Origin of the sequence: Sinomicrobium oceani, assembly GCF_900119185.1 — a bacterium.
GTDB classification, from domain to species: Bacteria; Bacteroidota; Bacteroidia; order Flavobacteriales; family Flavobacteriaceae; genus Sinomicrobium; species Sinomicrobium oceani.
Window position 1 is genome coordinate 1 of record NZ_FPJE01000008.1, and the last position, 115,343, is coordinate 115,343.

The window sequence follows — 115,343 nt, forward strand, 5'->3', positions numbered from 1 at the left end:
CCAGAATACAGATATAAAAATAGCCTATACCAAATTAGCACATTGGTATAAGCAAGTTGAAGAATCCGGGTTTAAAAGCTTCCAAACCGTAGCCAACAGCATCAGCTTGAATTACCGGTCCATCCTAAACTACTTTGTAAACAGAAGTACCAATGCCTCAGCAGAATCCTTTAATGCCAAAATAAAAGCCTTTAGAGCACAACTTAGAGAGGTGAAGAATACTGAGTTTTTCCTATTTAGATTATCCAGAATTTTTGCGTAGTCCACAACAAATGGGAATGATCCGTTTTCACTTTCGTCTCTTATTTCAGAGATGAGCAAAAAATAAAAAAGCTTTCCGTTGAGGGAAAGCTTTATGGGTACTATCATAAGATTTTGGTGGGGAGAGCAGGATTCGAACCTGCGAAGGTAAAAACCAACAGATTTACAGTCTGTCCTCGTTGGCCGCTTGAGTATCTCCCCGAGCTTTTACATATCCGGCGGTTATGCCTTTGTAAATGAACGGTGCAAATATAGCGTTGTTTTACGATTGTACAAGAGAAAAATTACAGAACTTGCGGTATCGCGATACAACTGTTTGATTATGAAAACCGTTTGCCCGAAAAAAATATTAAAAAATAAGATATATGGCCTATTTACTGTGTATTTGTGAGGAAATATACTCCAGGATCAGCGCGGTGTCATCACTACAATCAAACCAGTTTATATCTTCCTGTTTCCGGAACCAGGTCAGTTGACGTTTAGCAAAGCGACGGGTATTTTTTTTGATTTCAACTATGGCAGAATCCAGGGTACATTGCTCTTCCATATAGCGGAACAACTCTTTATATCCTACGGTTTGCAGGGCATTCTTCTCGCGATACGGAAATAGTGACCGGACTTCCTCGAGCAGCCCGTTCCGGATCATGATATCTACGCGGCGGTTTATACGATCGTAGATCATATTGCGGTCGGCAGTGAGGCCTATAGTGATCGGAATAAAATCTCTTTTCCTTGATGTTCCCGATAAAAAGGAAGAATAGGGTTGTCCTGTACCCAGGCAAACTTCCAGGGCGCGGACAACGCGGTGGGGGTTTTCCGCATCCACCTGTTTGTAGTAAACGGGATCGAGTTGTTGTAATTCGGAAGCAAGATCCCGGAGCCCCTCTTGTTCCAGGCGGATATTCAATTTTTTGCGGATAGCCGGATCGATATCCGGAAAATAGTCAAGCCCGTAGAGTACGGCATTGACATACAATCCACTGCCTCCGGCCATAACAACGACATCCGTATTTTTAAAATGCTGTTCGAGCAGAGCTATGGCTTCACGCTCAAAATCTCCGACGGAATACTCGTCGAAAATACTTTTATGCTGAATGAAATCGTGGGGAACGGCAGCCAGTTCTTCCAGAGAAGGAACCGCTGTGCCGATACTCATCTCCTTGTAGAACTGCCTGGAATCAGACGAGATTACCCGGGTACGGAAATACTGTGCAATCCGTATGGCCAACGCGGTTTTCCCGATCGCCGTAGGACCGACAACGGTAATGAGGTATTTGTTTTTTAAAGGTTCCAAACAGGTGGTTTCAGGTTATGTATCAGTTTTATTTTCCGGTAAATCTGCCGGTGGCGTAGGGAGGGGGGTGCCGCAGTGATAGCAGAAGTTGGCTCCCCGCACCGTATTACTGGTGTTACATTGCGGGCAAAGCAATGCCGGAGTCTCGGAACCACCACTATTGACTTTTTCTCTCTGGGATTTGGCATATTCTACAGTGACAATTCCGGTAGGTACAGCGATGATTCCGTAACCGAGGATCATTATAAGAACAGCTATGAACTGTCCCAGTTCCGTTTGCGGGGCAATATCCCCGTAGCCTACGGTAGTGAGTGTTACGATAGTCCAGTAAATACTCCTGGGGACACTGGTAAAGCCGCTGTTATGCCCCTGTTCTATAATAAACATCAGGGACCCTATAACCACCGATATGATAAGTACCGTGTATAGAAATACGACGATCTTTGCACGGCTGGCTTTTAACGCATCCTGAAGCTGTGAAGCTTCTCCTATAAAACGCATTAATTGCAGGATTCTGAACAGCCGGAGCAGGCGAAGCGACCGGATCGTAGCCAGAACATGGGTATTGATAAAGAAAAAGGAAAGGTACATGGGAAGTATGGCTATGAGATCTATGATCCCGTAAAAACTGCGTATATAACTCCAAGGTTTTCTAATGGTAATAATACGCAGGATATACTCTATCGTAAAAAGGATTGTGATCACCCATTCCGATATCATCAGGAGCTTATGATATTTAATGTCGATCTCCGCGACACTTTCGAACATCACCACGAAAATACTGAGGATGATAAGTACGAGGATTATAATATCAAATAACCTTCCGGCAGGCGTGTTTACCCCATATATGATAATATGGGTCTGCTGTTTCCATATTTCGTATTTACTCTTTATCTTCTCCTTCACAGCTTTTTCTCTAAGATAACGGGTTGTTTATTTTGTAAAGATATGAGTTCTGTATATAACTTTTTCAAGGCCCCGTATTCCGTAGCCGTAAATATCGGTCTTGAAAACTTAAGGTTACTGTTGATGTAGATGACATTCCCGTTTCTGGAGGTATGATATGTCAGTTTTGCCGAACCGTCTTCGAGTTTCATAATTTTGTCGCCCGGTAACTCTTTGATCTCATAGTGTTCTCCCAGGTCGATCGCCGTGATATAAATGAATGAAAAGGGATATCCGAAATCTACGGGGTATGTGCGTTCCTCTAAGGTAAACGGATTTTTCGTGATACGCTCTGCAATAAAGGGGTAGAGTACAATCATAGGAGCATCCGTATCGTTTTCCATAACCAAAGAGTAATGCTCCGCAAGCTGATCTTCCGGGCTTTCCAGATGGTCTACGGTATATTTTTCCAGTTCGTACAGCCCTTGTTTGTCAAACTCATCTTGAAGCGATTCTTCATATTCTTCCTGAGATTTACTTCGGAGCTTATTTCTTTTGGAGAGTGCATGATACCCGGAACTCGTGGTTTGTATCGCTATAGTTGCAGGTCTGCTATCCGATAGGGATATCTGTGTGGATATCATTGTTTTATTGCCTTTGAGAGGTGTAATGTCATACCAGTAGCTCCCGTTTTCCATATCCATAACCCTGCCGTAACTATTGAGCGCTTTGAAAGGAAGCATACCGAACAGCACGTTTTTATCCGAAATATCGAGTAAATAACTTTGATCTTCGATATCGAGTTTAACCACGAGGTAATTAAATTCGGAGATCACCGGGTAAAGTTTGGTAGGCAGGCTTTGATCTCTTGTGGACAACAGCATAAAATCGGCCTTGAAACCTTCGGCTTTGAGAAAATTGAGCAGGATGAGATTCAGTTCCGCATGGCTTCCGGATTTTCTGTCGAACGCCTCTTTTACATCCACCCGGGTAAATATGTAGTTGGCGTTGTTCCAGAACAGCTCTTTTTGTAGACTGTAGTATATTTTCTTGGCTTTTTCGAGCCCTGTGGTCATTTCGGAAATTTCGGAGGGTATGAGCCTGGAAAAATAATTTTCCTTCCGGGCCTGTTTTCCGATTTCTTCACCGTATTTTATTTCCTTGTCTACATCTTTCCAGCTCTTGGTGTACTTTTTTTTCATCCCGTCAAAGCCCTCGAATGTTTCCAGTTCGTAATCTATGGCGGAGAGGTAATTGTGCCGGGATATCATATAATCCTCTTCTTTGAAGGCCGGGATATCTTTCATGATATAGTTGCTCACAACACAATCCGCAGTACCCACTCCCTGAAAATAAAAACAATCTTTCTTTAATACCGACTCCTTGTGGTGTAACGGCTGAAATCCGGTAAGTTTAATATTGTATTTGTAATTCGCAGGAATAGACGTGTGGTATTCACTGTACAGTTTGGGAAGATCCGACTGGAACCTCCAGGTGTTGAAATTGAATAAAAAAGGCGATTCGGTCTTGTACCGGTAGTCAATTACAGTGCCCTCTTTTACATCCGGAATAGTAAACTTAACCAGGTCGTAATTCTCATTGACGTGTTCTGTGAAGATATCTTTTTTATGAAGCCATGTCCCCGGGCGGGCATCGTTAAACGAAATAGCCTCTGCTTTTATAAACTTCTCTTTCCTCTTGTTATCCGTAGATTTATGTAGCGGTATCTCTACCGTTGCTTCATGCACTCCTTCCGGTTTCAGTATCTTTATACGGCGGGTTACTTCGGTAGACAGTACGACAAACCCATAACTGTTTTTTTCAATTTTGGAAACGCCTTTTTCGTATAGCACAAGAGCATTGGCTACGGTATCTTTATCGTAATGCAACATGGAGATATCTTCGGGGGATACTTTCCCGAAATCAAAAGCAGGTGAAGCATTTTGCTGTGCGTTCGAAAAAACTAAAAAAGACAGCATTACTAAAACGGTGGTGTAAAGTGATTGATTGGTCATGACCCCATGGCTGTTATTTGGATGAGAACTCTATAATTTTATACCCGTTGTTTTTCCTGAGGTAAGTTTGAATAATATGTCTTGCATCGGCATTATCCTGCATGGGAGTCAATACCTTTTGCAGGATGTGAATGTTATTGATCTGGTAGTTTAAGTCGTAGAATGCAATACCTTTAAAAACAGAATCTTCTATCATTATAACGCTGTGCTCTCCGGTGGCTCTTCCTTTATCGATGATCAGCATGTCGGGGTATGGATAACTGTATTTCCGAAGCGCTTCGTTAACCCTTTCGTTATAGCGGTCCACGGGTTCTTCACCTATGCAGGCGCCCTTACATTGGTGTATGGTGTAATTAAAGCAATGCTTTTTGGCATCGGAGAGTCCGTTGAGCTTATTGCACAGCATAAACGCTTCGGTCAACCGGTATAATGTATTTTTTGCTTCGTGTATGGTTGCAAAGGTGGTGACGGGGCGTTCCCGGGAAGACCTTCCTGACAGCTTTTTCACGAACAATTCCAGGTAGCCGTTTTCATTTTCCCGGCAGAACATCCCGAAAGTAAATAACCGCTGCTTCCGCGCCCTGTTGTACTTAGGCTGGTTTTTCTTTATTTCCTCATTCTCTTTAAGCAGAGCAATAAGTTCGTTTCCGGTCTCTTCGTAGGTAACGGCGACAACTTCCTTTTGGATGAGCCTTGCCTTTTTTGCGGTTCTGGTGAAGTGCTGGTTTACCCGTTTCCGGATGTTACGGCTTTTGCCGATATAGATGATGTTTCCATTGTCTCTATGGATGTAATACACACCGACCTTTTCCGGAAGCTGTTCGACGATATGAAGCAGTTTAGGGGAGAGGGTTCCCGTATTTTCGGACTTGATACTTTCGCGGACAATCTCTTTCGACTGATCTTTGGCCAGGAGTAACTTAAAGAGTTTTACCGTGGCCTGAGCATCGCCGTTGGCCCGGTGGCGGTCACTTACGGGAATTCCCAGAGAACGGACGAGTTTACCGAGACTGTAAGACCCGGCATCGGGAATAAGTTTCTGGGATAGTTCGACCGTACAGATTGTGCGTCTGCGATAATCAAACCCCAGGCGTTGAAACTCCGTCCGAAGGATGCGATAGTCAAATTGTGCATTATGAGCTACAAGGATGCAGTCTTCCGTGATCTCGACGATACGTTTGGCCACTTCGTAAAATTTCGGTGCTGACCTGAGCATGGCGTTGTTAATACCGGTAAGGTTCACAACAAAAGGTTGTATGTCCCGTTCCGGGTTGATCAGGCTGATAAAGCGATCTGTGATTTCATGCCCGTTATACCGGTAAATGGCAATTTCCGTAATACCTTCTTCGTTATACTGTCCTCCTGTGGTTTCTATGTCTAATATGGCGTACATCTATACCTGTTCCGGGTCGGGGCATACCCTGTTTTATCGTCCGATTTATTTTTGTATACTGTAATTTCTTGCTCCAAAGATACTACTTCCTATTCTAACCATCGTACTTCCTGCTGCAATCGCGGTTTTATAATCTCCGCTCATCCCCATGGATAAGGTCTTTATTCCGGCGTTGTCCTGTGCTATCCGGCGGAACAGATCACTTAATGTATCGAACTCTTTGCGGATCTGAGCTTCGTTGTCGGTAAAGGTGGCCATTCCCATAAGTCCGGTTATTTTTACATGCTGCATATTGCGAACTTCTTCGGAGTTCAGCAGTGTCATAACCTCATTTTCATCCAGCCCGAATTTTGTTTCCTCCTCGGCGATGTGTACCTGTAGCAGGCAGGAAATAACCCTGTGGTGTTTTGAGGCCTGTTTGTCGATTTCCCTGAGGAGTTTAAGACTGTCCACACCATGGATCAGGGATACGTATCCGGCCATGTACTTTACCTTGTTCCGCTGTACGTGCCCTATCATGTGCCATTCGATATCATCGGGCATCTGCTCGTACTTCTCGGTCATTTCCTGAATCTTATTCTCTCCGAAAATCCGTTGTCCTGCATGATAAGCTTCCATAAGATCACTTACCGGTTTGGTTTTGGAGACGGCTACCAGGGTAACGTGTTCCGGGAGTTCTTTTTTCAGTTGTGTCAGGTTGTCTGCTATGCTCATTGTGCAAAGTTCGGTTTTAATGTGGTATTTAAAATTCGTAGATAGTCAAGCCACTGCGAAGTTTAGGTTCTATAAAAGTACTTTTTGGCGGCATTTGTAAGCCTTCGTCCGCTATTTTCCTGATTTCCTCCATGGTTGCGGGAAGCATTCCGAATCCGACGGTGTATTTGCCCTTGTCGATAAGCGATTTCATCTCCACCACATTGTCCCGGCCATATCCGTACGCTATACGATCGTCGTTGCGCAGATCCTTGATGCCCAGTATGGGGTAAAGAATGGTGTCGTATAGCAGTTGCGTGTCCAGTGTACGCAACGGGTCAGTAAAGTTGTAGCGGGTTTTTCTGAGGTAAAGCGAATAGAATTCACCATCCAGGTACATCGTAAAATGATGTTTTTTAGAAGGCCTGTACAATTCCGTTCCGCGGTTTTCGATACGATACGACTCATCGAGCCGAATGAGAAAATCTTCCTTGCTTAACCCGTTGAGCCCTTTTATCATCCTGTTGAACTCATATATTCTGAGGTTGGATTCCGGTATAAAATAACTCATAAAAAAGTTATATGCCTCATCTCCCGTATGGTCCGGATTGTCTTTTTTCAGGTTTTCGGCAAGAAGACAGGAAGAGGAAGAGCGATGATGTCCGTCGGCGATATAAATATCACCTATATTTTCAAATTCGTTACGGATAGCAGTAATGGTTTCCGGATCGGATATCTTCCACAGGTAATGTGTAATACGATCCGTAGTGGTAAATTCGTATTCGGGAATAGTAGCAGTGATACGCTCTATAATGTTGTCTATCAATTCTCTGTCCGGATACGTAAGCAGTACGGGCTCGGTGTTAAACCCTACTGTTTTGAGGTACTCCATGAACAGCTCTTCGCGGGCCTGAATGGTCGCTTCGTGTTTCTTTATACGGTTATTTTTGTAATCTTCGACACTGGCTCCTCCCAGGATGCCGCAGAAGGTATGTTTTCTCGTCTTTTGTTTATAAATATAGAGCGAAGGTATCTCGTCCTGTATGAAAATATGATCTTCCCGAAATTCGAGATACCTGTTGCGCACAAGTTTGAAACGGTTTTCTCCGGAAACTTCCCGGTGATATTTATAACCGGGATTAATGATGTGCATAAAACAATAAGGATTGAACTGCAACCGGGCCTCGCGCTCTTTTCTGGAATAGCTTTCATAAGACCTGGAAGCGACCAGTCCTACCTTGTCTTTTGTCGGGCGAACTGCCCGGAAAGGTTGAATTATCGCCATAGATAATAACAAATAAAATTTGCGAAGCAATACAGGTATTTAAGTTTACGTACAGTGCTCCGACATTGGGTTCGGGCTTAGCCTTACTATATTTCGGGTCCTTTCAGGAAAACATTTCGGCTACTTTCTCGGCTTTTTTACCGGTTGTGTAGTCGTAAAAACCTTCTCCCGATTTTATACCCAGTTTACCTGCGGTAACCATATTGACCAGTAAAGGGCACGGGGCATATTTGGGGTTTTTAAAACCGTCGTACATCACATGGAGTATCGAAAGGCATACGTCGAGCCCGATGAAATCTGCAAGTTGCAGCGGTCCCATCGGATGTGCCATTCCCAGTTTCATTACCGTGTCAATAGCTTTTACCCCGGCAACGCCATTGTACAGGGTCTCAATAGATTCGTTGATCATGGGCATGAGTATCCTGTTGGCCACAAAACCCGGGTAGTCATTGACTTCCACAGGGATCTTATCGAGTTTTTCGGCCAGGGCAACGACCGTTTTCGTCGTTTCGTCAGAGGTGCTGTAACCCCGGATGATCTCCACCAGTTTCATGATAGGAACGGGGTTCATAAAATGCATGCCTATAACCTGACCGGGACGGCGGGTCGCCGAAGCTATTTTGGTAATAGATATAGACGAAGTATTGGTGGCCAGAATGGTTTGCGGAGCACACAGCTTATCGAGCTTTTTGAAAATATCGAGTTTCAGTTCCAGGTTTTCGGTAGCTGCTTCCACAACAAGTCCCGCACCCCCGGTACCTTTTTGCAGGTCCGTATGAGTGCTGATGTTGTCCAGGGTCTGTTGTTTCCGGTCTTCTGTCAGGGTGCCCTTTTCGACCATCCGGTCAAGGTTCCGGGCTATAGTTGCCAGGCCGGATTGTAATGCTTTTTCGGAGATGTCAATGAGCATGACATGAAAACCGTATTGTGCAAATGTATGGGCAATACCATTTCCCATAGTCCCTGCACCGATAACTGCGATGTTTTTCATATTCCGTTTTTATGTGTTTGTTTGTGTGTGTAAGCGTACTCTTGGGGTGATACCGTTACCGTATCAGAAGCTTGCAATGATCTGCATGGCTACTTTAAGGGCTTCCTTACCCTGGGTAAGGGTGACGATCGGTGTAGTATGTTCGGTAATGGCCGATGCAAATGTTTCCAGTTCGTCCAGAATGGCATTGTTGGCCAGTATTTTCGGATTCTCGAAATAAATCTGTTTTTTGAGTCCTTCCGCATTCTGAAGGATCAGGGCAAATTCATCGAATTTTTTAGGCGCATCTTTCATCTTCACTACTTCTACCTGTTTCTCCAGGAAGTCTACGGAGATGTAAGCATCCTTCTGAAAGAACCTTGATTTCCGCATATTTTTCAGAGATATTCTGCTCGCGGTCAGGTTGGCCACACAGCCGTTTTCAAACTCAATACGGGCATTGGCGATGTCCGGCGAATTGCTGATAACCGAAACACCACTGGCATTGATGTGTTTTACGGGAGATTGTACCAGGCTGAGGATAATATCGATATCATGGATCATCAGGTCGAGTACCACCGGTACGTCCGTACCCCGGGGATTGAATTCTGCCAGTCTGTGGGTCTCTATAAACATGGGATTGCTGATCTTATCCTTAACCGCTGTAAAAGCGGGGTTAAAGCGCTCGACATGTCCCACCTGGCCTTTTACACCATACTGTTCGGCCAGAGCAATGATCTCTTCGGCCTCTTCTACGGTGTTGGCTATGGGTTTTTCTATAAATATATGTTTTCCTTTCTCCAGGGCTTTTTTAGCACACTCGAAATGAGAGAGGGTGGGTGTTACGATATCGACGACATCAACCGCATCGATCAGTTCATCTACCGAGGCAAACGATTTGTATCCGAATTCTTTGGATACTTTCTGCGCGTTTTTCTGATTGGGGTCGTAGAAACCGGCCAATTCGTATTTGTCGGACTGGTTGAGTAAACGAAGGTGAATTTTTCCCAGGTGCCCCGCACCCAGAACTCCGGCTTTAAGCATAAAATAGATGTTTTGAACAAAAATAAGGTTATTCGGGGAATAAGACCAATAATATCTCCGGATTATAGATAAAATTGTATGCGAAGTCACAGAATTACAAAAATTGGTAAAAAGGTGTAACTGAAGGAGACACTGCAAAGCGGTGGCAGGAGAGGGGCCCTGATTCCCGGTTTTTCGCCCGTTATAAAAACGCTTTGATTTGTTCAATTTATTTTTCGTTGTAACTTTACCTGCGCTAACACATCACAACCTTGAAAGATACCTTAAGACATAAAGGAAAGAGAAACAGGCTCGCCGAAACCGTGGCGGAAAAAGGAATTACCGATCCTAAAGTCCTGGATGCTATCCGAAGTGTACCGAGACACCTTTTTATGGATAGTAGTTTCGAAGATCATGCTTACCAGGACAAGGCCTTTCCTATAGCGGCCGGACAAACCATTTCGCAGCCTTTTACCGTTGCTTTTCAAACCCAGTTACTCGAGGTCTCGCCGGGGGATAACATCCTCGAAATAGGAACGGGTAGTGGCTATCAGACTGCTGTTTTGCTCGAGATGAAAGCCCGGGTCTATTCTATAGAACGTCAGCTGGAACTTTTTAAGCGTACCAGCCTGTTTTTACCCAAACTGGGGTATCGCCCCAAGAAACTCATCTTCGGCGACGGGTATAAAGGATTGCCCGAAGAAGCTCCTTTTGACGGTATCATCGTTACCGCAGGCGCTCCGGAAGTTCCCAGGCCCCTGCTCGCCCAACTGAAAGTAGGAGGCAGACTGGTGATCCCCGTAGGTGGGGCTACCCAGACGATGACCATGTTTACCAGGAAATCGGCCATGGAATTTGAGAAGAAAGAATTCGGAGAGTTTCGTTTTGTTCCGCTGCTGGAGGATAAAAATTAAAACAGTTTCCAGAATAGGGGCCTTTTTATTTTGCCATGTCATTTTCCTGAATGTATAATGGAATCCAATTCTTTCTTCATTTTTTGGAGAAGTCCGGGGTTTTGTAATGCAATATTTTTCTTTTCGGAAGGATCATTCCGAAGATCGTAGAGCTGCTCTTCCCCGGAGAACCCGGTTTCGATATCCGGTCCCCAGGTGATCCTGGCATTTCCCGGATTCGGAGGAATAAATTTGTAATCTCCTTTGACATAAGAGAGAACGCTACCGATAGCCTCCTGTACCAGGCCATCCCGGCCTTGCCGGTCTTTCCCGGTAAGGGCTTCCCATTGATCCTGAGTGTCGGGAGCCTGTCCGGTAGTGATGGATTGTCCGGTACCGGCTGCAAACGAACCGAGGATATCTACCTGGCTGAACAGGGCGGCCGATTCGGCTCCCGGAGGTATATGCCCTGTCCATTTTACGAGCATTGGTACCCGTGTACCCGCTTCCAGGGCACTGTATTTTCCTCCTCTTAGAATTCCCGAAGGACGATGATTTCCCAGTAACTCCCTGGCCCGGTCCCGGTAGCCGTCATCCAGAACAGGACCGTTGTCACTACTGAATATAATTAGGGTATTATCTTCCAGATCCAGCTCTTCCAATAGTCTGGTAATTTCTCCTACTGCCCAGTCTAGCTGTGCAATAACATCTCCCCTGGGACCCCGGTCTGTTTTTCCCTGAAATCTTTCATGGGCTATTCTGGGTACATGAATATCGTGCGTGGCCAGGTACAGAAAAAACGGTTTTTCTTTGTTTTTCCGAATGAATGCTGTAGATTTTTCCACCAGCTTGTCCGCAATATCCTCATCCCGCCACAATGCCGCTTTTCCTCCGGTCATATACCCGATACGGCTTATACCGTTAACGATGGTCATATCATGGCCATGAGACCATTTGGTGGTAAGGAGCTCCGGGTTTTCTTTCCCCGTAGGCCAATCGCCTGTTTTTTCTTTGTAGCTTACGCGGATGGGGTCGTCCGCTTTCAGGTTTACCACGTGGTGATTTTCAACAAAAACACATGGAACCCTGTCGCCGGTAGCAGGAATGATGAAGGAGTAATCAAATCCGATCTCCAGGGGCCCCGGGCTGATCTTTCCATTCCAGTCCGGGCCGTTTTCATCGCCAAGGCCCAGGTGCCATTTGCCCACAACGGCTGTTTTATAACCGCTTTTCCGCAAGATACCCGGAAGGGTTTCCGTGCCCGGTTTTATAAGACTTGAGGCGTCTCCGGGGGCAACTCCTCTCCCTCTGGTACGCCATGCATATTCTCCCGTAAGCAGAGAATAGCGGGATGGGGTACAGGTTGCCGCTGTAGTATAGGCATTGGTGAATTTCAGGCCTTCGTCGGCGAGTTTATCTATATGTGGCGTGGCTATACTGCCACCATAGCAACTTATATCTCCGTAGCCGAGATCATCCGAATAAATAAGAACAATATTGGGATGGCGGGATTGGTCCGTATTTGTTCCTGTTTTTTCTTCCTGGCCGGACTTTTTACAGGATAACAGTAGAAGGATAAAGACAGTGCAAACCTGAATTCTGGTTGGATGTTTCATAAATGGTATTCGGATTAATCCGTATAAATGTATATGTTTTCGAGCACATATCATAGCGTAGTGAGAGCTTTTTGTAATGCACACCGGGTTCGAAAGTGTAGGATCGATAAAAAAGGATTGAATAAATGATAATATTATATATTTTAATCGGTTTTAGAATAAAAGTGACAAAAATTTCATGTAGCTGTTTCATGTTATAAAAAAAGGCATTAATATTGTGTTATAAATGAAAACAAACCTGATTCATATCATTGCGGTCATCGTCATTGTGGTTATTTCACCTTGACCGGGAATGGTATGTTAGAAAATATAATTTTTAAACACAGCCTTCCCGAAAACGGAAGGCTTTTTTAGTACCTGGATTTTTTACGGATGAAAAGATTGTCACACATAGTCATTATTCTTGTCGTCATTATGAACTCGTTTTCGGGTTGATACGATAAGGATATGCTGTAAAACAGGGCCTGTATCAATCCGAAGAATGATACGGGCCTTTTCTTTTTCAGTTTTTATTTACTGTTGGATATGATAGTATGAAGTGGTATAAGATGTTGTTTTTCAGAATGGTAAATACATGCGCGTACAATTGAGTCTAAAAAACAGAATTAATGTTAAAATACTGGAGATTTTATATAAAATAATTTAGCTGATCATAAAGTATAATAGAGAAAATAAATTTTTATTAAATAATGTTAAACACGTATAGTAAACAAGTTACTCAAGATCCTACACTACCTGCCGCACAGGCAATGTTGCATGCCATAGGCCTTAGTGATGACGATTTGAAAAAGCCACTCATAGGTATAGCGAGCACAGGATATGAAGGAAATCCCTGTAACATGCATCTTAACGGTTTATCCGAGTATGTGAAAAAAGGTACGGAAGAAGCCGGCCTGGTCGGATTGATTTTTAATACCATAGGGGTGAGCGATGGTATCTCTAACGGGACGCAGGGCATGCGATATTCTCTTCCTTCACGAGATATTATAGCAGACTCTATAGAAACAGTCGTCCAGGGGATGAGTTATGATGGTGTCGTCACCGTGGTGGGATGCGATAAGAACATGCCGGGAGCGCTTATGGCGCTGCTGCGCCTCAACCGTCCTGCAGTCCTGGTTTACGGAGGAACTATTGCTCCGGGCTGTCACAAGGGACAAAAACTCGACATTATTTCGGCTTTTGAAGCCTGGGGAAGTAAAGTTGCCGGAAAAATTTCGGAAGATGATTATAAAGAAGTTATCCATAAGGCGTGTCCGGGTGCGGGTGCGTGCGGGGGCATGTACACAGCTAATACCATGGCCTCTGCCATAGAAACGCTGGGGATGTCGATACCTTTTAACTCTTCCATACCGGCGGTGAATGACGGAAAGAAAGAAGATTGTATTGCCGCCGGAAAGGCCCTGCGCCTCCTGTTGGAAAAAGATATAAAACCAAGGGATATCGTAACGAGAAAGTCTCTCGAAAATGCTTTTCGCGTGGTTACGGTACTCGGAGGTTCCACGAATGCCGTGCTCCATTTTATGGCCATAGCCAAAGCAGCTGAAGTAGATTTTACGCTGGATGATTTTAAGCGTATCAGCGATAACACACCGCTGCTGGCCGACCTGAAACCGAGTGGCAAATATGTGATGGAAGACCTGCACCGTATCGGTGGTGTTCCCGCGGTATTAAAATATATGCTCAAACAGGGCATGTTGCACGGAGACTGTATTACGGTAACCGGGAAAACACTGGCAGAGAACCTTGCCGAAGTTCCGGATCTGGAAGAAGGACAGGAGATTATCCGTGCCGTAGACAACCCTATAAAAAGTACCGGGCATATCCGTATCCTGTACGGAAATCTGGCCGAAAAAGGAGCGGTAGCCAAGATTACCGGCAAAGAAGGTCTGAGGTTTACCGGGAAAGCAAAGGTGTTTAACGGAGAATCCGATGCCAATACCGGTATTAAAGAAGGTAAAGTGTCGAAAGGAGATGTGGTTATCATACGTTACGAAGGCCCGAAAGGTGGTCCCGGAATGCCGGAAATGCTGAAGCCAACCTCTGCAATTATGGGGGCAGGACTCGGAAAAGACGTAGCCCTGATCACAGATGGTAGATTTTCCGGCGGATCACACGGTTTTGTCGTCGGACACGTCTCTCCGGAAGCACAGGATGGCGGGGCCATAGCACTTGTGGAGGACGGTGATATTATTACCATAGACGCGGAAAACAATACTATTGATGTGGAAATTTCCGATCAGGAATTGAAAGATCGAAAGTCCAGGTGGGTTCAACCCCCTTTAAAAGAGAAAAAAGGAATATTGTACAAATACGCCAAAACAGTTTCATCCGCATCAGAAGGATGCGTTACCGACGAATTTTAGGGATACACAATAACATGGTATGCGCTTCCGTGAAAATACCCTGTGATGTGTATAAACAATACATAGTTTGGTGTAGCAATAAAGAAGAGTATGGAAACATTGAAAGAAAAATTAGTAGAAACAGAAACCAGTACAACCATCAGGATCAGCGGAGCAGAAGCTGTGATCCACTGCCTGCTGGCCGAAGGGGTAGACCTTATGTACGGATATCCCGGTGGGGCTATCATGCCGGTATACGATGCCTTGTATAAGTTTCAGGATAAATTGCACCACGTGCTCACCCGTCACGAACAGGGAGCGACCCATGCTGCCCAGGGCTATGCCCGGGTCAGTGGAAAAGTAGGTGTGGCCATGGCTACTTCCGGACCAGGAGCAACCAATCTGGTTACGGGGATTGCCGATGCGCAGATAGATTCTACCCCCATGGTGTGTATAACCGGCCAGGTAGCCAGGCATTTGCTGGGTACGGACGCTTTTCAGGAAACCGATATTATCGGTATTTCCACACCGGTAACCAAATGGAGTTATCAGGTCACCAAAGCAGCGGATATTCCCGTAGCACTGGCCAAGGCATTTTATATAGCCCGTTCCGGTCGTCCGGGACCCGTATTGATCGATATCACCAAAAATGCCCAGGTAGAAGAGTTTGATTTCTCTTATAAAAAATGTACGGCAATACGTAGCTATAAACCCAAACCCGAAATCAACCCGACGAAAATCGGGGAAGCGGCTGCAATTATCAATAGTGCTAAAAAGCCCTTTATCGTTTTCGGACAGGGTATTATTCTGGGAAAAGCCGAAGCGGAATTAAAAGCCTTTATCGAAAAGGCTGGTATTCCTGCAGCGAGTACGGTACTCGGATTGTCTGCTCTGGAAACCGATCATCCCCTTTATACCGGGATGGTAGGTATGCATGGAAATTATGCGCCGAACCTGATGACTAATGAATGTGATGTGCTTATAGCACTCGGAATGCGTTTTGACGACCGGGTAACAGGCGACCTGAGCAGGTATGCCAAACAGGCCAAAGTAATACATTTTGAAATAGACCCTGCCGAAGTCGACAAGAATGTCAAAACAGAGATCGCCGTTCTCGGAGATGTAAAGGAAACCTTGTCCGGAATACTGCCGCTGATCGATGAAAAGAAACACGAAACATGGCACCAGGAGTTTAAGGACAAACGGGCTATAGAGTTTGATAAAGTTATAAAAAATGACCTTTTCCCCGAGAAGCAAAAATTGACGATGGGAGAGGTTATCGAAAAGATCAATAAGCGTACCGGTGGTGATGCCATCGTGGTTTCGGATGTAGGTCAGCACCAGATGATCGCGTGCCGTTATGCCAAATTCAACCAGACCAAAAGTAATGTTACTTCCGGCGGACTGGGAACCATGGGGTTTGCGCTTCCTGCTGCGATCGGGGCCAAAATGGGAGCACCGGAACGGGAAGTTGTGGCTATTATCGGTGACGGCGGATACCAGATGACCATTCAGGAGCTGGGAACAATTTTCCAGACCCGTGTTCCGGTGAAGATCGTTGTGCTCAACAATGACTTTCTGGGGATGGTAAGGCAGTGGCAACAATTGTTTTTTGACCGGCGCTATGCTTCGACAGAACTTATCAATCCCGATTTCGTTACCATTGCCAAAGGCTACCATATTCCGGCACGCCGGGTCACCGAAAGGGCAGATCTGGACGAAGCCATCGATGAACTGATAGCCTCGGAAGAAGCTTACTTCCTTGAAGTTTGTGTGGAAAAAGAAGACAATGTATTCCCTATGATCCCTACCGGCGCTTCAGTAACCGATTGCAGGCTGGAGTAGTTACGGAGTGGAGTGATCAATGAAATAATATTAAAAAAGAAATGAATAATACATATACCATTTCCGTATACTCGGAAAATAACATAGGGTTGCTTAACCGTATTTCGGCCATATTTCTCAAACGGCATATCAATATAGAAAGCCTTACCGTTTCGGAATCGGAAATCGAAAATGTGAGCCGGTTTGTTATTGTGGCCGCTATGGACGAAGACCAGGTACGTAAGATCGTAGGGCAGCTCGAAAAACAGATCGAAGTGATCAAAGCCTACTATCACACCGACGAAGAAACGATCTACCAGGAGACCGCTTTGTTCAAGATAAAGTCGAGTTTATTGTTTGACGAAAGGCAGATACAGAACATCATCAAACAAAGTAATGCGAATATCGTAACCGTAGCCCGTGAATTCTTCGTGATCGAAAAGACCGGAAGAAGGCACGAAACCGATGCGTTGTACGACGAACTCGTACCGTTTGGTATCATGCAGTTCGTACGTTCGGGGAGAATTGCAGTTTCGAAAACGGAAATGAATATATCGGCGTTGCTTCGCGAATTTCAGAATGCATAAATTATCATAGTAAAATACGGACGCACTGTGGTGCGTCTGTTTGTTGAAAACAGAATAAATCTAAAATTAAAAATAAGCAATAAAAATGGCAAATTACTTTAACACGCTTCCGTTGAGGCTTCAATTACAGCAATTAGGAGTATGTGAATTTATGGACAGATCCGAATTCAGTGAAGGTGTAAAAAAACTTCTTGGTAAAAAAATTGTAATTGTAGGATGCGGTGCCCAGGGGCTTAACCAGGGACTGAACATGAGAGATTCCGGACTGGATATTTCTTACGCATTGCGTGAAGCTGCCATCAAAGAACAAAGACAATCTTATAAAAACGCTACAGAAAACGGGTTTACCGTAGGTACCTATGAAGAACTTATCCCGACTGCCGATGTGGTATGTAATCTCACTCCGGATAAGCAGCATACTGCCGTAATCAAGGCTGTTATGCCCCTGATGAAGGAAGGCTCTACGCTGTCGTACTCACACGGATTTAACATCGTGGAAGAAGGTATGCAGATCAGAAAGGACATTACCGTGATCATGGTAGCGCCCAAATGCCCGGGATCTGAGGTAAGAGAAGAATACAAAAGAGGATTCGGGGTACCGACATTGATCGCTGTCCACCCGGAAAACGACCCTGAAGGAAAAGGACTGGAGCAGGCCAAGGCCTATGCTGCGGCAACCGGTGGAGACCGTGCAGGTGTGCTTCGTTCTTCTTTCGTTGCGGAAGTAAAGTCCGATCTTATGGGAGAACAAACTATTCTTTGCGGATTGTTGCAAACCGGATCCATACTGAGCTTTGACAAAATGGTAGAAAAGGGTGTAGAGCCCGGGTATGCCGCCAAGCTCGTACAATACGGATGGGAGACTATTACGGAGGCCCTGAAGCACGGTGGAATCACCAATATGATGGACAGGTTATCCAACCCTGCCAAGATAGAAGCATTCCGTTTGTCCGAAGAACTGAAGCAGATTATGCGACCGTTGTTCCAGAAGCACATGGATGATATCATGAGCGGGCACTTCTCCAAGACTATGATGGAAGACTGGGCCAATGATGATGTCAACCTGCTTACCTGGAGAAAGGCGACCGGGGAAACCGCATTCGAAAAAACCGAAGTGACTTCCGCACCTATCAGTGAGCAGGAGTATTTTGACAACGGGGTACTTATGGTTGCTTTTGTAAAATCGGGAGTGGAACTCGCTTTCGAAACCATGACGGAAGCAGGAATCATAGCCGAGTCGGCTTATTATGAGTCGCTGCATGAGACACCTCTGATCGCAAATACGATAGCCCGTAAAAAACTATTCGAAATGAACCGTGTGATCTCCGATACTGCGGAGTACGGATGTTACCTTTTCGATCATGCGTGTAAACCGCTGTTATCCGATTTTATGAAGAAGATCGAAACCAATGTTATCGGTAAATCTTTTGCCGGGGGTAATGCGGTAGATAACCAGGAACTCATTAAGGTCAATTCGGAGATCAGGAATCACCCTGTAGAGAAAGTAGGGGCTTACCTGCGTTCTTCGATGACCGAGATGAAAAAAATCGTTTAAGCAGGCCGGGAACAGCCTGTCGGACAACCGTTTTAACATACCGGATGATGCCGGGGTTTATCTGATATGCCCCGGCTGTATTCCGGAATCGTGGTTTTCAGGCATCGCTTCTTTTGGTATGTATAGTTAAGTACAAATTTTAAAATCCTTTATTTTGAAAACGGATTATTCACATAAATCTACCAATGAAGAAATAAGAGCACGGTTTGATAATGACGTGGAACGTTTTTCCAATATCGATACGGGGCAACAGTCCACTATCGATGCACCGGTAACTTTGGAATGGATCACGGAAGCCGCCCGTTATGTAAACCCGGAAGCGGGATACCTGCTGGATATAGGTTGCGGGGCAGGAAACTACAGCCTGAAAATGCTGTCCAAATTACCCGGGCTCCATTGTACGCTTGTCGATCTTTCGGGACCTATGCTCAGGAGAGCCGAAGAGCGTGTAAACGTTATTAATGGCGGACGTACAGTGACTTTGCAGGGGGATATCCGTACGGTAGATCTGCCCGAAGGACACTTCGATATCGTACTGGCCGGTGCAGTGCTCCATCATTTGCGTGAAGATGAGGACTGGGAATACGTCTTTGCCAAAATATTCCGGGCCCTGAAACCCGGAGGTAGTTTCTGGATATCGGATATGGTATCGCACGATTCACCGGCATTGCATACGATGTTCTGGGCAGAATACGGAAATTACCTGGAGCGGCTCGGCGGAAAAGATTACCGGGATAAGGTCTTTGCCTATATCGAGAAAGAAGACAGTCCGCGATCGGTAACCTATCAGGTAGAACTCCTGAGAAAAACAGGGTTCGGAACCGTGGAAATACTACATAAGAACAGTTGCTTCGCAGCTTTCGGAGCTATTAAATAAAAACAGTGAGGATAACTGATGTACGATATCCGTACTGAACAACCCTATTATTGAGGATTTATGAACGTGACAACAAACTACATACCAAAGCTGGAACAGGTTAAGGAAGCCGCAGAAACCCTGAAAGGCGTGGCAGTACTTACCCCCCTGGGAGAAAGTCTTACGTATTCGAGGGTATTCGATGCCAATATATTACTGAAAAGGGAAGATCTGCAGATTGTGAGGTCGTATAAGATCCGCGGGGCTTATAACAAGATCCGTTCGCTGTCTGACCAAGAGAAGGCGAGGGGAATCGTTTGTGCCAGTGCGGGGAATCATGCGCAGGGCGTGGCGATGTCGTGTAACAGGCTGGGGATCAAAGGTACCATTTACATGCCCGTACCCACCCCGAAACAGAAGATCAGCCAGGTAAAAATGTTCGGCGGAGACCAGATCGAGATCGTACTGGAAGGGGATACTTTCGACGATTCCAACAAAGCGGCAATCACCGAATGCAAAAGGCTCGGAAAAACTTTTGTACATCCTTTCGACGATGAAAAAGTAATTGAAGGTCAGGCTACGGTTGGACTGGAAATACTCGAACAGGCTGAAGTGCCGATAGATTATCTTTTTGTTCCCGTAGGGGGAGGAGGTCTCGCTTCCGGAGTTTCTTCCGTGTTCCGGGTACTGTCTCCGGAGACCAAAATTATAGGGGTGGAACCGCAGGGTGCTCCGTCTATGAGTACGTCTCTCCAGCATAATAAAAATACGGAGCTCGGTGAGATCGAAAAATTTGTCGACGGGGCTGCTGTTCAGCGGGTCGGAGACAAGACTTTTGACATCTGTAAACAATTTCTTGACGATATGATAACGGTTCCGGAAGGAAAAGTATGTCAGACCATTTTAGATTTGTACAATCGGGATGCTATAGTGGTCGAACCGGCAGGAGCACTGACTATTTCAGCGCTCGACCAGTACAGGGACGAGATCAAAGGGAAAAATGTCGTTTGCGTGGTGAGCGGAAGCAACAATGATATTACGCGTACGGCCGAGATCAAGGAAAGGGCACTTTTGTACGCTAATCTCAAGCATTATTTTATTGTGCGTTTTCCGCAACGTGCCGGGGCACTCAAAGAATTCGTGGCAGAAATACTCGGGCCTAACGACGATATTACACATTTTCAATACACCAAAAAACACAGCCGGGAAAATGCTCCTGCTGTCGTCGGGATCGAGCTCAAAAGTGAAAAGGATTTACTACCTTTGATAGAGCGGATGAAAGCCCGTCATTTCTACGGAGATTATCTCAACAACAAACCGGATCTGTTCCAGTTTCTGGTGTAAGGGCGTTAACCGAAATATATCCAATTTAACCACAAAACCATACTATACTGATGCAAAGCGTTCAAGAAGAATTCAAACTGAAGAAAACAATACACCAGGATACGTATCTGGCCAATGGAGAGCTCAAAAAATGGGAAGGAAATTATGCCGATGTGTATTCTTCTATACATACGCACAACGACGAAGGAGTATATGGGCCTACATTGCTGGGAACTGTTCCGGACATGGACGAGTCCTCTGCCCTGAGCACTTTACAGGCTGCCTGTGATGCTTACGACAAAGGACAGGGAGCATGGCCCACTATGAAGGTAGTAGACCGTATAGCGTGTATGGAAAAGTTTGTACGGCAGATGAAGACCCGAAGGGAAGAAGTCGTTAAACTCCTGATGTGGGAAATAGGAAAAAACCTGCCGGATTCCGAAAAAGAATTCGATCGTACGGTAGAGTATATCTACGATACTATCGAAGATTACAAACAACTGGACAGGGACAGTGCCCGTTTTGCAAAACACGGCGGTGTTTATGCGCACATACGCCGAGGCCCTCTCGGAGTGGTACTTTGCATGGGACCGTATAACTATCCGCTGAACGAAACATTTGCGTTGCTCATCCCGGCACTGATCATGGGGAATACTGTAGTCTTTAAACCGGCCAAGCACGGTGTACTCCTGATTTCTCCCTTACTGGAAGCCTTCAGAAGCAGCTTTCCCAAGGGAGTGGTCAATATTATCTACGGAAGGGGAAGAGTGGTTGCAGCACCGATTATGAAGACCGGTCGTGTAGATGTACTGGCGCTTATCGGTAACAGCAAATCTGCCATAGCACTACAGGATCAGCATCCGAACAAAAACCGGTTGAGGCTTGTACTCGGTCTGGAAGCCAAGAACCCGGCGATCGTATTACCCGATGCCGATCTGGATCTGGCTATAGAAGAGTGTATTTCCGGAACCCTGTCGTTCAACGGACAACGATGTACGGCGCTGAAAGTATTGTATGTACATGAAGATGTGGTCGAAGAGTTTAATAAGCGGTTTGCCGACCGCGTGGATGCATTGAAATTCGGGAATCCCTGGGAACCCGGTGTTATGCTTACACCGCTACCGGAACCGGGTAAGCCTGATTACATCAGAGCGCTTATGGACGATGCCGTAGCCAAAGGAGCAAAAGTGATCAATAAAAGAGGCGGAGAGCAAAGTGAAAATTATATTTTCCCTCCCGTATTGTACCCCGTCAGTAAAGATGCCAGGGCATACCAGGAAGAACAGTTCGGTCCGCTGATCCCCATATTGTCTTTTAAAAGCATCGAGGAACCGCTCAACGACATGGCAGAATCCAACTACGGGCAACAGGTAAGCCTGTTCGGTCAGAATATAAAAACCCTGGCGCCGCTGATCGATACCCTGGTCAATCTTGTTTGCCGGGTGAACCTGAACAGTTCCTGCCAGCGCGGACCGGATGTTTATCCGTTTACCGGAAGAAAGGATTCTGCGGTCAGTACACTAAGTGTGCACGATGCATTGCGCTCGTTCTCTGTTCGTACTTTCGTCGCTTCCAAGGATAACGAGTATAACCGTGCCATCCTCACGGAGCTGCTGGACAGCAAAGCTTCTAACTTCGTCAATACCGATTATATACTCTGATAAATCGGAGCGTGTATATCTTTTATATCATAAAAAATCCCCGGGTTTTACAAATGTCCCGGGGATATAAAAACAAAACCCGGATACATTATCCGGGTTTCTCTTTGGGAAAGATTTTGGTTAGCTAAATCAAATCTTATATAATAGTAGACTGCCCAAATTCTATGTTTTCCTTATTTACCTGAGTTGTATCTTCCGCATGAAGAATAAAATCGGCAATAAAATCACCCACTTTGTTAGTGCCATACGTGCTGTTTTTATCCAGATCGGGTGTAACTACACCTTTTTCCAGGGATTTTTCCACAGCGTACTGTATGGTTTCTGCTTCCTCTTTCAGGTTAAAATGCTCCAGGAGCATGGCAGCGGAAAGGATAGACGCTACCGGGTTGGCAATATCTTTGCCTTTGGCCTGCGGATAAGACCCGTGTATGGGTTCGAACATGGCAATATCACTTCCTACGGAAGCAGATGCCAGTAACCCTATGGAACCTCCGATGACACTTCCTTCATCGGAAATAATGTCACCGAACATATTTTCTGTAAGAATAACATCAAACTGGCTCGGATTGAGGATGATCTGCATGGCAGCATTGTCTACAAAAAGGAAGTCGAGTTCTACATCAGGGTAGCTTTTTCCTATGGTAGTTACTACTCTTCGCCATAACCTGGAAGTCTCCAGGACATTGGCTTTATCCACGAGTGTCAGTTTGTTTTTTCTGCTGCGTGTAGCTTTAAACGCGAGATGGGCTATACGCTCGATCTCCGCTTCGGAATACTCGCAAAGGTCGGAAGCGATAGTACCGTCTTCACTGATTTTTTTCTCTCCGAAATAGATCCCCCCGGTGAGTTCGCGATAGATAGTGAAATCTGTTCCGGAAATAATATCTTTTTTTAGCGGAGATTTTTCGATGAGGGTAGGGTAGGCTTTAATAGGTCGGATGTTAGTAAAAAGGCCCAGAGATTTTCGCAGTTTTAACAATCCCTGTTCGGGACGTACTTTAGCCTTGGGATCGTTGTCGTATTTGGGATCTCCGATGGCACCGAAAAGTACGGCATCGGATTTTTTGCATACGGCTAAGGTTTCTTCGGGCAAGGGGTCTCCGGTTTTATCTATGGCAATAGCTCCGACCAGGGCTTCTTCAAAATGAAACGTATGGCCAAAAGCATCGGCAACTGCCTGCAAAGATTTCACGGCCTGGACGACCACGTCAGGACCTATGCCGTCTCCCGGTAAAAGTGCGATGTTCAATTTCATATCTGCGTATTTAATTCTTTTTCAAATTCTTCGATCTTATCTTTTTTGCTGATCAGGAAGTCAATGTCGTCATACCCGTTGAGCAGGCACAACTTCTTGTATGCATCGATCTCAAAGGATTCTTTTTTGTCCGAACCTTTAAGAGTGATAAACTGTTCTTCGAGGTTTACCAGTATCTGTGTTTCCGGATCGGATTGTACCGCATCGATAAGGGTTTTCAGATATTCGGGAGAAACCTGTACGGGTAATAAGCCGTTGTTGAGTGCATTTCCCTTGAAAATATCGGCAAAATAGCTCGATACGATCACTTTCAGCCCATAATCTGCAAGTGACCACGCCGCATGTTCACGACTCGATCCGCAGCCGAAATTATTTCCTGCAATGAGGATGCTCCCGCTGTATTTGGGGTCGTTAAGGGCAAAAGACGAATTGAGAGAACCGTCTTTGTTATACCTCCAGTCACGAAAGAGGTTTTCCCCGAAACCAGCCTTGTTGGTCGCTTTCAGGAAGCGGGCCGGGATGATCTGGTCGGTATCGATATTTTCAATGGGCAGAGGAATAGCCTTTGATGTATGTGTCCTGAATTTTTCCATGTCTACTTTTATATGGGCTCCTGGCCCTTTTGCGAAAAATGCACTCTTGCAAGGGCAATGGTTTTCGCTGTTGATGCCGTGATGGCCAATCTTAATGTTATAATTTTTTGTTTAACATCCGGGGCTTCCGGTAATCGGCCCGAAACGCCGGTTCTGCTGTTAGCGATGTACTTTCCGAATCAGACAAGTTCTGCTACTTCTTCTTCATAAGGGGTGGCAATAGCACCTTTTACGGCCGTTGCGGCTGCGATAAGCGGGCTGGCCAGTATGGTACGGGCTCCCTGTCCCTGACGTCCTTCGAAATTCCTGTTGGACGTAGAGACACAGTATTCTCCTTCCGGAATTTTATCGTCGTTCATCGCGAGACATGCAGAACATCCGGGCTGCCGCAATACAAAGCCGGCTTCTTCAAAAACCTGCCTGAGACCTTCTTCTTCAATCTGCCTGGCTACCTGCTGTGAACCGGGGACAATAAGGGCATTGACATTGGCCGCTTTTTGTTTGCCTTTGATATAATCTGCAGCTACCCGGAAATCTTCGATCCGGGAATTGGTACAACTTCCGATAAAGACGTAATTGATCGGTTTACCCAAAAGGCTCTCTCCTTTACGGAAGCCCATATATTGAAGTGATTTTTCGAAAGAGATATCATCCAGTTCCGGGATCTGCCCGTTGATCTTGATCCCCATACCCGGATTGGTACCGTAGGTAACCATAGGTTCGATATCTTCGGCATCAAAAGAATATTCCTGGTCAAACGCCGCACCTTCATCGGTTTTCAGCGTTTTCCAGTAGGCTACTTTTTTCTCGAACTCTTCACCCTTCGGAGCAAATTCTTTACCTTTCACATAAGCAAACGTGGTCTCGTCCGGGGCGATCATTCCGCCGCGGGCCCCCATTTCTATACTCATATTACATACCGTCATCCGCCCTTCCATACTCATGTTCTCAAAAACATCTCCGGCGTATTCGGCGAAGTACCCGGTACCCGAATTGGTTCCGAGCTTGGCAATGACATAAAGGATCACATCCTTTGGAAGCACTCCCTTACGGAGTTTACCGTTGACATTGATCCGCATTTTTTTCGGCTTGCTGAGCAGCAGACACTGACTGGCAAAAACCTGGGCAACCTGGCTGGTTCCTATCCCGAAGGCAATGGTGCCGAAAGCACCGTGGGTGGAAGTATGGCTATCTCCGCAGACCATGGTCATTCCGGGCTGGGTTATTCCGAGTTCGGGGGCCATTACGTGTACGATACCCTGGTATTTGTGTCCGAGACCATAGAGGGTTACCCCGTGTTTTTCACAGTTTTCGGTTAACTGCTGCACCTGGTTTCTCGACAGCGCGTCTTTTATAGGCAGGTGCTGATCCAGTGTGGGGACGTTATGGTCCGCCGTAGCCACGACCTGATCCGGTCTGAAAAGCGGGATATTCCGTTGTTCGAGTTCCGCAAAAGCCTGCGGACTTGTTACTTCGTGTATAAGGTGCTTATCTATATATAATATTTGTGGTCCATTCTCTACAGAATCGACCACATGGCTATCCCAAACTTTATCAAATAATGTCTTCTTCATTCGTTTTTTACTTTAGTTACATGCGTCAGGGCCTTTAAAAGCCCGGAAAATCAGGATGGTGTGCTTTACAAAGATATCGTTAGTTTTTTAGTTTTTGATTTCCCTTAGACGGCTCTGGCTTCTGCTATTTTGCAAACGTGCATAATCTCGTGGATATCCTGGTCCAGGATCTCTTTTTTCCTGTCAGCAAATTTCAGGAATTCCTGGTATACATCATCCAGTTGAAGTTTGGTAAGCTCATAGCCTACCTTCTTGGCCCGGTATGCCAGTGCTGCACGTCCGCTTCTCGCTGTAAGTACTATGGCCGATTCGGTAACTCCCACATCGGCCGGGTCTATAATTTCATAAGTCTCCCTGTTCTTGATCACCCCGTCCTGGTGAATTCCGGAACTGTGTGCAAAAGCATTGGCACCTATGATAGCTTTATTGGGTTGTACGGGCATTCCCATACTTTCCGATACCATACGGCTGGTACTGTACAATAATCTGGAATTGATATTGGTGTCCAGGTCGAGGGTAGGGTGCTGGCGGAGGATCATTACGACTTCTTCCAGCGAAGTGTTCCCGGCCCGCTCGCCAATACCGTTAATGGTACATTCTATTTGTCTGGCCCCGTTGATAACCCCCGAAATAGAGTTGGCGGTAGCCAGTCCGAGGTCGTTATGACAGTGGCAGGAAAGGATGGCATTCTCGATACCTTTTACATGGTCTTTGAGGTATTTTATCTTGGCACCATATTCTTCCGGTAAGCAATATCCGGTCGTATCGGGAATGTTGAGTACAGTGGCACCCGCTGCAATAACAGCTTCACAGACCTGTGCAAGGAAGTCGTTGTCGGTACGTCCGGCGTCTTCGGCATAAAATTCTACATCGTCCACGAAGGTTTTGGCGTAGGCCACGGCAGTAACTGCTCTTTCTATAATTTCTTCACGTGTAGCCTTGAATTTATGGGTGATGTGAGAATCCGAAGTACCTATTCCCGTATGAATACGTGGTCTTTTAGCAAATTTCAGGGCTTCCGCAGCAACTTCTATATCTTTTTTTACTGCCCTGGTGAGTCCGCATACCGTAGCATTTTTCACTATTTTTGCTATCTCGACGACCGATGTAAAATCTCCGGGGCTCGAGATAGGGAATCCGGCCTCTATGACATCCACCCCAAGTTCGTCCAGACGTTCCGCGATTACCAGTTTCTGCTTGGTATTCAGCTTGCATCCGGGCACTTGTTCGCCATCTCTGAGAGTGGTGTCGAAGATTTGTACTTTTTCTTTACTCATGTCAAATTATTAATCTTAATTTTATTTTTCAATACGAATTTATATTTTGCAAATTCAAACAAAGGATTTCGATTGTGGTGCTTTACAATGCTTAACCAAAAAATATAAAACTTAACATTTTGATAATTAGGTTTTTAATATCAGTTTTATTACAATGACAAATGCACAAAAAGATTCGTTGTTTGTTTTGATAAAATCCCTTTCCAAGTCAGAAAAGAGACAATTCAAACTGTATGTGAATCGGTTAGGAGTGAATGCAGATGCCAAATTTCTGGCATTGTTTAACCTTTTCGATAAAATGCATGATTACAATGAAAAGGAAATACTCAAGAGCGGGATAGTAAAAAAGCAACAACTGTCCAATCTCAAAGCGCATTTGTATAAGCAGGTCCTGGTGAGTCTCCGTCTGAACCCGGTAAACCAGAACATCAGGATACAAATACGCGAACAAATGGATTTCGCCACCATTTTATATCACAAGGGATTATACCGGCAAAGCCTTAAAATCCTGGAAAAAGCGAAGCAACTGGCTATAGAGAACGAGGAGAAGAACATCGCTTATGAAATCGTGGAGTTCGAGAAAATTATCGAAACCCAGTATATCACGCGAAGTATGAGTGGCCGTGCAGACGAACTGGCCGTGCAGGCCAAGGAACTGAGTATGCAGAATGTCATTACGAGCAGGCTGTCGAACCTCTCTCTGCAGCTTTACGGTATTTTGCTGAAATCGGGTTATGTAAAAAGCGATGAGGAAAACCAGCGGATCACGGAGTACTTTTATTCCCGTTTGCCTAAATGTAAGCTGGAAGACCTCGGTTTCCGGGAGAAATTATGGCTGTATAAAGCGCATTTGTGGTACAGCTTCCTCACCCAGGATTTTTTGTCGTGTTATAAATATGCCAGTAAGCTGACCGATCTTTTCTATGAGAACGAACAGATGATCTACCTGAACCCGGTATATTACCTGAAAGGGAACAATTACCTGCTCGAATCGCTGTTTATGCTCAAATATAAGACGCAGTTCAAGGCCGTACTCGAACGCCTGGAAAAAACAATAGCTTCGGAGCCCTTTCCGAAAAATGAAAATGTTTCCTCACTTTGTTTTTTATATATATACATCAACAAACTCAACCTGCATTTCGTAGGAGGAACATTCGAGGAGGGGCTTTCTCTGGTCGATGATATTCTGAAGGAGTTAAAGGCTCACCGGGACACCATAGACGAACATCACGTTATGGTCTTTTATTATAAGATCGCCTGTATGTATTTCGGTAACGGGGACAACAGGATGTGCATCAGTTACCTGAAAAAGATTATAGACAATAAGAACCTCACCATGCGGGAAGACCTCATGTGTTTTTCAAGAGTGTTAAGTCTGGTAGCGCACTATGAAGCCGGTATGGATTATCATCTCGATGTACAATTGAAAAGTACATACAAGTTCCTGTTGAAGATGAACGATCTGCATGAGGTGCAAAAGGAGATGATCAAATTCCTGCGAAACCTCGGCAACATTTACCCTCACGAGCTGAAAAAGGAATTTAAAAAACTCCATTCGCGTTTTAAAGAACTCGACAACGATCCCTATGAAAGAAGGGCCTTCCTGTATCTGGATATTATTTCCTGGCTGGAAAGTAAGATCGAGAACAAACCGGTGGGGATCATTATACAGGAGAAAGCTAAAAAACTGGTCCGTTAGCCCTACAGAGACATTAAAAGATTATAAGAGGTAAGACATGACAGATATCCGTGAAGCTTTTGCAGGAGATATTCCCGTTATACAGGAAATAGCGTATGCTACGTGGCCCGAAACATTTAAGGACATCCTTACGGAAGCCCAGATCGCTTATATGCTGGAAATGATGTATAGTACCGAGGCCCTTACCGGGCAATTAGGCAGCGGACATCGCTTCTTCCTGGTTTCGGAAAACGGAGTCGATCTCGGCTTCTGTTCTTGTGAAACGGGATATAAGAACACTCCCAAAACGAAAATACACAAGATATATATTCTTCCGGAGGCGCAGGGGAAGGGTGTAGGAAAACGTTTGATCGCAAAGTGCAGGGAAGTGGCCCTGACCGAAGACGATCGTCAATTGTCGCTCAATGTCAATAAATACAACCGGGCCATTATGTTCTATGAGCACCTGGGATTCCGGAAAACCGCCGAAGAAGTGATCCGGATAGGAGGGGGGTACGTTATGGACGATTTTGTGATGGATTGTGATCTTTTGGTGTAACGATGTTGACGGAAACAGGGAAAGAGTAATACTAAAAAAACAGAAAGCCCCGTATCTTCTGACCGGAGCTTTCTGTTTAATTAATTCTACGGATGATTATTTTTTATTCTTCCATGGTGTGATATACGTTCTGTACATCATCGTCATCTTCGATTTTTTCAAGCAATTTCTCAATATCGGCTACCTGTTCCTCATCGAGTTTTTTGGTGACCTGCGGAATTCTCTCGAACCCCGAAGACAGGATCTCGATATGACGTCCTTCCAGCTCCTTCTGGATAGCTCCGAAACTTTCGAAAGGTGCGTAAATGAGGATACCGTCTTCATCCATAAAGACTTCTTCAGCGCCGAAATCGATCATTTCCAGTTCCAGTTCCTCTATTTCTATGCCTTCGGCGTTGATGCGGAAGTTACAGGTGTGATCGAACATAAATTCTACGGAGCCACTGGTACCGAGACTGCCGTTACATTTATTGAAATAGCTCCGGATATTGGCAACAGTCCGGTTGTTATTGTCCGTAGCCGCTTCTACGAGAACGGCTATACCATGGGGGCCATATCCTTCGAAAAGTACTTCCTTAAAATTTTCCGTATTCTTATCGGAAGCTCTTTTAATGGCACGCTCGATATTGTCTTTCGGCATGTTGGCCGTCTTGGCATTCTGTATGATGGCGCGAAGGCGTGCATTGGTCTCCGGACTGGGGCCGCCCTCTTTAACAGCTATTACGATATCTTTACCAATACGGGTAAAGGTTTTGGCCATAGCGCCCCACCTTTTTAACTTCCGTGCTTTTCTGAACTCAAAAGCTCTTCCCATAAATATAATACGTTATTTTAAGTTATCTACTTTGTTGTATATTACAAAAATATAAAGTTCGCCGATATTGTCCAATTAATTTGATGATTGTAAGCATACGATTCGACTCAATGCCTGTCCGGAGTATGGCTTTAGGACCTCCGACAACTCCGAACGATCAGCGAAGGACAGAACTTTTTATTACATCCGCTACGGCGACCTGGTATTGCTCCGGCAATTTATTGTCTTTGGGTAATACGGCCAGAAACCTGTCGGTATTCCTGGTATAAACATTCTTGAACAATGGTTTTTCATAACCGAGTTCTTCGGTAATTTCACGAATAAATTCGTCGTGGTGAATGAGGTCATTGCTTCCCGGATGGTAAATCCCCGATTTGTACCTGTTCAGCAAGTAGTGGATTTGTCGTGCTACGAGATCTGCAGCAGTAACATTCATCACCAGGTCCGGAAAAACTTCGTAGGCCTCATGATGCTGAAGAAACTGTTTCAGTTCGTTCAGTCTCGGGGAATTATTGCCAAAGACCATGGGCAGGCGCACGATGACGTATTGCCATACCGGCAGGCGCAATAACATATTCTCTATTTTTATTTTAAAACGTCCGTATATGCTTTCCGATAAGGTTTTGTCGTATTCGTATGATGGAAAATTACTGAAGGCATCAAATACGTTGGCCGAGGAGAGAAAGATCACCCTGATATCTCTTTTGGTAATTATGGTCATGATCTCCTGGTGAAGTTCGATCTGCTCCTGAAAATTTCCACGGATAGCCGATATGATACAGCTGGGTTTTACAGCCTGGATAATCGATTCTATGGGGTCGGTGTCTACGTTAAAGTAACAGAAATGCTGGTTGTCTGCAAACGAAGTATTGGTGAAGTAGGTCCCATAGGTGTCATAATACGGGCAAAGTTCCCTGTAGATATGACCTCCGAGGAACCCGCTGGCACCTAATATTAATATTCGCTTCTTCACGGTAACTTCTTTATCCCTTAAAATATAGACAATCCGGTTTTGGTGGTAAACATTTCCAGCGCCTTCATGCCCAATAGTGAATTTCCCTTTTCGTTAAGACCGGGCGACCAGGTGACCATACAGTACTTTTCGGGATGTATGGCAACGATTCCTCCTCCTACGCCGCTTTTTCCGGGGAGTCCTACCTCGAAAGCGAATTCCCCGGCTTCGTCATAAAACCCGCAGGTAAGCATAATAGCATTAATTCTTTTGGCCTGACTGGGGGTCAGGAATGTTTTTCCTGTTGCGTTTTTCCCGGAATTGGTAAACATGTAAAAGGTGCGTGCCAGTTGCTTGCACGTCATGGAGAGCGAACATTGATAATAGTAAAAATCAAGGACGTCATCCACCTTGTTATTCATATTCCCGAAAGATTTCAACAGGTTGGCGGCGGCTGCATTGCGAAATCCCGTGGCTTTTTCGGAACGGGCTACGGACTCATTATACGTAATGGAATCGTCTTCTGCAAGTTCGCGGATATAATTCAGAAAATCTCTCTTCGGATCTTCGAGATGTGAAAGGAGTATATCGCTTACTACGATAGCACCCGCATTGATAAACGGGTTTCGCGGAATCCCTTTTTCGAGTTCGAGTAAAGACAAAAAGTTGAAAGGGTTCCCCGAAGGTTCCACATCTACGCGTTTCCAGAGATCAGCACCCGTAAAATTAAGGGCTTTGGCCAAAGACAATACTTTGGAAATACTCTGTATGGAAAACGGAATATCAAAATCTCCCGTACCGTATTCTTCCTTGTTCCAGGTTAGGAGGTACAATCCCAGACGATCCGGACTTATCTTTTCAAGTTCGGGGATGTAAGAGGGGACGGTACCTTTGTCCGGCACGTTTTTTAACGCGTCGTGAATTTCTTCCAGGATGTTCTGATATTCCATTTTCTTTTTCAGTATTGCAGCATTATTTTAATGCAGATTCTACCCCTGAACCGAAAATGTATTTGTACCATTTTCAGGCTTTCCGGGAGTTTTACTTTTTGTAAAAAGGCAATTTGACCACGGTTGCCGGGACGGCCTTTTTCCTGATCTGTATGTGTACGGTACTTCCCGGTGAGGCCAGTGCTACAGGTACATAGCCCATCCCGATACCTTTACCGAGGGAAGGAGACATGGTACCACTGGTTACATTCCCTATGGTTTTACCGGTTTCATCTGCGATGAGATAACCTTGTCTCGGAATACCTTTCTCGGTGAGTTCAAAAGCGACGAGTTTACGGGATACGCCATTTTCTTTTTGTTCTTTAAGCGCCTCGGCATTGACAAAATCTTTGGTGAATTTGGTGATCCACCCCAGTCCGGCTTCAATGGGCGATGTGCTGTCGTCGATATCATTACCGTAAAGACAGTATCCCATTTCCAATCGCAATGTGTCTCTTGCCGCCAGTCCTATAGGCTTGATACCAAAATCGGCACCGGCTTCAAAAACCTTATCCCATACCTTCCCGGCATCTTCATTTTTGCAATAGATCTCAAAACCACCACTGCCGGTATATCCCGTAGCGGAAATAATAATGTCGTTTACCCCCGCGAAGGTGCCGGTCTCAAAACTGTAAAAAGGAATGGCAGACAGGTCGGTATCGGTCAGCGATTGCATAGCCTCGACAGCCTTTGGTCCCTGAATGGCAAGCAGCGAATAATTGTCCGATACATTTTCCATATCCACACCGAAGATATTCTGAGACGATATCCATTCCCAGTCCTTCTCGATATTGGAAGCATTCACGACCAGAAGATATTCGTTTTCCGCCATTTTATAAATGATCAGGTCATCAATAATACCGCCTTTTTCATTGGGCATACAGCTGTACTGTGCTTTCCCGATGGTGAGTTTCGAAGCATCGTTGGTAGTTACTTTCTGGATAAGGTCGAGTGCCTTTTCTCCACGAAGAAAAAATTCTCCCATGTGACTGACATCAAAGACGCCTACAGCATTTCGTACAGTTTCGTGCTCGGCATTCACACCTTCGTATTGAACGGGCATGTTATAACCGGCAAAAGGAACCATCTTGGCTCCAAGGTCAATATGTACATCGGTAAGTGCAGTATTTTTCATAGTATCGAACAATATATAATAGTGTTAGTGTAAACTGATTTTTTCAAATGTATTTGCGGTCAGTCGGGTTTACAGCACGGTTTTCCCGAAAAACGCTGCTAAAATATTCAAAAAATGGGGAGTAGTAAAAGAAAGTAAGGAAGAATGTGAAACGGAAAGTGTGACTTGCCCGTATAAGCCGTACCGGAATGCTTCGAGTCTTACTGATCACAGTTTATAAGGCAGAGACACCGGTAAGTGCTGTTCATAAAAAAGGATTGCATAACTGTGCAATCCTTTATGCTATGGGTAACCGGTCTCAGAATTCGAAATTAAATCCTTTATCGGTAAGTTTTTCATAAATGCCCGGATCAAACTTATAGAGTTGAGCCGCTCTGTGCGATACATCCGTTTCTTTCTCGTCTAAAGGCACCAGGAGTTTCATGCGTAAAAATTTCCGGCGAAAATTGGGTTTATCCATTTCCACTTCCAGGATCTCTTCATAAAGATGCATGAGTTGAAGTAAGGTAAACTTCTCAGGAAGAAGGTTGAACCCGACCGGGGCCTGGCGTACTCTTCTTTTCAGCCGTTTGAGACTGATTTCGAGGATGTCGGCATGATCGTATATGAGTTCGGGAACTTCTTTGACCTTATACCATTTTACCGCAGAAGCCGTGAAACCCGGGGTCAGCCTGTAATCTTCCTTTTTGATCAGTGCATAGTATCCTATGGTTATAACCCGGCTTAGCGGGAACCGCTCCGGACTACCGAATGCTTTCAGCTGTTCGAGATAAATGTTGTCTATTCCTGTAAGCTCTCTCAGCAGACGGTATGCAGCGTCGTCGATACTTTCATCCTTTTTTATCCATCCGCCGGGAAGTCCCCATTTTCCTTTACTGATACCATCGGCATGCTGAACCAACAGCACTTCGAGAGTACCTTCATTAAATCCGAATATAGTGCAATCAATCGTTACGGCATTCACAACATCTTCACTGCCTACCTCTTTTATAGATACGGAGTCAATGGTCTTTTTATTCATTTATAACCTTTTTATTTTAATTAAGCTGTACGCCCGAACCAAACAGGCCGTAAAGTTCATGTTTTTCCTGATAAGAGTAAAGAGGGAGGAAGACAATTATCAATAGAGCATAAATATCTCATTTTTTTGGTAATTACAAAAATTATATTAAAAAATATTGCAGTATTCAGAATAGTTGAGTATTCTTGTAGTCATTTGCACTATAATTGTATTCCGGGATATTATATTGGACTTCAGTCTCTTAATTTAACGGTTTTGTTATCGGGGGAAAAGTTACAATGATCCCATAGGCATGTTATACTGTGCTATTTAATGTTTTATTCTGCATCAACCCAATCAAAAGGACCAATGAAAAATCTACACCGGAGTATCCTGTTTATCTTCATGACAGTACTGAGTTTTTCTGCTACGGCACAGTTACAGCATAACGGCATACTCAATGAACCACCTGATATTAGCAAGGATTTCGAAGACTACCGGAATACCTTTTATTTAGCCGACGAACTGGCTTCTTTTGATCCTGTTACAGCTACCGGGACCGTAAAGTATAACCGCCATAACCTCGCCACCCGGCAGGCATTCAACAATATGTTATCGAGATTGGTGAAGGCCGAAGCCAATGAATTCCCGACTACGGAGTATGCTGTTTCGCCCGAGCTGCCTTTCCGTATTCAGTTTGTTTCGGAACGTACTATCCGTATACGGATGAGTTCGGGACCGCAGTTTCGTGACGAAGAGCCATCACTCATGCTTGTAGACGGTACGGCACCGTCCGATAGAAAGTCCTGGAACTATACGGCGATAACCGGCGGACATCGTTATACGAGCAGGTTCGGGAAGGTGGAAATTATGGAAAATCCCTGGCATGTAGGCGTTTATGATGCTTCCGGAAAATTACTCACTTCGACCTTGCACTCCAGGGATGTAAAAAATACGTACACTCCCGTTACGCCATTTTCGTTTATACGCCGGGCAGAAGATTATTCCCGGAGTATGGCTGCCGTATTCTCCTTATCGCCCGACGAAAAAATATTCGGTTGCGGAGAGTCATTCACTCAATTCAATAAAAGAGGACAAAAAGTGATCCTGTGGACAGACGATGCCAACGGCGTACAAAACGAGACCATGTACAAGCCCGTTCCGTTTTATATGAGCAGCAGGGGTTATGGTATTTTTATGCACCACTCCACACCGATAACGGTGGACTTCGGTAAATACTTTAATGCCGCCAATGCGATGATGATCGGAGATGATGAAGCTGATCTTTTTCTTTTTATAGGGGACCCCAAAGCTATTCTCGGTGAATACACTGCACTGACCGGTAAGGCAGAAATGCCTCCGTTGTGGTCTTTTGGTTTCTGGATGAGCCGCATAACCTATTTTTCAGAAAAGGAAGGAAGGGCGGTGGCCAAAAACCTGCGAAAACATAAAATACCCAGTGATGTCATCCACTTCGATACCGGGTGGTTTGATGTGGACTGGCGAAATAATTATCAATTTGCCCGGGATCGTTTTGACAATGCCGGAAAAATGATTGCCGATATGCAAAAAGACGGCTTTCAGGTATGTCTTTGGCAGCTTCCTTATTTTACCCCACAGAATACATTGTTTCCCGAGATCGTGGAACAGGGCCTGGCCGTAAAAGACCGCAAGGGAAATATCCCTTATGAAGATGCGGTTCTGGATTTTTCGAATCCGGAAACGGTACGCTGGTACCAGGACAAAATAGCAGGACTCCTCCGTCAAGGGGTAGGTGTTATCAAAGTGGATTTTGGAGAGGCTGCCCCGGCATCGGGGTTATACCATTCCGGAAGAACAGGGTTTTACGAGCACAATCTTTACCCGTTGCGATACAATAAGGCCGTTGCTGAAATTACAAAAAAAGAAAAAGGATATAGCCTGATATGGGCCCGGAGCACCTGGGCCGGAAGCCAGCGTTATCCGCTGCACTGGGGCGGGGATGCCGCAACGACCAATACGGCTATGGCCGCGACATTGCGGGGTGGGCTTTCGCTGGGTTTGAGCGGATTTACCTTCTGGAGCCATGATGTGGGCGGATTTGTAACGAAGTCACCGGAAGACCTGTACCGCAGGTGGACCCCTTTCGGAATGCTTACCTCACATGTGCGGAGTCACGGTGAGCCTCCTACGGAACCGTGGGAATACAGTAAAGAGTTTCTCGATGACTTCAGGGCTGCCGATAATATGCGTTACCGACTTATGCCTTACATCTATGCCCAGGCCAGACACAGCTCAGAGAATGGATTGCCCATGCTGCGTGCGATGTTTGTCGAATTCCCGGACGACCCGGGCTCATGGCTGATAGACGATCAGTATCTTTTCGGATCATCGCTGCTCGTTGCCCCGTTATTCGAGGATCTCACAGCGCGAAATGTTTACCTCCCGCCCGGGAAATGGATCGATTACCAGACCCGACAGGTTTACGAAGGCGGTTGGCACCGTATAGCACCGGGGGCAGTTCCGATTGTCGTATTGGTGAGGGATGAGACTGTTTTGCCACATATAGCTCTGGCCCAATCTACAAAGGATATGGATTGGAGCCGGATAAAACTCAATGTGTTCAGTACGACGGGAAAAGCTTCGGGAATTATACACAGGCCGGGAGATACTCGTATTCATGATATAAAGGTCGCTGAGGATGAGGGCAAATTCCGGCTTAAAACCGATCCATACAGAGGAAAGGTGCAGTTTGAGATCAGCAATTGATTGTCGGTACCATAGCCGGAGGGATTTAGTCGTTTCGTTTTTTGGTTCGAAGTTTGTGGGACAACAACCTGAGATAACAGAATTTGTTGCGGTGTCTTAGCGACGTTTGCCGGGCTTTAAAGGCAAAGACCAGGAGGTCAGCCCGGATTTCCGGTTCGTTACCGGGAGGAAAAAATGCGGAACCCAAAATATTTTTGATGAAATCCGGGAAATAGATTAACTTAAACAAGCAATATTAAAAACCTACATACCATGAATTCCTTTTCAAGAAGAACAGCGCTAAAGACCATAGCACTTGGCAGCGGGGCCCTTGCCGTTTCTCCTCAACTGATGTTCGGGGCGAAAAACCGGGAAAAGCGGTTGGGGGTGGCCCTGGTAGGACTGGGATACTACAGTACGGATTTACTCGCTCCGGCCTTACAGCAAACGCGCAACTGCTATCTCGCGGGGATTGTTACGGGAACACCTTCCAAAGCAGAAATATGGAGTAAAAAATATAACATTCCGGAGCAGAATATCTATAACTATGACAACTTTGACACCATAGCGGATAATCCTGATATTGACGTGGTTTATGTGGTTTTACCACCATCCATGCACAAGGAATACGTTATTCGTGCTGCAGAAGCGGGAAAGCACGTATGGTGCGAAAAGCCTATGGCCTTAACCGTGCAGGAGTGCAGTGACATGATCGATTCCTGCCGCAAAAACAAACAATCGCTGGCTATTGGCTATCGCTTACAGCATGAACCGCACACACAGGAGTACAGGCGGATCGTCAAGGAAGAACTCCTCGGAAAAGTAAAGCAAGTCAATTGCGGAGCCGGATACCGGGATAACCGTACGGACCACTGGAAACAGAAGAAAGAGATGGGGGGAGGTGCTCTGTACGATATGGGCGTATATGCTATACAGGGAGCCCGTCTCGGATCGGGAATGGAACCTGTGGTGCTGGTCGCTGCCGATATATCCACGACAAGACCGGAGATATATACGAACGGCCTTGACGAAACGGCCGTAGCCCGGCTCGAATTTCCCGGCGGCGTATTTGCCGATATCAAAACCAGTTTCGGGGAATATGTAAATTTTCTGGATATTACCTGTGAGAAAGGAACCATAAAGTTTGCACCCTATTCGGAATACGAGGGATTAAAAGGGGAGAGTCCTTTGGGAGCGATCCGTTACGAATACAAACAGCCCTGGCAACAGATTAAACAAATGGACGATGACGCGCTGGCTATTATGGAAAACAGGCCTATGCAGGTGCCGGGAGAAGAAGGACTCCGGGATATACGCATCGTAGAAGCCATATATAAAGTGGCTTCGGAAGGCGGACAGGTGAAGTTTTAATGCCCGTAAGAACATTAAAGCCATAAGGATTCCGGAAAGCAGGCAGATCGTTTTTGTCAGGCTTTCCGGATTCATTATTTTTGACACGGACAAACCTGAAATCATGAACGTAAATATAGACGCCAGCTGGAAGGACAGGCTGGAGCCCGAATTTGAAAAAGCGTATTTTAAGTCGCTGGTACATTTTGTGAAGAACGAATACAGCCAATATACCTGTTACCCGAAAGGGAGTGAAATATTTTCGGCTTTCGATCATTGTAGTTTCGACGATGTCAATGTGGTCATCATCGGGCAGGATCCTTATCACGGTCCCGGTCAGGCCAACGGACTTTGTTTTTCGGTGAATGACGGGATTCCTCATCCTCCTTCCCTGATCAATATTTTCAGGGAGATCGAAACCGATCTTAACAAACCTTATCCCAAAAGCGGTAATCTCGAACGTTGGGCCGACCAGGGTGTGTTATTGCTCAATGCCACCCTCACGGTAAGGGCGCACCAGGCCGGAAGTCATCAGAACAAAGGTTGGGAAATTTTTACGGACGAAGTGATCCGTAAAGTGTCGGAAGAGAAAGAGCATGTAGTCTTCCTGTTATGGGGCGGTTATGCCAAACGGAAAGGGAGTAAAATAGATCGCAGTAAACACTGTGTACTCGAAACGGGGCATCCTTCGCCTTTAAGCGCAAACCGAGGACTGTGGTTTGGGAACAAACATTTCAGTAAGACCAATGCCTACCTGGAACGACAAGGACAAGAACCCATAGCGTGGTAGGAATAAAAAATGAGAAATCCCGGTCTGTTCCCTTAAACGAGCAGGGGCAGACCGGGTTTTTTAGTATGATTTTACGATCCTGTCGAAAGGAAGTCTTTCAGGGATCAGGCCGAGTTCCAGGAGTTGTTCCTGTACGGTTTCGAGAGTTTTGGCATCCATAGGAGACTGGCTCCACCTGGTTAGGGAAAGCCATTCCCTGATATCTTCGGGCTTCTGGTCGAAACGATTGGCCAGGGTCCTGTCTATACTCGGGATCTGTTTAAAATCTTCTGTGTAGGTATTGATCACATCGAGGATGTGCTTAATGACATGGCCTTCTTTCTCCAGGACCTCATTGCGTACGGCGATGACAAAGCACGGCCAGGGCGTAGGACAGTCACCCACGCGGCGAAATACGCCACGATCCACGAGAGGTTTGGTCATAAAGCGTTCCCACATAAAATAATCGGCCTTTCCCGAACGCAGCGCTTCCACAGCGCCGTCCATGGTATTTACGGTCTCAAAAGTAAGGGCTTCGGTATTCCATCCTTCACGACGGGCATTGACGTATGACATCAAATGCGATCCCGACCCCAGGCGGCTTATTGCCGCTTTTGTATTTTGCAGGTCACTTATTTCCCTGTACGGAGCATCGGCAGCCACATGGATACCCCAGATCAGGGGAGTAGCTATATAGGTCTGAACAATACGGGAAGGATTTCCTGCCGTAATATCCTTGACGATACCTTCGGTAAGGATGATAGCGATATCGGTTTCCCCATCCCGGAGCATACCGGACATTTTACCGGTACCTTCCGGGGTATCTGTCCATTGGAGATCGATACCCCGTTCTCTGAAAGCATCTTCCTCGATGGCAAAATGCCAGGGGAGATTAAAGTGTTCCGGTACGCCGGTTATTTTTATGGTTTTCATTGAAAATGATGTTTTATTGCGCTATTATTAAATTCAAAAAAGGTCAGCGTACGGAAGACACGCAGCGAAATCCGGTATGCTGCATACCCGTATCGGGTGATGATTTCATCCGTGAAGTCACACGGTATCCTTTGCAGTAGGAAGCATTACACAAAAAAGAACCTCCCCGGATTACCTTTTTCGGGATGCCCGGTTCCATAGGATCGTAGCTGTCCTTCGGGCCTGCAGGATTTTCTACAATACCTTTTCCGATATGTTCGTAGTAATCGCCCCGGTACCAGTCTGCACACCATTCCCATACATTTCCTGCCATATCGTATAATCCGTATCCGTTAGGTGCAAAAGATTTTACCGGTGCGGCCAGGGAGTAGCTATCCCAACCGGTATTCCGGTCCGGAAAATTTCCCTGCCAGGTATTGGCTTTGGGACTGCCTTGTTCTATATCTTCATTACCCCACGGATATTTACCGTCATCGAGTCCTCCGCGGGAGGCATATTCCCACTCGGCTTCCGTGGGAAGTCGCTTCCCGGCCCATCGGGCATACGCATTGGCATCGTCCCAGGAAATATGTACTACAGGATAATGGTCTTTTCCCGTAATAGAACTGTCCGGTCCTTCGGGATGTTTCCAGTTTGCACCTTTGACCCAGCTCCACCATTGCGAAGCATCATTTAGCGGCACAGGATAGGAAGGAGGATTGAATACCAGGGAAGCAGCGACAAAAAGACTGTCATGAGGTTTTGGAGTACCCGGAGGGAGCTGAGCTTTGAGATCTTCCCATTTCGGGGCCTTTTCGGCTGTCGTTATATAGCCCGTCGCTTCTGTAAATTCCCGGAACTGGGCGTTGGTCACTTCCGTTTCATCCATCCAGAAGCCATCTATCCTTACCAGATGGGTAGGATATTCATCGGGCCGGCCTTCATTGTCCGATGCTCCCATCTGAAACGTTCCGGCAGGAATCCATACCATTCCCTGATGTGATACCTGTCCTTCTGTGATTTCGGTGGTGGCAGTTCCGGAACGCGCAGGAAACCTTTCCGGAAGTCCTGTTTCACAGGAAGTAATGGTATCCGGTACTTTACGATGAGTGCCTTTTAGAACAGGCTCTTGTTTTTCCGGTTCCTTTTTAGGGGAACCGCAGGAAAGTATCAGGGAGGTGATCACGAGATATAAACCGTATGTACGAAGGGCGTTCCGGTGCATTTTTACAGAATTAGGCATTAAAGATACTAATTAACGGAAAAACGGGCGGTTTATATAGTTTCGGCAGCTAAAGAAATTAAAGGGTGGGGCCGTAAGAGGCAGGGAAGTGCAGGGACATAAAAAAACTCCCGGAAACCATGGTTCCCGGGAGTTCTGCTATGATGCTATTGCATTTTTCTAAAACTGATAACGGATACCGAGGGCGATATCCAGGTCAAGACCGTCCCTGTATGCATCCGTAAAACCTAATTCCGGACGGAAATCGAGGGACAAAATCAGCGGGATGTTGAAATTGTATTCGATACCCACATCACCTGCTACGAAAAAGAAGGCTCCACTGTCGTCCAGATCGTTGTTGTCGTAGCTACCAAGACCTCCACCGGCACCTGCGTACCAGTTGAAGTTACCTTCCAGGCTCCATACCCATTGGTATAAGCCGGTGAGTTTAAAGGCATCGACGTGGTCAGAGTCTCTCCAGCCCAGGTCGAGTTCCAGTCGGTTATTGGATCCTAAAGCTCTTTGATAAGAGATTTCCGCACCAAAACCTTTACTGTCTCCGAGACGCAGACCAAGAGCGTTAGGAGCGATTTCCTGTGCCTGGGATGTTGCCATAAACCCAAAGAATAAAACGGCTAAAAAAACGAAATTTTTCATAAACAGATATTATTAATTTAACAATATTTATAATGGAAGGTAGGGATTTTTTTTAACATTTATAACCTTTTTACTATTATTATTTGCGAATATGTTGTCAAAATAAGAAGATAAATCCTGAAAACTTCTTTCATTCAAGTTGTTAGAACTGGAAACGTACACCCAGGGCAATATCGAGATCGAGATCGTCCCTGTAATGGTCATTAAACCCGAATTCGGGGCGCATATCCAGCGAAATTACAAGGGGAATATCAAAATTGTATTCCAGACCTATATCCCCAGCAAGAAACACGAAAGTTCCGCTTCTGTCGAGCCTGTCATTATCAAAACTACCTATTCCGCCACCTGCACCGGCAAACCAGTTGAAATTACCGTCGAGCCTCCACACCCATTGGTGAAGCGCTGTAAGTTTGACGGCATCAACATGGTGAGAATTCCGCCATCCCAGGTCGAGTTCGAGACGGGTATTGCTTTGAAGTAATCTCTGGTAAGATACTTCAGCACCAAAACCATCACTGTCACCGATACGCAATCCGAGTGCGTTGGGAGAAATTCGCTGTGCCTGTGCAACGGAAGCTGCTCCGAATACGACAATTAAAAACAAGAATAATTTTCTCATATAGTCTGTTTTAACTTTGTTTAGTGACAATACAACGCTATTTTTACACAAATCTTATTAATGTCATGTTAAAATCTGACGATTTAAAGCTGGAAGGTAAGATCATTTTCGACGATCTTTATCGAAATATCTATGCCACAGACGCTTCCGTTTACCGAAAACTTCCGCTTGCGGTGGCTTATCCGCGAACAAAAGAGGATATAAAAAAGCTGATAGCCTATGCCGGAAAAGAGGGCGTGTCCCTGATTCCGCGTACGGCGGGGACTTCGCTTGCAGGACAATGTGTAGGGGAAGGGATCGTAATGGACGTATCGCGTTATTTCACCAGGATCATACAGGTTAATAAGGAAGAGAAAACTGTAGACGTGGAACCGGGAGTTATCCGTGACGAACTGAATACGCATCTGCACCTTTACGATCTTTTTTTCGGGCCTAATACCTCGACGTCCAACCGTTGTATGATCGGGGGGATGGTCGGCAATAATTCGAGCGGAACCACCTCTATTCAATATGGCGTAACGCGGGATAAGGTTCTGGAGATGGAAGCAATACTGTCCGACGGTTCGGAGGTTGTTTTTAAATCCCTGAATGCAGAAGAACTTCAGTTAAAACTTCAACAGGATGATCTTGAAGGTAAGATATACAGGGAGTTATGCGACATGTTGGAGCCGGAAGATATAAGGCAACAAATACGGGAGGCTTATCCAAAACCGGTGATTCACCGGAGAAACAACGGGTATGCCCTGGATGAGATTATCCGCCTGAAGCCTTTTGAGCCGGAAGGAGAAAACCTCAATTTGTGTAAACTGATATGCGGTAGTGAAGGGACGCTGGCTTTTATAACCCGGATAAAGCTGAGGCTGGAAGATCTCCCGCCGAAACACAGTGTAATGATTGCCGCGCATTTTGAAAGTATAGCCGAATGTCTGCGTGCGGTAGTTCCGGTCATGGAACACGATCTTTTTACCTGCGAGATGATGGACAAGGTGATACTGGATTGTACCCGCAATAACAAGGGGCAGGCAGCAAACCGGTTTTTTATCGAAGGCGACCCGATGGCAATCCTCATGCTCGAATTGCGATCGGACGATGAGGAGATGCTGGAGGAAAGAAAGAACAGCTTGGTATCGGTTTTGCTCCGGAGCGGACTGGGGTATGCTTACCCGGTATTATACGGGGACGACATCCAGAAAGCCCTGGAACTCCGCAAAGCAGGATTGGGATTGCTGGGTAATATCGTAGGTGATAAAAAAGCTGTGGCTTGTATAGAAGACACTGCCGTGGCCCTGGAAGATCTCGCATCCTATATCGGCGAATTTTCCGCTCTGATGAAAAAGTACGATCAGCGTGCGGTTTATTATGCTCATGCAGGAGCAGGCGAACTTCATTTACGCCCCATTCTCAACCTGAAAAGTTCGGAAGATGTAGCGATGTTCCGGCAGATAACGACAGATGTAGCACACCTGGTAAAGAAGTATAACGGCTCGCTCAGCGGGGAACACGGTGACGGTATGGTCCGATCCGAATTTATACGGCTGATGCTGGGCGAAGACAATTACCGGTTATTGGTTAAGGTTAAATCGCTTTTCGATCCGGAAGGTATTTTCAACCCCGGAAAGATCGTAAACCCGGCCCCGATGGATACTTCGCTGCGTTATGAAAAGGACCGTAAGGAGCCGGAAATTAATACGTTTCTCGATTTTTCGGATACGGAAGGTATTCTACGTGCTACAGAACAGTGTAATGGTAGCGGAGATTGTCGGAAAACGCATTGGTCTGCCGGGGCGATGTGCCCAAGCTATCATGCGACCAAAGATGAAAAGGATACGACCCGGGCACGTGCCAATACGTTGCGGGAGTTTCTGACGCAGTCTCCAAAGGAGAATCGTTTTGATCATGGCGAAATTAAAGAAGTACTGGATCTTTGCCTGAGTTGTAAAGCCTGTAGCAGCGAATGCCCGAGTAATGTGGATATGGCCACCCTCAAAGCGGAATCGCTCTATCAGTACCAGAAAGCAAACGGCACGAGTATCCGCGACAAGGCTTTTGCCTATACGACAAAACTCAACAGTATCACTGCTGTTTTCCCCTGGCTGATCAATGGGGTCTACAGAAACGTCCTGACTTCGGGCATGTTGAAAAGGATTGTAGGGATTGCTCCCGAACGCAGTTTTCCTCCATTGAAGCCTTTTAAGAAAAAAACCGCAGGAAACGGAACTGCATCAAGTGTGAAGACACATGCTCCGGTTATTCTTTTTATTGACGAATTTACGCGGTATCTGGACGGGAACGTCGGAAAGGATGCCGTGGAGCTCCTCGAAGGTCTTGGGTATACGGTAACTTTATTTAAGGGAGAAAGCGGCCGTACTTTTATTTCCAGGGGATTCCTGGAACAGGCCGCGGAAATAGCCGATAAGAATATAAAAGATTTAAAGGGGATGGTCACGGAGGAATCCGTGCTTGTTGGCCTCGAACCATCTGCAGTGCTTTCGTTCCGGGATGAATATATCAAAATGGCTAAAGATAAAGAAGCAGCCCGGTTACTGGCCAAACGCACATTGCTCATCGAGGAATTTCTCGCCAGGGAAATCCAAAAAGGTCATATTAGCGCCTCGCAGTTTACATCGGAAGCCAGGCAGGTGAAAATACATAACCACTGTCATCAAAAGGCATTGTCCGATCAGAAAGTGACCTTCGATGTCCTCAACCTGCCTGAAAATTATAAAGTGACGATCATAAACAGCGGATGTTGTGGCATGGCAGGATCTTTCGGGTATGAAAAAGAACATTACAAGGTAAGTATGAAGGTAGGGGAACTGCGGTTATTTCCTGCAGTGCGCCGTTCGGAAGAAGGTACTGTTATTGCAGCCAACGGTACCAGTTGCAGGCACCAGATTCTCGATGGTACGGGAATCCGGGCTAAACATCCTGTTACGGTATTGCGGGAAGCTTTGCGGATGGAGAGGGAGTATTTAGTTGGTTAGTTCGTAGTTGGTTAGGGGGGAGTTATTTGGTAATAGGTTATTGAGTTAATGAGTGGTGTACGGCTTTAGGCTACATAGAGGCGGCTGAGTGTTCCGGCCTGGCCGGAATGTATCGAAGCCCCGGTTTGGGTGAGTTGTTTGGTTTGTGGGATGTTGTAGTGAGCGATTATTTAGGTTGTGCGGGTATCTTAATACGGTATAAACGTGGACTTCTACATCGCGAAGCCCACGTTTGGTCTCCTATACGAAAAGGTACTATTTGCTATCGAGCAGAAAACGTTTCAGTTCTTCATACGAACTGATACTTCGCTTGATTTTTTCCTTATCCATAACGGCCCGGATCTGTTCCGGGATCTCTACTTGTACTCCGAGGGTGTCTTCGACGATATCGAGGAATTTTACGGGGTGTGCGGTCTCGAGGAATATCCCGGTTTTTCCCGGATTTTGCCCCAGGTATTTCTTTAAGCCCAGGTACCCGACGGCTCCATGAGGATCGGCCACATATCCGGATGCCGTGTATATGTTAGCCATGACTTTTCGCGTTTGGTCATCGGAGAAACTATACGATGAAAATTTCGCTTTCAGGGCTTCGATATCCTGGTCGAAAAATTGCTGTATCCTGACAAAATTGCTCGGATTTCCTACATCCATAGCATTGGATATGGTCTGTTTGGAAGGTTTCGGGCTGTACGTGCCGTTTTTCAGGTATTGGGGGACGGTATCGTTGATATTGGTAGCCGCTACAAAATGATCTACGGGAAGGCCCAGTTTACCGGCCATGATCCCGGCACATATATTTCCGAAATTTCCGCTGGGAACGGCAAATATGACATCCTTTTCTTTATGTTGCAATTGCTTGTAAGCAAAAAAGAAATAGAACATCTGGGGTAACCAGCGGGCTACGTTGATAGAATTGGCGGAGGTCAGATTTTTTTCGCCAAGGCTTTTATCGAGAAATGCCGTTTTAACCATGTCCTGACAATCGTCGAAAGTGCCATCGACTTCCAGCGCCCGGATATTTTTTCCGAGGGTGGTAAGTTGTCTTTCCTGGATATCGCTGACTTTCCCGGAAGGGTATAATATCACCACATCCACACCTTCTACACCCAGAAATCCGCTGGCTACGGCACCTCCGGTATCTCCGGAAGTAGCGACCAGCACTGTGACTTTCCCGGCGTCCTGTTTCCTGTTACGGTTAAAGTATCCCAGGCAACGGGCCATAAACCTCGCGCCTACATCTTTAAAAGCCATGGTAGGCCCGTGGAACAGTTCGAGGGCATAAATGTCATCTTCTACTTTCTCCAGGGGAAAATCAAAGGAGAGTGTTTCGGTAACAATATTTTGTAATTCGGCTTCGGGAATATCATCTCCCACGAATTGCTTTATAGCCATATATGCGATCTCCGGATTGGAAATGTTTTCCAGGTCTTTTATAAAGGTCGGATCCAACGGTTCTACGGTTTCGGGAAAATACAAGCCTTTGTCGGGAGCCAGACCTTGTATGACGGCATTCCGGAAAGAAGTCTTTTCACTGTTTCGGTTTAAACTGTAATAATTCATTATTTCTTCAAGTTGAGATGGTTCAGTATAAATTTTACGCGGCTCTCCACATCTGTTTTCGGGAGTTCCACGATATGGTAATGCATTGCGGTATAGGTCTCACCCATAATTTCATAGGTTTTCAGAGCTTCTTCAAAATCCTGTTTTCGCTCATTATCCGTATGGTATATCTTTTCCCAGGCCGGAAATAGAAATACTTTAGTATTGTAACGGTATCTTGCCGCTTCTTCGTTCTGTGCTTCGGACAACGGGATGTTCTCGAGACGGGAATAGGCGATAGTATCGGGTATCCCTCTGTCGAAAAACAGGATGTCTTCTGTCTTGTTTCCGGCGGCTGTACGATAGGAATCTATGGAATTATACAGCATGAGATCCCTGTACTTTTCCTTGTTTTTCCAGGGTAGTGCATCGCCGTTATGTGCTGTTTGGTCGCGGATGATATCGCGTGCCACTTCCGGCACATAGCGTATACCGGAACGGTTGAGGGCTTTTAATGTAGTTGTTTTCCCTACTCCCGGTCCTCCCGTAAAGACATAAAAACTGTTTTCTTCGTGTAAATCCTGTTGAAGCATAGCAATCTTTTCAGGAAATAATACGCATTCCAACAGGATTGATCCCCGACACATGTACATCAAAGTCAATACCGGCATCGGCGTAAATTCCCGCCATGCTTTCCGCAACTTCAGCAGCATTGGCCTGTCCTTTGCAAAGTGCAAAAATAGAAGGCCCCGATCCGGATATTCCGCCTCCGAGGGCCCCGGCTTCCAATGCAGCTCGTTTCACGTCGTCGAATTTGGGAATAAGCAGGCTTCGCAAAGGCTCGATAATCACATCGTGAAGCGAGCGTGCTATAAGCTCGTAATCCTCCGTATAGAGTCCGCTGACCAGTCCGCCCATATTTCCCCATTGCTGGATCGCTTTCTTCAAGGGAACGGAATGTTTGAGTACCGAGCGGGCATCAGCCGTTTTGACTTCGATCTGCGGATGGATAACAGCGGCAAAAAGTGCTCCGGGAGTATGAAGCTTTATCACATCGAGGGGTTCATAACTGCGTACAAGCGAGAAACCACCGAGAAGGGCAGGGGCTACATTATCGGCATGAAGAGCACCACTTGCGAGCTTTTCTCCTTCCATGGCAAACGGAAGGAGCTCTTTTGCCGTAAAAGGCTCTCCGAGTAACTTGTTGATCCCGAAAACAGCGCCTGCCGCACTCGCAGCACTGCTTCCAATACCGCTTCCGGGTTTGATCTTTTTGTAAATTTCGATCTCAAAGCCTTGCTTGCTGCCCAATGCCTTCAGCATAGCCATAGCGGATACACCGGCTACGTTTTTTTCGGCCTCCAGCGGCAGGTCCTGACCTTCGATGCGGGTAATGGACACTTCGCCCTTATCGGTTTTCCGGATGACCATCTCGTCCCCAACGTTGTCCAGACACAGCCCAAGGACGTCAAATCCGCAGGTGACATTGGCTATAGTAGCCGGACAAAATATTCGTAATTCGTTCATGGTGTTGTTATTGGAGTTTTAAGGATGTTTATTACCGTTGTAAAAGGATTAAATAAACATCCTTAAAATACGCTCGTTTTACATATTTCCTGCTCTTATGATATCTGCAAAGATCCCTGAGGCCGTTACATCGGCACCTGCACCGGCTCCTTTGACCAGTAAGGGCTGTTCGCTGTATCTCTCGGTAAAGAACAATACGATATTGTCTTTTCCTTCGAGATTGTAGAACGGGTGGTCCTTGGGGATGTGCTGCAGGCCTACCTTAGCTTTCCCGTTTTCGAACTGGGCCACATATTTCAGCCGGCATCCCTCGGAAGCAGCATCGGTATATATTTTTTCGAAATGCGATTTGTGTGTAACCAGCGATTTGTAGAAGTCATCGACTGTTACGGTATCCAGGCTTTCCTGAGGGAGGAATGATTCGTTTTCGATGTCGCTGATTTCCAGTTGATAACCGCTTTCCCTGGCAAGGATAAGTATTTTTCGCATGACATCGATACCACTCAGGTCGATCTTCGGGTCCGGTTCGGTATAACCTTCTTCCTGGGCCTGTTTTACCACATCATGAAAAGCACTGTTACTATCAAAATTATTGAAAACAAAGTTAAGGCTTCCCGAAAGTACGGCCTGTATCTTATTGACTTTATCGCCGGAAGCCACGAGATTTTTCAGTGTATCGATGATCGGTAACCCGGCACCCACATTGGTTTCGAACAGGAAAGGGGCATTGTACTTCCTGGACAGATCCTTCAACAGCGAGTAATGCTCAAAGTCCGATGAACAGGCTATTTTATTACAGGTAACCACGGCAATGCTGTTTTTGAGATAATCCGCATAGGTCGCGGCAACGATATCGCTGGCCGTATTATCCACAAAAATGCTGTTCCTCAGGTTGAGTTCCTTTACTTTTTCAAAGAATCTTTCCTTGCTTGCGGTTTCTCCGTTGTCGAGACATTCTTTCCAGTTTTCGAGTTCGATGCCGTTGTCTTCGAAATACATTTTTCTGGAATTGGAAAGCGCTACCACCCTGACATTGAGTTTCAGCTTTTCCTTGAGGTATTTCTTCTGGCGATCGATCTGGTTCAGGAATTTCTCTCCCACATTTCCCACACCCATCACAAAGATATTGAGCTGCTTTACATGGTCTTCAAAAAAGCGTTCGTGCAAGGTGTTGAGCGCTTTTTTAACATCGGATTTATGAATCACTGCGGAGATGTTGCGTTCCGAAGCTCCCTGTGCTATAGCGCGGATATTAACATTGTTTTGTCCCAATGCACTGAACATCTTACCGCTGAGTCCCTGGTGACTCTTCATGTTATCGCCGACGAGGGCTATGATGGCCAGTTCGCTTTCTACGACAACAGGATTTAGTTTTTTGGTAGCGATCTCATATTCGAAAGCTTCATTGATGGCTTTCCCTGCCTTTTCCATGTCCTTTTCGGCTATCCCTATACAGATGGAGTGCTCGGAAGACGCCTGTGTTATGAGTGCCACGTTGATATTATGGAGGGATAATACTTCAAAGAAACGTTTGGAAATTCCGGATATTCCTACCATGCCACTTCCTTCGAGTGAAAGGAGCGCTATATTTTCGATATGGCTTATTCCCCGTACGGGCCGTGATGAACCATTGGTGTTTTTGCGTATAAAAGTCCCTTTTTCTTCCGGGGCAAAAGTATTCCGGATATGTATGGGAATACCCCGGAGTAAGACGGGTTGTATGGTAGGCGGATAGAGTACTTTGGCCCCGAAATGCGAGAGTTCCATAGCTTCTTCATAAGAAATATCCGGGATGGCAAATGCCTGTTTTACCAGTTTGGGATTGGCGGTGTACATACCGCTGACATCGGTCCATATTTCCAGTACCGAAGCGTGTACGGCCCCTGCTATGATCGCAGCGGTATAATCCGAACCACCTCTGCCGAGCGTTGTGGAATTTCCATGAACCGAAGAAGCTATAAAGCCCGGAAGTACGATTGTTCTGTAAGTTACCGTGCCGAAATAAGTTTCACATAGGTGATTGGTGGTTGTAAAGTCTACAGCAGCCTTTCCGTAACTTTCATCGGTTTTTATAAGCGATCTGCTGTCTTTATGGATGGCATCCATACCCGCTGATACAAAGTATTCCCCTATGATATACGAAGAAAGTAACTCTCCGTATCCCAGTATCCTGTCCAGCAGTTTCGGAGTTGTTTCCCCGATCAGAAAGGCTCCTTCGAGTAGTGTTTCGAGCGTATTCAGTTCTCTTTTTATCGCACTGAGCGCTTTGCTTTGCGAAGAGACCGGAAGTAGTTCCCGGGCCGTATCGAGATGTCGCTTTTCTATTTCTTCAATGATCTGCGTATAGGCTTCATTGCGTTCGGCAGCCTGCTCGGCAGCTTTCAGAAGAAGATCGGTTACGCCGCCCAAAGCAGAAACAACAACAATTTGTTTGTGGTCTCTGGCATTGCTTTCTATACTATTTTTTACCAATTTTATACGTTCAGCATTGGCAACGGACGAACCTCCGAATTTTAAAACTTTCATGTGTGAAAAAATCTTGAGTTGATTATATGTATTAAGGGTTTGAAGTTTGGTTCAAACAGAAAATTAATATGGATTATATGAAAGAAATTATACCCCAAAGGGGGTAATAATACCGGTAGAAATAATGCCAAAAGAAATCATCCCGGATGTAGAAATACATCCTTTTGAAGTAACGGGTGATATGTTAGAAGCTTTTGACACTTAATTGAATTATTAACAGTTCAAATGTAGTACTTTTGTCAATAGGAGCAAACATTTTTTGAAGTTTTGCGAAATTATTAATGAAAAAATAAAAACGTAGCATAATGAATATTTTTTCTCAGGAACAAATACGTGAAGCTGACAGATTAACAATATTAAATCAGAATATATCGGGTAATGCCCTCATGGAAAGGGCGGGGGATCGGGTTTTCGAATGGCTGGATCACAGGTTACAGGGCAATCCGGTACAAATCCATATTTTTTGTGGTATCGGTAATAACGGTGGCGACGGCCTGGTTGTGGCCCGGAAACTACTCGAAAGCGGATATCATGTCAAGGCCTATGTCGTGGATTTCGGATCTAAAAGATCACCCGATTTTCTCCTGAATCTCGACAGGATAAAGAGTATGAAGCACTGGCCGGAGCATTTCAACGGAGATAGCGGAGAGGTGTTACCTGTTATCTGGCCTAAAGATGTCGTTGTCGATGCGATTTTCGGTATCGGGCTCAACCGGCCGCCTTCCGATTGGGTAGCACAGATCATCCGGCATATTAATGCAGCGGGAGCTTTTGTGCTCTCCATAGACATTCCTTCGGGAATTTTTATGGAAAAAGCCACCACAAAGGGAAGCGCCGTTGTTCAGGCGACACATACACTGACCTTCCAGATACCTAAGCTGATATTTTTCCTCCCGGAAACAGGAAGCTTCACGACTTCCTGGGAAGTGCTGGATATAGGCCTCGACCGGGATTTCCTTCAGCAGACCGAGCCCGAAGCCATACTGGTAGGGAAAAGTGAGGCTCTGAGCCTGTACAGGCCGCGGACGCGGTTTTCTCATAAAGGAACGTATGGTCATGCTCTTGTGATAGGAGGAAGTTACGGAAAAGCAGGTGCTGCCCGGCTTGCTTCGGAAGCGTGCCTTGTTGCCGGAGCCGGACTGGTTACCGCCTATATTCCACAATGTGCCTATCAGGTATTGCAAACCTCTTTACCGGAAATTATGGTACTTACGGATACTAATGAAACCCATATTTCGGAGATAAGCTTTGATATAAAGCCCCAAGCCATAGGTATAGGTATAGGCATGGGAAAACACCCTGCCACGGTCGATGCCTTTCGGGCATTTCTCAGGAATACGGACATTCCGCTGGTTATCGATGCGGATGCACTGAATATATTATCCGAAAACAAAGAATTGCTGAAAGACATTCCGCAAAACGCCGTGCTGACCCCGCATCCGAAAGAGCTCGAGAGACTTATTGGTCCCTGGGATAACGACAGGGAAAAGCTTGATAAGGCCAGAACGTTTTCCAAAACCCATGGGGTCGTATTGGTGATAAAGGATGCGCATACCATGGTTTTGCACGATGATAAGCTGTATGTAAACAGCACCGGAAATCCGGGTATGGCAACGGGAGGTAGCGGTGATGTACTGACCGGGATCATCACCGGTCTGATCGGGCAGGGATATCCCAGTCTGCACGCAGCTGTACTCGGAGTGTATCTCCACGGAAAAGCGGGAGATCTGGCAGCGGTTCGTACGGGATATGAAGCGCTGAGGGCAGGAAGTATCATAACAGCCTTGGGCGATGCCTTTCTCGATCTCTTTGCCCGCCCGGAAGTTCAGCAGGAAACTGCACAGGAAAACAGTAAATAGGTCCCGGAAATCATAGATTTCCGGTTTTTGCTTTTCATATTAAATAATTAGCAATAAAAACTTGGATTTTCTGGTTTGAATATGGAATTTTGACCGATTTTACAATGATTACAGGAATGAAGGATACACATTATATATGCACGGATATACTGAACCTGGAACAAATACTCGATATTGTCCGGAATAAAAAGAAGATCGCGCTATCCGAAGAGGCTAAGGTCAATATCAGGAAGTGCAGGGAATTCCTGGATGAAAAGCTTAAAAATCAAAAAGATCCTATCTATGGGATCAATACCGGCTTCGGGTCGTTATACCATGTAAAGATATCCGGAGAGCATCTGAACAAATTGCAGGAAAATCTGGTTATGTCTCATGCCTGCGGGACAGGGGAAAAAGCACCTGTCGATATTGTAAAGCTTATGCTTTTGCTGAAGATACAGTCACTTTCTTACGGATATAGTGGTGTGCAGTTATCTACGGCGCAACGTCTTGTGGATTTTTATAACAATGATGTTATCCCTGTGGTTTACACTCAGGGATCGCTGGGAGCCTCCGGAGATCTTGCTCCTCTTGCACACCTTGCTTTGCCGTTGATAGGCAAAGGAGAAGTGTATTACCGCGGAGATGTCATCTCAGCAACCGAGATACTGAAAATTATGGGGTGGGAACCGGTGCAACTGCAGTCCAAGGAAGGTCTTGCATTGCTGAATGGCACTCAGTTTATGGGGGCTTACGGGGTTTCACTGGTCATAAAATCTTATAAGCTTTCTTACCTGGCCGATCTTATAGGGAGTGTGTCGCTCGAAGCTTATGACGGGAGAATAGAGCCTTTTGATGCGTCTATTCACCTCATACGTCCGCATCGCGGACAGGTGAAAACTGCGGAAAGGATATCGGGTTTTCTGGAAGGTAGTGAGCTGATCGGGCGAAAAAAGAAACATGTGCAAGATCCGTATTCCTTCCGTTGTATGCCGCAGGTGCACGGGGCCACGAAAGACACGCTCCATTTTGTGCGGAAAACATTCAAAACGGAGATAAATTCCGTGACGGACAATCCTAATATTTTCCTGGAGGAGGATAAGATACTGTCGGGCGGTAATTTTCACGGCCAGACACTTGCGCTTGCCCTGGATTATCTTTCCATAGCAATGGCCGAACTCGGTAATATCTCGGAGCGCAGGACGTATCAGTTGGTTTCCGGCCTGCGGGGGTTGCCTGCATTTCTGGTCAACGACCCCGGACTTAATTCCGGACTGATGATTCCGCAGTATACGGCTGCCAGTATCGTAAGTCAGAATAAACAACTGGCTGTCCCCGCGAGTACAGATAGCATTGTGTCCTCTAACGGACAGGAAGATCATGTGAGTATGGGGGCTAATGCAGCGACCAAGTGTCTGCGTCTGCTGGACAATGTGGAGCGGATACTTGCTATCGAACTGCTCAATGCTTCACAGGCACTGGTTTTCAGAGAGCCGGCGAAAACATCACCTGTCCTGGAACGTTTTCTCAACGCTTTCCGGGAAAAGGTACCTTTTATCAGTCAGGACAGGATTCTGCACAACGATATTATGGCGGCAATTTCATTTCTGGATAATTTGGAGATAGGGGAGGAGATGCTCGCTGATTAAGGGATATTCATTAAAAAATAGCGGCATTAGTTTTTAGGGATATCTGCTGTGCGGATAGTGCTGTCGATCCAGGACCTCGCATTTTCCAGGTTGTAAAAGAATTGAAAGGGCTTTTTACAGAACAGTTCTTCGATCCTGGAGCTCAGCCGTTGTGCCGTAGTACTTACTACCACAGCAATCGCTATAAAATTATCTATTTTTTCGAGTTCAAGATACGTAAAAGGATCGACGGAATACGAATATATCCTATGGGAAATATAACCGAATGGTCTGTCCTGAAAATTTTCTTTACAAAGCGAAAGTAACAAATCCTGTTGTTCAATGACCATATGTACCCCTTCGTTAATTTCTGAAATAACGTAATTTTCATAAAATTCCAGATATCCGAAGTCCAGCTTAATTTTTTTCGGCATAATATAAAGGACAAATCCAATTAAAATAACTATTATTAAGGTGACCGGGTTGTTTAGAAAGGATACGGTAAAAGTACACTGTGGATGAAGGGGATAGAAAAAAAATAGATGAAAAGCATATATATCCGAAGAACATCCCGTTAAACAGGAGGGGATGTCATTCTTCAAGAATAAATAATAGAAAACGGAACCCACAGAGGGTTCCGTAAATTAATTTGGTATAGGGTATACCCCAATGTATTACAACTGTATTTAAGGCTTAGTGTTTCGGGTTATATTTCAGATATTTTTCTATGGCCCCTATCATCAGGGAAGCAATGTCCTTTTCGGTTGCGGTTTCTATACCTTCCAGTCCGGGAGAAGAATTCACTTCGAGCAGGAGCGGTCCCTTGGAAGACCTGATAATATCTACTCCGGCCACCTGAAGTCCCATGGCTTTTGCCGCTTTTACCGCAATTTTCTTTTCTTCCGAGGTGACCTTGATCAGTGAGGCCGTTCCTCCGAGGTGCATATTGGCCCTGAACTCTCCGGGAGGCGCTTCTCTTTGCATCGCGGCTACAACCTTACCGTCTATAACAAAACAGCGTATATCCTTACCGTTGGCTTCCTTGATGAATTCCTGTACCAGAATATTGGCATTCAAACTCTTAAAAGCATTGATAACACTTTCTGCTGCTTTTTTGGTTTCCGCCAGTACTACGCCTTTACCCTGGGTGCCTTCGAGCAATTTGATGATAAGCGGAGATCCTCCGACCATTTTAATGAGGTCGTTGGTGTCGAGCGGAGAATTTGCAAAACCGGTTGTAGGAATATCGATGCCATTATTGAGTAATAGCTGAAGGGAAAAGAGCTTATCCCTGGACTGGCTGATGGCCGCCGCACTGTTGAGGCAGAAAATCTTCTGAGATTCGAATTGCCTGGTCAGAGCACACCCGTAAAAGGTCATGGAAGGGCGAATACGAGGGATCACCGCGTCGAGATCATTGAGCATCTTTCCCCCCCGGTAATGAATTTCGGGAGTCTTGGCATCGAGCTTCATATAACATTGCCGGATGTTGAAGAACTGAACATCATGACCTCTCCGTTCCCCGGCCTCTATGATCCTGCGGTTACTGTACAGATCCGGGTTGCTGGCCAGCAGCCCGATCTTGAGTCCGTTCAGGCTTTCTACTTTAAGATTGTATTTGCTTTCGACATCATCATCAGACATGGCCCCGAGCAGAAAGCTGCTTTCCGGATCGACGAGCATACGGCCCATCATGGCCTCTCTCCCGAGGAGCATTCTATACCCCATAGTATCCCTGTTGGTCAGGGTGAGTTCGATGTCCCAGGCCGATCCGCTAATATGTAGGGAAGTACGGATGACATAACGATTTTCCCGGTTTCCGGTAGAACTCTTGATGACTCTTTTATCTATAACCAGGGCTTCGCAATGAATCAGTTTTTTGCCATTATTCTGAATCGGGAACACATCGAAAGTTACCCAGGTCTCATTATTACGGAGAAAAGGGTTGATATTAACGGCATGCAGGGCAGAGGTCTTGGCACCGCTGTCTACACGTACTTTTATGGCGGGAATATGAAGCTGGGGGAGGCTGACCCACTCTTCACTTCCGACGATGGTCTTGTTTTCTATCATGGTATGTTTTGTGTATGTAAATGGTTGTTTTTAAAACGCGGCAAATAAACTACAATTCACGAAAAGTATAAAAGAAAAAAGTGTAAATATAACGTTATCTTTTATACGGGTATTCGTCGTGAGACGATGTAAAAAAAGAAGCCGCACTTTATCATGATAAAGTACGGCTTCGGCCAATTTTTATTGTTATCTGAACATTAACTGTTTGTTGGTTCTTCTGCTTTTTTTATAGCGATGGTCAATTCGTCCCTATCCTTGTCCAGGTCCATAAAAATACTGTCTCCTTCACCCAGTTTCGAAGTGATGATCTCTTCGGCGAGGGCGTCTTCGATATATTTTTGTATGGCCCTTTTCAGCGGACGGGCACCATACTGCTTATCGAACCCTTTCTCCGCGATGTAATCTTTGGCCTTACCGCTGAGCTTAAGATTGTAGCCGAGATCTTTGATCCGCAAATACAATCTTTCCAGTTCGATATCGATGATTTTGTGAATATCTTCTCTCTCGAGCGGATTAAACACAACGACATCATCGATCCGGTTAAGAAATTCGGGAGCAAAGGCTTTTTTCAGGGCATTTTCGATAACGCTTTTCTGATATTCGCCTTCCTGAGCTTTTTTGGCTGTGGTGCCGAATCCGACTCCCTGTCCGAAATCCTTGATCTGTCTGGCTCCGATATTCGAAGTCATGATAATGATCGTATTTCGAAAATCTACTTTTCGTCCGAGACTGTCTGTCAGGTAACCGTCGTCAAGCACCTGTAAAAGCATATTGAATACATCCGGATGCGCCTTTTCGACCTCGTCGAGAAGAATGACCGCATAGGGTTTTCTACGGACTTTTTCGGTGAGTTGCCCGCCTTCTTCATAACCTACGTACCCGGGAGGTGCTCCGATAAGCCTTGATATGGCGAATTTCTCCATGTATTCGCTCATGTCTATACGGACCAGCGAATCTTCCGAATCGAAAAGTTCCCTGGCCAGTACTTTGGCCAGCTGGGTTTTACCTACACCGGTTTGCCCGAGGAATATAAAGGAGCCTATCGGCTTGTTCGGATCTTTGAGTCCGGCGCGGTTTCGCTGTATGGCTTTCACGACTTTATTAACAGCTTCATCCTGTCCGATAACTTTCCCTTTGATGAGTTCGGGAAGTTTGGCAAGTTTGCTGCTTTCTGCCTGCGCTATACGGTTTACAGGAACTCCGCTCATCATGGATACCACATCAGCAACGTTGTCTTCGGTAACGGTTTCCCGGTGAAGTTTGCTTTCTTCTTCCCATTTTTCCTGGGCGGAGGCAAGGTCTTTCTCCAGTCGCTTTTCATCGTCACGAAGCTTTGCAGCTTCTTCGTATTTCTGTTTTTTAACTACCGAATTTTTCAGTACACGCACATCTTCGAGCTGTTTTTCCAGTTCGAGGATTTGTTTGGGAACTTCCATATTGGTAATATGTACCCGTGATCCGGCTTCGTCCAGAGCGTCAATAGCCTTGTCCGGAAGGTAGCGATCGGTCATATAACGACTGGTGAGCTTCACACAGGCCTCGATAGCTTCTTCCGTATAGTTTACGTTGTGATGCTCCTCGTATTTTTCTTTGATATTGTGAAGAATCTCAATGGTTTCTTCAATGCTTGTAGGTTCCACGATCACTTTCTGGAAACGTCGCTCGAGGGCGCCGTCTTTCTCGATATACTGACGGTACTCGTCCAGTGTGGTAGCTCCTACACATTGAATTTCTCCTCTGGCCAGTGCAGGTTTGAACATGTTGGAAGCATCCAGGCTTCCCGTTGCTCCACCGGCACCTACGATAGTGTGGATCTCGTCTATAAAGAGGATGATGTCATCGTTCTTTTCCAATTCGTTCATCACAGCCTTCATCCGTTCCTCGAACTGTCCCCGGTACTTGGTACCGGCAACAAGAGAGGCCAGGTCGAGTGTCACTACACGTTTGTTGTAGAGGATACGGGACACCTTCTTCTTGACGATCCTCAGGGCAAGCCCCTCGGCGATGGCACTTTTACCTACACCGGGTTCTCCCACCAGTAACGGATTGTTTTTCTTTCTACGGCTGAGTATCTGTGATACCCGTTCTATTTCCTTTTCTCTTCCCACTACGGGGTCCAGTTTACCTTCTTCGGCCAGTTGGGTAAGATCCCGTCCGAAATTATCCAGCACCGGAGTTTTGGATTTTTTGGTCGATTTACCTCCCGAAGGGTTGTTGAACGGGTTGTCCCGCGATGGCTCTTCCGGTGTTCCCGGTTCGTCCGAATAGGACTCGGCGGAAGGCAGGTCTATATATTCGTCTTCACTTGCACTCATAAACTTAAATTGTTCTTTTACCCCGTCGTAATCTACTTTAAGTTTATTAAGCAGTTTGGTCGTGGGGTCGTTTTCGTTTCTCAATATGCACAATAAAAGATGCGCTGTGTTTATGGAGGAACTCTGAAAGAGTTTTGCTTCCAGAAATGTTGTTTTCAGAGCGCGCTCCGCCTGCCTGGTCAGATGCAGGTTTTTTTTATCGCTTGCAACAAAGGCAGTACCGGAATTTGCCGGACTCAGTATTTCCACTTTTCTCCGTAGCACATCCAAATCCACATCCATTGCATGAAGTATATTAATTGCTTTGCCACTACCGTCACGCAGCAGTCCAAGCATAAGGTGTTCCGTGCCTATAAAGTCATGTCCGAGACGTAAAGCCTCCTCCTTGCTATAAGCAATAACATCTTTTACTCTCGGTGAAAAATTGTCATCCATAATTTTATCTCCTTTCGATTTTCCCCGGAATCAAAATCAAGGTATGGGTTACGGGGAACAGGTTTAAAAATAATAAAAATCCATAACAGTATTACAAAAACCATACCCTTTGAAGTGGAACGTACTGCTAATAGACGAAAAATCTATGAAAAACAAAAATTTTTAAGCCGTATTTTATTAACGGTTTTTGAGGGTACGGGCGGGATGCGGGACATCTTACTTTTCGGATTCCTGTCTTTTTCACAAAAACCGGGAGAAAAAACGGTCCTTCGGAAGCGGAGCGATAGTCTGTAGCTTCCCCAAACGGCCTGTCCTGGCTACCGGGGAGTGTACTTCGGGTAAAAGCGCTGAGACCATAATATATTGGTAGTCACAGGGGTCTGATCACATGCCGTATACCTGCATTTACTGTTGATAAAATACTTAAAAAAGGAAGGTCTTTTGCCGGAGGAAAGTGAATAAAATCCGTATATTGGCTCGATTTGAAATTAAACCTGTATAATTAATTTTTTTAATATGGCAGAAGGAGAAAAGCTGATCCCTATTAACATTGAAGATGAGATGAAGTCGGCTTACATCGATTATTCGATGTCGGTCATTGTGTCACGTGCGCTTCCGGACGTAAGGGACGGATTGAAGCCGGTACACAGAAGGGTTCTGTTCGGAATGTATGAACTGGGCGTACTCAGCAATCGACCTTATAAAAAATCGGCGAGGATAGTTGGAGAGGTTCTGGGGAAGTACCACCCGCACGGGGATAGCTCCGTATATGATACCATGGTAAGGATGGCCCAGGAATGGAGCCTTCGTTACATGCTGGTTGACGGACAAGGTAACTTCGGTTCGGTAGACGGTGATCCGCCTGCTGCGATGCGATATACCGAGGCACGGATGCGTAAGATCTCGGAAGACATGTTGGCAGATATAGACAAAGAGACAGTGGACCACTCCCTGAACTTTGACGATACGCTGAAAGAACCGACAGTACTGCCTACCAGGGTACCCAATCTCCTTGTTAACGGCGCTTCCGGAATTGCCGTAGGTATGGCGACCAATATGCCTCCCCATAACCTGGCGGAAGTTGTGGACGGTACGATAGCCTATATCGACAATCACGATATAGAGATCGACGAACTGATACAGCATATCAAAGCACCGGATTTTCCAACCGGAGGAATTATCTACGGATATGACGGCGTACGGGAGGCTTTTAAAACCGGTAAAGGAAGAGTCGTTATCCGTGCCAAAGCGGTCATCGAAGAGGTACAGGGACGCGAATGTATAATTGTTACCGAGATTCCGTACCAGGTAAACAAGGCGGAAATGATCAAGAAAACCGCAGACCTGGTCAATGAAAAGAAACTGGAAGGTATTTCCAATATCCGTGACGAATCGGATCGTAACGGTATGCGTATCGTATATGTACTCAAAAGAGATGCGATACCCAATATCGTTCTGAATACCTTATATAAGTATACCGCACTGCAATCTTCGTTCAGTGTGAATAATATCGCACTTGTAAAAGGACGTCCGCAATTGCTGAACCTCAAGGAAATGATCCATCATTTCGTAGAACACAGGCATGAGGTTGTTGTTCGCCGTACGGAATATGAACTGAAGAAGGCCGAAGAGCGGGCTCATATCCTGGAAGGACTCATCATCGCTTCGGATAATATAGACGAGGTTATCGCTATTATACGAGGGTCCAGCAATGCGGAAGAAGCCCGGGGAAAACTCATGGAGAGGTTCTCACTTTCGGAAGTTCAGGCCAGAGCGATCGTAGAAATGCGATTGAGACAACTTACAGGACTGGAGCAGGACAAACTGCGTGCGGAATATGAAGAGATCAAACAACTGATCGAAGAATTAAAGGATATCCTGGCCCGTAAGGAACGCAGAATGGAGATCATCAAAGAAGAACTTCAGGAGGTCCGGGATAAATACGGCGACCCGAGAAGATCTACGATAGAATATGCCGGAGGTGACCTGAGCATAGAAGATATGATTCCGGATGAGCAGGTTGTTATAACCATTTCGCATGCGGGATATATCAAGAGAACTTCCCTGTCCGAATACAAAACCCAGAACAGGGGTGGAGTGGGGCAAAAGGCATCCAATACGCGTAACGAAGATTTCCTCGAGCATCTTTTTGTAGGAACCAATCACCAGTACATGATCTTCTTTACACAGAAAGGAAAATGTTTCTGGCTCCGTGTTTATGAAATACCGGAGGGCACAAGGACTTCCAAGGGCCGTGCGATACAGAACCTGATCAATATCGAACAGGATGATAAGGTGAAAGCTTTTATCTGCACGAAAGACCTTAAAGATGAAGCGTACATCAATAATCACTATGTGATTATGGCCACCAAGAAAGGAATCGTTAAAAAGACTTCCCTGGAGCAGTATTCCCGTCCGAGACAAAATGGTATCAATGCCATAACCATCCGTGAAGACGATGAATTGCTGGAAGCGAAACTCACCACGGGTACCAGCCAGGTGATGCTCGCCGTACAATCGGGTAAAGCAGTACGTTTTGAGGAAGAAAAGACCAGACCCATGGGACGAAACGCTTCGGGAGTACGGGGGATTACCCTCGCCGATGATTCGGATGAAGTGGTCGGGATGATCACCATTGATAACCCGCAGGAGGAAAGTGTTCTTGTGGTTTCGGAGAATGGTTACGGAAAACGAACCTTTATCGATGACCCTGAAGACGGCAGCCCTATATACCGAATTACAAATCGTGGAGGAAAAGGTGTAAAAACCATTTCTATTACGGAAAAAACCGGTAAATTAGTAGCCATAAAAAGCGTATCGGACACGGACGACCTGATGATTATAAATAAATCGGGCATCGCTATTCGTTTGAAAGTGAGTGATCTGCGCGTTATGGGCCGTGCCACCCAGGGAGTGAGACTTATCAGTATCAAAGGTAAGGATTCTATTGCTGCGGTAGCTAAAGTCATGCGTGAAGAAGAAGCCGAAGATCTGGAACTTGACGGAACCGATACGGATATTACGGAGGCCGATGTGTAATTTTGTTAAAAAATTATATTAAGTTTACCGTAAATCAAAAAATAAAACCTAATCTTGAGCCGTTTTAACGGATATAATTAAAAAGAAAACTATTTTAATTCAAGACCCATGAAGAAAAAGATTTTTATTTTTTCTGCGTTGTTAATTTCTTCTTTATCCATAGCACAGAAGAAAGAGTTGAGGGATGCGGAGAAAGCGTTGAAAAAGGGAAGTATAGCAGATGCCAGGACTGCATTGCAAAGCGTGGAGAATTCCATTGACTCCGCTGATGAAAAATACCAAGCTCAGTATTATTTCCTGGAAGGAAAACTGAACTACGAGCAGGCTAAAAAAGGCGGGGATGCCGATGAGTCTTACCAGAAAGCCGTAGAGGCATTCAAACAGCTTATCGAAGTTGAAAAAGAAAGCGGTAGTGAGAAATACACGGGTGAAGCTTCCCAGCTTATACAGACTATTTCTGCCGACCTGGTAAATTCGGCGGTCGAAGACAACCAGAATCAGGACTATGCTGCAGCAGCGAAAAAGCTTTATATGGCATACCAGCTCGATACCAATAATCAGGATTATCTGTATTATGCAGCTTCCAGTGCGGTAAACGGAGAAGATTACGACACGGCACTGAAGTATTACGAAGAACTCAAAGAACTCGGATACACCGGTGAAGCGGTGAAGTACTACGCGACAAATAAAGAAAGCGGTGAGCGTGAAGAACTTTCCAAAGAACAGAGAGATCTTATGGTAAAGGCCGGAACTCACGAAAAACCGGAAGAAGAAAAGACAGAATCCAGATTTCCTGAAATCGTAAAGAATATCGCTCTGATCTACTCGCAAAAAGGTGATAGCGAGAAGGCGATTGAAGCCGTACAGGAAGCACGGAAAGTAGATCCGGAAGATGTAAATCTTTTGATGACCGAGGCCAACCTCTATATCAAACTCGGACAAAAAGATAAGTTTAAAGAGGTTATGGAGCAGGCTATCCAGAAAGATCCCAATAACCCGATGCTGTACTACAACCTCGGAGTTATTACGGGAGAGCAAGGCAATAAAGAACAAGCCCGTAAATATTACGAAAAAGCTATCGAGCTCGATCCTACATACGAGGCAAGTTATATGAACATGGCTTCACTTATCCTCGGAGAGGAAGTAGCTATAGTTGATGAAATGAACAGCCTGGGAACTTCAAAAGCCGACAACAAGCGTTATGACGAATTGAAGGCCAAGAGGGAAGGGCTTTACAAAGATGCGATACCTTACCTGGAAAAAATCCTGGAACTGAACCCCGAAAGTGTCGAAGCAACCAAAACTTTGATGAATATCTATGGTTCTATAGGTGAAGACGCCAAATACAGTGAAATGAAAAGCAAGCTCGAAACGATGCAATAAGAGTTTGTCGTACATCATAGATAACATGCAAAAAGCGGGAATCTGACTGATTCCCGCTTTTTTTATGTGTAAATGGTTTATTTAATTTTCCTGTAAATAAGAAGCAGGCCTGTAACGGCCTGCTTCCATAGAATGCATGAGTTATAGCGTTATTCTCCGGCAGGTGTCTCCTGATTCCTGAATACGAGCTTATCGTCGAATTCATCCAGGAGTACTATGCTGTCGGTAGATACTTTACCGCTGAGAATTTCTTTGGAGAGCTCGTTGAGCACTTCGCGCTGGATAATTCTTTTCACCGGTCTTGCCCCGAATTGCGGATCGTATCCTTTTTTGGCCAGGTAAGCGATCGCTTCTTCCGTGGCATCCATGACAATATGCTGCCTGGCTATCATCTTGGTTACATTTTTGAGTTGTAACTGAACAATCTCCCTGATATTCGCTGCCGTGAGTGGTGTAAACATGATGATATCGTCTATCCTGTTAAGAAACTCCGGCCTGACCGTTTGTTTTAACAATCCTAAAATCTCTATCCTGGCAGATTCGGTAGCGCTTGTTATATCTTTTGTCGCTTCGAATTTTTCCTGGATGATGTGGCTTCCGAGGTTACTGGTCATGATAATGATCGTATTCTTAAAATCGGCCAGGCGTCCTTTATTATCCGTGAGACGTCCTTCGTCCAATACCTGTAAGAGAATATTAAAGGTGTCGGGGTGTGCTTTTTCGATCTCGTCCAGCAAAACCACAGAATAGGGTTTACGACGGACTGCTTCGGTGAGTTGCCCGCCTTCATCGTAGCCTACATACCCGGGAGGTGCTCCTACCAGCCTGCTCACGGAATGACGCTCCTGATATTCACTCATATCGATCCGGGTTATGGCCGACTCGTCGTCGAACAGGTATTCGGCCAGGGCTTTGGCCAATTCTGTTTTTCCTACCCCGGTAGTTCCGAGGAAGAGGAACGAACCAATAGGTCTTTTTTCATCCTGTAAACCGGCACGGCTTCTGCGAATAGCATCGGATACCGCCTGTATGGCTTCTTCCTGACCGACAACTCTGCGGTGAAGTTCTTCTTCGAGCCTGAGCAGTTTTTCACGGTCGCTCTGCAACATTTTGGTTACCGGGATTCCTGTCCACTTGGCCACCACCTCGGCGATGTCTTCATTGGTAACTTCTTCCTTGATCAACGAACTGCCTTTGGATTGCTGCTGGTCCATCTGCTCCTGCAATGTATCCAGTCGTTCCTGGGCTTCCTTGATCTTTCCATAACGTATTTCGGCTACTTTTCCGTAATCACCGTCGCGTTCTGCCCGTTCTGCTTCGAGCTTGAAATTCTCGATTTCCTCCTTGGTATTCTGGATGCTATCCACAACTTCTTTTTCACTTTGCCATTTTGCATAGATCTCATTCCTGTCTTCTTTGAGGTTTGCGAGATCGGCATTGAGCGATTTCAGCTTATCCTCATCATTTTCGCGTTTAATAGCCTCAATTTCAATTTCGAGTTGCATAATTTTACGATCCAGCACGTCCAGTTCCTCGGGTTTGGAATTGATTTCCATACGGAGTTTGGAAGCTGCTTCGTCCATAAGGTCAATCGCCTTATCGGGTAAAAACCTGTTGGTAATATAACGCTGTGACAGCTCTACTGCGGCAATAATGGCCTCGTCCTTGATCCTTACCTTGTGGTGAGTTTCATACTTTTCCTTGATACCCCGAAGTATGGATATAGCACTTTCTGTGTCCGGTTCATCAACCATAACTTTTTGGAAACGCCTTTCGAGTGCTTTGTCCTTTTCGAAGTATTTCTGATACTCGTCGAGTGTAGTGGCTCCGATGGCCCTGAGTTCACCTCTGGCCAATGCGGGTTTCAGTATATTTGCCGCATCCATGGCACCTTCACCGCCACCGGCACCTACCAGGGTATGGATCTCATCGATAAACATTACGATATTACCATCGGAAGACGTAACTTCTTTAATGACGGATTTCAGTCTTTCTTCGAATTCTCCTTTATATTTCGCTCCTGCGATCAGGGCACCCATATCCAGGGAGTAGATCTCTTTGTCTTTGAGGTTCTCCGGGATGTCCCCCTGTATGATCCGGTGTGCAATGCCTTCAGCAATAGCCGTTTTACCCACGCCGGGCTCCCCGACGAGCATCGGGTTGTTCTTGGTGCGCCGGGAAAGGATCTGTAAGACCCTGCGTATTTCCTCATCGCGACCTATAACGGGATCCAGTTTGCCGTCGTTGGCAAGCTGATTCAGGTTTTTCGCATATTTGTTCAGGGCATTGTAGGTTTCTTCTGCTCCGGCAGATGTTACTCTTTCTCCTTTGCGGAGTTCATCGATCGCTGCCTGAAGCCCTTTTTCCGTGACTCCCTGATCTTTGAGTATCTGGGCTATCTTGCTTTTGGATTTGAAAATAGCAAGGATGAGATGTTCTACAGATACGTATTCATCATTCATTTTTTTGGCGATGATACCGGCTTCGTTCAACGTTGTTCCGGCTTCGCGCGAAAGCATTAACTGTCCGCCTTCTACTTTAGAAAAGCTTTGCAGGGTATTGTCCAGGATCTGCCTGAGCAGCGGCACATTGACCTGTAGCTTTTTCAGCAGGAAGGGGAGCACGTTTTCATCTACTTCAAAAATGGCTTTGAAGAGATGTTCGTTTTCAATTTGCTGATGACCATATCCCTGGGCGATCTGTTGCGCCTGCTGTATGGCCTCCTGTGATTTTATGGTAAAATTGTTAAGGTTCATCTGTATTGTTTTAACTATGACTAATAGGTTCAGGCATGTACAGTCAATTCTTATTCCATGATGATATTGCAGACATTTTGTCTGTTATTTTTCGATTCGAGCAGACAAAATGTCGCTTAGGTGATGGTCATGATAACTTCATCAGGCCCTCGGATAAATGGGAAGTATCATTTACCTTTGCAGTGAACGCGTACTAAAATAACAGATATAAAGTTATGGGTTTTTTTGATACTATTTTCGGTAAAAAGGGATCAAATTCCGAAGAAAAGGAAGGGAATGAAAAAAAAGCATGGGCATGGGAACCGCTTATGACTGTAGAACAGCTCGAAGATGTTGTGCGGGAGAGCCATAGTGTACCCGTGGTGATTTTCAAGCACAGTACACGCTGTGGCATCAGCCGTATGGCTTACAGGAATTTTGAGAACGACATGAATGCGAATGGGATTGAGGTACGGTTTTACTATCTCGATCTGTTGTCGTACCGGGAGGTCTCTAATGCCGTGGCATCCCGGTTGGGAGTGGCTCACGAAAGTCCGCAACTACTCCTTTTGAAGGACGCAAAAGTGGTGTATCACGAATCTCACGGTAACATTTCGGCACAACGGCTAAGGGAGCTTCTCGAGGAAGCCTGAGAAAGTATATATAAGGATAAACGTTGAGGGTGGGGAGGGAGCCTGACTTATCTATTCTGATCAAAAACATTTCATTTCCTACTTCGAAGACGACCAATTGAAATCTCGTTTGAGGAGCAAGAAAAGCCTGTGATAATCAATGAGTTTTCAAACATGTTCCCCGGTCTTTTTGGGAGGTTTATTACTAATCTGGTTTTAAGTAGTATACATCTGAGCCAATTGTTGCTGTAAATCGGTAGGTGTTTCATCCAACTTAGCTTTTACAAATTTATTAAGTGCAGCAGGTGAATTAAACCCCAATTCAAAAGCGATCTCTTTATGGGAATAATTGGAGAGTAAGAGCAATTGTTTAATCTCGTTCATTATCCGGGTATGAATAGTTTCTATTGAAGTCAGCCCCGCAAGTTTCTTTGTGATCTCATTGAGTTTTTTGGGAGATATGTTAAGCTTTTCCGCATACCAACTTACAGATCGCTCCGTCTTATAATTTCTTTCAAGCAGTTCGAGAAATCTTGCATAGATTTTCGATTTATCATTTACAGGAAGGCTTTCATCCCATTTTTTGTGAGCATATTCAACCAATTTCAGCAATAATATTTTGATATAAAATCGGGCCTGTTCTTTTTTGACCGATGTAAGATCGTGGTACAGCTTTTCTACCTGGCCCAAAAGCATCTTTATGTCGTCTCTTTCGGTTTCGGGGAGTTCCAGGTGGTTGAGCTTTTCCGATAAATTATAGTTGTATATTTTCAATTCATTTTTGAGAATATCCGAACAGAACAATACCTCGTCAAAGAGCACCATGTACCCATGAAAGTCCTTGCTGATCTTTTCTTTCGAAGATAATTGTTCCGGAAATATCAGACAGATATTTCCTTCTCCAACAACATACCGACGATCTTCCACTTGCATATGCATTGTTCCCTGTTGCACAAAAATGAAACAAAAATGATCTTTAGAGTGCGGGTTTTTATATGGTTTCAGTCCTTCTTTGTCCATCTGAAAAATATGAAAGGGCGTAATAGCCCTTTCCGTACTACTCTGTATATCTTTTAAACGATGTGTGATCATAGCGGTTTATTTACGACAACTGCTATTTATAAAAATTTTGCAGCTTTTTGATCGACCAGGTACAGAAGTTCTCCATTTACCGGATCTAATAATTGCGAGGGATATGTTGCCGGATCGTACTCGCCTTTTAATACCTGTTTTAATGCCGGGGCTTTGGCATCTCCAAAAGTGATTACAACGATGTTTTTAGCACGATTTATAAATGGAGCTGTGAGTGTTATCCTGTACATTTCCTGACTATTCAGGTAGTATGCCGAAACCCACGCTTTCTCTTCATTCAAAACCTCTGTCTGCGGAAATAATGATGCCGTATGTCCGTCGTCTCCCATGCCCAGCAGCATTAAATCTATGGTAGCATCGTCGCCCAGTTTTTCTTTTAATTGAGTTTCATACGCTGCGGCGTAGACTTCCGGCTTTACACCCTCCTTGTACATGGGAAATATGTTTTCTTGTGGGATAGGGACGTGGTTCAAAAGAATTTCATACGCCATTTTGGTGTTACTCAATTCATGATCCAAAGGAACCCATCTCTCATCTCCCCAAAAAACCAGAATTTTACTCCAATCTATTTGTTTTTTATATTCATCAGTCGCTAATAATTGATAAAGACCTTTCGGTGATGACCCTCCGGTTAATGAGACCGAGAAGTATCCCTTTTCTTTTATCGCGTCCTTGGCAGATTGACTGAAAATTTCGGCAGCTTTTCTTAAAATCTCTTCTTGTGAAGGAAATATCTTTAGCATATCGTTCTTTTTTAGTTTATTTCGGAGTTTGAAATCCAGTAATGTCCCTGTCTTTTGAGAAGTTCGTCCGAAGCTTCCGGTCCCCAACTTCCTGCAGGGTAGGTCTGCATCTTTGCTATATCAAAACGTTCCCATGCTTCTTGTATATTTGAAATAACATCCCATGCTTCCTCTACCTGATCAGATCGCATAAACAATGTAGGATCACCTTCCAGGACGTCAAGCAGGAGTGTTTCGTATGCTTCGGGGGTATTGGGTGAACACTCGAAGAAATCGAATACCATATCTACAGGCTTAAGTTTCATATTCAGACCAGGTTTTTTGGCCATAAATGACAACTTTATATCCATTTCCGGCTGTATGTTGATCGTTAATTTGTTTGGAGATAACATGCTTTTATTATTACGAAAAGTATCATCAGGAACTTCTTTGAAACTGATGACGACCGAAGATTGTTTTGCAGCCATACTTTTTCCGGTGCGCATATAGAAAGGAACGCCATTCCAGCGCTCGTTATCGATATAAAATTTCATGGCGACAAATGTTTCTGTTTTTGAACCCGGGTTTACACCGGGCTCCTCAAGGTACCCGACCTTATCATGACCGTCTATACGGCCCTGTGTATATTGTGCTCTTACCGTATAGTGCTCAATATCTTCCACATGTATTCTTCTGACGCTTTTTAATACGTCGGCTTTCTTATTTCTTATTTCGGAAGATTTGAAAACTGAGGGGGGCTCCATGGCAACCATACATAGAATTTGCATGAGATGATTCTGTATCATATCGCGTAATGCACCTGCTCCGTCATAATAACTTCCACGCTCTTCTACACCAACTTTTTCAGCGACTGTAATTTGTATCGAATCGATATATTTGTTGTTCCACAAAGGTTCGAACATTATATTCGCAAAGCGAAACGCCAGGATGTTCTGGACCGTCTCTTTCCCCAGATAATGATCGATTCTATAAATCTGATTTTCCTCGAAGTTATTGGACAATAAATTATTGAGATGTATAGCAGATGCTTTGTCATATCCAAAAGGTTTCTCGATAATTATCCTGTCTTTTATGCGGTCCTTTACCAGCTCGTATTTTTTCAGGTTATTAGATACATTCTCGATAAAATTCGGAGCTATTGATAAATAAAAAATTCTATCGGTCCTGTGAGCGATCTCCGAATCATATTCATCGAGTTCCTTTTTTAAGGAATAAAAAGATTGGTCATTTTTAATATCGAATGGCACATATCTTATCTTCTCCCGGAATTGGCTCCATTGGGCCTCGGAGAAGTCATGATTTCTTGAGAAATTATGGATGTTTTCTAAAATATATTCACCGAATGTTTCATCGGTATGCTCTTTTCTTCCCAAAGAAAAAATGGTAAAATCTTCCGGCATCCATCCTTCTAAGAATAAATTGAAAAATGCAGGGAATAATTTTCGCTTCGCCAGATCACCGGTAGCTCCGAAAACTACGATTGATGTTGGTGTTTGCTTATGTGATTTCATCTTGTCAGCTATTTTTTTCAATCCCATTTGGTGTGAAAAATCCCTTCTTTGTCAATTCTTTCATAGGTATGTGCACCAAAAAAGTCTCTTTGTGCCTGTATTATATTCGTGGGCAACTCTTTAGCGCGGTATGCATCGAAATAAGCCAGTGCATTCATCCATGCTGCTGCCGGCACACCATTTTGAATGGCTTCTTTTATTATTGTGCGAATGCTGCTTTGCGAAGCGTTTAATTTATGGGCTATTTCCTGATCAAGCATTATATTTGATAATCCGGGATTGACTGAAAATGCTTTTCTGAAGTTTTCCAGCAGTTCGGCACGAATAATACATCCTCCCCGCCATATTTTACAAACGGTTTCTAATTGGAGATCGTAATGATACGTGTCTGATGCTACTTTGAGTTGTGCCAAACCCTGCGCATAAGTTACAATCATTGCAAAATAGAGCCCGTTTTTTAATTGATCTACATCCGGTTCGGAGTGTTCCTGATCATTATTCCAGTGCAATAACTGCGAAGCTTCGATTCTTTCCGGCTTAAATTTGGAGATATCTCTCATGGATACCGCGGCATCAATAACCGGTATAGGGACTTGCAGGTCCATGGCATTCTGTGATGTCCATTTCCCCGTACCTTTAGATTTTGCCCAATCTGATATGAGATCAACCAAGTGAATATCACCTTCTTTTTTCCGGAGAATTTGCGCAGTGATCTCGATGAGAAATGAGTTTAACTCTTCTTTATTCCATTGCTCAAATGTTTTTTGAATCGTTTCGGTATCCAGATGATATACTTTTTTCATCATATCACAGGTCTCTGCAATAAGCTGCATAATACCATACTCTATACCATTATGAACCATTTTTACGTAATTACCTGCAGATCCGTTACCCAGAAATTCCACACAGGGTTCTGTACCTACTTTTGCAGCTATGGCTTCGAAAACAGGTCGTAAACGTTCATAAGCCACTTTGTCCCCACCGGGCATCATGCTTGGTCCTCTTCTGGCTCCGTTTTCTCCACCTGATATGCCCATGCCAAAGAAATGTATGCCTACATCTGATAATTCTTTGTATCTTCTCTCTGTATCTGTAAAATAGGTGTTTCCTCCATCTATCAGGATATCTCCTTTATTTAAAAAGGGTAATAGGCTTTTAATTGCACTATCTACCGGGTTCCCGGCAGGAACAAGTAGCATTATGGCCGTGGGTTTTTCAAGAGATCGTACAAATTCCTCCACCTGGGTAGTTGCCAGAATTTTATGATGATGCCGGGCTTCAGACTGTAAAGAAGCGACTTTTTCTGCATCCAGATCCAAACCCGCTACGGCATATCCATGATCGGCCATATTAAGTAATAAGTTTCTACCCATTACTCCTAAACCCACTATTCCAAAATTGTAATGAATCATTTTCTAATATTTATGAATATTCCTTTTGTGAATTTTAATTTGCTAATATCCGAAAATAATAGTTTATGAATAGAAACATATTGGATTTTCATAACATCAAGGTCTTCCGTAATGAATTAAGAAAACCTTGATGATGCGATGCTTCCCTAAAGACCTATGCACCGATGGCTTCTTGCAAAGCTTTTGCAGCGGCTGCCGGATCTTTTGCTCCGTAGATACTTCCCCCGGCAACGACAACAGTGGCACCGGCTGCAACAACGTCTTTTACGTTGTCGATGTTGACTCCGCCTGCAACTGAAAACGGCACCTGAGCTTCGATCCCTTCAGTAATTAATTTTTGTATACTGTAGCCCGGCAGCGCCTGCTCGTCCAGTCCGGCATGGAGCTCTACAAATGCTACACCGAATGCAGAGACTTCCTTGGCACGTTGTACACGGTTTTGAACTCCTATGGTATCTACCACTACTTTTTTTTCCAATTTATGGGCAGCTTCTACAGCACCTTTGATCGTTGCGTCATCTACTGCCCCCATAACCGTAACCAGATCAGCTCCGGCATTGAATGCCATTTCTGCTTCCAAAGCACCTGTGTCAGCGGTCTTCATATCTGCAAAAACGAGTTTGTCCGGATGTGCAGATTTCATTTCCTTGATTACGTTAAGGCCTTCTGCCTTGATTAAAGGAGTCCCTAATTCGATAATATCTACATAAGGAGAAACTTTTGCAGCCAATTCCAATGCTGCTTCAGTTGTTAATAAATCGATTGCTACTTGTAACTTAGCCATAATACAAAAAATTAATGTTTATTTATTTCGTAATAATTATTCAAGATTGGCGTGTTTTGTCCAGAGATCCTCTTTTGTGAGTCCGGAATCTTTCCACAACTTCATAAATACAGCGTCCAGCATTATTAAGACGGACTGTTCGAACAAGCTTCCGGCATATTGTTCTGAAGCAGATTCTCCGAAATCGGTTTTTACGGCGGCTTTAATGATCAGTATATGGTCCGATATTCTCGCAATGGGGCTGTCTTTTGCCGTAGTGATAGCTACCACGGTTGCCTTTTGTCTTTTTGCTTTTTCTACAGCGGATACCAGTGTAGTCGTTGTTCCTGAGCCAGAGCCTACGATTAACATATCTCCTTCCAAAATTGCAGGGGTTGTGGTTTCGCCCATTATATGGACGTTGTAACCGAGATGCATAAAGCGCATGGCGGCCATTTTTAACGCTAATCCGGTACGACCGGCTCCTGCGAAGAATATTCGTTTTACACTTTTTATACGGTCTTCCAGCAATGCTACGGAACGCCCTTCCATATGCGACAGCACAGCTTCATTTTCTGCTAATATGATCTTTAAATTTTTTATTGTAGTATTATCTTGTCTCATATTCTCAATCTATAATTTCGGGATACCCCTCTCTTTTATTGATACTGCAAAATTATATGGTGAGGTCCTGATGCATATTATACAAATGATGTTATCTGATATACATTCACTCCTGTTTCGCCTTGTAAAGCGGCATGTGCCGTTTATGACCAATGACGGATAATAACAGAAAGGCAGAAGTATTTGAACCTTTGAAAAGCAAGCGGTCTATAGCTGGGAATAGCAGGTATGGTAGTACCGTTTCCTATAAGGGTAGCCGGAACTGTTGGCGGCTTTTAAAATTGCGGTTTGTTTGGAGCCGGGACAAAGGAAAAGGAGACCGGAAAATTATATGATCTATTTGCCTTTCGGGCAGAAGACTTCTGCTTTTTGGCAGCGGTTTTGAATGTAAAAGATATTAAGAAGACGTGGCTTAGAACTGATTTCCGTAAAAACAAAAAACGCCCTGCGCGTGCAGAACGTTTTTATAACCAACCAAAACCTTCCCGATGTTGTAACGCCGGGAATTAGAAACAATATTCGTTTTCTGCAATAACCTTGTCTGCAATTTTCTCTCGGAGCGCAACGACATTCGGCAGATTTGTATATTTTGTGAAGCGTTTAAGTCCCATGAGCATCATGCGTTGTTCGTCGCCTTCGGCAAAGGAAGCAATACCTTCTTTTCCTTTTTGTGTAATAATATCCACAGCATTATAAAGATATAGTCTGGCCATGGCGATCTGAGTGTCGGCTTTATCTTCTCCATCTCTCTTAGCGAGTTTTTCGGTTCTCAGGATAACAGATTCGGCCATATAGATCTCGATAAGTATATCTGCGGCTGCCATAAGCAACTGCTGATGTTCTTCGAGGGCAGGTCCGTATTTTTGTACGGCAGACCCCGCAACCATGAGAAATACCTTTTTCAATTTACCGATCATTTCCTTTTCTTCGGAGAAGAGCTGGGAATAATCGGGAGTATCAAAAGAAGGAATACCCATCAGTTCATCCGCTACATTTTTGGCAGGGGTGAGCAGGTCTACATGTCCTTTCATGGCTTTTTTAACCAGCATGCCTACCGTAAGCATACGGTTTATTTCGTTTGTTCCTTCGTAGATACGGGATATTCTCGCATCTCTCCATGCGGCTTCCATAGGGGTGTCTTCCGAGAACCCCATACCTCCGAAAATCTGAATTCCTTCATCCGTACAATGCTGGATATCTTCGGAAACAGCTACTTTGAGTATAGAACATTCGATAGCGTATTCTTCTACGCCTTTCAGTTCGGCTTCCTGGTGCGTATTACCCTGTGACTGTCTTATGGCAATACGGTCTTCTATGTTTTTGGCAGCCCTGTACGATGCAGACTCTCCGGCATACATCGTTGCAGCCATTTCTGCGAGTTTGGATTTAATAGCTCCGAACTGTGCAATAGGAGTTTTAAACTGTACACGCTCATTGGCGTATTTTACCGAATTGGTAATTACCCTTCGCTGAGCATCGAGACATGCCGCAGCGAGCTTTATACGGCCTATATTGAGGGCATTCATGGCAATCTTGAAACCATCACCTCTTTCGGAAAGCACGTTCTCCACCGGAACTTTGGTATCGTTAAAGAATACCTGCCGGGTAGAGGAGGCCCTGATCCCCAGTTTATGCTCTTCTTCACCGAGCGTAATACCGTTATCCGGATCGTACTCTACGATAAAGCCGGTGATATATTTATCGTCTTCTATCCGGGCAAAAACAATCATCAGGTTGCAGAACCCCGCATTGGATATCCACATTTTCTGACCGGAGATCAGGTAGTGTTTCCCATCTTCACTGAGTACAGCTTTTGTTTTACCACTGTTGGCATCGCTCCCGGCTCCCGGTTCGGTAAGGCAGTACGAACCAAACCATTCTCCCGATGCCAGGCGAGGTACGTATTTCTTCTTTTGTTCTTCGGTTCCGTAAAGGAGTATAGGCATGGTACCGATACCGGTATGTGCACCGAAAGCGGTAGCCAGCGAACCTGTTGCCCCGGAGATATAGTCACAAACCAGCATGGTGGACACAAAACCCATTCCCATACCGCCCAATTCCTCCGGTACCGCTATACTGAGAAGACCGAGCTCTCCTGCCTTGCGCATGATCTCCTCGGTAAAGGCGTAATCCTTCTTCTCAAACTTTTCTTTATTCGGCCATACTTCACGGTCTATAAAATCTTTTACCGTGTCCCGCATCATTTTCTGTTCTTCCGAAAAATCTTCAGGAGTAAAAATATCCTCGCATGCGGTTTCCTTAATGAGAAACTGTCCGCCACGGAGTATATTGTCTTGTTCTGCTTGTGTTTCCATAACCCTTTTTATTATTTTGTTTTCTCAGTGTCTTATAACAATTCGTATATACCGGCTGCACCTTGTCCGGTACCCACACACATGGTTACCATTCCGTATTTATTTCCGCGCCGTTTCATTTCATCAAACAATTGTACGGAGAGTTTGGCCCCGGTGCATCCCAGGGGATGCCCCAAAGCAATCGCTCCGCCATTGACATTGACGATATCGGGATTCATACCGAGTTCCCGGATCACAGCAAGAGATTGCGAGGCAAAGGCTTCGTTGAGCTCTACAAGCTCGATATCTTTCAATTGCATTCCGGCTTGTTGCAAAGCCTTCGGGATCGCTTTTACAGGGCCGATCCCCATAATCCTGGGCTCGACACCGGCGGCGGCATAGCTGACCAACCGCGCTATGGGTTCCAGGTTGAGTTCTTTAACCATCTCTTCACTCATCACCATAACAAAAGCGGCTCCGTCACTCATCTGCGAAGAGTTTCCGGCAGTAACACTTCCGTTATTGGCAAAGACGGGGCGTAATTTGGCAAGCACTTCAAGGGAAGTATCGGCACGAGGGCCTTCGTCTTTGCTTACGGTATAATTTTTTGTTGCTTTTTTTCCTGAACTATCCACATAAGTCTGTTCTATGGGAATAGGAATGATCTGCCGGTCGAATTTTCCTTCCGCCTGGGCTTTTAGGGCTTTTTGATGTGAGTTGAAAGCAAATTCGTCCTGATCTTCTCTTGTGACCTTGAATTTTTCGGCCACGGCTTCTGCAGTGAGTCCCATACCCCAGTAATAATTTTCATGGCCTGCCTTGGCCAGAGCATAATCGGGTACAGGCTTGTAGCCTCCCATGGGAATATAACTCATACTTTCCGCACCACCCGCGATGATACAACCGGCCATTCCAGATTGTATTTTTGCAGTGGCCATACCTATGGTCTCTATACCGGAAGCGCAGTACCGATTGACCGTAACTCCGGGGACATCGACGATATCGAGTCCCATCAGGGAGATGAGCCTTGCCATATTCAATCCCTGTTCGGCTTCGGGCATGGCATTACCCACCATCACATCGTCGATCCGTTTTTTATCGAGTTGCGGGAGTTCTTTGATGATATGCTGTATTGTTTCTGCCGCGAGCTCATCCGGTCTTTTAAACCGGAAGGTGCCTCTCGGGGCTTTGCCTACGGCAGTACGGTATGCTTTTACTATATATGCTGTTTTCATTTTTTAGATGTTAGATGTTAGTATTGAGATGTTAGATTTTTGATTTGAACGAATAAAACATCTTCTGAATTTCTTCCTGCTTCTTCCGCTATATTGGAAGGAACGGAAACAGAACTTCTCTTGATTTGAGAACTAATTCCGAATTTCTCATTATCCGGGATTTTAGAATAGCGTATATAAATTTCTTTGGCTCATGGTATCGATTTTTTCCAAACAATTAAATCCTCTGCTTTATACATGTTATAAAAATCTAAATTCTAAAATCTCATTACTCCATGCTTTATTAATTCCTCAACGGTTTCCCCGTCTTCAACATGTGTTGTATCCTTTCGAGCGTTTTGCGTTCAGTGCATAAGGAGAGGAACGCTTCCCGTTCGAGATCCAGCAGGTACTGTTCGCTGACATGGGAGGCTTCGGAAAGATCTCCGCCTGCCATGACATAAGCCAGTTTGTTGGCTATTTTCTTATCGTGTTCGGATATATATTTACCCGCATACATGCTGTCCGTACCAACGAGGAAGGCGCCGAGGGCCTGTTTTCCCAGTACTTTGATATCTTTTCTCTTTACCGGTTGGGTGTATCCGGCATCGGCCAGTAATACCGCATGCTTTTTGGCTTCGGCGATCTGGCGGTCCTTGTTAACCACAATGATATCCTTGCCTTTTTGCAGAATACCGAGGTCATAGGCTTCATAGGCAGATGTAGATACTTTTGCCGTTCCTATAGTGAGGAAGTATTCTCTTAGCGCATTCAACTCCACATCGTCTTTTTTAAAGGTATCCGATGCCCTCAGTGTCATTTCTTTGGAGCCTCCCCCTCCCGGGATTACCCCGACACCGAATTCAACCAGGCCGATATAGGTTTCGGCTGCGGCCACTACCTTGTCGGCGTGCATGCTCATTTCACACCCGCCTCCGAGTGTCATTCCGTGAGGAGCTACAACTACCGGAATAGAAGAGTATCGCACCCGCATCATGGTATCCTGGAACATCTTTATGGCCATATTAAGTTCGTCGTATTCCTGTTCCACAGCCATCATAAAGATCATCCCTATATTCGCTCCGACCGAAAAATTGGCAGCCTGGTTACCGATAACCAGTCCGTCATACTCCTTTTCGGCGATATCTATCGCCTTATTGATCCCCTGTAATACTTCTCCGCCTATCGTGTTCATTTTGGAGCGGAATTCTACATTGAGGATACCGTCTCCCAGATCTTCAACGATGGTGTCGCTATTGCTCCAGACTTTTTTACTTTCACGGATATTGTTGAGGATGATAAAGGCGTCCTGTCCCGGGACCTTCACCTGGGAACGGGAAGAAACATCGTAATAATAGGTATTTCCATCCTTGATGGTATAAAAAGAATCGTTTCCGGAACCGAGCATTTCCTCTACCCAGGCGGCAGGTTTTTCACCCTCGGCTTTCATAATCTCAAGTCCGTCTTTTATGCCTATCGCATCCCATATTTCAAACGGTCCGTTCTCCCATCCGAATCCCGCTTTCATGGCATCGTCTATTTTATAAAGATCATCGGTGATTTCGGAAATACGATGTGAAACATAGGCAAACATGGCAGCAAAATTCTTTCTGTAGAAGTCGCCAGCTTTATCTTTTCCGCCGACCAGTACTTTAAAACGGTCGATAGGACGATCTATGGTTTTGGTGAGCTCGAGCGTGGCAAAAGATGCTTTTTTACCGGGGCGGTATTCCAGAGTATCCAGATCGAGGGAAAGTATTTCACTCTTTCCGTCATCGTTCTTAACCTTTTTATAGAACCCTTGCCCTGTTTTACTACCCAGCCATTTGTTTTCCATCATGGTATTGATGAAGCCCGGCAGTTTAAAGAGTTCATGGGCTTCGTCTTCCGGACAATTTTCATAAAGCCCGTTAGCCACATGTACCAGGGTATCGAGCCCCACCACATCTACGGTACGGAAGGTAGCCGATTTCGGGCGCCCGATGACCGGGCCGGTGAGTTTGTCTACTTCTTCTATGGTCAGTCCCATTTCTTTCACCTGGTGAAAAAGGCTCATAATCCCGAAAATCCCTACGCGGTTCCCGATAAAAGCAGGAGTGTCTTTAGCAACTACCGATGTTTTTCCGAGGAATTTATCACCGTAAACATTCAGAAAACCGAGAACTTCTTCCGAAGTCTTCGGTCCGGGAATAATTTCAAAAAGCTTGAGATATCGTGCGGGATTGAAGAAGTGTGTGCCGCAAAAGTGCCTCTGGAAATCTTCGCTGCGGCCTTCGCTCATAAAATGAATCGGAATTCCGGAAGTATTCGAAGTAATCAGCGTGCCGGGAGTGCGGTATTGTTCTATCTGCTCGAAAACCTTTTTCTTGATGTCGAGTCTTTCCACGACGACTTCGATCACCCAGTCTACCCCGGAAATCTTACTGAGGTCATCCTCGAGATTTCCCGTCGTAATGCGGTCCGCAAATTTTTTGTGATAGATAGGAGAGGGGTTCGACTTCAATGCCGCAGTCAGGTTGTCGTTGGCGATACGATTTCGGACCACCTTATCATTCAGGCTCAGTCCCTTTTGCTGTTCTTTATCGGTAAGCTCCCGGGGAACGATATCGAGAAGCAGTACTTCTACGCCGATATTGGCAAAATGACAGGCAATGCCACTTCCCATAATTCCGGAGCCGATAACTGCTACTTTCTTAATGTTTCGTTTCATGTGTTTTGTTGTGGTTTTTCGTTATGGTGATAGCACCGTAAAAACGGGCGTATTATGATTTATATATTTTCTTTTCGACGATGAGATTGTTTATAATCTCAACAACCTCAAAAAATGATTTAAGCTTTTCTTCGGATACCTGGTCTTTAATGACTTCATTGAATCGTAAGACAACAGCCTTGGAAAGTTCCCTTTTTTCCCGTCCGAGCTCGGTAAGGCAAATCAGGACACTCCTGCCGTCATCGGGATTGGGTTTCCTTTCGATCAGGCCCTTTGCCTGCATGTTTTTGAGAATGCGGGATAAACTGGTGGCTTCCATACCCATTTTAGGGCCAAGTGAAGTGGAAGGTGTACCCTTTTCTTTATCTATACTCAATAAAGTAAATCCTGTTGCCATAGTAGTGTCGTATTTTCCGGCTTCTTCATTGTACATCCTCGCAATAGCCTGCCAGGTAGCTCGCAATGCGTAATCTATGGTTTTGTCTTTCATCTGAATCGGTCTGAAAACCAAATATACAAAAATTTACTATGCACGCATAGTAAATAGGTGTTAATTTTTATGATGTTCAAAACCAAGCTTTAATTTATGACAATTCTTTAATAAAACCTAAAATTGGGATAGGGTTTTAACCATAATTTAATGGTTTCGATGATCGATCTGACCGGATGTACTATGGGATGCCTAAAAGCTGGGGAAAACAACAACTGGCCCTGATTATAGCTATGGTGTAAGCAATACACCTGTTATTTCACAGAATATGTATATTTGTTATCGAACACGTTAATGAAATTTCAGTATGACAAAATATGGTTTATTCGGGTTATCGGTGCTGTTCTGTATCGTATCTTCTCCTGCGCAAGGCAACGAGAAGTTAGCCGAAGAAGTTGATGCGCAAAAAATGGAGTGGTTTGCCGATGCAAAACTCGGAATTTTCATTCATTGGGGGATATATGCCGTAAACGGTGTAGACGAATCCTGGTCTTTCTATAATGGTAAAATAAGCCATAAAGATTATATGGATCAGCTGCGGGGCTTTACCGCTCAAAAGTACGATCCAGAATACTGGGCCGGACTGATCAGGGAGAGCGGTGCTCAATACGCGGTAATCACTTCCAGGCATCACGATGGGATAGCCCTATGGGATACCCGGCAGGGAGGGTATACAACGGTTAAGGACACTCCTGCCCGTAGAGACCTGATCACTCCTTTTGTACAAGCACTCCGTAAAGAGGCTCTGAAGGTAGGTATATACTATTCGCTCTCTAACTGGTCGCATCCGGATTATAACGAATTTACCAGGGAAGAGAAACGCTATACACTGAAGGAGCAACCGGAGCGTTGGAAACGTTACCTGAACTACATGGACGGACAGATCGAAGAACTCGCGGCTTCTTATAACCCGGATCTCTGGTGGTTTGACGGTGACTGGGAACACGCTGCAGAGGAGTGGGATGCCCCCGGAATCCGAAAGATGTTGTTGAACAAAAATCCGGAGACGATCATCAATTCCCGTTTACAGGGGTATGGCGATTACAGCACTCCGGAACAGGGAGTTCCCGTATTCGGCCCTCCGGCTACCTACTGGGAGTTATGCCTTACGATGAACGGTAGCTGGGGCTATCAACCCCTCGACACTACATATAAAACACCATACGAGGTGATCCGTATTTTTTCGGATATGATCAGTATGGGAGGAAATCTTCTGCTGGATATCGGCCCGAAAGCCAACGGGGAAATTCCGGAAGAGCAGGTTCATATCCTCAAAGAACTGGGGAGGTGGACACATAAATACGGTGAAGCCATTTACGGTACGCGAAAAGGAATAGATCTGCATTATTTCTATGGGCCTACAACCTTGTCAAAGGATCGTAAAACTATTTTTCTTTTCGTACCGGGCCAATCACAACAAGATATCGTGCTCAAAGGTATCAAGAACAAGATAGATCGTATTACCATAGCAGGGAGCGGGGAGGAGCTGGAATATCACACCAAAGGGGCTATTGACTGGGCACATTACCCGGGAATAACCTATATCAATCTTCCGGAAGCATTGACGGATGTGTATATGACCGTTTTGAAAGTAACACTCGACAGTCCCCTGGAGTTGTTTAACAAGTACGGTCCTCAACCCGATAAAAAAGAGGACGGATCCGCAGAGCAGGAGTGAGGTATATAAAACAAAAGTCCTTAAAACTTTTGACAACTATCTCCGGTTTCGGTGCCAGGGGGTGATTTTGATTACGAAAAAACAACACTTATATCAGGAACATAACACCCTCCTGTTTCCGGCTGGGCAAATAGCATTTCAAATTTTTAAGGACTTTCTTTTTTGGAAGACAGACTTTTATTTTTCACTGTCCTGCTGGCGGTAGATCTTATCGTACAGCGCCTTGTATTTTTCTTTAATAATCTTTCTTTTCAGTTTGAGAGTAGGTGTTAATTCACCACCTTCTATAGACCATTCATCGGGTGTCAGTTCGAATTTTTTGATCTGTTCCCAGTGACCGAATTTTTCGTTATATCCTGCAATTTCTTCTTTAAATCTCGCTATAACATCCGGATTACCTGTGATCTCCTCATTGGTTTTGCCAATGTTCAGTCGTTTTCTGGAAGCCCATTCCCTGACAAAATCGAAATTGGGCTGGATAAGCGCGGCAGGGAGTTTTTCACCTTCTCCGATGACCATAATGTGTTCTATAAAACGCGACTGCTTCATTTCATTTTCAATAATCTGGGGAGCAATGTATTTTCCGCCGGACGTTTTGAACATTTCCTTTTTGCGGTCGGTAATCTTCAGGAAACCTTCTGCGTCGACCTCTCCGATATCTCCGGTATGAAAATATCCGTCGGTCATAGTTGCTTCTGTTTTTTCCGGGTCTTTGTAGTATCCGATCATTACATTGGGACCTTTGCAAAGAATTTCACCATCTCCGGCTATTTTAACTTCCACCCCCGGGATCATTTTACCTACCGTGCCAATTTTCCACCCCCGGTTTTTCTGACAATTCACCGCAATAACGGGTGATGTTTCGGTGAGTCCGTAGCCTTCCATTACCGGAATATCCGCTGCTGCGAATATACGGCTCAGGCGGGGCTGTAGGGCTGCACTTCCGGATACCATAACATTCAGTTGTCCGCCAAGACCTTCCTGCCATTTACTGAATATTAGTTTTCGGGCCATACCGAGCTGAAATTCATACCACCAGCCGTTGGCTCCGTAGGGTTCGAATTTTTCACCGAGCTCCAGGGCCCAGAAGAACAGTTTTTTCTTGATCCCCGTGAGTTCAGCTCCTTTGGCGTAAATCTTATCATAAACCTTTTCAAGGAGTCTGGGCACCACGGTCATAACATTCGGTTTTACCTCTTTCAGGTTATCACTCATCTTATCGATAGACTCTGCAAAAAAGATGGATATTCCATAATATTGATAGAGGTAAACGACCATTCTTTCGAAGATATGGCAAATGGGCAGAAAGCTCAGTGCCCTGGAGTCGCCTGCATTCAGCGGAACACGTTCTGCGCTTCCCAATACGTTCGATACGATATTATGATGGGATAGCATCACCCCTTTAGGTCTGCCTGTGGTTCCGGAGGTATAAATCAGTGTAGCAAGATCATCTGCTTTTATGGCCTGTTTCCTACGGTCTACTTCCTGCTGATTGGTCTGGTCTTTTCCGGCTTCGAGAATTTCTGTCCAGTGTTTTACCCCTTCGAGCCGGTCAAAGGAATATATTTCGACCAATGACGGGACTTTGGCTTTTATGGCGTTGACTTTGGCCAGGACTTCCGCATCCGATACAAAACAGTACCTGGATTCGGAGTGATTAAGCACATACTCATAATCTTCCTCTGAAATCGTAGGATATATCGGAACGGTCTGTGCACCGGTCTGTAAAACGCCGATATCCATGATATGCCATTCTGTTCTGTTGGATGAGGATATAATAGCTACTTTGTCATTGATCTGAATTCCCGAACGCAATAATCCCCTGCTTATGGCATTGGCCCGGTCTACATATGTCTTACTTGACGTTTCCTGCCAGACTCCGTCCTGCTTGGTAACCAGGGCATCTTTGAGGTTGTATTTCTCAAGTTGGTAATACGGTATATCAAATATACGTTTAACATCTGTCATCTTCTGTGGTTTTAGTGTCCCGTCTTATCTTAAAAATAAATAAAATTATAGACATAATGAATGCAAAATAGGAAAATTGTCGATATAAATCAATGAGGTTGCTAAAAAAAAGTACGGATCATTATCAACTTTATAACACCCTGTTTCCAGATTACTGAAGGCTAATTCTCAGACCGGATCTTTTTCAGTAAATTTGGGATTCTAAAACGGTATTGTATGCAAGCAGACTGGTACTCCGTAGCCGGTATCGATCACATAGACTCTCCGGGTGTTGTATTGTATACCGATCGGATGGAGCATAATCTCGAGGAAATGATCCGAATGGTCGGGGGTGATGTGCGTAGATTACGTCCTCATCTCAAAACAAACAAAATGCCCGGGGTCGTAAAGAGAATGATAGGGAAGGGGCTCAGCAATTTTAAAACGTCGACCATAGCCGAGGCCGAAATGGCGGCGGCCTCGGGTGCGGGAAGTGTCCTGATTGCCCATCAGCTTACGGGACCTAAAATCGCTCGCTTCTCCGCGTTGTCTTCCCGTTTTCCGGAAACGTCGTTTTATACGATTATCGATAACGAACATACCTTACGGCTGTGGGAACAGGAGGCCGTGAGAAACCGAAGTAATATCGCAGTATATATCGATGTCAATAACGGCATGAATCGTTCCGGTATAGAGCCCGGCCCGGAACTGGAGTTATTGGCCCGGAAAGTGTTACAGTCGGGAGTATTGGAATTAAAAGGGTTGCATGTCTATGACGGGCACCACCGTGATGCGGATTACGAGCGGCGAAAGAAGAAACTCGAAGCCGGGTTTTCCCCGCTTGAAGCAACTATCCATACACTGAAGAAAGATTGCCCGCAACTCGAAATCATTTCCGGAGGAACTCCGGCTTTTACCACACATGCACTTCATAAAGACCGGGTATGCAGTCCGGGAACCTGTGTGTTCTGGGATTGGGGATACGGCGAAAAACTGCCGGAACAAAAATTCAAACATGCCGTACTCCTGGTCACCCGGGTCATTTCCAAGCCTGCAAAAGGTCTGGTCACCATAGATCTCGGTCATAAAGCAGTGGCTTCGGAAAATCCCGTAGACCAACGGATAAAATTCCTGAACCTGGACCGTTACGAATTGCTTTCACAAAGTGAAGAACACGGGGTATTGCGTGTCGACGATCCGGAGAGGCTCCAAATAGGAGATGTATTATACGGGGTGCCTTATCATATATGCCCTACCATAAACCTGTATGATGAAATCACTGTCACGGAGGAAGGGGAAAAAACGGAGGTATGGGAAATCACAGCCAGGAAACGTCGTATAACGGTCTGATTTTTCCAAAATCATTTCCCGGAGGTGAAATATGATCAAAATCAGGAAATTATCGGGGATTTTCCCTTGGAGAAACTTCAGAAATATTACCTTTGTAGTTAAATGATTATAAATCAGATATATTTTATTTATGAGTAAAGTAAAAGCAAACGACACGGTACGAGTGCATTACACGGGAAAACTGAACGACGGACAGGTATTCGACAGCTCTCTGGAGCGGGAACCCCTCGAAGTAGAACTCGGTCAGGGTAGTCTTATTCCCGGTTTTGAGAAAGGCCTGATAGATATGGAAGTGAGCGAGAAGAAAACAGTGACTATTCCCAAGGAAGAAGCTTATGGCGAAGTACGTGAAGAACTTTTTCATGCTATAAAGAAGGAAGAACTTCCTCCGAATATTACTCCTGAAGTAGGGATGGGACTCGTTGCTAAAAATCCTGACGGCTCCGAATACCAGCTTCGTGTAGCCCAAGTAGAAGATGATCATGTCGTACTCGACGGAAATCATCCGCTCGCAGGACAGGATCTTACTTTTGATCTTGAATTGGTTGAGATAAAGTCATAATTTTAAACATAATACAGGTGTTTTTCTAAACAAATACTTTAGTGTGAAATGTATTAAAAATCCCCCGTATCTTTATGATTCCGGGGGATTTTTAATTGGGTTAACCTTCCAGCAACTCACAATATATCCCGAGATCTTTTACTATTTCGGTAATTTTGAGCACATCTACATCCCGGGCTTCGATACGGAGGATACGGTCCTGGTCTTCCAGGTCGAAATTGATAGATGCATTCGGGAAATACTCAGACAGCACCAGTACACAAATATCCGCAGGTACGGTATTGGTGATATCGGTCCGGAAGATTTCTACATGCGATGAAAAACTACTATTCGGAATCATGGGGTTTATGGTGTTGTCATACCTTGTCATTCTATGGTCACGGATATGATTTCTGCCTGTGACAGCCGAAAAAATCCGTAAGGATAATCCTGTTCGTCTGCCTGGTTACGGATATTCCCCCTGATATTGGCTGCGGGCACGGAAAACGAATTGCCATCCGAAGCGTCAATAACCAGGGACATATAATTATAAAAACGTTCGGATATTCCGGAAAACCTGATGTTTACCACATCGCCGGTTTTCATGTCTTCATGACTGAAATTTTCGAACATCCGGTTTCCCTGTGTAAAAGAGTCATCACTTACATCATATTCCGAAGTAGCGAGAAAACTGACATCAAACCGGGTCAGGTAATAATTATCTGCTTCGGGATCGTCCTGGTAGTAGAATTTCACCTCCTTTTCGTCTCCCAGAAAACCACCTTCTTCATTCTGCTCTACGGAAGATATCTCCGGAACACTTATCATACGTTCAGTGGCCTCGTACGTTATTCCGTCTGCAATAACGGTAAGTCTGTACTCTTCACCTATTACGGGAATAAAGTTGTTGCAGACATAATTTCCCGTGCCTGGAGTTTCTACAAAATCAAAAACCTGTTCTTCCCCGTTGGTCATATATACCGTAGCACCTGATACCACAGGAATTTCCGTATCGTAATAACCGGTGGTCGTGCTGAGTTTTATAACCTGTTCACTACCCGAAGTTCCTTTTACCCATGTTATCCCGGCATCTATGACCAATCGGGGATCTGCCGTGTCGAGATCGGCCTTGATCGTGTCTTCGCAAGACATTAACAGTATGGAAATTATAAGTATGGAAAATAAAAAACGTTTCATCTTCTTAAAATTTAAAATTATAAGTTACACTGGGAATAATGCCGAAAATAGAAAGTCTGATCGCTTCATTTGCTCCCGTATCTTCATTGCTTCTGAAACTGATAGACGCGGCGTTTTTACGGCTGTAGAGGTTATAGATACCAAATACCCATTCGCCCTGCCATCCTTTTTTCTTATAGGGCTTAGGGACGTATGTAGCTGAAACATCGAGGTGGTGATAAGCCGGTAACCGGTCTTCATTACGGGAGACGTAATTCGGGACACTGATACCGTCTATTTCATATCGCCCTTTGGGAAAGGTTACAGGCTGCCCGGTCTGATAGGTGAAATTGGCTCCGAAAGACCATTTTTTGTTCAGTTCATAGCCCCCGGTTATGGTGAGGTTATGCAGTTTATCATAGGCAGAAAGGTACCAGTCTCCGTTATTGATCCCCGTTTCTTCCGGGGTCCTGCCCGGCGTTTGCTGTTCGGCCCGCGAAAGGGTGTAAGCTATCCACCCTGTAAGTTTTCCGGTATTTTTCCGGAGGAGGAATTCAAGCCCGTAAGAGCGGGCCTTTCCATTGAGTATTTCCCTTTCGATATTATTGTTTCCGATAAGATCGGCATTATCGATATAATCAATACGGTTTTTTACTTTTTTATAGAAAACTTCTGTTTCGATGGTATAGGCGTTGTCTTTAAAGTTCCGGAAATATCCCAGGGCTACCTGGTCCAGTATCTGCGGCTTGATATAAGGTCCGCTCGGAGTCCATACATTAACCGGTGTAGGGGACTGGGTGTTGGACAACAGGTGCAGGTACTGCGACATCCTGTTGTAGCTCGCTTTCACCGAGCTATTATCATTAATAGCGTAAGAAAGCCCTGCCCGGGGCTCCAAATTGTCAAAGCCCGAAATTTTATCACCACTGCCATAGGTCCTGCTTCCTGTTTGTTTTCCTTCTTCATAAATACCGAAATCGGGATTGTAGACCAACGGCAGCCCGTTTTCATATATACTGATTTCTTCCTTGCCATAACGCTGGAACATACTGTAACGCAATCCGTAAGTAAGTGCCAGTTTATCTGATAATGTATGTTCTGCGTCGATATAAAAAGAAGGCTCTATGGCATATTTTCTGTCCAGTTGCCTGTAGTTGAAACTGGAGCTTTCCGCATTAGGGCTCAGTGTTCCCGGGTTAAAGTCGTAATATATGGCATTGGCCCCGTATTGCAGGGTAAAACGGTCGGAAACATAATATTTCATATCGTATTTAAGGCTGTAGGTTTCAATATTACTGTTCCATTCGAAGTCAAAGAAAGACAGGTCCAGACCAAAACGATAATCGCTGTATATGACCGACAGGTCGGAAAGGAGGTTTTCCGAAAACCGATGGTTCCACCGCAGATTGAACATGGCATTGCCATACGAACTGGAAAAGCTGTTGCTGATATCAAAGACATCCCGGCCGAAATACCCGGACAGGAAAATGGAATTATTATCGTTGAGGCGATAGCTGATTTTGGTATTCAGATCATAAAAATATCCGGAGTTATCATTGTCGGACAGCTTGAGGAACAAATGGGCATACGAACTTCTTCCTGCTACGATAAAAGACCCTTTTCCGTTGGCAAAAGGCCCTTCGGCCATCAGGCGGCTCGAAATAGCCCCGATGCCTCCGTTCATGTGAAATTCTTCGGAATTACCGGTTTTTTGATGTACGTCGAGAACGGACGATACCCTGCCACCGAACCTGGCGGGAATACCGCCCTTGTACAATTCCATATCCTGTACGACATCGGGATTAAAAACAGAGAAGAAACCAAAAAGATGGGAATCCCCGAATACAGGAGAACCATCGAGCAGGATAAGGTTCTGATCGGCAGCCCCACCTCTTACATTAAAGCCCGAAGAGGCTTCTCCGGCATTGGTAATACCGGGGAGCTGCATAAGCGATTTCAGCGGATCGCTTTCACCGAGTACTACGGGAATACGTTTTATCTCTTCGGAACTCAGGCGACTGACACTCATCTGTGGTTTTTTGATTTCCGCAATATTCCTGTTTCGGGTAACGACAACCTCATCGAGTAATGCCGTGTTGGGATCGAGGGTTACGGACAAAACACTTCCGTCTGCCAGGATATTACGGGTAATATAACCGAGATAAGACACCGAAATAACGGCATCCGGCCGGGAAGGTATCAGCGTAAAATAACCATCGAAATCACTTACAACTCCATTGTTTGTCCCTTTTTCGATAATGTTGGCCTGTGGCAGGGGATCGCCGTTTTCATCGAGTACCTGTCCGCGGATTTCAGGCAGCGTATCCCGTTTCTGTTGTTTACGGACATAAATAACACCGTTTTTGTCCTGAAAATAAAGATGGTGTTTCTTCTGAAGTAATCTTAGTAAACCCGAAAGCGTATATTCTCCCTGGGTTATACCGGTTTGCCGGATATGATCGATATCGTCGTTATTATACGCAAACGAATACGATGTTTGTTCCTGTACCTGTTGAAGTACGGCTTTTAGGCTCCCCGGAGATAACGTTATTTTCGTATCCGGGAAACGGGTGGAATGCTGGGCTGTCAGAAGGTTTATACCACAGCAGGCCATGATCAAAAAGTAAATGACTTGTCTGGAAATCAGATTCATAAACAGATCTGTTTTAATATTAATATTTAAGTGGGATGATATTAGTGTTTAAGTATTACCGTATGAGTATCCGGAAATACATATTTCAGGTCCAGGAGTATAGCCAGACCTTCGATAACGTCTTCAAAGGAAGTCCCGGCAGGATAGGTTATAGTTATCCTTTTCCGTGTGATAGCATCGGGTAAAGCATCGGCATGAACAGTGACGTCATAGCGGTCTTCCAGCATACGAAGTGCTTCTCCGAACGGAATATTATTAAACCGGAGCGAATCCCCGCGCCAGGAGTCTACATTGATCTGATCATTAAGCACAGCAATCCCGGTTCGGTTGTCGATTATAAGATTATTGTCTTTTACAAGGCTGACACTGTCCGACGGGTAGAATACCTTTACACTTCCATCTTTAACGCCTACCGTAGACGTCATTTCATCCTCGTACGATTTGATACCAAAACGTGTTCCCGTTACCAGCAGGTGGTTATTGCCGAAAGACACCCGGAACGGATGCTGTTTGTCGTGGGCCACCTCAAAGTATGCTTCTCCGTTGAGCCGGACGTCCCTGTCATTTTTAAAATCGGGATGGTAAGAAAGTACCGTAGCCGAATTGAGCCAAACTACCGTGCTGTCGGGAAGCATAAAATTGCGCGCAGGTTCTCCGGCAGTAACTTTAAGCGTTATATAACGTTCGTCTCCCGGCATTACTGTTGCCATCCATATTCCCAGTGTAAACAACAGTAAAACAGCGGCAGCAACAGCATAGCGGAACCTGTAACGTCGCGGGGCAGGAGGGTCTTGCCGGAAGCCGAGTTCCTTCCTTATTTTCCGAAGTAGTTTTTTATTTTCATGCGATCCGGACATTGCCGCCGGGGCATCGTTCCACTCCATTTCGAGCAGGCGCTCGGTCAGAAAACGATTCTCATCCTTCTCCAGAGCCTGGAGTAATTGTAATTTTCCCCGGGGTGTAAGGGTCCCCTGCAGGTATTTTTGCCATAATGTATTCAAAGGTTCCATAAATAGCGGGCTTCTTTGTGTTTGTTAACCGGTATATCCGGAAAAACACAAAAACACCTAAGCAAAAAATGTTAAATAATGTTAAAGGTTCAGGAAAAGCAGATTTCGAGTAAAAGCACACCAACGGCAGAAAATCCGGAGAGTTCTTCTTTGAGCACAGCCAGGGCACGGTTCATGTGGTTTTCTACCGTACTTTTGCTAATACCCAGTTCCAGGGCTATCTCTTCTGTAGAACGTCCCTTGATCCTTTTGAGAATAAGTACTTGTCTGGGACGTTCCGGCAGCTTCTCTATAGACGCCTCCAGTGCACGGTAAAAAGTTTCCCGTATCCTGAAACTTTCCTCATCCTCCGTATCAAAGGAGATATCACTCTCTGAAATGGAAGTGTAAAGCTCCTGCTTTAAAGATTTCAGGGCGAGATTGCGGGAGATCGTAAAAAGGTATGCGCTGAAGTTTAGAGAAGCGTCGATCTCTTTCCTTTTTCTCCAGACGGTAATAAATGTCTCCTGGATAATATCGTCCGTATGAAAATCCAGACGAAGTTTTGCTAAAAAATTCCTGATCTTGTCTGTATACCTGTAATACAGTGCCGTAAATGCTTTTTCATCGCTCTCGGAGAGTCGTTTTACCAGTACTGAATCCGGGATGTGGGCCATGAAGATGAAAAGCTTTTGAATGTTCTGGATCGGATGATCCTGTATTGTATTGCGAATGTAAAACTAATTACGTCATGGAATGTTAAAATATAGTGAAAATTATTTTCTCCTTGTAAAACAAGCCTGTTCACAGAAAGTAGCTCTGAAAACAGGCATGAATATACGGGCTGACCGGAATTTTCAAAACCGGCGTGTACGGTGTTCAGAGATAGTCGGCACCGCGGATAGGAGTAGGGAAATTATCCGTGATCCTGGTGACTACACCTATCAGTTGAAACCCTTTTGACGCCACTGTTGCCGTGGGCTTTACTTCTTTTTGCAAAAATACATTTTTTGTAAATACCTGTCCGGTCAGAAGTGATGCGGGTGTAAACGTTATACGTTGTGATACGTATCCGGGAACTTTAACCTCCATGACCAATTCGGCATTCCTGTTAAAACTCCCCTCTAATATATGTCCAGAAGTATTGATCAGTGTAATATTTGCAGGTTTGCCCTCCGTGGTGAAGAGAAGATGCTGCGGCAAAACCGCAACGGCAGCCTGATTATCCCGATCCTTAAAAGAAAATATTCCCTTGACATTCAGAAGAAATTTGATATGAGGAGACATTTTAGTAAACTTCATTTTAGGTTCCATGGCGATACGGGGAGTTACACGGGCTTTGTTTACCTTTTTCACGGTGACGGTATCCGTTTGTAAGCGCGGTGCCAGCGTTACGAATTGCTGTTGTTTTTTACTGATGAGCGTACGCATACTCTGGACATCCTGCTTGTTTTTTTTCTCCAGTCCGGAAGATACGTTCAGAATAGTTTTCCGGTTAATATTCAGTGCGGTATTTACCGAGTTGAGGTTGAGTTTCTGACCGGTACGCAATTGTGCCGTATTGATGATAAAAGGACCGAGATTCTGAATCTGGTCGGTTCGGAGGAGTTTTTTGTTTTTATCGGAGTGTTCGGGTAGTTCTATACGTACGTTACGTACAAAAATAAATTCGGTAGTCACTTCCGGAATATCAATATCCTCCCGGTTGAGGACATACATGTTCCAGAAAGGAGAACGAAGCAGGGATTCGTCAAACCACGGACGGGTAATTTTGGCAAAGAGCAGTTCGAACTCAATTTTTTCGATATCGATATCAGCCATGTCAGAGTTGCCGAAAATACTGCCGTATTCCTCTTCCCGGACCAGGCCGGAAAGCGTGTCCAGTTCCGGTTTCCGGATCTCTATTTTTTTCCATTCCGCACTATTTCCTTTATACAGGTTATTGGGGGTACAACTGGTATAATAAAAAGTATCTTCCACATGGGTCCGCACGGCACTTTCAAAAGCACCTTTGGTCGCTATAAACCTCCGCATAAAACGTTTGAATTCGTCTTTAACCACATTAAGAATAACAGCTTCCACCTTCTGTCGGTTTCCGGAAGCTTCCCATGTCGTTTCCAGTTTTTCGAGACTTTCTTTTTTCAAATCTATTTCCAACACGTTATCCGGGGCATTTTCGGTAAGTGCTGTAATTTCATTACCCAGTTTTTTTATCAGGGAGTCATAAGAACGATATTCGTCAAAATCATCACCCTGGAGAAGATTAAGCACTTTGAGAAAAACAGGGTGTCCGGAAATCATTTTTATGGTCAGCGTGTCGGGGTCCATAAGTTTCAGTCCCCGGAGGATCTCTCCGTAAGCACTGTAAAGATAGTCTTTGCGATCGCCGGATACACTCCAGAAGTTACCTCCGCGACAAATCGTATTGGCCATCTGGGAAAACTCATAGAGCTCATCGTAATATTTATGGGCTTCTTCTGCGGCTTTATTGGTATCCAGAAAGAGAAAATCTTCATAATCGAAACCGGTGGAGAACGGAGAAAACAGCAACCTGTATTTTTCCTTGTCCTCTTCAGCCAGGTGATTATTTACAAAGTCATCTTTTATCTTCCTGAAAATCGTGGCTAATTGTGACATGATTATAATCGTTTTTACTCGGTAACCGAGAGTTAAAGAACTATTTAAGTTAAGCCTCGCGGTACTCCCGCGAGGTTCTTAACTTCTCTATGTGGTTATACCCACTCCTTAACATCCGGTTTGGCATCCGGAGATTTCGGGAGCATATGACATTTAAAACCGATGAGCTGCATTCCCTGTATTTTTATACCCTGAGAGTCACTGCTCGAGCTCATATCGCGTTCCTGGCTGTTCGATTCGTATTTTCCCCCGGCGTGAAACGGTCCCCAGGACACAAATCCGCCACCACTTGCCTTGGTCATTTCGCTGGTGATTTCTGCATGCTGTTTCCCGAAGTAGAGATTGAGGTCTTTGACAAAGATGGCTGTTGTGGTATAGGCCGGGATCATCCCGGAGGGTGGTACCTGCCCGTCCGAAACCATATTATCTTTGAATTCACCGTTGTTCTGGTCAAACCTCCAGTATTTACTGGTGAGAAAATTAAAATTGCACCAGCTCCTCGATATGGGCGCCTGGCATATCTTAAAACTGAGACGGAACTGTGAGGCATCTATTTTTCGCGTACTTTTGGTCTTTTCATAACTACCTTTTCCACCGACATTAAAGAACCCAAGGGAAAGTCCGCCGCCGCCGCCGCCTTTTTTGGAGTCGAACTTATAGTTGGACTGATAATCGGAGCTCCGGAAGGTGAATTCGGTCCACCCGCTATCGCTTTCCGCAAAACCGCCGGGGAGCAGTGAAGTATAGTAAAAATCGGAACCGGAAGACAGGCCGGTAAGCCGGGCTTTCTCCATGTCGTCGATATACTGCTGTTTCAGTGTCAGCATGCTCCTTCCTTCAACCTGGGCTATAAATGCGGCAATCTGATCATATTCTTCTTTATAGCCGTTTGTGATCCAGTCGTTTTTTGCAGCCATGACCTTATTCCGGAGTATACCGGCATTCATCGCCCAGAAATGGATAGCCGCAGGATCTTTGCCGGAAAGTGCGTTTACCCTGTGGGTATTGTATTCCAGCGCAGCACTCATGTATTGCTGCATCTTTTCGTTGTATAGTTTTACAAGCGGTGTTTCCTGTAATACTTCTTCTTCCTCTTCGGTAACGATATTCTTTTTGATCTTTTTTTCCTGAAGTAATCCCCGCAGCCTCGCAATTTTGGCCTTGGTTTTCTCATCCGGTTCGAAATTGGCTACCTGGCTGAATTTCAGAATATGATTGTACGCCTGCGAAAGCGTGTTTTCCGGATTCCATACATTCATGGTAACATCGCCGGTAACCCCGCTGGTATCCGGGATCATATCGCAAAGTCTTGCGAGGTTTTCTGCCTGCATATACTTCCTGCTGACGTCCTGAGCCAGGAGCTGGTTGATTTCTTCCGGTGTTTTTTCCACAGGTTTTTCACCGTTGCTGTTTTCCGGCTGGCGGATTACACCGGTAAGCCCTGTAGACAAAAATTCCAGTTCGTCTTTGGGGTAGGGCATGCCTACAGAAAGCCAGGCGAGGTAGTTGTCATCCGATTTAGGGACCACATCATCTCCGTTGGTAAGTACGTCGTATAACTTACCCAAAACAGAATTCATTAATTGTTCCGGTAATACTTCTTTTGCCATGATCGTTGATTTAAGATTAATACTTGTTTTATTGGTTTAAAAGTTTGGTAAGCAGTTCTCTTGTCGGTTTGTCAAAGACTCCGTTAATAGCTAAGGTGAGATCCGAAGCCTGGAAATCTTTTAATGCCTGCTCTGTTTTCGGTCCGAAAATACCATCGGAGGTTCCGGGGTTATAGCCCAGCTGTTTTAAAGCATCCTGAAGACTTACCACTTCGGTGCCGGTATGTCCCTTTTTGAGGGTTTTTCCGGAGAAGATCGTTTTTCCTGCCGCTCTCAATCTTCGGAAACCGAGCAGGTATTCGGTACTCCTTCCGCTGATGGAAACCTGGTTTCCCTGGTTTCCGCCGAGGCAGTAAATTCTTTTGCCATCCGAAGAAAATCCCAGAAAAATGCCTACATGTCCTTCCCAGGACTCCCTGCTTACCCGCCAGAAGACTACAACATCTCCAGGTTCGGGAATACTGACGGAAAATCCCTTGTTCAGCCAGGATCTGGCGGCAAGGCTTCCCGATTTTTCCAACCCGGCTTCCTGGGCTACCCAGTTCATGAACAAACTACACCAGGCCGATTCGTCTGATGTATAGCCGGGGAAACCCGCTTCTTTGGCATAGTGCAATATTTGCGGGTTGGCTTCTTTTCCCGGAACTTCCTTAACGCCGAGTTCCTGCATTGCGATTTGAAGTAAAGTTTTCATAATAGATAAGGATTAAAGTTTGTAGTGGTGCCGGAGCTTCCCGGGGGCTCCGTATTTGTTTTGGTCAAAGGTATCCGGATGAGGAAACCGGCACAAGGGGCTTTTTCCTTGATTTCCAGGGGTGTTTACCCCGGGATGAAAGGGGATTTTTCCCCTTTTGCTCATCGTGTTGTCCGGTTTTAAGCTTTTTATCTATACTTTTATCCAAACCATTAAACCACATATTATGAAAACTAACTTTACCGGAAAGGCTATTTCAGCCGTAATGCTTATTCTTGTCCTGCTTTGTCTGTCTTGTACGGAACACCAGCCTGAAAAAGTCAATAAGCCCAAAAATACCATAGATGTAAAACGAGCTTCAAAACTCAGCAGCAGGTTTGTAAAGGAACTCGACAACCTGATGCAGGGCGTAAAAATGCGACAGGATACTGCAAAAGGATTTATACCCGTACACCAGCCCGCTTTCGAGTATACGAGCCATACCTATTACAGTCTGGATGAGCTTGAGCATTATTTTGCATGGGCAAAACAGGAGGCTAAGGCAAAAGGTTATACGCTTGAAGGCTTCCGTTTTTATTTCGGGGTTTATCCGGAAACAGAAGAATCAGGAGAAAAACAAAATGTCATGACCCTGTTTATTTCGCCGGCAGGGAAAAAAGCACGTAAACAGGAAAGTGCATTCGTAAACATGCCTTTGATGTATAATGATGTCCCCGATAAAATAATGGATATCGACCCGTACAACTACGGTGGCGCTGGAGACCCGCCTAAAGCTTCTTATTAGGATATTTGTATCGGGTTATCGGGTTAACCGGAGGAAATCAGCGCTTGATATTCCGGTACTCCATAACCCGATTTCCCTTTGGAGCATACAGATTTTCGAACATGATAAAACGGTAACAGGTATTTGGAAACACTGACCATAAGCATACGGTATATCGCACTCTTGTCTGCCATCATAGCTACACTGGCCTACGGACGCTATCGCCAGGGAAAGGGCAGGTATTTTGTGTATTCCATCTGGTTTACGGCAATCACTGAGTTTTCCTATAAGATCGTGTATTACCAGGTACTCGATGCCAGGTATCCCATACATTTTATCGTAAACACCTATACTGTTATACAGTTTCTTTTTTATTTCCTGTGGTACAGGTCATTGATTACGAGCATAACGTACAGGAACAGGATACTGTTTATGGCCACCTTATTCCTTGCTTTTGGCATTTACAATAGTTTAGGGCTACAGGATTTTATTTATGAAAGACAGACCTATACCTATATTATCGGGACGATCTTTGTAATTATTACCATTTACCTTTATTTCGTAGAAGTCTTTAAGGACGATTTTATATTACATTTTCAACGATCTGTCTATTTCTGGTTCAGCCTCGGAATATTATTGTTTTTTATACCGTTCCTTCCGTTTATGATCGCATCCGAGTTTTTTCATTACGGAGGAGATTTGTATTCTTTGGTTATCTTTATACTCAACGTGGTCATGCACAGTTGTTTTATCACAGGAGTTTTATGGAGCAGGAAGAGATACAATTACTGATTCTGGCTTCTTCGGTGGTCCTGCTTTTATTGCTGGTAGCCGTAGTTTCTATTTTCTCTGTTTTCTACCGGAGAAAAACCAAACTGCTTATGCAGAAAGCCGAAGACAAAAAACGTTTTGAGGAAGAGCTGGCGAAGGCCCAGACCGAAATCCAGGAACAAACCCTCAAAAATGTCAGTTGGGAACTTCACGATAATATCGGACAGTTGCTTTCCGTAGCCAAAATGCAGCTCAATATGCTCGAACGTGTGGTGGGGGAGCAGCAGAAGTCCCAGTTCAGAGAAGCTACCGATATTCTCGGAAAAGGAGTTCGTGAAATACGGCAGTTATCGCATTCTCTCAATGCAGATTTCATTCTGAACGTGGGTCTCGAAGAAGCTTTGAGGGCAGAAGTAAGCCGTTTCGAACGTCTTAATTTTCTGGAAACGGAATTCCACACCGAAGGTACTCCGGTTTGTATGGAGAAAAAAGACGAAGTGATCATTTTCCGGATCCTGCAGGAGTGCTTTGCCAATTGTATCAAACACTCCAGGGCAACCTTTTTATCGGTATGTATCCGCTATACGCCCCGGGAGATCATAATTTGTGTACGGGACAACGGAATTGGATTCATCCCCGAAAAGGTACGGAAAGGAGTCGGAATGATCAATATAAACCGCAGGGCGGCCATGATAGGAGCGAAAATACAATTGGAAGCGCAAAAAAATGCGGGAGTTTCCATAACTTTGACATATCCCTTGAAACCAACCAAATACCACGATGAAACGCAGTAGCATTGCTATAGTTGATGATCATTTGCTTTTTGCGCAATCACTTACTTCCCTGATTGTTGCACTGGATAAATACGATGTGCTTTTTCACGCCTATAACGGGCAGGACTTCATAGTACAGATGCAACGTATTGCAAATGCTCCGGATCTCGTTTTACTGGATATCAATATGCCGGTCATGGACGGACTGGAAACGATGAGCTGGATCCGGGAACACGCTCCGGGTCTGAAAGTTCTTGCGCTTTCTATGGATGACAGGGAAGAAACCATTATCCGAATGCTCCGATTGGGGGCCAGGGGATACCTGTTAAAGGATATTCATCCCGATGGTTTCGAAAAGGCTTTGGACGATACCCTTTCCAAAGGGTTTTACTTTTCGGATCGGATCACCAATACCATCCTCGAGTCCATAGATAAAAAAGAAATATCCGCAGGAATGTGCCTCAAAGAAAGAGAAGTGGAATTCCTGAAACTGGCCTGTACCGAAAGGACATACAAAGAAATCGCAGAAGATATGTTCCTGTCGCCGAAAACCATTGATGGTTACCGGGAGGTCCTTTTTGAAAAACTGGACGTCAAAAGCCGTATAGGACTGGTACTCTATGCAATAAAAAATAAACTGATAGAGATCTGATTCTTATTTGTAAGCTTTCTTGATCCGGTCCAGGTTTCGTTTGTTATCCCGGTCCTTGATCGTTTCCCGTTTGTCATACATCTTTTTACCCTTGGCCAGGGCAATTTCCATTTTGGCCAGTCCCCGGTCATTGATAAACAGACGCAACGGAACGATGGTAAGCCCTACGTTTTTCACCTCCTTGTTCAGTTTGCGAAGCTCGTTTTTGTTCAGCAGAAGCTTACGTTCGCTACGGGGTTTATGGTTGTAATGCGTACCGTGCGCATATTCTTCGATATACATATTGATAACGAATAATTCTCCCCGTTCGTTAAATTCGCAAAAACTCTCGGCAATAGAAGCTTTGCTCAGACGGATAGACTTTATCTCCGTTCCCGTAAGTACGATTCCCGCTACGTATTTGTCGAGCAGTTCAAATTCGAAACGCGCACGTTTATTCTGTATGTTGATCTTTTTTTGCATAAGGATTGCAAAAGTACTAACTATTTTATAATTCAACGGGGTGAAGGCACCCTTTACCGGTTTATCGCGGTTTCCAGGGCCAGGTTCACCATGTTTTTTAATGATTTTTCCCGGGCGACAGCATCTATACTTTCCCCCGTAACCACATGATCGGTAATGGTAAGTATAGCCAGTGCACGTACCCCGAAACGCGCTGCAATGGTATATAGCGCAGCAGCTTCCATTTCTACACAAAGCACACCGTATTCCGCCCACCTTTTATAATAGTCCGGATCCGCGTCATAAAATATATCACTGGTCAGAACGTTCCCTGCTTTCAGCGGAATATCCAGCAATCCGGCTTTACTTACGGCCCGGGTAAAAAGTTCGAAATCAGCTACAGGAGCAAAGCTGTCCTGGTTAAAATGTATCCGGTTTATATTGCTGTTGGTGGATGCTGCCATGGCCAGTACGATATCCCGGACTTTAATGTCCTTTTGGTACGCTCCTGCGCTGCCCACACGGATCAGTTGTTTTACACCGTAATCGTTGATCAGTTCATGGGCGTAAATGCTTATGGAAGGTACTCCCATTCCCGTACCCTGTACGGAGATCGGTGTTCCTTTGTACGTACCGGTAAAACCGTACATGCCGCGAACATTATTGTATTGCACGGCATTGTCCAGAAAATTTTCGGCAATCCAGCGTGCTCTCAACGGATCGCCCGGAAGCAGTACCGTTTCGGCAATATCGCCTTGCTGTGCTTGTATGTGTACACTCATATCAGTAAGATTCGTTGGACGTATAACCTTCTACAATGGCGATACCACTGGAGGTTCCTATACGGGTTACGCCCAAATCTATATATTTTTTTGCAACTTCAAAACTTTTTATACCTCCGGAGGCCTTGAGACGCGCCCTTCCGTTTACGGCACGGGACATCAGTTCGATATCGTGAAACGTAGCCCCGCCGTTGCCGAAGCCCGTAGAAGTTTTTACATAATCAGCCCCCGCGTCTGCAGCCAGGGTACTGGCCAGTATTTTCTCGTCGTCATGGAGATAGCAGGTTTCAATAATCACTTTGAGAACCCGGGTACCTATGGCCTTTTTTATGGCATGGATATCCTGAAGAACCTTTCCGGTATCACCGGATTTCAGCCATCCGAGATTGATCACCATATCAATTTCGTCGGCGCCATCGACAACAGCATGTTCGGCTTCGTAGCATTTGGCTTTACTGCTCATGGCTCCCAACGGAAACCCTACCACCGAACATACCCGGATATCCGGGGCTTCCATAAGCAATTCTTTGGCACGAAGAACGTGACAACTATTTAGACAAACGGAGAAAAACCGGTATTCCAGCGCCTCCTTACAAAGTTTCTCTATATCCCTGTATGTCGCCGTAGGCCTGAGCAGGGTATGATCTATATACTGATTTATGAGCATATATACAGTTTAGGATCTCGTTGACATGATTACGGAGTTCCGTAGCCCTTTACGCTGCGCGGGCGTAACTCGGAATGCCGTTCTTCAAAGGTAGTGTTTTTTAATGGTAGAACGATCGCTCTGAAAAGTTCGAGGAATGTTTCTCCGTGTTTTTCCGCATGGCCTGTACGAAGGTTGTAATGAACAAAACTCAGCCATGCAAAGGCCTTCAAATGCGTCTTGTCACTGTTCCACATCCGCACTTCCACTAACAGCTGCCTGTCCGAATAGTGGAGGAGCTGTGTTTCTATAACCACTTCTTCCATGGTCATAGCCGGGCGGAGGTAGGCCACCTGACTGCTGCTTACCACCCAGCTGAGTCCCTGCTCGCGGATTATACGGAATATGTCAAACCCGTAGTACTCCAGCAGGTGATCTTCCCGGGCGTTGATAAAGTAATCCATATACCTCGCATTATTGAGGTGATTAAAAGGGTCACAGTCCTGAAACCTTATTTTGGTCCTGCTTTCTAAAATACGTGGTTTTGTTTCCATAATTATTATTTTTTATACCAAACGGTATATTATAAAATAAAAATAAAGAGCTGCCTGTATGGTTACGCAGCCCACTTGGTTTGTATAATATGTTTAAGGATCTCCATCGTATCCCGGATATACATATTGTCGTCCATAGTCAGGCTCATAAAAATGGCACCCTCTATCATACTGAACATCTGGCGTGCGCTTTTCGCGGAGTCCAGGCTCTTTCTGAGTTCACCGTTGTTTTTACCTTCATCGAGAATATCGATAAGGCTTTTTTCTATTTTGGTGATGATCCCGCGTACCCGCAACAGCAATTTTTCATTCTGGTGGTTGGCATCCACACCGATGCTCAGTATCGGACAGCCTCCCATATTCTTTGAAAAATCGGAATACCTGCTGTAAAAGTCCACGATAAGCAAAAGCTTCTGCAACGGAGTATCCCCCTGGTCCTGATGATCTTTGATCTGCCGTAATACGTGTTTTACATTAAATCGAAATGCTTCTATGGCTAATTCTTCCTTGTTTTTGAAATTACCGTAAATAGCACCCTTGGTAAGTCCTGTTGCCCCGGTGATGGTAGTCATACTCGTAGCGGCATAGCCGTTCCGGTTAAAAATAGGTGCAGTCGTAGCAATGATAAATCTTGAAGTTCTTTCCGATTTCGTCAACATAATAAGAGCAGATGGTTACAGCAAATATAAGAAAATATGTCTTTGGATATTCGGAGTATTCCCAATTTGGTAACACAGGAGAGAAATACACATCCATTGGTTCCCGCTTTTTTACGTAAATTTGTAAAGCATTTTTATATGCTGTTCATCTTCAAAAACCGACAATCATGGCCGAGCTTATACGAATTTATGAAGAAAATCCCAATGCCAGGGAAATACAGAAAGTAGTGAAGGTACTCAGGCAAGGGGGGCTGATTATTTATCCTACCGATACTGTTTACGGCCTTGGCTGTGATATAACAAACTCCAAAGCCCTGGAACGCATTGCGCGGATTAAAGGTGTTAAACTGGAAAAAGCTAACTTTTCTTTTATATGTGCGGATCTCAGCAATTTGTCGGACTACGTAAAACAGATTGATAACAGCACCTTTAAACTACTGAAAAGAGCCTTACCCGGACCTTTTACCTTTATTCTTTCGGGTAACAACAGTCTTCCCAAGGATTTTAAGAAAAAGAAAACCGTGGGTATCCGGGTACCGGGAAATAATATTGCCCAGGCCCTGGTCCGGGAGCTTGGCAACCCTATCGTATCGACATCCATACACGATGAAGACGAATTACTGGAATACACCACAGACCCCGAACTCATTTATGAAAAATGGGAAAACCTCGTGGATATTGTCATTGATGGCGGTTACGGGGACAACATAGCTTCTACGGTCGTCGACCTTACCGGTCCGGAACCCGAAGTCGTACGACAGGGAAAAGGGCAGCTGGACGAAATACTGTAAAAAAAACGGCACTCAGAGTTTCGTTATGCGTTCGAGCGTGTACCTGATGAGGTCTTCCACAAGTTTTTTGGGATCTTTAGCAAAAGTACCGTTGGCCCTGTTGGCTATTATGGCATTGAGCGATACGGCCTGGTGCCCGAGCAGCCCGCAAAGGCCATATATAGCAGAAGTCTCCATTTCCAGGTTGGTCACCTTCAGGCCGAGGTGACTGAAACTGTCTATCTTCATATTCAGCTTAGGATCCTGTAGTGACAGCCGCAATACCCTGCCCTGAGGCCCATAGAACCCACCGGCTGTGGCCGTAAAACCTCTGTGCATATCATTTCCGCCGAAGTGTTCCAGCAATTTTTTATCTGCTGCGATAACCAGAGGCTGCGATTTGTAAATACTCCATCCCGTATGCTCTATAAAGGCTTCCTGGATTTCCGGATGGACTATACTATCGATACGGTAAGCATGCAGCATGCCGTTGAGATCCAGCCCATACGCACTGGCCAGGAATGATCCTACGGGAATACCGGTCTGGAGAGAACCCGAGGTGCCCACCCGGATGATCCGGAGCGATCGAAGATTTTCCTTTATCATACGTGTTTCCAGGTCTATATTAACAAGGGCATCGAGCTCGTTGAGTACAATATCTATATTATCCGGCCCTATCCCGGTAGACATAACCGTGAGTCGTTTTCCGCGATATGTACCGGTCTGGGTCTTGAACTCTCTTTTCTGAGTCGTAAACTCTACGGTATCAAAATGCCTTGTTATTTTTTCCACCCGGTCCTGGTCACCTACGAATATAACGGTATCCGCGATATGTTCGGGTTTGAGGTTCAGGTGATATACACTACCATCCGGGTTGAGTATAAGTTCGGATTCTGCTATGCGCTTGCTCATGGTATAAAGATAGAAAACAAAAAGAAGGACGACAAGGCCCTTCTCTCTGTTTTAGCACACTACATGATATTTGTAGTGTTTTCTTTACCGCTTCCGTGCGCATGTCACGAAACGCTATCTGCTTTATGGGAAGTTACAGCTTCAAAAGCTTTCCGCTATCCTCGTGATATAGAAAACTGTATTTGCGTGTTCCCCCGAGGAAAATATCATCCTGTTTTATAAAAGGGTAGTAGTTTTTTACCTTATCAAGGACTTCTTTTCCGGTTGCACTTAGTTTTACCGGATGAAACGAATGGAAAAGGGGTTTCATTGTATCAATGAGCCTGTAATACTGAAGATCGCCGAAACCGTAATCGCTTTCTTTTTTGATAAGGGCTTCCACCAGCTTTTCCTTGGAATTGATTCTTTTGCTGTTAGCCAGGGCAAGGACTTCGTTTTCGAGTTGGTTCAATCCGTTCTTCACGGTAGGAAAGCGGTGGAGGTGAAGGGCTATGGCGTCGGTGAGGTAAGGAAACTGGGAAGCGTTGAATTTAGAAAAAGTCTCGAGGCGCAGGGGGGTGTCACTACAGTACAACTGCCAGATGTAATCTGCATATTCTATATCGTCCTGTTTGAGGTTTACCCGGGACCCGTATAGTTTCAGGATTTGTTCTTCACTTAAGCGGGTGAGTATAAAAGGCTTGTCCTTTTTCTGTTTTTTACATACCAGGGAAACCTGTGCTTCCTTACGGTGCTTTTTAAGCCAGCTGATCACCGCGATCATATTGATCTGGCAGAACAGGTCCTCGTCGAACCAGAGCACGATCTCTTCCTGTGTTTTCTGGTTACAAAGGCGCCTGTATTCTTTGAGTGTTGCCTCTATAAAGTTGGTCTTACTGACCTTGTAATTCTTATTCAGAAATTCAAAGCGGGTTTTCCAGAAAGACTCACTTCCCACTTCGGTGGTCGTCTTTCCTTCGCAGAGCATTTCCCGCCAGGTAATAATCTCTCCTTCCAGCTTTAAGTTCTTAAGTACCGAAGTAAAGCCATCCCCGTTGGTAATGTGTAAGGTTGTAGTCATTTTAAGGTTTGTTTTTGTTTGCCAAAAATATTTTCAATAAGCTGTCTAAAACCACTTTTGTATTCTTGAGAATAACGACTGCCTTTCGCTATTTTTTAACCTTTGATATGATGTATAACAACATGCCATAACGCAGCAGGACCGTATTATCCTCCGACACGTTTTACGTTGTATCCTTCTTCCTGTAAGAGTTTCATGATCTTATCCCTGTAATTGCCCTGTATGATGATCTCCCCGTCTTTGACAGAACCGCCCACGCCGCATTTTGTTTTCAGAAATTTACCGAGTTCCCTCAGGTCTTCTTCCGGCCCTTCAAACCCTTTGATAACCGTTACGGTTTTTCCGCCCCGGCCTTTATTGCTGAAATGAGCTTCAAGGTATTGCTCACCTGGCGAAAGCTGTGGTGTTTCCTCCGTTTCGAATGTTGGTTCTTTCCCGGTTGAAAAGACAAAACTTCCAAGATCTTCAAGGCTGCTTAATTTATTGTTGCCCATTTTTCTCCCTTTTTTTTGACAACTCTATTTTAATGTAAACGTATAAAAATAAATTTACGTATATACTTTAACATTAATTATTTAGACTGCGACAAAACCAAGGTTTCTTTTCCCTTTTTCAGGTACTTTAAGCTTACGGTTTTGTAGCAGGCTTACGCGGAGTTGCCGATGTTTTTATGCTTTTATAAGTCCCAGTTCTATGAGACGCTCATGAAGAAACTCACCTGCGGTAATGTCTTCGTATAGTTTCGGATGCTTCTCGTCGATACAGTTCTCCAGGCAGTCCAGGGGCATTTCGCTTACCGGGTGCATAAAGAACGGTATGGAATATCTGGACGTTCCCCAAAGTTCTCTCGGCGGGTTAACCACTTGATGTATGGTAGATTTCAGACGGTTATTGGTATGCCGCGAAAGCATATCACCGACATTGATCATCAATTCGTCCGGTTGTGCTATGGCATCGATCCATTCTCCTTTATGATTTTGCACCTGTAGTCCTTTACCGTGTGCTCCCATCAACAGGGTAATAAGGTTGATATCCCCGTGCGCTGCCGCACGGATCGCATTTTCCGGTTCGCTCGTAATAGGTGGATAGTGGATAGGCCTTAATATAGAATTTCCGTTTTTGATCCACTTGTCGAAATACTGCTCCTCCAGTTCCAGATGAAGGGCCAGTGCGCGTAGTACATAACGAGCGGTTTTTTCGAGCATCCTATACGTTTCCTTGCCCACTTCATTAAAACGGGGAAGCTCTTCCACCATAACATTCGGCGGATATTGAGCCTCTAATACCGGATTGTCCTCTACATACTGGCCAAAATGCCAGAATTCTTTGAGATCACCCTCTTTACGGCCTTTGGCGTGCTCTTTTCCGAACGAAGTATATCCCCGTTGTCCGCCTATACCTTCGATCTCATACTTTTTCTTTACGGCTTCCGGAAGGGCAAAAAATTTCTTGATTTCCGCATAGAGGTCTTCTACCAGCTGCTCGGACAGGAAATGCCCTTTCAGGGCTACAAAGCCTATCTCCTCGTAGGCATCCCCGATTTCGCGTATAAATTTCTTCTTTTTACCGTGATCCTCCGAAAGAAATTCCCTGAGGTCCACACTGGGTATTGTATTCATCTGTTCTCATGATTTGACCCCGTGAATGTTACGGAGTGTTTTTCGCTTTCTTAAACAAAGTTAGACAATTAACCACCGAAATAAAAAAGATAGTTGTTAACAATGGTAAAAAATATCACAGGTGTCGTGCCTCCTGTTATTTTTCCCTACTTTTGATTGTACGAATAAAAGTTTTTCGCTTATGCATTCAGCTACATCCCGAAGAGAAGCCATGGAGTTCGACACCAAACATCTGACCCATGAAGAACTCCTTTTGTTGTATAAAAATCTGGTACTTCCGCGAATGATCGAGGAAAAGATGCTGGTACTATTACGGCAGGGGAAAATCTCCAAATGGTTTAGCGGTATCGGGCAGGAAGCCATTTCGGTAGGAGTGACCATGGCCTTGAGAAAGGACGAATACATCTTGCCCATGCACCGTAATCTCGGGGTCTTTACCTCCAGGAATATCCCGCTTCACCGCCTGTTTTCTCAATGGCAGGGAAAGGCAGGAGGTTTTACCAAAGGACGTGACCGCAGTTTTCATTTCGGTTCGCAGGAATTTCACCTGGTGGGGATGATATCGCATCTCGGGCCGCAACTGGGGGTTGCCGACGGCATTGCGCTTGCTCACAAGATCCGCGGCGAAAAGAAAGTTACCGCAGTATTTACCGGAGAAGGGGGGACCAGCGAGGGCGATTTTCACGAAGCCCTGAATATAGCATCCGTATGGGACCTCCCCGTATTGTTCTGTATAGAGAACAACGGTTACGGATTGTCCACCCCCGTATCCGAACAGTATCGCTGTGACCACCTTTCGGATCGTGGAATCGGTTATGGTATGGAAGCTCACAGGATAGACGGCAATAACATCCTTGAGGTTTACTTAAAAATATCCGAACTCACGGAGAGTATGAGAGAAAACCCGCGTCCTGTATTGGTAGAGTTTATGACCTTTCGTATGCGCGGGCATGAAGAAGCGAGCGGCACCAAATACGTTCCGGAAGACCTGTTGGCGTTGTGGGAACTTCGGGACCCTCTGGCCAATTACAGGGACTTTCTGCATCGGAGAGGGGTGCTCGGTGAAAGCGAAGATATGACCATCCGACGGCAAATTACATCACAGATACAGCAAGGACTGCAGACCGCATTTGCCGAACCTTCCGTTACTTTCCATGTGGAGCGGGAGCTTGCGGATGTGTATAAGGATTTTTCGTTTACAGCGGTGCCTCCGGAAGAGCACAGCAGGCATATCCGTTTCGTCGATGCCGTTTCCGACGGTCTGCAACATGCTATGGACCGGTTTGACAACCTTATTGTCATGGGACAGGATATCGCTGCTTATGGCGGAGTGTTTAAAGTTACCGAAGGTTTTGCTATACGTTATGGTACCGACAGGATCCGTAATACCCCGATATGTGAGTCCGGGGTGATCTCGGCGGCCATGGGGCTCGCGATCAACAATATGAAAGCCGTTGTGGAAATGCAGTTTTCCGATTTTATTTCCAGTGGTTTCAATCCCGTGGTCAACTACCTGGCCAAAGTACATTACCGCTGGGGACAGCATGCCGATGTGGTTATCCGGATGCCTTGCGGCGGCGGGGTCGGGGCCGGGCCTTTCCACTCCCAGACCAACGAAGCCTGGTTTACCAAAACCCCGGGACTGAAAGTCGTTTATCCCGCATTTCCGTACGATGCCAAGGGCTTGCTGGTCACGGCCATCGAAGACCCTAACCCCGTCCTGTTTTTTGAACACAAAGGGTTGTACAGAAGTGTGTACGGGGATGTACCCGAAGGTTACTACAACCTCCCGTTCGGAAAAGCCGCACTGCTATCGGAAGGTGAAGATATTACCATAATAACCTATGGTATGGGTGTTCACTGGGCTCTTGACCTGCTCGGCAGGGAAACAGAACTCTCCGCAGATATCATCGATCTGCGCACCTTACAGCCCCTGGACACCGAAACCATATTCCGGTCCGTACGAAAAACAGGAAAAGCAATTATCTTGCAGGAAGACACCCTGTTTGGCGGTGTGGCCAGTGACATTTCGGCACTGATCATTGAACACTGTTTCGAATACCTTGACGGTCCCGTACAACGGGTAGGAAGTCTGGACACTCCTGTGCCTTTTGCGCCGGACCTCGAAAACGGTTTTTTACCGATTGAACGGTTCAAACTTGCCATACACCGATTATTAGCATACTGATATCGATTAATACGTTTATACTTACAAAATGACGTGTGAATTATAATAAATTTAATTTTTTTACGTATTTTTAAACATACAAAATACATAAATTATGACAAAAAATCGTGTAACCCTCATCTTATTGATTGTCTTATTAGCCTCTTCCTGTTCGCTTTCGAAAGCGAATAAAGGATATCGTGGAGCTATTGTCGGTAACTGGATTTTGAACGATGTAACCTATAAAGGGAACAGCGGTAATTTCAAATCCGTACTTTTCAACGATGTTACCGATGCCTGCTTCAAGGGCAGTCAATGGTTTTTCAGAAACAGTAACAGTACCGGTTCTTATACCATTAATCCCGGTGGAGAATGTATGGAAGGAACGCGGAACATCCGATGGTCTGTTAATGAAAAAGGAGATGGTGTAAACCAGCTTCAGTTTAAATTTATCGATGAAAAGAGAAATGATGTCAGCGGCGGATACGGGTACAGACTCGATATTGTCACCCTCAACGAGCAGCAAATGACATTGCAGACCAATACATCGGTAGAAGGCGAGCCTATTACCGTGGTGTACAATTTTTCAAGATCTTATTAAAAATCATAAAAAACAGAAAACTGTTATGTTCAGATATTCATTAAATACATTAGGAGCAGGTCTGATAGCCCTGGCTCTTTTTACTACAGGGTGTGATACCATCAAGAATGCCGGAAACAAAGAAAAAGGTGCCGTTATCGGTGCAGCCAGTGGTGCTGTCATCGGGGGTGTCATCGGCAATAATGTCGGTAATAAGAAGAACTCCGCTCTTGGCGCTATTATAGGAGGTGTTGTCGGAGGTGCGGCCGGTACCTATATCGGGGACCGTATGGACCGCCAGGCCGAACGTATTGAAGAAGAGATCCCGGGTGCTGAAGTCACCAGGGTAGGAGAAGGGATCAACGTGACTTTCGATGAAAGCAGCGGCGTATATTTTGCTACCAACAAATATAATATCAACTCGGAATCTTCCGCAACGCTCCATAAGCTGGCAGGTATCTTCAAAGAATATCCCAACACCCTCGTACTTGTAGAAGGACATACCGATAATACCGGTAGCGCCGAATACAATATGGGGCTTTCACAGCGCAGGGCAGAATCCGTAACCAATTATCTGGTGGGACAGGGGATTTCTTCCGGCAGGTTTACGACCAAATGGTTCGGAGAGACTCAACCGAAGTACGATAATAGTACCGCAGAAGGAAGAGCTAAAAACCGACGTGTGGAAATTGCTATTGTTGCAGACGAACAATTAAAAGAAGAAGCGCGTAAACAAGCGCAATAATAACATTGCTTTTTGGGAGTAGACGTCTTTTTGAGAACACTTCCCGAAAACTATGATCACAGGAAAAGAGGCTGTCCCAATGAGGCAGTCTCTTTTTTATTTTGTCCGTTTTTCTCCCCGTAATAGCAGTCATTTTTATAGTGATGTGGTAGTGCACTTTACCCGGGTGTTTTTTTGATTGTTTTAACGATACGGATAACGGGGGTTTCCATTTTTTTCGTACCTTTTGATAGTGTAACTGTAAAACTTCATACGACTATGTATCGTGTACTGATACCCACAGATTTCTCGGATAATGCATGGAATGCCATACATTATGCCACATCCCTTTACAAAGGCGAAGAAACTATTTTTTACCTGCTCAATTCATATTCTCCCAATACGATCAGCCCCGGAGAAGTTATGGCTTCTTCTGCGGCGACCAAGACCCTTTTCGATGCCGTAAAATCGGCTTCGCTGGAAGGGCTGGACAAATCTATCGAAGAGATCATGGCGGCTCGGCCCGATCCGGGGCATGCTTTCAGGGCGGTTTCGAGGTTTGATTACTTTGTCAATGCAGTTGTCGATGTCTGCGAAGAAGAAAAGATAGATATGGTTGTTATGGGGACCATGGGCGCCAGCGGACTCAAGGAGGCACTTATAGGAAGTAATACGGCCAGCCTGATCGGGAAAATCAAGGTTCCGCTGCTCGCTATTCCGGAAGATGTGAAATTCAGAGTGCCCGAAAACATCGCGTTTGCCACAGATTACGGTACGGAATACCGGGAAAAGAACCTGCAGGTTTTTTTTCATCTCGCCGACAAGTTCGACGCCGGTATTCAGGTATATCACGTCATGCAGAAAAAAGAAGAGCTGTCGGAGTCGCACAAAGCGGCCAAAGCGAAAATGGAAGAACGGTTTGCCGGACATCGCGGGGAGTTTTATCTTCTTTCCGAGACCTCGCTGAGTACGGCTACCAGGGTTTTCGTGCAGAGCCGGAACATAGATATGCTCTGTATGGTGGCAAAAAAACATAGTTTTTTACATCACCTCTTCGGGCTCAGTCACACCAAAGACATGTGCTATCATATCGATATTCCCTTGCTTATCCTGCAGAATGATGCCGGGTAAGGATTACAGATAACTATTTTTAAATCACAATTACAAATAAAAACCGGTGATAATTACCGGTAAAAAAAGTAGATTACTCATGCAAAAAATTCTTCTGCCTACCGATTTCTCCGAAAATGCCAGAAATGCTATCTCCTATGCTTTAAAACTCTTTGCGGACAGCGACTGTATATTTTACTTTCTCCATGTACTGCCACCAACACTGGGCGAACGCCGTACCGTACCTACGAGTGTGACCAATGAAATGCTCGGTGAAGCGGAGGCCAAAACACGCGAGCAGCTCAAGACCCTGATATCGGAAGTCACCTCGGGAAATGAAAAGACCGAGATCTTGGTGAAATTCGATCTCTTTACCGATGCCGTAGCGCATATTGCAGAAGACAAAAACATTGATGTTGTGGTTATGGGGTCGCACGGAGCAGGAGGAGTGAGGGAATTTTTTATAGGCAGCAGTACTTCCAACCTTATCGGTCATATTCAATGCCCTATACTGGCCATCCCTAAAGATCTCGAATTTGAACCTGTAAATGAAATAGGTTTTGCTACCGATTATTCTTTTGTCTACAGCCGTAAAGGCCTTGAGCCCATCTTTCGCATCGCAGAAAAATTCTCTTCGCATATTCGCTTCTATCATGTCGAAGAGGGAAGGGACGAGTGGAATGATGAAAAGGAAAAAATCCGGAAGGAGATCAAAAAAGCCTGTGAAGGATATGATGCATCCTTCTATCTGCTTACCGATGCCCCGCTGAGTACAGCAACGCGCCTTTTTGTAGAGAGCAGGGAAATCGATCTGTTATGCATGGCTGCGGAAAAACGTAACTTTATGGATAACCTGCTCGGAAAATCCCCCGTAAAGGATATGAGCTATCACGCGACAACCCCGTTGCTTGTTCTGCATAAAAATACGCTCAAATAATACCGGGTAACCAGGGCCTAACAACACCCTGTCTATCCGCGACAAACGGAAGGACAGGGTGTTTTAATAGTTGTCAAATGGATAGTATAATGCTTAGAAAAGCCGTTGAAGAAGACCTGAAATTCCTGTTGCGGTTTGAACAGGGGATTATAGAAGCCGAACGCCCTTTTGATCCGACCCTGAAGGAAGGAAATATACACTACTATGACCTCAGCGCATTTATCAGGGATGTCGATACCGAAGTGGTGGTTGCGGAACACAACGGAAAACTTATCGGGTCGGGATATGCTCGGATCAGGGCTGCAGAGAAATTCCTGAAACACAAAAAATACGCCTACCTGGGGTTTATGTATGTCTCCCCTGAATTCCGCGGACAGGGCATAAACGGAAAAATCATTGCCTCGCTGACCCGATGGATCCGGACTCGGGGAATCTGTGAAATACGTCTCCATGTGTACGATGGCAATGTCTCTGCAATCAAGGCTTACGAACAGGCCGGGTTCCGGCGGCACATGACAACCATGCGCATGGATCTTGACGAGACTCCTTAGCGGGAGCATATACATGGTTTTTATATCCTATTCGCTATGAAAATTTTGTTTTAGCGGTTCTTATTGTATAGTTTCGCTCCGAAATTATAACAAAACCATGATGCCATTTTCAACACGGGAAACTTCCGAAAAAACGAATGTCAAGCCCGTATCGGTACTTTTCGACCTGCTCGGACGCAGCAGGGCCGTAGACATCCTGTGGTATCTTTCGTCCGGTACCAGAACATTCCGTAAACTCCGGGATCATTGCAGTCCGGTATCTCCGACAACACTCGACAAGCGACTCAAGGAACTGATCCAGGGCTGCCTGATCGAAAAAATCCCCGAAGGTTACGCCCTTACTACGCAGGGAAAAGACATCCTGGAAATACTGAAGCCGTTGGAACCCTGGGCAACGCAGTGGGCATCAATGTTTGAAAAGCCGTAATCCCCGTCACACCCCTCCCGAAGTCCGGGTAATTTTTTTGCTTACCACCTGTGTTTTCATCGCTATACAGTCGGAGAAAACGATATTATTTTCCATAAAAGTACGGGGATTCCGATAATTTATGAATAAAAACAGCATTCCGTAAAATATTTTTCCCGCTTGTCCGACTGCTATAGTATAAGGATAGGATCGTCCCGAAAAGAGACATAGCCTTCGATCACAAAAAAGAAAAGCGATGAAAAGTACAACTCCGGCCCGTTATGCCGTCAGACCAATCCATAGCCCTCGCAATACGCCGGTAGTAGGGGAAGGGACCATTATTATCCCGGATATAAGCGGTTTTACCTCCTTTGTGCATGAGACCGATGCCGATACCGGAAAATACATCACCCGGGAATTATTATCGGCCATTGTGGACAGCAATGTGCTTAACCTGAAAATTTCCGAAATAGAAGGGGATGCCGTGTTGTTTTACGGTTACGGTATTCCGGCAAACCTACAATCTGTTGTGGAACAATACGAGATTATGTTGCAGAATTTCAACCGTAAGCTCGCGCAACTGGAAGCTTTTATAGGGCATAAAATAAATCTTTCCCTCAAACTCGTAGCGCATTACGGCCAGGTTTCCGAATACAATATCGGACGGTTCCGGAAACTTTACGGAAAGGCCGTCGTACAAGCCCATCAATTGCTTAAAAATTCGATCCGAAGTAAAACATATATCCTGCTTACCGAAAGCCTGTTACATGCTATACCTTCTGTTTTCGGAAATGTTGCAAACCGTGGTATTCCGGGTTCTTCCGATGACATAGCTTACACCTATTACAATTACGAACCTTTGCTTATCGAAGCCTGACACCGGTGTCGTGTTAAATAGGGGTTAATACTCCCCGATATATTTTTAAAAGCCCCCTGATTTTCTTAAATTTGAGAGAACAGGGGCTTTCTTACCTGATCGCGGCGCAGCCGGCCGTATTGTTTTTCAGCTCCCGTTACTATAATCAGAAAACCAAATTACATAGTATATGTCAGCACTTAATGTTACGCAAAAGCTAATTCAGTCACACCTTATCGACGGGAAACTTATTCCGGGAACCGAGATCGGTTTGAAGATAGATCAGGCACTGATGCAGGATGCAACGGGGACCCTTGTACAACTGGAACTGGAGGCGATGAAGCTGGATCGTGCCCGCACCGAGGTAGCTGTGCAATATGTAGACCACAACCTGTTACAAACCGATTTCAAGAATGCAGATGATCATCTTTTTCTGCACTCCGCGGCACAGAAATTCGGTTTGTGGTTCAGCCGTCCCGGTAATGGTGTTAGCCATCCCGTACACATGGAACGCTTCGGAAAACCGGGGAAGACCCTGGTGGGGTCCGACAGTCATACCTGTGCAGGCGGATCGCTGGGGATGCTCGCGATAGGTACGGGCGGACTGGATGTTGCCGCTGCTATAGCAGGACAACCGTATTATGTAAAGATGCCAAAAGTTATGGGCGTGAAGCTCACCGGGGAACTGCCACCCTGGGTGAGTGCCAAAGATGTGATCCTCGAAATGCTGCGCAGACACGACGTCAAGGGTGGTGTGGGCAAGGTCATAGAGTACTACGGAGAAGGATTGAAGCACCTTGGGGCCATGGATCGTCATGTCATAGCCAATATGGGAGCGGAACTCGGAGCGACAACGACGGTTTTTCCAAGCGACGAAGAAACCAAACGTTTTCTTAAATCCCAGGGCAGGGAAGAAGACTGGACACTGCTGGTTGCTGATGAAAGTGCTACATACGATCTGCATGATGAAATTGTCCTGGATGAGCTGGTTCCTTTAATGGCGTTACCCACCAGCCCGGGTAATGTGGTTCCGGTACGGGAAGTAGCAGGGAAGCCCATTAGCCAGGTAGTCATAGGATCGTCTGCCAATCCCGGATTACGTGATTTCTGGATTGCAGCAGAGATCGTCAAAGATAAATTTGTCAGCGAAGAGGTATCGTTCGATATCAACCCCACGTCCCGGCAAACTATAGAAAACATGATCGATAACCGGGCCTTTGCGAATCTGATCAAGGCCGGCGCACGGTTTCACCAGTCCGGATGTATGGGCTGTATCGGAATGGGACAGGCCCCGGCATCCGGAACCATCAGTCTTCGTACCATGCCACGGAATTTTCCGGATCGTTCCGGTACCAAGGATGATCAGGTGCATCTGTGTAGTCCCGAAACAGCCGCAGCCTCTGCACTTACCGGGAAAATTACCGACCCGAGGGATCTCGAAAAATTATATGGCATGACCTATCCCGTATTTCAGGCTCCTGAAAAAGAGATCATCAATACCGATATGCTGGTAGCCCCACCCGAAAGCAGTGAAGGGATAAGCCTGAAAAAAGGACCTAATATCAAATCACTTCCGCATATTGCACCACTGCTGGACCACTATGAAGTGCCCGTACTCCTGAAAATGGGAGATAACATCTCTACGGATGAAATATTAAAAGCCGGGGCCGAAGTACTCCCTTTCCGGAGTAATCTGCCGGAGATCAGCAAATATTCTTATATAGTTATCGATGAGACATTTTATGACCGGGCCATGAAAAGCAAAGATCAGTACGGCGGACATATCGTTGTCGCCGCAGACAACTATGCCCAGGGGTCCAGTCGGGAACATGCCGCCATCGCCCCGAAATATCTCGGTCAGATCGCCGTAGTCGCCAAGAGCTATGCCCGTATTGCCTGGCAGAACCTCGTGAATTTTGGTATTCTCCCGCTCGAATTTCAGGAGCTTTCCGATTACGATAACATCGCACAGGGGGATATCATACAATTCGAAAATCTGATAGGTAAAGTTAAAAACCGGGAAGAAATCATGCTGAAGATCAAAAAGGAAAACGGCATGAATATCAGCATCCCGGTGAAACATTCCATGAGCGACCGCCAGATAAGAGTATTGCTCAAGGGAGGGATTATCAACGATTTCAAGGAAAAGCTGACAACATAACCGTCCCGTTAAAATTTCTCTTTCCCCGACTCCGATAGTACCCGGTTGAGACTTCTGAGGGTTACACCGAGGTAATTGGCAATATCCTTTTTCGGGATCACTTCCAGGA

Annotated in this window: 97 protein-coding genes and 1 tRNA gene (1 of these 98 running past the window's edge); 37 read left to right on the forward strand and 61 right to left on the reverse strand. The window is 45.2% G+C overall.

Annotation, left to right across the window (positions count from 1 at the left end; all coding sequences use genetic code 11):
* On the forward strand, positions 1–262 hold a 262-nt coding region (locus BT112_RS08420; protein ID WP_139276075.1), incomplete at its 5' end, for a transposase.
* A gap of 114 nt (positions 263–376) precedes the next feature.
* On the opposite strand, the gene BT112_RS08425 is transcribed toward BT112_RS08420, so the two are convergent.
* From BT112_RS08425 to BT112_RS08465, 9 genes are all read right to left on the reverse strand, one after another.
* Positions 377–462: transfer RNA gene (locus tag BT112_RS08425), tRNA-Tyr, on the reverse strand.
* A gap of 169 nt (positions 463–631) precedes the next feature.
* Entirely contained in the window at positions 632–1,555 is a 924-nt protein-coding gene (gene miaA / locus BT112_RS08430) for a tRNA (adenosine(37)-N6)-dimethylallyltransferase MiaA (RefSeq protein ID WP_072316934.1), read from the reverse strand.
* Between the two features lie 15 nt (positions 1,556–1,570).
* On the reverse strand, positions 1,571–2,461 hold the full coding sequence (locus BT112_RS08435; RefSeq protein WP_072316935.1) for an ion transporter: 891 nt from the start codon (positions 2,459–2,461) through the stop codon (positions 1,571–1,573).
* Positions 2,458–4,455: a DUF3857 domain-containing protein gene (locus BT112_RS08440; RefSeq protein ID WP_072316936.1), complete on the reverse strand. Its 1,998-nt coding sequence runs from the start codon at positions 4,453–4,455 to the stop codon at positions 2,458–2,460. The genes BT112_RS08435 and BT112_RS08440 overlap by 4 nt, the downstream gene beginning before the upstream one ends.
* Positions 4,456–4,468: 13 nt before the next feature.
* A complete protein-coding gene (locus BT112_RS08445) occupies positions 4,469–5,848 on the reverse strand; it encodes an exonuclease domain-containing protein (RefSeq protein ID WP_072316937.1) in 1,380 nt (459 codons plus the stop codon).
* Between the two features lie 45 nt (positions 5,849–5,893).
* Positions 5,894–6,562 (reverse strand): YggS family pyridoxal phosphate-dependent enzyme, encoded by a 669-nt coding sequence (locus tag BT112_RS08450; protein ID WP_072316938.1) that lies wholly within the window; start codon positions 6,560–6,562, stop codon positions 5,894–5,896.
* A 28-nt stretch (positions 6,563–6,590) separates the two neighbouring features.
* Positions 6,591–7,826 carry a DUF1015 domain-containing protein gene (locus BT112_RS08455; protein ID WP_072316939.1) on the reverse strand — a complete coding sequence of 412 codons (1,236 nt, stop codon included), beginning with the start codon at positions 7,824–7,826 and terminating at the stop codon, positions 6,591–6,593.
* A gap of 103 nt (positions 7,827–7,929) precedes the next feature.
* Positions 7,930–8,817 (reverse strand): 3-hydroxyacyl-CoA dehydrogenase family protein, encoded by an 888-nt coding sequence (locus BT112_RS08460; RefSeq protein ID WP_072316940.1) that lies wholly within the window; start codon positions 8,815–8,817, stop codon positions 7,930–7,932.
* 63 nt (positions 8,818–8,880) lie between these two features.
* Complete coding sequence (locus BT112_RS08465) at positions 8,881–9,840, reverse strand: Gfo/Idh/MocA family oxidoreductase (protein ID WP_072317089.1); 960 nt, start codon at positions 9,838–9,840, stop codon at positions 8,881–8,883.
* A 251-nt stretch (positions 9,841–10,091) separates the two neighbouring features.
* Between BT112_RS08465 and BT112_RS08470 the strand changes: the two genes are divergently transcribed.
* Positions 10,092–10,733: a protein-L-isoaspartate(D-aspartate) O-methyltransferase gene (locus tag BT112_RS08470; protein WP_072316941.1), complete on the forward strand. Its 642-nt coding sequence runs from the start codon at positions 10,092–10,094 to the stop codon at positions 10,731–10,733.
* Between the two features lie 38 nt (positions 10,734–10,771).
* Here the strand turns inward: BT112_RS08470 and BT112_RS08475 are convergent, their stop codons facing one another.
* Positions 10,772–12,328 carry a sulfatase family protein gene (locus tag BT112_RS08475; protein ID WP_072316942.1) on the reverse strand — a complete coding sequence of 519 codons (1,557 nt, stop codon included), beginning with the start codon at positions 12,326–12,328 and terminating at the stop codon, positions 10,772–10,774.
* A gap of 686 nt (positions 12,329–13,014) precedes the next feature.
* Between BT112_RS08475 and ilvD the strand changes: the two genes are divergently transcribed.
* The 7 genes from ilvD (at position 13,015) to BT112_RS08510 (ending at position 22,476) form a co-directional block, all read left to right on the forward strand.
* Positions 13,015–14,691 (forward strand): dihydroxy-acid dehydratase, encoded by a 1,677-nt coding sequence (ilvD, locus tag BT112_RS08480; RefSeq protein ID WP_072316943.1) that lies wholly within the window; start codon positions 13,015–13,017, stop codon positions 14,689–14,691.
* Positions 14,692–14,781: 90 nt separating this feature from the next.
* Positions 14,782–16,515 (forward strand): biosynthetic-type acetolactate synthase large subunit, encoded by a 1,734-nt coding sequence (gene ilvB / locus BT112_RS08485; protein ID WP_072316944.1) that lies wholly within the window; start codon positions 14,782–14,784, stop codon positions 16,513–16,515.
* 41 nt (positions 16,516–16,556) lie between these two features.
* Entirely contained in the window at positions 16,557–17,081 is a 525-nt protein-coding gene (gene ilvN / locus BT112_RS08490) for an acetolactate synthase small subunit (RefSeq protein WP_072316945.1), read from the forward strand.
* A gap of 85 nt (positions 17,082–17,166) precedes the next feature.
* Positions 17,167–18,636: a ketol-acid reductoisomerase gene (gene ilvC, locus BT112_RS08495; protein ID WP_072316946.1), complete on the forward strand. Its 1,470-nt coding sequence runs from the start codon at positions 17,167–17,169 to the stop codon at positions 18,634–18,636.
* A 154-nt stretch (positions 18,637–18,790) separates the two neighbouring features.
* Positions 18,791–19,513, forward strand: coding sequence for a class I SAM-dependent methyltransferase (locus tag BT112_RS08500; RefSeq protein WP_072316947.1), 723 nt, complete (start codon positions 18,791–18,793; stop codon positions 19,511–19,513).
* A 60-nt stretch (positions 19,514–19,573) separates the two neighbouring features.
* Positions 19,574–20,836, forward strand: coding sequence for a threonine ammonia-lyase IlvA (gene ilvA, locus BT112_RS08505; protein WP_072316948.1), 1,263 nt, complete (start codon positions 19,574–19,576; stop codon positions 20,834–20,836).
* A 50-nt stretch (positions 20,837–20,886) separates the two neighbouring features.
* The gene (locus BT112_RS08510) at positions 20,887–22,476 is read left to right on the forward strand and encodes an NADP-dependent glyceraldehyde-3-phosphate dehydrogenase (protein WP_072316949.1); all 1,590 of its coding nucleotides are present in this window, start codon (positions 20,887–20,889) and stop codon (positions 22,474–22,476) included.
* Between the two features lie 136 nt (positions 22,477–22,612).
* Here the strand turns inward: BT112_RS08510 and leuB are convergent, their stop codons facing one another.
* From leuB to BT112_RS08530, 4 genes are all read right to left on the reverse strand, one after another.
* Complete coding sequence (leuB, locus tag BT112_RS08515) at positions 22,613–23,731, reverse strand: 3-isopropylmalate dehydrogenase (protein ID WP_072316950.1); 1,119 nt, start codon at positions 23,729–23,731, stop codon at positions 22,613–22,615.
* The gene (gene leuD / locus BT112_RS08520; protein ID WP_072316951.1) at positions 23,728–24,324 is read right to left on the reverse strand and encodes a 3-isopropylmalate dehydratase small subunit; all 597 of its coding nucleotides are present in this window, start codon (positions 24,322–24,324) and stop codon (positions 23,728–23,730) included. The genes leuB and leuD overlap by 4 nt, the downstream gene beginning before the upstream one ends.
* 179 nt (positions 24,325–24,503) lie before the next feature.
* A complete protein-coding gene (leuC, locus tag BT112_RS08525; protein ID WP_072316952.1) occupies positions 24,504–25,898 on the reverse strand; it encodes a 3-isopropylmalate dehydratase large subunit in 1,395 nt (464 codons plus the stop codon).
* Between the two features lie 104 nt (positions 25,899–26,002).
* Positions 26,003–27,175 carry a 2-isopropylmalate synthase gene (locus BT112_RS08530; RefSeq protein WP_072316953.1) on the reverse strand — a complete coding sequence of 391 codons (1,173 nt, stop codon included), beginning with the start codon at positions 27,173–27,175 and terminating at the stop codon, positions 26,003–26,005.
* Positions 27,176–27,329: 154 nt separating this feature from the next.
* Between BT112_RS08530 and BT112_RS08535 the strand changes: the two genes are divergently transcribed.
* Both BT112_RS08535 and BT112_RS08540 read left to right on the forward strand, forming a co-directional pair.
* Entirely contained in the window at positions 27,330–28,874 is a 1,545-nt protein-coding gene (locus BT112_RS08535; protein WP_072316954.1) for a hypothetical protein, read from the forward strand.
* A gap of 37 nt (positions 28,875–28,911) precedes the next feature.
* Positions 28,912–29,412 carry a GNAT family N-acetyltransferase gene (locus BT112_RS08540; RefSeq protein ID WP_072316955.1) on the forward strand — a complete coding sequence of 167 codons (501 nt, stop codon included), beginning with the start codon at positions 28,912–28,914 and terminating at the stop codon, positions 29,410–29,412.
* A gap of 103 nt (positions 29,413–29,515) precedes the next feature.
* Here BT112_RS08540 and BT112_RS08545 read toward each other — a convergent pair whose 3' ends face one another.
* The 5 genes from BT112_RS08545 to BT112_RS08565 form a co-directional block, all read right to left on the reverse strand.
* Positions 29,516–30,226: a YebC/PmpR family DNA-binding transcriptional regulator gene (locus BT112_RS08545; protein WP_072316956.1), complete on the reverse strand. Its 711-nt coding sequence runs from the start codon at positions 30,224–30,226 to the stop codon at positions 29,516–29,518.
* A gap of 157 nt (positions 30,227–30,383) precedes the next feature.
* Positions 30,384–31,199 carry a sugar nucleotide-binding protein gene (locus tag BT112_RS08550; RefSeq protein ID WP_072316957.1) on the reverse strand — a complete coding sequence of 272 codons (816 nt, stop codon included), beginning with the start codon at positions 31,197–31,199 and terminating at the stop codon, positions 30,384–30,386.
* 17 nt (positions 31,200–31,216) lie between these two features.
* Positions 31,217–32,128: a glutaminase gene (locus tag BT112_RS08555; protein WP_072316958.1), complete on the reverse strand. Its 912-nt coding sequence runs from the start codon at positions 32,126–32,128 to the stop codon at positions 31,217–31,219.
* Between the two features lie 91 nt (positions 32,129–32,219).
* The gene (gcvT, locus tag BT112_RS08560) at positions 32,220–33,302 is read right to left on the reverse strand and encodes a glycine cleavage system aminomethyltransferase GcvT (protein ID WP_072317090.1); all 1,083 of its coding nucleotides are present in this window, start codon (positions 33,300–33,302) and stop codon (positions 32,220–32,222) included.
* A gap of 298 nt (positions 33,303–33,600) precedes the next feature.
* Complete coding sequence (locus tag BT112_RS08565) at positions 33,601–34,323, reverse strand: NUDIX hydrolase (RefSeq protein WP_072316959.1); 723 nt, start codon at positions 34,321–34,323, stop codon at positions 33,601–33,603.
* Between the two features lie 348 nt (positions 34,324–34,671).
* On the opposite strand from BT112_RS08565, the gene BT112_RS08570 reads away from it, so the two are divergent.
* From BT112_RS08570 to BT112_RS08580, 3 genes are all read left to right on the forward strand, one after another.
* On the forward strand, positions 34,672–37,050 hold the full coding sequence (locus BT112_RS08570; protein ID WP_072316960.1) for a glycoside hydrolase family 31 protein: 2,379 nt from the start codon (positions 34,672–34,674) through the stop codon (positions 37,048–37,050).
* 252 nt (positions 37,051–37,302) lie between these two features.
* A complete protein-coding gene (locus BT112_RS08575) occupies positions 37,303–38,400 on the forward strand; it encodes a Gfo/Idh/MocA family protein (protein ID WP_072316961.1) in 1,098 nt (365 codons plus the stop codon).
* Positions 38,401–38,503: 103 nt separating this feature from the next.
* Positions 38,504–39,169 carry a uracil-DNA glycosylase gene (locus tag BT112_RS08580; RefSeq protein ID WP_072316962.1) on the forward strand — a complete coding sequence of 222 codons (666 nt, stop codon included), beginning with the start codon at positions 38,504–38,506 and terminating at the stop codon, positions 39,167–39,169.
* A 60-nt stretch (positions 39,170–39,229) separates the two neighbouring features.
* Here the strand turns inward: BT112_RS08580 and BT112_RS08585 are convergent, their stop codons facing one another.
* The 4 genes from BT112_RS08585 to BT112_RS08600 form a co-directional block, all read right to left on the reverse strand.
* A complete protein-coding gene (locus tag BT112_RS08585; protein WP_072316963.1) occupies positions 39,230–40,081 on the reverse strand; it encodes a substrate-binding domain-containing protein in 852 nt (283 codons plus the stop codon).
* A gap of 43 nt (positions 40,082–40,124) precedes the next feature.
* Complete coding sequence (locus BT112_RS08590) at positions 40,125–41,303, reverse strand: formylglycine-generating enzyme family protein (RefSeq protein ID WP_245777004.1); 1,179 nt, start codon at positions 41,301–41,303, stop codon at positions 40,125–40,127.
* A gap of 159 nt (positions 41,304–41,462) precedes the next feature.
* Complete coding sequence (locus tag BT112_RS08595) at positions 41,463–41,939, reverse strand: hypothetical protein (protein WP_072316965.1); 477 nt, start codon at positions 41,937–41,939, stop codon at positions 41,463–41,465.
* 142 nt (positions 41,940–42,081) lie between these two features.
* Entirely contained in the window at positions 42,082–42,558 is a 477-nt protein-coding gene (locus tag BT112_RS08600; protein ID WP_072316966.1) for a hypothetical protein, read from the reverse strand.
* Between the two features lie 65 nt (positions 42,559–42,623).
* On the opposite strand from BT112_RS08600, the gene BT112_RS08605 reads away from it, so the two are divergent.
* On the forward strand, positions 42,624–45,542 hold the full coding sequence (locus BT112_RS08605; protein WP_072316967.1) for an FAD-binding and (Fe-S)-binding domain-containing protein: 2,919 nt from the start codon (positions 42,624–42,626) through the stop codon (positions 45,540–45,542).
* Positions 45,543–45,797: 255 nt separating this feature from the next.
* Here the strand turns inward: BT112_RS08605 and thrC are convergent, their stop codons facing one another.
* From thrC to thrA, 4 genes are all read right to left on the reverse strand, one after another.
* Positions 45,798–47,102, reverse strand: coding sequence for a threonine synthase (gene thrC, locus BT112_RS08610; RefSeq protein ID WP_072316968.1), 1,305 nt, complete (start codon positions 47,100–47,102; stop codon positions 45,798–45,800).
* On the reverse strand, positions 47,102–47,674 hold the full coding sequence (locus BT112_RS08615) for an AAA family ATPase (protein WP_072316969.1): 573 nt from the start codon (positions 47,672–47,674) through the stop codon (positions 47,102–47,104). Before BT112_RS08615 ends, thrC begins: the two co-directional genes overlap by 1 nt.
* Before the next feature lie 10 nt (positions 47,675–47,684).
* The gene (locus BT112_RS08620) at positions 47,685–48,608 is read right to left on the reverse strand and encodes a homoserine kinase (RefSeq protein WP_072316970.1); all 924 of its coding nucleotides are present in this window, start codon (positions 48,606–48,608) and stop codon (positions 47,685–47,687) included.
* A gap of 78 nt (positions 48,609–48,686) precedes the next feature.
* A complete protein-coding gene (thrA, locus tag BT112_RS08625; protein ID WP_072316971.1) occupies positions 48,687–51,134 on the reverse strand; it encodes a bifunctional aspartate kinase/homoserine dehydrogenase I in 2,448 nt (815 codons plus the stop codon).
* Positions 51,135–51,439: 305 nt separating this feature from the next.
* Here thrA and BT112_RS08630 point away from each other — a divergent pair, with 305 nt between their 5' ends.
* Together BT112_RS08630 and hutH are read left to right on the forward strand one after the other, a co-directional pair.
* A complete protein-coding gene (locus BT112_RS08630; RefSeq protein ID WP_072316972.1) occupies positions 51,440–52,993 on the forward strand; it encodes a bifunctional ADP-dependent NAD(P)H-hydrate dehydratase/NAD(P)H-hydrate epimerase in 1,554 nt (517 codons plus the stop codon).
* Between the two features lie 116 nt (positions 52,994–53,109).
* A complete protein-coding gene (hutH, locus tag BT112_RS08635) occupies positions 53,110–54,621 on the forward strand; it encodes a histidine ammonia-lyase (protein ID WP_072317091.1) in 1,512 nt (503 codons plus the stop codon).
* 26 nt (positions 54,622–54,647) lie between these two features.
* Here the strand turns inward: hutH and BT112_RS08640 are convergent, their stop codons facing one another.
* The 3 genes from BT112_RS08640 to BT112_RS08650 form a co-directional block, all read right to left on the reverse strand.
* Positions 54,648–55,034 carry a hypothetical protein gene (locus tag BT112_RS08640; protein ID WP_072316973.1) on the reverse strand — a complete coding sequence of 129 codons (387 nt, stop codon included), beginning with the start codon at positions 55,032–55,034 and terminating at the stop codon, positions 54,648–54,650.
* A 259-nt stretch (positions 55,035–55,293) separates the two neighbouring features.
* Complete coding sequence (gene rimK, locus BT112_RS08645) at positions 55,294–56,673, reverse strand: 30S ribosomal protein S6--L-glutamate ligase (RefSeq protein WP_072316974.1); 1,380 nt, start codon at positions 56,671–56,673, stop codon at positions 55,294–55,296.
* 197 nt (positions 56,674–56,870) lie between these two features.
* Positions 56,871–59,423, reverse strand: a complete 2,553-nt coding sequence (locus BT112_RS08650; protein ID WP_072316975.1) for an ATP-dependent Clp protease ATP-binding subunit — start codon at positions 59,421–59,423, stop codon at positions 56,871–56,873.
* A gap of 516 nt (positions 59,424–59,939) precedes the next feature.
* On the opposite strand from BT112_RS08650, the gene gyrA reads away from it, so the two are divergent.
* Both gyrA and BT112_RS08665 read left to right on the forward strand, forming a co-directional pair.
* Positions 59,940–62,462, forward strand: a complete 2,523-nt coding sequence (gyrA, locus tag BT112_RS08660) for a DNA gyrase subunit A (RefSeq protein ID WP_072316977.1) — start codon at positions 59,940–59,942, stop codon at positions 62,460–62,462.
* Between the two features lie 108 nt (positions 62,463–62,570).
* On the forward strand, positions 62,571–63,845 hold the full coding sequence (locus BT112_RS08665; RefSeq protein WP_072316978.1) for a tetratricopeptide repeat protein: 1,275 nt from the start codon (positions 62,571–62,573) through the stop codon (positions 63,843–63,845).
* Between the two features lie 149 nt (positions 63,846–63,994).
* Here the strand turns inward: BT112_RS08665 and clpB are convergent, their stop codons facing one another.
* Positions 63,995–66,601 carry an ATP-dependent chaperone ClpB gene (gene clpB, locus BT112_RS08670; protein ID WP_072316979.1) on the reverse strand — a complete coding sequence of 869 codons (2,607 nt, stop codon included), beginning with the start codon at positions 66,599–66,601 and terminating at the stop codon, positions 63,995–63,997.
* A gap of 215 nt (positions 66,602–66,816) precedes the next feature.
* Here clpB and ytxJ point away from each other — a divergent pair, with 215 nt between their 5' ends.
* Positions 66,817–67,233 (forward strand): bacillithiol system redox-active protein YtxJ, encoded by a 417-nt coding sequence (gene ytxJ, locus BT112_RS08675; RefSeq protein ID WP_072316980.1) that lies wholly within the window; start codon positions 66,817–66,819, stop codon positions 67,231–67,233.
* Positions 67,234–67,428: 195 nt separating this feature from the next.
* Here ytxJ and BT112_RS08680 read toward each other — a convergent pair whose 3' ends face one another.
* The 11 genes from BT112_RS08680 to BT112_RS08735 form a co-directional block, all read right to left on the reverse strand.
* A complete protein-coding gene (locus tag BT112_RS08680) occupies positions 67,429–68,304 on the reverse strand; it encodes an AraC family transcriptional regulator (protein WP_072316981.1) in 876 nt (291 codons plus the stop codon).
* Between the two features lie 26 nt (positions 68,305–68,330).
* Positions 68,331–69,047, reverse strand: a complete 717-nt coding sequence (gene pgl, locus BT112_RS08685; RefSeq protein ID WP_072316982.1) for a 6-phosphogluconolactonase — start codon at positions 69,045–69,047, stop codon at positions 68,331–68,333.
* Between the two features lie 11 nt (positions 69,048–69,058).
* Complete coding sequence (gene zwf / locus BT112_RS08690; protein ID WP_072316983.1) at positions 69,059–70,558, reverse strand: glucose-6-phosphate dehydrogenase; 1,500 nt, start codon at positions 70,556–70,558, stop codon at positions 69,059–69,061.
* A 17-nt stretch (positions 70,559–70,575) separates the two neighbouring features.
* Complete coding sequence (gndA, locus tag BT112_RS08695) at positions 70,576–71,970, reverse strand: NADP-dependent phosphogluconate dehydrogenase (protein ID WP_072316984.1); 1,395 nt, start codon at positions 71,968–71,970, stop codon at positions 70,576–70,578.
* Between the two features lie 154 nt (positions 71,971–72,124).
* Complete coding sequence (gene hxlA, locus BT112_RS08700) at positions 72,125–72,754, reverse strand: 3-hexulose-6-phosphate synthase (protein ID WP_072316985.1); 630 nt, start codon at positions 72,752–72,754, stop codon at positions 72,125–72,127.
* Between the two features lie 36 nt (positions 72,755–72,790).
* Positions 72,791–73,357 carry a 6-phospho-3-hexuloisomerase gene (hxlB, locus tag BT112_RS08705; protein WP_072316986.1) on the reverse strand — a complete coding sequence of 189 codons (567 nt, stop codon included), beginning with the start codon at positions 73,355–73,357 and terminating at the stop codon, positions 72,791–72,793.
* Positions 73,358–73,863: 506 nt separating this feature from the next.
* Positions 73,864–75,672, reverse strand: a complete 1,809-nt coding sequence (locus BT112_RS08715; RefSeq protein WP_072316988.1) for an acyl-CoA dehydrogenase family protein — start codon at positions 75,670–75,672, stop codon at positions 73,864–73,866.
* 32 nt (positions 75,673–75,704) lie between these two features.
* Positions 75,705–76,886: an acetyl-CoA C-acyltransferase gene (locus tag BT112_RS08720; RefSeq protein WP_072316989.1), complete on the reverse strand. Its 1,182-nt coding sequence runs from the start codon at positions 76,884–76,886 to the stop codon at positions 75,705–75,707.
* A gap of 17 nt (positions 76,887–76,903) precedes the next feature.
* Positions 76,904–77,068, reverse strand: a complete 165-nt coding sequence (locus BT112_RS08725; protein ID WP_083564850.1) for a four helix bundle protein — start codon at positions 77,066–77,068, stop codon at positions 76,904–76,906.
* 101 nt (positions 77,069–77,169) lie between these two features.
* On the reverse strand, positions 77,170–79,575 hold the full coding sequence (locus BT112_RS08730; protein WP_072316990.1) for a 3-hydroxyacyl-CoA dehydrogenase/enoyl-CoA hydratase family protein: 2,406 nt from the start codon (positions 79,573–79,575) through the stop codon (positions 77,170–77,172).
* A 52-nt stretch (positions 79,576–79,627) separates the two neighbouring features.
* Entirely contained in the window at positions 79,628–80,065 is a 438-nt protein-coding gene (locus BT112_RS08735) for a MarR family winged helix-turn-helix transcriptional regulator (RefSeq protein WP_072316991.1), read from the reverse strand.
* Positions 80,066–80,372: 307 nt separating this feature from the next.
* On the opposite strand from BT112_RS08735, the gene BT112_RS08740 reads away from it, so the two are divergent.
* Positions 80,373–81,743: an alpha-L-fucosidase gene (locus BT112_RS08740; RefSeq protein WP_072316992.1), complete on the forward strand. Its 1,371-nt coding sequence runs from the start codon at positions 80,373–80,375 to the stop codon at positions 81,741–81,743.
* 177 nt (positions 81,744–81,920) lie between these two features.
* Here the strand turns inward: BT112_RS08740 and BT112_RS08745 are convergent, their stop codons facing one another.
* Positions 81,921–83,711, reverse strand: coding sequence for an AMP-dependent synthetase/ligase (locus BT112_RS08745; protein WP_072316993.1), 1,791 nt, complete (start codon positions 83,709–83,711; stop codon positions 81,921–81,923).
* Positions 83,712–83,927: 216 nt separating this feature from the next.
* On the opposite strand from BT112_RS08745, the gene BT112_RS08750 reads away from it, so the two are divergent.
* Positions 83,928–85,040, forward strand: coding sequence for a D-TA family PLP-dependent enzyme (locus tag BT112_RS08750; protein ID WP_072316994.1), 1,113 nt, complete (start codon positions 83,928–83,930; stop codon positions 85,038–85,040).
* A 130-nt stretch (positions 85,041–85,170) separates the two neighbouring features.
* Positions 85,171–85,602, forward strand: coding sequence for an FKBP-type peptidyl-prolyl cis-trans isomerase (locus tag BT112_RS08755; protein ID WP_072316995.1), 432 nt, complete (start codon positions 85,171–85,173; stop codon positions 85,600–85,602).
* A 100-nt stretch (positions 85,603–85,702) separates the two neighbouring features.
* On the opposite strand, the gene BT112_RS08760 is transcribed toward BT112_RS08755, so the two are convergent.
* The 8 genes from BT112_RS08760 to BT112_RS08795 form a co-directional block, all read right to left on the reverse strand.
* Positions 85,703–85,972, reverse strand: coding sequence for a hypothetical protein (locus tag BT112_RS08760; RefSeq protein WP_217652348.1), 270 nt, complete (start codon positions 85,970–85,972; stop codon positions 85,703–85,705).
* On the reverse strand, positions 85,969–86,778 hold the full coding sequence (locus BT112_RS08765; RefSeq protein WP_072316996.1) for a DUF4249 domain-containing protein: 810 nt from the start codon (positions 86,776–86,778) through the stop codon (positions 85,969–85,971). The genes BT112_RS08760 and BT112_RS08765 overlap by 4 nt, the downstream gene beginning before the upstream one ends.
* Positions 86,779–86,782: 4 nt before the next feature.
* The gene (locus tag BT112_RS08770; RefSeq protein ID WP_245777005.1) at positions 86,783–89,410 is read right to left on the reverse strand and encodes a TonB-dependent receptor; all 2,628 of its coding nucleotides are present in this window, start codon (positions 89,408–89,410) and stop codon (positions 86,783–86,785) included.
* A 41-nt stretch (positions 89,411–89,451) separates the two neighbouring features.
* Positions 89,452–90,420 carry a FecR family protein gene (locus tag BT112_RS08775; RefSeq protein ID WP_072316997.1) on the reverse strand — a complete coding sequence of 323 codons (969 nt, stop codon included), beginning with the start codon at positions 90,418–90,420 and terminating at the stop codon, positions 89,452–89,454.
* 89 nt (positions 90,421–90,509) lie between these two features.
* The gene (locus tag BT112_RS08780; protein ID WP_072316998.1) at positions 90,510–91,076 is read right to left on the reverse strand and encodes an RNA polymerase sigma factor; all 567 of its coding nucleotides are present in this window, start codon (positions 91,074–91,076) and stop codon (positions 90,510–90,512) included.
* A gap of 202 nt (positions 91,077–91,278) precedes the next feature.
* Positions 91,279–93,036, reverse strand: coding sequence for a hypothetical protein (locus BT112_RS08785; RefSeq protein ID WP_072316999.1), 1,758 nt, complete (start codon positions 93,034–93,036; stop codon positions 91,279–91,281).
* Between the two features lie 95 nt (positions 93,037–93,131).
* The gene (locus tag BT112_RS08790) at positions 93,132–94,646 is read right to left on the reverse strand and encodes a hypothetical protein (RefSeq protein WP_072317000.1); all 1,515 of its coding nucleotides are present in this window, start codon (positions 94,644–94,646) and stop codon (positions 93,132–93,134) included.
* Positions 94,647–94,674: 28 nt separating this feature from the next.
* Complete coding sequence (locus BT112_RS08795) at positions 94,675–95,340, reverse strand: C40 family peptidase (RefSeq protein ID WP_072317001.1); 666 nt, start codon at positions 95,338–95,340, stop codon at positions 94,675–94,677.
* A gap of 226 nt (positions 95,341–95,566) precedes the next feature.
* Between BT112_RS08795 and BT112_RS08800 the strand changes: the two genes are divergently transcribed.
* The 4 genes from BT112_RS08800 to BT112_RS08815 all read left to right on the forward strand — a co-directional run bounded on the left by BT112_RS08800 (position 95,567) and on the right by BT112_RS08815 (position 98,299).
* The gene (locus BT112_RS08800; RefSeq protein ID WP_072317002.1) at positions 95,567–96,124 is read left to right on the forward strand and encodes a hypothetical protein; all 558 of its coding nucleotides are present in this window, start codon (positions 95,567–95,569) and stop codon (positions 96,122–96,124) included.
* A gap of 123 nt (positions 96,125–96,247) precedes the next feature.
* A complete protein-coding gene (locus BT112_RS08805) occupies positions 96,248–96,895 on the forward strand; it encodes a hypothetical protein (protein ID WP_072317003.1) in 648 nt (215 codons plus the stop codon).
* Positions 96,868–97,668 carry a sensor histidine kinase gene (locus tag BT112_RS08810; RefSeq protein ID WP_072317004.1) on the forward strand — a complete coding sequence of 267 codons (801 nt, stop codon included), beginning with the start codon at positions 96,868–96,870 and terminating at the stop codon, positions 97,666–97,668. Before BT112_RS08805 ends, BT112_RS08810 begins: the two co-directional genes overlap by 28 nt.
* Positions 97,655–98,299 (forward strand): response regulator transcription factor, encoded by a 645-nt coding sequence (locus BT112_RS08815; protein WP_072317005.1) that lies wholly within the window; start codon positions 97,655–97,657, stop codon positions 98,297–98,299. Before BT112_RS08810 ends, BT112_RS08815 begins: the two co-directional genes overlap by 14 nt.
* Positions 98,300–98,302: 3 nt before the next feature.
* Here the strand turns inward: BT112_RS08815 and smpB are convergent, their stop codons facing one another.
* The 5 genes from smpB to BT112_RS08840 all read right to left on the reverse strand — a co-directional run bounded on the left by smpB (position 98,303) and on the right by BT112_RS08840 (position 101,381).
* Positions 98,303–98,761, reverse strand: a complete 459-nt coding sequence (gene smpB, locus BT112_RS08820; protein WP_072317006.1) for an SsrA-binding protein SmpB — start codon at positions 98,759–98,761, stop codon at positions 98,303–98,305.
* 53 nt (positions 98,762–98,814) lie between these two features.
* Positions 98,815–99,522, reverse strand: a complete 708-nt coding sequence (deoD, locus tag BT112_RS08825; protein WP_072317007.1) for a purine-nucleoside phosphorylase — start codon at positions 99,520–99,522, stop codon at positions 98,815–98,817.
* A 1-nt stretch (position 99,523) separates the two neighbouring features.
* Complete coding sequence (gene deoC, locus BT112_RS08830; protein WP_072317008.1) at positions 99,524–100,189, reverse strand: deoxyribose-phosphate aldolase; 666 nt, start codon at positions 100,187–100,189, stop codon at positions 99,524–99,526.
* A 29-nt stretch (positions 100,190–100,218) separates the two neighbouring features.
* Entirely contained in the window at positions 100,219–100,722 is a 504-nt protein-coding gene (locus BT112_RS08835) for an acyl-CoA thioesterase (RefSeq protein WP_072317009.1), read from the reverse strand.
* Between the two features lie 62 nt (positions 100,723–100,784).
* A complete protein-coding gene (locus BT112_RS08840; protein ID WP_072317010.1) occupies positions 100,785–101,381 on the reverse strand; it encodes a TetR/AcrR family transcriptional regulator in 597 nt (198 codons plus the stop codon).
* 167 nt (positions 101,382–101,548) lie between these two features.
* Here BT112_RS08840 and BT112_RS08845 point away from each other — a divergent pair, with 167 nt between their 5' ends.
* Complete coding sequence (locus BT112_RS08845) at positions 101,549–102,172, forward strand: L-threonylcarbamoyladenylate synthase (protein WP_072317011.1); 624 nt, start codon at positions 101,549–101,551, stop codon at positions 102,170–102,172.
* A gap of 12 nt (positions 102,173–102,184) precedes the next feature.
* Here the strand turns inward: BT112_RS08845 and BT112_RS08850 are convergent, their stop codons facing one another.
* From BT112_RS08850 to BT112_RS08865, 4 genes are all read right to left on the reverse strand, one after another.
* Positions 102,185–103,063 (reverse strand): nucleoside phosphorylase, encoded by an 879-nt coding sequence (locus BT112_RS08850; protein WP_072317012.1) that lies wholly within the window; start codon positions 103,061–103,063, stop codon positions 102,185–102,187.
* Between the two features lie 133 nt (positions 103,064–103,196).
* The gene (locus BT112_RS08855; RefSeq protein ID WP_072317013.1) at positions 103,197–104,123 is read right to left on the reverse strand and encodes a DUF1835 domain-containing protein; all 927 of its coding nucleotides are present in this window, start codon (positions 104,121–104,123) and stop codon (positions 103,197–103,199) included.
* Positions 104,124–104,269: 146 nt separating this feature from the next.
* Positions 104,270–104,617, reverse strand: coding sequence for a translation initiation factor (locus tag BT112_RS08860; protein ID WP_072317014.1), 348 nt, complete (start codon positions 104,615–104,617; stop codon positions 104,270–104,272).
* A 174-nt stretch (positions 104,618–104,791) separates the two neighbouring features.
* The gene (locus tag BT112_RS08865) at positions 104,792–105,742 is read right to left on the reverse strand and encodes an isopenicillin N synthase family dioxygenase (RefSeq protein WP_072317015.1); all 951 of its coding nucleotides are present in this window, start codon (positions 105,740–105,742) and stop codon (positions 104,792–104,794) included.
* Positions 105,743–105,923: 181 nt separating this feature from the next.
* Here BT112_RS08865 and BT112_RS08870 point away from each other — a divergent pair, with 181 nt between their 5' ends.
* The 9 genes from BT112_RS08870 (at position 105,924) to BT112_RS08910 (ending at position 115,234) form a co-directional block, all read left to right on the forward strand.
* Positions 105,924–107,930, forward strand: coding sequence for an alpha-ketoacid dehydrogenase subunit alpha/beta (locus BT112_RS08870; protein ID WP_072317016.1), 2,007 nt, complete (start codon positions 105,924–105,926; stop codon positions 107,928–107,930).
* 94 nt (positions 107,931–108,024) lie between these two features.
* The gene (locus tag BT112_RS08875; protein ID WP_072317017.1) at positions 108,025–108,510 is read left to right on the forward strand and encodes a lipocalin-like domain-containing protein; all 486 of its coding nucleotides are present in this window, start codon (positions 108,025–108,027) and stop codon (positions 108,508–108,510) included.
* Between the two features lie 25 nt (positions 108,511–108,535).
* Positions 108,536–109,234, forward strand: a complete 699-nt coding sequence (locus BT112_RS08880) for a YiaD family glycine zipper/OmpA-like lipoprotein (RefSeq protein WP_072317018.1) — start codon at positions 108,536–108,538, stop codon at positions 109,232–109,234.
* Positions 109,235–109,492: 258 nt separating this feature from the next.
* Positions 109,493–110,344 (forward strand): universal stress protein, encoded by an 852-nt coding sequence (locus tag BT112_RS08885; protein WP_072317019.1) that lies wholly within the window; start codon positions 109,493–109,495, stop codon positions 110,342–110,344.
* Between the two features lie 79 nt (positions 110,345–110,423).
* Positions 110,424–111,260, forward strand: a complete 837-nt coding sequence (locus BT112_RS08890; protein WP_072317020.1) for a universal stress protein — start codon at positions 110,424–110,426, stop codon at positions 111,258–111,260.
* Positions 111,261–111,337: 77 nt separating this feature from the next.
* Positions 111,338–111,811 carry a GNAT family N-acetyltransferase gene (locus tag BT112_RS08895; RefSeq protein ID WP_072317021.1) on the forward strand — a complete coding sequence of 158 codons (474 nt, stop codon included), beginning with the start codon at positions 111,338–111,340 and terminating at the stop codon, positions 111,809–111,811.
* 97 nt (positions 111,812–111,908) lie between these two features.
* Positions 111,909–112,238 (forward strand): winged helix-turn-helix transcriptional regulator, encoded by a 330-nt coding sequence (locus BT112_RS08900; RefSeq protein WP_072317022.1) that lies wholly within the window; start codon positions 111,909–111,911, stop codon positions 112,236–112,238.
* Between the two features lie 235 nt (positions 112,239–112,473).
* Positions 112,474–113,094 (forward strand): DUF2652 domain-containing protein, encoded by a 621-nt coding sequence (locus tag BT112_RS08905; protein WP_072317023.1) that lies wholly within the window; start codon positions 112,474–112,476, stop codon positions 113,092–113,094.
* Between the two features lie 169 nt (positions 113,095–113,263).
* Positions 113,264–115,234 (forward strand): aconitate hydratase, encoded by a 1,971-nt coding sequence (locus BT112_RS08910; protein ID WP_072317024.1) that lies wholly within the window; start codon positions 113,264–113,266, stop codon positions 115,232–115,234.
* 8 nt (positions 115,235–115,242) lie between these two features.
* Here the strand turns inward: BT112_RS08910 and BT112_RS08915 are convergent, their stop codons facing one another.
* On the reverse strand, positions 115,243–115,343 hold the end of the coding sequence (locus tag BT112_RS08915) for a Crp/Fnr family transcriptional regulator (protein WP_072317025.1). Its footprint extends 469 nt past the window's final position; 101 of the gene's 570 nt are visible here — the last part of the coding sequence; its start codon lies off the right edge, out of view — the gene reads right to left on this strand; the stop codon is at positions 115,243–115,245.

Coding starts and splice junctions, on each gene's coding strand:
- BT112_RS08440 (WP_072316936.1), bottom strand. CDS start 4,455: ATGACCAATCAATCACTTTACACCACCGTTTTAGTAATGCTGTCTTTT.
- BT112_RS08445 (WP_072316937.1), bottom strand. CDS start 5,848: ATGTACGCCATATTAGACATAGAAACCACAGGAGGACAGTATAACGAA.
- BT112_RS08450 (WP_072316938.1), bottom strand. CDS start 6,562: ATGAGCATAGCAGACAACCTGACACAACTGAAAAAAGAACTCCCGGAA.
- BT112_RS08455 (WP_072316939.1), bottom strand. CDS start 7,826: ATGGCGATAATTCAACCTTTCCGGGCAGTTCGCCCGACAAAAGACAAG.
- BT112_RS08460 (WP_072316940.1), bottom strand. CDS start 8,817: ATGAAAAACATCGCAGTTATCGGTGCAGGGACTATGGGAAATGGTATT.
- BT112_RS08465 (WP_072317089.1), bottom strand. CDS start 9,840: ATGCTTAAAGCCGGAGTTCTGGGTGCGGGGCACCTGGGAAAAATTCAC.
- BT112_RS08475 (WP_072316942.1), bottom strand. CDS start 12,328: ATGAAACATCCAACCAGAATTCAGGTTTGCACTGTCTTTATCCTTCTA.
- ilvB (WP_072316944.1), top strand. CDS start 14,782: ATGGAAACATTGAAAGAAAAATTAGTAGAAACAGAAACCAGTACAACC.
- ilvN (WP_072316945.1), top strand. CDS start 16,557: ATGAATAATACATATACCATTTCCGTATACTCGGAAAATAACATAGGG.
- ilvC (WP_072316946.1), top strand. CDS start 17,167: ATGGCAAATTACTTTAACACGCTTCCGTTGAGGCTTCAATTACAGCAA.
- ilvA (WP_072316948.1), top strand. CDS start 19,574: ATGAACGTGACAACAAACTACATACCAAAGCTGGAACAGGTTAAGGAA.
- BT112_RS08510 (WP_072316949.1), top strand. CDS start 20,887: ATGCAAAGCGTTCAAGAAGAATTCAAACTGAAGAAAACAATACACCAG.
- leuB (WP_072316950.1), bottom strand. CDS start 23,731: ATGAAATTGAACATCGCACTTTTACCGGGAGACGGCATAGGTCCTGAC.
- leuD (WP_072316951.1), bottom strand. CDS start 24,324: ATGGAAAAATTCAGGACACATACATCAAAGGCTATTCCTCTGCCCATT.
- leuC (WP_072316952.1), bottom strand. CDS start 25,898: ATGAAGAAGACATTATTTGATAAAGTTTGGGATAGCCATGTGGTCGAT.
- BT112_RS08530 (WP_072316953.1), bottom strand. CDS start 27,175: ATGAGTAAAGAAAAAGTACAAATCTTCGACACCACTCTCAGAGATGGC.
- BT112_RS08535 (WP_072316954.1), top strand. CDS start 27,330: ATGACAAATGCACAAAAAGATTCGTTGTTTGTTTTGATAAAATCCCTT.
- BT112_RS08540 (WP_072316955.1), top strand. CDS start 28,912: ATGACAGATATCCGTGAAGCTTTTGCAGGAGATATTCCCGTTATACAG.
- BT112_RS08545 (WP_072316956.1), bottom strand. CDS start 30,226: ATGGGAAGAGCTTTTGAGTTCAGAAAAGCACGGAAGTTAAAAAGGTGG.
- BT112_RS08555 (WP_072316958.1), bottom strand. CDS start 32,128: ATGGAATATCAGAACATCCTGGAAGAAATTCACGACGCGTTAAAAAAC.
- gcvT (WP_072317090.1), bottom strand. CDS start 33,302: ATGAAAAATACTGCACTTACCGATGTACATATTGACCTTGGAGCCAAG.
- BT112_RS08565 (WP_072316959.1), bottom strand. CDS start 34,323: ATGAATAAAAAGACCATTGACTCCGTATCTATAAAAGAGGTAGGCAGT.
- BT112_RS08570 (WP_072316960.1), top strand. CDS start 34,672: ATGAAAAATCTACACCGGAGTATCCTGTTTATCTTCATGACAGTACTG.
- BT112_RS08575 (WP_072316961.1), top strand. CDS start 37,303: ATGAATTCCTTTTCAAGAAGAACAGCGCTAAAGACCATAGCACTTGGC.
- BT112_RS08580 (WP_072316962.1), top strand. CDS start 38,504: ATGAACGTAAATATAGACGCCAGCTGGAAGGACAGGCTGGAGCCCGAA.
- BT112_RS08585 (WP_072316963.1), bottom strand. CDS start 40,081: ATGAAAACCATAAAAATAACCGGCGTACCGGAACACTTTAATCTCCCC.
- BT112_RS08590 (WP_245777004.1), bottom strand. CDS start 41,303: ATGCCTAATTCTGTAAAAATGCACCGGAACGCCCTTCGTACATACGGT.
- BT112_RS08595 (WP_072316965.1), bottom strand. CDS start 41,939: ATGAAAAATTTCGTTTTTTTAGCCGTTTTATTCTTTGGGTTTATGGCA.
- BT112_RS08600 (WP_072316966.1), bottom strand. CDS start 42,558: ATGAGAAAATTATTCTTGTTTTTAATTGTCGTATTCGGAGCAGCTTCC.
- BT112_RS08605 (WP_072316967.1), top strand. CDS start 42,624: ATGTTAAAATCTGACGATTTAAAGCTGGAAGGTAAGATCATTTTCGAC.
- thrC (WP_072316968.1), bottom strand. CDS start 47,102: ATGAATTATTACAGTTTAAACCGAAACAGTGAAAAGACTTCTTTCCGG.
- BT112_RS08615 (WP_072316969.1), bottom strand. CDS start 47,674: ATGCTTCAACAGGATTTACACGAAGAAAACAGTTTTTATGTCTTTACG.
- BT112_RS08620 (WP_072316970.1), bottom strand. CDS start 48,608: ATGAACGAATTACGAATATTTTGTCCGGCTACTATAGCCAATGTCACC.
- thrA (WP_072316971.1), bottom strand. CDS start 51,134: ATGAAAGTTTTAAAATTCGGAGGTTCGTCCGTTGCCAATGCTGAACGT.
- BT112_RS08630 (WP_072316972.1), top strand. CDS start 51,440: ATGAATATTTTTTCTCAGGAACAAATACGTGAAGCTGACAGATTAACA.
- hutH (WP_072317091.1), top strand. CDS start 53,110: ATGAAGGATACACATTATATATGCACGGATATACTGAACCTGGAACAA.
- BT112_RS08640 (WP_072316973.1), bottom strand. CDS start 55,034: ATGCCGAAAAAAATTAAGCTGGACTTCGGATATCTGGAATTTTATGAA.
- rimK (WP_072316974.1), bottom strand. CDS start 56,673: ATGATAGAAAACAAGACCATCGTCGGAAGTGAAGAGTGGGTCAGCCTC.
- BT112_RS08650 (WP_072316975.1), bottom strand. CDS start 59,423: ATGGATGACAATTTTTCACCGAGAGTAAAAGATGTTATTGCTTATAGC.
- gyrA (WP_072316977.1), top strand. CDS start 59,940: ATGGCAGAAGGAGAAAAGCTGATCCCTATTAACATTGAAGATGAGATG.
- BT112_RS08665 (WP_072316978.1), top strand. CDS start 62,571: ATGAAGAAAAAGATTTTTATTTTTTCTGCGTTGTTAATTTCTTCTTTA.
- clpB (WP_072316979.1), bottom strand. CDS start 66,601: ATGAACCTTAACAATTTTACCATAAAATCACAGGAGGCCATACAGCAG.
- ytxJ (WP_072316980.1), top strand. CDS start 66,817: ATGGGTTTTTTTGATACTATTTTCGGTAAAAAGGGATCAAATTCCGAA.
- BT112_RS08680 (WP_072316981.1), bottom strand. CDS start 68,304: ATGATCACACATCGTTTAAAAGATATACAGAGTAGTACGGAAAGGGCT.
- pgl (WP_072316982.1), bottom strand. CDS start 69,047: ATGCTAAAGATATTTCCTTCACAAGAAGAGATTTTAAGAAAAGCTGCC.
- zwf (WP_072316983.1), bottom strand. CDS start 70,558: ATGAAATCACATAAGCAAACACCAACATCAATCGTAGTTTTCGGAGCT.
- gndA (WP_072316984.1), bottom strand. CDS start 71,970: ATGATTCATTACAATTTTGGAATAGTGGGTTTAGGAGTAATGGGTAGA.
- hxlA (WP_072316985.1), bottom strand. CDS start 72,754: ATGGCTAAGTTACAAGTAGCAATCGATTTATTAACAACTGAAGCAGCA.
- hxlB (WP_072316986.1), bottom strand. CDS start 73,357: ATGAGACAAGATAATACTACAATAAAAAATTTAAAGATCATATTAGCA.
- BT112_RS08715 (WP_072316988.1), bottom strand. CDS start 75,672: ATGGAAACACAAGCAGAACAAGACAATATACTCCGTGGCGGACAGTTT.
- BT112_RS08720 (WP_072316989.1), bottom strand. CDS start 76,886: ATGAAAACAGCATATATAGTAAAAGCATACCGTACTGCCGTAGGCAAA.
- BT112_RS08730 (WP_072316990.1), bottom strand. CDS start 79,575: ATGAAACGAAACATTAAGAAAGTAGCAGTTATCGGCTCCGGAATTATG.
- BT112_RS08735 (WP_072316991.1), bottom strand. CDS start 80,065: ATGAAAGACAAAACCATAGATTACGCATTGCGAGCTACCTGGCAGGCT.
- BT112_RS08740 (WP_072316992.1), top strand. CDS start 80,373: ATGACAAAATATGGTTTATTCGGGTTATCGGTGCTGTTCTGTATCGTA.
- BT112_RS08745 (WP_072316993.1), bottom strand. CDS start 83,711: ATGACAGATGTTAAACGTATATTTGATATACCGTATTACCAACTTGAG.
- BT112_RS08750 (WP_072316994.1), top strand. CDS start 83,928: ATGCAAGCAGACTGGTACTCCGTAGCCGGTATCGATCACATAGACTCT.
- BT112_RS08755 (WP_072316995.1), top strand. CDS start 85,171: ATGAGTAAAGTAAAAGCAAACGACACGGTACGAGTGCATTACACGGGA.
- BT112_RS08760 (WP_217652348.1), bottom strand. CDS start 85,972: ATGACAAGGTATGACAACACCATAAACCCCATGATTCCGAATAGTAGT.
- BT112_RS08765 (WP_072316996.1), bottom strand. CDS start 86,778: ATGAAACGTTTTTTATTTTCCATACTTATAATTTCCATACTGTTAATG.
- BT112_RS08770 (WP_245777005.1), bottom strand. CDS start 89,410: ATGAATCTGATTTCCAGACAAGTCATTTACTTTTTGATCATGGCCTGC.
- BT112_RS08775 (WP_072316997.1), bottom strand. CDS start 90,420: ATGGAACCTTTGAATACATTATGGCAAAAATACCTGCAGGGGACCCTT.
- BT112_RS08780 (WP_072316998.1), bottom strand. CDS start 91,076: ATGGCCCACATCCCGGATTCAGTACTGGTAAAACGACTCTCCGAGAGC.
- BT112_RS08785 (WP_072316999.1), bottom strand. CDS start 93,036: ATGTCACAATTAGCCACGATTTTCAGGAAGATAAAAGATGACTTTGTA.
- BT112_RS08790 (WP_072317000.1), bottom strand. CDS start 94,646: ATGGCAAAAGAAGTATTACCGGAACAATTAATGAATTCTGTTTTGGGT.
- BT112_RS08795 (WP_072317001.1), bottom strand. CDS start 95,340: ATGAAAACTTTACTTCAAATCGCAATGCAGGAACTCGGCGTTAAGGAA.
- BT112_RS08800 (WP_072317002.1), top strand. CDS start 95,567: ATGAAAACTAACTTTACCGGAAAGGCTATTTCAGCCGTAATGCTTATT.
- BT112_RS08810 (WP_072317004.1), top strand. CDS start 96,868: ATGGAGCAGGAAGAGATACAATTACTGATTCTGGCTTCTTCGGTGGTC.
- BT112_RS08815 (WP_072317005.1), top strand. CDS start 97,655: ATGAAACGCAGTAGCATTGCTATAGTTGATGATCATTTGCTTTTTGCG.
- smpB (WP_072317006.1), bottom strand. CDS start 98,761: ATGCAAAAAAAGATCAACATACAGAATAAACGTGCGCGTTTCGAATTT.
- deoD (WP_072317007.1), bottom strand. CDS start 99,522: ATGAGTGTACACATACAAGCACAGCAAGGCGATATTGCCGAAACGGTA.
- deoC (WP_072317008.1), bottom strand. CDS start 100,189: ATGCTCATAAATCAGTATATAGATCATACCCTGCTCAGGCCTACGGCG.
- BT112_RS08835 (WP_072317009.1), bottom strand. CDS start 100,722: ATGGAAACAAAACCACGTATTTTAGAAAGCAGGACCAAAATAAGGTTT.
- BT112_RS08840 (WP_072317010.1), bottom strand. CDS start 101,381: ATGTTGACGAAATCGGAAAGAACTTCAAGATTTATCATTGCTACGACT.
- BT112_RS08845 (WP_072317011.1), top strand. CDS start 101,549: ATGGCCGAGCTTATACGAATTTATGAAGAAAATCCCAATGCCAGGGAA.
- BT112_RS08850 (WP_072317012.1), bottom strand. CDS start 103,063: ATGAGCAAGCGCATAGCAGAATCCGAACTTATACTCAACCCGGATGGT.
- BT112_RS08855 (WP_072317013.1), bottom strand. CDS start 104,123: ATGACTACAACCTTACACATTACCAACGGGGATGGCTTTACTTCGGTA.
- BT112_RS08860 (WP_072317014.1), bottom strand. CDS start 104,617: ATGGGCAACAATAAATTAAGCAGCCTTGAAGATCTTGGAAGTTTTGTC.
- BT112_RS08865 (WP_072317015.1), bottom strand. CDS start 105,742: ATGAATACAATACCCAGTGTGGACCTCAGGGAATTTCTTTCGGAGGAT.
- BT112_RS08870 (WP_072317016.1), top strand. CDS start 105,924: ATGCATTCAGCTACATCCCGAAGAGAAGCCATGGAGTTCGACACCAAA.
- BT112_RS08875 (WP_072317017.1), top strand. CDS start 108,025: ATGACAAAAAATCGTGTAACCCTCATCTTATTGATTGTCTTATTAGCC.
- BT112_RS08880 (WP_072317018.1), top strand. CDS start 108,536: ATGTTCAGATATTCATTAAATACATTAGGAGCAGGTCTGATAGCCCTG.
- BT112_RS08885 (WP_072317019.1), top strand. CDS start 109,493: ATGTATCGTGTACTGATACCCACAGATTTCTCGGATAATGCATGGAAT.
- BT112_RS08890 (WP_072317020.1), top strand. CDS start 110,424: ATGCAAAAAATTCTTCTGCCTACCGATTTCTCCGAAAATGCCAGAAAT.
- BT112_RS08895 (WP_072317021.1), top strand. CDS start 111,338: ATGGATAGTATAATGCTTAGAAAAGCCGTTGAAGAAGACCTGAAATTC.
- BT112_RS08900 (WP_072317022.1), top strand. CDS start 111,909: ATGATGCCATTTTCAACACGGGAAACTTCCGAAAAAACGAATGTCAAG.
- BT112_RS08905 (WP_072317023.1), top strand. CDS start 112,474: ATGAAAAGTACAACTCCGGCCCGTTATGCCGTCAGACCAATCCATAGC.
- BT112_RS08910 (WP_072317024.1), top strand. CDS start 113,264: ATGTCAGCACTTAATGTTACGCAAAAGCTAATTCAGTCACACCTTATC.